This window comes from Shewanella sp. MF05960 (assembly GCF_050849305.1).
Classification (GTDB): Bacteria; Pseudomonadota; Gammaproteobacteria; order Enterobacterales; family Shewanellaceae; genus Shewanella.
In genome coordinates this window covers 1-115,343 of sequence record NZ_JBOZPS010000016.1, presented here as the reverse complement: position 1 = coordinate 115,343, position 115,343 = coordinate 1, and the positions used below count along the sequence as shown (strand labels likewise).

Annotated in this window: 102 protein-coding genes and 1 pseudogene; 50 read left to right on the top strand and 53 right to left on the bottom strand. The window is 43.1% G+C overall.

Annotated features, from left to right (window positions below; genetic code table 11):
* The first annotated feature begins 5 nt into the window (after positions 1–5).
* Positions 6–227 (top strand): DUF2061 domain-containing protein, encoded by a 222-nt coding sequence (locus tag ACROAE_RS15760; RefSeq protein WP_432403436.1) that lies wholly within the window; start codon positions 6–8, stop codon positions 225–227.
* Between the two features lie 45 nt (positions 228–272).
* Here ACROAE_RS15760 and ACROAE_RS15755 read toward each other — a convergent pair whose 3' ends face one another.
* Positions 273–2,237: a beta-galactosidase gene (locus tag ACROAE_RS15755; protein WP_432403434.1), complete on the bottom strand. Its 1,965-nt coding sequence runs from the start codon at positions 2,235–2,237 to the stop codon at positions 273–275.
* A 541-nt stretch (positions 2,238–2,778) separates the two neighbouring features.
* Here ACROAE_RS15755 and ACROAE_RS15750 point away from each other — a divergent pair.
* Entirely contained in the window at positions 2,779–4,914 is a 2,136-nt protein-coding gene (locus tag ACROAE_RS15750) for an alpha-galactosidase (protein ID WP_432403431.1), read from the top strand.
* A gap of 108 nt (positions 4,915–5,022) precedes the next feature.
* Here ACROAE_RS15750 and ACROAE_RS15745 read toward each other — a convergent pair whose 3' ends face one another.
* Positions 5,023–5,721: a FadR/GntR family transcriptional regulator gene (locus ACROAE_RS15745; protein ID WP_432403429.1), complete on the bottom strand. Its 699-nt coding sequence runs from the start codon at positions 5,719–5,721 to the stop codon at positions 5,023–5,025.
* Between the two features lie 192 nt (positions 5,722–5,913).
* Between ACROAE_RS15745 and ACROAE_RS15740 the strand changes: the two genes are divergently transcribed.
* From ACROAE_RS15740 to ACROAE_RS15730, 3 genes are read left to right on the top strand one after another with little or no spacing between them, the layout of a single operon-like run.
* Positions 5,914–6,681, top strand: coding sequence for an SDR family NAD(P)-dependent oxidoreductase (locus ACROAE_RS15740; protein WP_432403427.1), 768 nt, complete (start codon positions 5,914–5,916; stop codon positions 6,679–6,681).
* 1 nt (position 6,682) lies between these two features.
* Positions 6,683–7,645 (top strand): 2-dehydro-3-deoxygalactonokinase, encoded by a 963-nt coding sequence (locus ACROAE_RS15735; protein ID WP_432403425.1) that lies wholly within the window; start codon positions 6,683–6,685, stop codon positions 7,643–7,645.
* The gene (locus tag ACROAE_RS15730; RefSeq protein WP_432403423.1) at positions 7,638–8,555 is read left to right on the top strand and encodes an SMP-30/gluconolactonase/LRE family protein; all 918 of its coding nucleotides are present in this window, start codon (positions 7,638–7,640) and stop codon (positions 8,553–8,555) included. The genes ACROAE_RS15735 and ACROAE_RS15730 overlap by 8 nt, the downstream gene beginning before the upstream one ends.
* A 79-nt stretch (positions 8,556–8,634) precedes the next feature.
* On the opposite strand, the gene glpD is transcribed toward ACROAE_RS15730, so the two are convergent.
* Positions 8,635–10,158 carry a glycerol-3-phosphate dehydrogenase gene (gene glpD, locus ACROAE_RS15725; RefSeq protein ID WP_432403421.1) on the bottom strand — a complete coding sequence of 508 codons (1,524 nt, stop codon included), beginning with the start codon at positions 10,156–10,158 and terminating at the stop codon, positions 8,635–8,637.
* Between the two features lie 243 nt (positions 10,159–10,401).
* Between glpD and ACROAE_RS15720 the strand changes: the two genes are divergently transcribed.
* The 8 genes from ACROAE_RS15720 (at position 10,402) to ACROAE_RS15685 (ending at position 22,866) form a co-directional block, all read left to right on the top strand.
* A complete protein-coding gene (locus ACROAE_RS15720; RefSeq protein ID WP_432403419.1) occupies positions 10,402–11,451 on the top strand; it encodes a UDP-glucose--hexose-1-phosphate uridylyltransferase in 1,050 nt (349 codons plus the stop codon).
* Entirely contained in the window at positions 11,444–12,592 is a 1,149-nt protein-coding gene (galK, locus tag ACROAE_RS15715; RefSeq protein WP_432403417.1) for a galactokinase, read from the top strand. Before ACROAE_RS15720 ends, galK begins: the two co-directional genes overlap by 8 nt.
* Positions 12,593–12,702: 110 nt before the next feature.
* Positions 12,703–14,043: an alpha/beta hydrolase family protein gene (locus ACROAE_RS15710; RefSeq protein ID WP_432403415.1), complete on the top strand. Its 1,341-nt coding sequence runs from the start codon at positions 12,703–12,705 to the stop codon at positions 14,041–14,043.
* A gap of 371 nt (positions 14,044–14,414) precedes the next feature.
* A complete protein-coding gene (locus ACROAE_RS15705; protein WP_432403413.1) occupies positions 14,415–17,177 on the top strand; it encodes a TonB-dependent receptor in 2,763 nt (920 codons plus the stop codon).
* A gap of 118 nt (positions 17,178–17,295) precedes the next feature.
* Positions 17,296–18,825 carry a tryptophan halogenase family protein gene (locus tag ACROAE_RS15700; protein ID WP_432403411.1) on the top strand — a complete coding sequence of 510 codons (1,530 nt, stop codon included), beginning with the start codon at positions 17,296–17,298 and terminating at the stop codon, positions 18,823–18,825.
* 9 nt (positions 18,826–18,834) lie between these two features.
* On the top strand, positions 18,835–19,596 hold the full coding sequence (locus ACROAE_RS15695) for a SapC family protein (RefSeq protein WP_432403409.1): 762 nt from the start codon (positions 18,835–18,837) through the stop codon (positions 19,594–19,596).
* A gap of 34 nt (positions 19,597–19,630) precedes the next feature.
* Complete coding sequence (locus tag ACROAE_RS15690; protein WP_432403407.1) at positions 19,631–21,082, top strand: SLC5 family protein; 1,452 nt, start codon at positions 19,631–19,633, stop codon at positions 21,080–21,082.
* Positions 21,083–21,264: 182 nt separating this feature from the next.
* Complete coding sequence (locus tag ACROAE_RS15685) at positions 21,265–22,866, top strand: methyl-accepting chemotaxis protein (protein ID WP_432403405.1); 1,602 nt, start codon at positions 21,265–21,267, stop codon at positions 22,864–22,866.
* An 18-nt stretch (positions 22,867–22,884) separates the two neighbouring features.
* Here the strand turns inward: ACROAE_RS15685 and ACROAE_RS15680 are convergent, their stop codons facing one another.
* The 5 genes from ACROAE_RS15680 to ACROAE_RS15660 form a co-directional block, all read right to left on the bottom strand.
* Positions 22,885–23,643 carry a PepSY-associated TM helix domain-containing protein gene (locus tag ACROAE_RS15680; RefSeq protein WP_432403403.1) on the bottom strand — a complete coding sequence of 253 codons (759 nt, stop codon included), beginning with the start codon at positions 23,641–23,643 and terminating at the stop codon, positions 22,885–22,887.
* Positions 23,644–23,664: 21 nt separating this feature from the next.
* Positions 23,665–24,141, bottom strand: a complete 477-nt coding sequence (locus ACROAE_RS15675; protein ID WP_432403448.1) for an FMN-binding protein — start codon at positions 24,139–24,141, stop codon at positions 23,665–23,667.
* A gap of 166 nt (positions 24,142–24,307) precedes the next feature.
* Complete coding sequence (locus tag ACROAE_RS15670) at positions 24,308–25,483, bottom strand: porin (RefSeq protein WP_432403401.1); 1,176 nt, start codon at positions 25,481–25,483, stop codon at positions 24,308–24,310.
* A 308-nt stretch (positions 25,484–25,791) separates the two neighbouring features.
* Positions 25,792–26,838 (bottom strand): alcohol dehydrogenase family protein, encoded by a 1,047-nt coding sequence (locus tag ACROAE_RS15665; RefSeq protein WP_432403399.1) that lies wholly within the window; start codon positions 26,836–26,838, stop codon positions 25,792–25,794.
* Positions 26,838–27,356, bottom strand: a complete 519-nt coding sequence (locus tag ACROAE_RS15660) for a TetR/AcrR family transcriptional regulator (protein WP_432403397.1) — start codon at positions 27,354–27,356, stop codon at positions 26,838–26,840. The genes ACROAE_RS15665 and ACROAE_RS15660 overlap by 1 nt, the downstream gene beginning before the upstream one ends.
* Positions 27,357–27,673: 317 nt before the next feature.
* On the opposite strand from ACROAE_RS15660, the gene ACROAE_RS15655 reads away from it, so the two are divergent.
* Positions 27,674–28,867 (top strand): class I SAM-dependent rRNA methyltransferase, encoded by a 1,194-nt coding sequence (locus ACROAE_RS15655; RefSeq protein ID WP_432403395.1) that lies wholly within the window; start codon positions 27,674–27,676, stop codon positions 28,865–28,867.
* A gap of 145 nt (positions 28,868–29,012) precedes the next feature.
* Here the strand turns inward: ACROAE_RS15655 and ACROAE_RS15650 are convergent, their stop codons facing one another.
* From ACROAE_RS15650 to ACROAE_RS15550, 21 genes are all read right to left on the bottom strand, one after another.
* Positions 29,013–29,195, bottom strand: coding sequence for a hypothetical protein (locus ACROAE_RS15650; protein ID WP_432403393.1), 183 nt, complete (start codon positions 29,193–29,195; stop codon positions 29,013–29,015).
* Positions 29,196–29,390: 195 nt separating this feature from the next.
* Positions 29,391–30,452 (bottom strand): type I restriction endonuclease, encoded by a 1,062-nt coding sequence (locus tag ACROAE_RS15645; RefSeq protein WP_188958529.1) that lies wholly within the window; start codon positions 30,450–30,452, stop codon positions 29,391–29,393.
* Positions 30,453–30,594: 142 nt separating this feature from the next.
* The gene (gene glmS, locus ACROAE_RS15640) at positions 30,595–32,424 is read right to left on the bottom strand and encodes a glutamine--fructose-6-phosphate transaminase (isomerizing) (protein ID WP_432403391.1); all 1,830 of its coding nucleotides are present in this window, start codon (positions 32,422–32,424) and stop codon (positions 30,595–30,597) included.
* Between the two features lie 37 nt (positions 32,425–32,461).
* Positions 32,462–33,232, bottom strand: coding sequence for a DeoR/GlpR family DNA-binding transcription regulator (locus tag ACROAE_RS15635; protein ID WP_432403389.1), 771 nt, complete (start codon positions 33,230–33,232; stop codon positions 32,462–32,464).
* Between the two features lie 161 nt (positions 33,233–33,393).
* Positions 33,394–34,758, bottom strand: a complete 1,365-nt coding sequence (gene glmU, locus ACROAE_RS15630; protein WP_432403387.1) for a bifunctional UDP-N-acetylglucosamine diphosphorylase/glucosamine-1-phosphate N-acetyltransferase GlmU — start codon at positions 34,756–34,758, stop codon at positions 33,394–33,396.
* A gap of 154 nt (positions 34,759–34,912) precedes the next feature.
* Positions 34,913–35,341, bottom strand: coding sequence for a F0F1 ATP synthase subunit epsilon (locus tag ACROAE_RS15625; RefSeq protein ID WP_432403385.1), 429 nt, complete (start codon positions 35,339–35,341; stop codon positions 34,913–34,915).
* Between the two features lie 36 nt (positions 35,342–35,377).
* Positions 35,378–36,769: a F0F1 ATP synthase subunit beta gene (gene atpD, locus ACROAE_RS15620; RefSeq protein WP_160055766.1), complete on the bottom strand. Its 1,392-nt coding sequence runs from the start codon at positions 36,767–36,769 to the stop codon at positions 35,378–35,380.
* Between the two features lie 34 nt (positions 36,770–36,803).
* Entirely contained in the window at positions 36,804–37,664 is an 861-nt protein-coding gene (gene atpG, locus ACROAE_RS15615) for a F0F1 ATP synthase subunit gamma (protein ID WP_432403383.1), read from the bottom strand.
* 53 nt (positions 37,665–37,717) lie between these two features.
* Positions 37,718–39,259, bottom strand: coding sequence for a F0F1 ATP synthase subunit alpha (atpA, locus tag ACROAE_RS15610; protein WP_432403381.1), 1,542 nt, complete (start codon positions 39,257–39,259; stop codon positions 37,718–37,720).
* A gap of 14 nt (positions 39,260–39,273) precedes the next feature.
* Complete coding sequence (gene atpH, locus ACROAE_RS15605; RefSeq protein WP_432403379.1) at positions 39,274–39,807, bottom strand: F0F1 ATP synthase subunit delta; 534 nt, start codon at positions 39,805–39,807, stop codon at positions 39,274–39,276.
* Between the two features lie 16 nt (positions 39,808–39,823).
* Positions 39,824–40,294, bottom strand: a complete 471-nt coding sequence (gene atpF / locus ACROAE_RS15600; RefSeq protein ID WP_432403377.1) for a F0F1 ATP synthase subunit B — start codon at positions 40,292–40,294, stop codon at positions 39,824–39,826.
* A gap of 37 nt (positions 40,295–40,331) precedes the next feature.
* The gene (gene atpE, locus ACROAE_RS15595) at positions 40,332–40,583 is read right to left on the bottom strand and encodes a F0F1 ATP synthase subunit C (protein WP_011639455.1); all 252 of its coding nucleotides are present in this window, start codon (positions 40,581–40,583) and stop codon (positions 40,332–40,334) included.
* A gap of 65 nt (positions 40,584–40,648) precedes the next feature.
* Positions 40,649–41,443 carry a F0F1 ATP synthase subunit A gene (atpB, locus tag ACROAE_RS15590; RefSeq protein ID WP_432403375.1) on the bottom strand — a complete coding sequence of 265 codons (795 nt, stop codon included), beginning with the start codon at positions 41,441–41,443 and terminating at the stop codon, positions 40,649–40,651.
* A gap of 12 nt (positions 41,444–41,455) precedes the next feature.
* Positions 41,456–41,839 (bottom strand): ATP synthase subunit I, encoded by a 384-nt coding sequence (locus ACROAE_RS15585; protein WP_432403446.1) that lies wholly within the window; start codon positions 41,837–41,839, stop codon positions 41,456–41,458.
* 224 nt (positions 41,840–42,063) lie between these two features.
* Complete coding sequence (locus ACROAE_RS15580) at positions 42,064–42,948, bottom strand: ParB/RepB/Spo0J family partition protein (RefSeq protein ID WP_432385276.1); 885 nt, start codon at positions 42,946–42,948, stop codon at positions 42,064–42,066.
* A 9-nt stretch (positions 42,949–42,957) separates the two neighbouring features.
* The gene (locus tag ACROAE_RS15575; protein ID WP_432403373.1) at positions 42,958–43,746 is read right to left on the bottom strand and encodes a ParA family protein; all 789 of its coding nucleotides are present in this window, start codon (positions 43,744–43,746) and stop codon (positions 42,958–42,960) included.
* A 62-nt stretch (positions 43,747–43,808) separates the two neighbouring features.
* On the bottom strand, positions 43,809–44,429 hold the full coding sequence (gene rsmG, locus ACROAE_RS15570) for a 16S rRNA (guanine(527)-N(7))-methyltransferase RsmG (protein ID WP_432403371.1): 621 nt from the start codon (positions 44,427–44,429) through the stop codon (positions 43,809–43,811).
* Positions 44,430–44,540: 111 nt separating this feature from the next.
* Entirely contained in the window at positions 44,541–46,430 is a 1,890-nt protein-coding gene (mnmG, locus tag ACROAE_RS15565; protein ID WP_432403369.1) for a tRNA uridine-5-carboxymethylaminomethyl(34) synthesis enzyme MnmG, read from the bottom strand.
* 463 nt (positions 46,431–46,893) lie between these two features.
* The gene (gene mioC / locus ACROAE_RS15560) at positions 46,894–47,340 is read right to left on the bottom strand and encodes an FMN-binding protein MioC (protein WP_432403367.1); all 447 of its coding nucleotides are present in this window, start codon (positions 47,338–47,340) and stop codon (positions 46,894–46,896) included.
* 293 nt (positions 47,341–47,633) lie between these two features.
* A complete protein-coding gene (fghA, locus tag ACROAE_RS15555; protein ID WP_432403365.1) occupies positions 47,634–48,479 on the bottom strand; it encodes an S-formylglutathione hydrolase in 846 nt (281 codons plus the stop codon).
* A 73-nt stretch (positions 48,480–48,552) separates the two neighbouring features.
* A complete protein-coding gene (locus ACROAE_RS15550; RefSeq protein WP_432403363.1) occupies positions 48,553–49,683 on the bottom strand; it encodes an S-(hydroxymethyl)glutathione dehydrogenase/class III alcohol dehydrogenase in 1,131 nt (376 codons plus the stop codon).
* Between the two features lie 139 nt (positions 49,684–49,822).
* On the opposite strand from ACROAE_RS15550, the gene ACROAE_RS15545 reads away from it, so the two are divergent.
* On the top strand, positions 49,823–50,689 hold the full coding sequence (locus ACROAE_RS15545; protein WP_432403361.1) for a LysR substrate-binding domain-containing protein: 867 nt from the start codon (positions 49,823–49,825) through the stop codon (positions 50,687–50,689).
* Between the two features lie 21 nt (positions 50,690–50,710).
* Here the strand turns inward: ACROAE_RS15545 and ACROAE_RS15540 are convergent, their stop codons facing one another.
* Positions 50,711–51,328 (bottom strand): 3'-5' exonuclease, encoded by a 618-nt coding sequence (locus ACROAE_RS15540; protein WP_432403359.1) that lies wholly within the window; start codon positions 51,326–51,328, stop codon positions 50,711–50,713.
* 370 nt (positions 51,329–51,698) lie between these two features.
* Between ACROAE_RS15540 and ACROAE_RS15535 the strand changes: the two genes are divergently transcribed.
* The 11 genes and pseudogenes from ACROAE_RS15535 (at position 51,699) to ACROAE_RS15485 (ending at position 64,038) form a co-directional block, all read left to right on the top strand.
* Positions 51,699–52,541, top strand: coding sequence for a hypothetical protein (locus ACROAE_RS15535; protein WP_432403357.1), 843 nt, complete (start codon positions 51,699–51,701; stop codon positions 52,539–52,541).
* On the top strand, positions 52,538–52,969 hold the full coding sequence (locus tag ACROAE_RS15530; protein ID WP_011920339.1) for a hypothetical protein: 432 nt from the start codon (positions 52,538–52,540) through the stop codon (positions 52,967–52,969). Before ACROAE_RS15535 ends, ACROAE_RS15530 begins: the two co-directional genes overlap by 4 nt.
* A gap of 125 nt (positions 52,970–53,094) precedes the next feature.
* Positions 53,095–53,478, top strand: a complete 384-nt coding sequence (locus ACROAE_RS15525) for a hypothetical protein (protein WP_049766862.1) — start codon at positions 53,095–53,097, stop codon at positions 53,476–53,478.
* A gap of 132 nt (positions 53,479–53,610) precedes the next feature.
* On the top strand, positions 53,611–54,234 hold the full coding sequence (locus ACROAE_RS15520) for a recombinase family protein (RefSeq protein WP_432403355.1): 624 nt from the start codon (positions 53,611–53,613) through the stop codon (positions 54,232–54,234).
* 162 nt (positions 54,235–54,396) lie between these two features.
* Positions 54,397–54,909: a type II toxin-antitoxin system RelB/DinJ family antitoxin gene (locus tag ACROAE_RS15515; RefSeq protein WP_432403353.1), complete on the top strand. Its 513-nt coding sequence runs from the start codon at positions 54,397–54,399 to the stop codon at positions 54,907–54,909.
* 69 nt (positions 54,910–54,978) lie between these two features.
* Complete coding sequence (locus ACROAE_RS15510; RefSeq protein WP_432403351.1) at positions 54,979–56,958, top strand: type I restriction-modification system subunit M; 1,980 nt, start codon at positions 54,979–54,981, stop codon at positions 56,956–56,958.
* Positions 56,958–58,280, top strand: a complete 1,323-nt coding sequence (locus ACROAE_RS15505) for a restriction endonuclease subunit S (protein ID WP_432403349.1) — start codon at positions 56,958–56,960, stop codon at positions 58,278–58,280. Before ACROAE_RS15510 ends, ACROAE_RS15505 begins: the two co-directional genes overlap by 1 nt.
* Positions 58,280–61,525 (top strand): type I restriction endonuclease subunit R, encoded by a 3,246-nt coding sequence (locus tag ACROAE_RS15500; RefSeq protein ID WP_432403345.1) that lies wholly within the window; start codon positions 58,280–58,282, stop codon positions 61,523–61,525. Before ACROAE_RS15505 ends, ACROAE_RS15500 begins: the two co-directional genes overlap by 1 nt.
* A complete protein-coding gene (locus ACROAE_RS15495) occupies positions 61,518–62,531 on the top strand; it encodes a DNA-binding protein (RefSeq protein ID WP_432403342.1) in 1,014 nt (337 codons plus the stop codon). Before ACROAE_RS15500 ends, ACROAE_RS15495 begins: the two co-directional genes overlap by 8 nt.
* 1 nt (position 62,532) lies before the next feature.
* Positions 62,533–63,003, top strand: coding sequence for a type II toxin-antitoxin system death-on-curing family toxin (locus tag ACROAE_RS15490; RefSeq protein WP_432403340.1), 471 nt, complete (start codon positions 62,533–62,535; stop codon positions 63,001–63,003).
* Between the two features lie 10 nt (positions 63,004–63,013).
* Positions 63,014–64,038: pseudogene (locus tag ACROAE_RS15485) on the top strand (virulence RhuM family protein).
* A gap of 57 nt (positions 64,039–64,095) precedes the next feature.
* Here the strand turns inward: ACROAE_RS15485 and mobI are convergent.
* Positions 64,096–64,773 (bottom strand): conjugative transfer protein MobI(A/C), encoded by a 678-nt coding sequence (gene mobI, locus ACROAE_RS15480; RefSeq protein ID WP_432403338.1) that lies wholly within the window; start codon positions 64,771–64,773, stop codon positions 64,096–64,098.
* A 531-nt stretch (positions 64,774–65,304) separates the two neighbouring features.
* Here mobI and ACROAE_RS15475 point away from each other — a divergent pair.
* The 3 genes from ACROAE_RS15475 to ACROAE_RS15465 are packed head-to-tail and all read left to right on the top strand — an operon-like array spanning position 65,305 to position 67,601.
* Positions 65,305–65,505 (top strand): helix-turn-helix transcriptional regulator, encoded by a 201-nt coding sequence (locus tag ACROAE_RS15475; protein ID WP_000147416.1) that lies wholly within the window; start codon positions 65,305–65,307, stop codon positions 65,503–65,505.
* Between the two features lie 12 nt (positions 65,506–65,517).
* The gene (locus tag ACROAE_RS15470) at positions 65,518–67,197 is read left to right on the top strand and encodes a DUF927 domain-containing protein (RefSeq protein ID WP_432403335.1); all 1,680 of its coding nucleotides are present in this window, start codon (positions 65,518–65,520) and stop codon (positions 67,195–67,197) included.
* Positions 67,198–67,256: 59 nt separating this feature from the next.
* Positions 67,257–67,601: a helix-turn-helix transcriptional regulator gene (locus ACROAE_RS15465; protein ID WP_432403333.1), complete on the top strand. Its 345-nt coding sequence runs from the start codon at positions 67,257–67,259 to the stop codon at positions 67,599–67,601.
* Between the two features lie 406 nt (positions 67,602–68,007).
* On the opposite strand, the gene ACROAE_RS15460 is transcribed toward ACROAE_RS15465, so the two are convergent.
* The 6 genes from ACROAE_RS15460 to rpmH all read right to left on the bottom strand — a co-directional run bounded on the left by ACROAE_RS15460 (position 68,008) and on the right by rpmH (position 73,158).
* Positions 68,008–69,177 carry a site-specific integrase gene (locus tag ACROAE_RS15460; RefSeq protein WP_432403330.1) on the bottom strand — a complete coding sequence of 390 codons (1,170 nt, stop codon included), beginning with the start codon at positions 69,175–69,177 and terminating at the stop codon, positions 68,008–68,010.
* 163 nt (positions 69,178–69,340) lie between these two features.
* Complete coding sequence (gene mnmE / locus ACROAE_RS15455; protein ID WP_432403328.1) at positions 69,341–70,702, bottom strand: tRNA uridine-5-carboxymethylaminomethyl(34) synthesis GTPase MnmE; 1,362 nt, start codon at positions 70,700–70,702, stop codon at positions 69,341–69,343.
* Between the two features lie 96 nt (positions 70,703–70,798).
* Positions 70,799–72,427 carry a membrane protein insertase YidC gene (yidC, locus tag ACROAE_RS15450; protein ID WP_432403326.1) on the bottom strand — a complete coding sequence of 543 codons (1,629 nt, stop codon included), beginning with the start codon at positions 72,425–72,427 and terminating at the stop codon, positions 70,799–70,801.
* A gap of 3 nt (positions 72,428–72,430) precedes the next feature.
* The gene (yidD, locus tag ACROAE_RS15445) at positions 72,431–72,685 is read right to left on the bottom strand and encodes a membrane protein insertion efficiency factor YidD (protein WP_160055732.1); all 255 of its coding nucleotides are present in this window, start codon (positions 72,683–72,685) and stop codon (positions 72,431–72,433) included.
* The gene (gene rnpA, locus ACROAE_RS15440) at positions 72,652–73,008 is read right to left on the bottom strand and encodes a ribonuclease P protein component (RefSeq protein ID WP_160055730.1); all 357 of its coding nucleotides are present in this window, start codon (positions 73,006–73,008) and stop codon (positions 72,652–72,654) included. The genes yidD and rnpA overlap by 34 nt, the downstream gene beginning before the upstream one ends.
* Before the next feature lie 12 nt (positions 73,009–73,020).
* Complete coding sequence (rpmH, locus tag ACROAE_RS15435) at positions 73,021–73,158, bottom strand: 50S ribosomal protein L34 (RefSeq protein WP_006083827.1); 138 nt, start codon at positions 73,156–73,158, stop codon at positions 73,021–73,023.
* 445 nt (positions 73,159–73,603) lie between these two features.
* Here rpmH and dnaA point away from each other — a divergent pair, with 445 nt between their 5' ends.
* The 5 genes from dnaA to ACROAE_RS15410 all read left to right on the top strand — a co-directional run bounded on the left by dnaA (position 73,604) and on the right by ACROAE_RS15410 (position 80,887).
* Positions 73,604–74,989 (top strand): chromosomal replication initiator protein DnaA, encoded by a 1,386-nt coding sequence (gene dnaA / locus ACROAE_RS15430; RefSeq protein WP_432403323.1) that lies wholly within the window; start codon positions 73,604–73,606, stop codon positions 74,987–74,989.
* A gap of 18 nt (positions 74,990–75,007) precedes the next feature.
* Positions 75,008–76,108 (top strand): DNA polymerase III subunit beta, encoded by a 1,101-nt coding sequence (gene dnaN, locus ACROAE_RS15425; RefSeq protein ID WP_432403321.1) that lies wholly within the window; start codon positions 75,008–75,010, stop codon positions 76,106–76,108.
* 88 nt (positions 76,109–76,196) lie between these two features.
* On the top strand, positions 76,197–77,279 hold the full coding sequence (gene recF / locus ACROAE_RS15420) for a DNA replication/repair protein RecF (protein WP_432403319.1): 1,083 nt from the start codon (positions 76,197–76,199) through the stop codon (positions 77,277–77,279).
* A 15-nt stretch (positions 77,280–77,294) separates the two neighbouring features.
* Positions 77,295–79,712, top strand: a complete 2,418-nt coding sequence (gyrB, locus tag ACROAE_RS15415; protein WP_432403316.1) for a DNA topoisomerase (ATP-hydrolyzing) subunit B — start codon at positions 77,295–77,297, stop codon at positions 79,710–79,712.
* Between the two features lie 122 nt (positions 79,713–79,834).
* Positions 79,835–80,887 (top strand): HDOD domain-containing protein, encoded by a 1,053-nt coding sequence (locus tag ACROAE_RS15410; protein ID WP_432403314.1) that lies wholly within the window; start codon positions 79,835–79,837, stop codon positions 80,885–80,887.
* Between the two features lie 129 nt (positions 80,888–81,016).
* Here ACROAE_RS15410 and glyS read toward each other — a convergent pair whose 3' ends face one another.
* Positions 81,017–83,101 carry a glycine--tRNA ligase subunit beta gene (gene glyS, locus ACROAE_RS15405; RefSeq protein WP_432403312.1) on the bottom strand — a complete coding sequence of 695 codons (2,085 nt, stop codon included), beginning with the start codon at positions 83,099–83,101 and terminating at the stop codon, positions 81,017–81,019.
* A gap of 9 nt (positions 83,102–83,110) precedes the next feature.
* Entirely contained in the window at positions 83,111–84,016 is a 906-nt protein-coding gene (glyQ, locus tag ACROAE_RS15400) for a glycine--tRNA ligase subunit alpha (RefSeq protein WP_432403310.1), read from the bottom strand.
* A 112-nt stretch (positions 84,017–84,128) separates the two neighbouring features.
* On the opposite strand from glyQ, the gene ACROAE_RS15395 reads away from it, so the two are divergent.
* Positions 84,129–84,692, top strand: a complete 564-nt coding sequence (locus ACROAE_RS15395) for a DNA-3-methyladenine glycosylase I (RefSeq protein ID WP_432403308.1) — start codon at positions 84,129–84,131, stop codon at positions 84,690–84,692.
* A gap of 88 nt (positions 84,693–84,780) precedes the next feature.
* On the opposite strand, the gene ACROAE_RS15390 is transcribed toward ACROAE_RS15395, so the two are convergent.
* The 5 genes from ACROAE_RS15390 to fadB form a co-directional block, all read right to left on the bottom strand.
* Positions 84,781–87,966: an amidohydrolase family protein gene (locus ACROAE_RS15390; protein WP_432403306.1), complete on the bottom strand. Its 3,186-nt coding sequence runs from the start codon at positions 87,964–87,966 to the stop codon at positions 84,781–84,783.
* A gap of 277 nt (positions 87,967–88,243) precedes the next feature.
* Complete coding sequence (locus ACROAE_RS15385) at positions 88,244–88,687, bottom strand: MOSC domain-containing protein (RefSeq protein WP_432403304.1); 444 nt, start codon at positions 88,685–88,687, stop codon at positions 88,244–88,246.
* Positions 88,688–88,690: 3 nt separating this feature from the next.
* Positions 88,691–88,936 carry a sulfurtransferase TusA gene (gene tusA / locus ACROAE_RS15380; protein ID WP_432403302.1) on the bottom strand — a complete coding sequence of 82 codons (246 nt, stop codon included), beginning with the start codon at positions 88,934–88,936 and terminating at the stop codon, positions 88,691–88,693.
* A gap of 239 nt (positions 88,937–89,175) precedes the next feature.
* On the bottom strand, positions 89,176–90,339 hold the full coding sequence (gene fadA, locus ACROAE_RS15375) for an acetyl-CoA C-acyltransferase FadA (RefSeq protein ID WP_432403301.1): 1,164 nt from the start codon (positions 90,337–90,339) through the stop codon (positions 89,176–89,178).
* A gap of 22 nt (positions 90,340–90,361) precedes the next feature.
* Positions 90,362–92,512 (bottom strand): fatty acid oxidation complex subunit alpha FadB, encoded by a 2,151-nt coding sequence (gene fadB / locus ACROAE_RS15370; RefSeq protein WP_432403299.1) that lies wholly within the window; start codon positions 92,510–92,512, stop codon positions 90,362–90,364.
* Between the two features lie 234 nt (positions 92,513–92,746).
* Between fadB and pepQ the strand changes: the two genes are divergently transcribed.
* The 4 genes from pepQ to hemG (ACROAE_RS15350) all read left to right on the top strand — a co-directional run bounded on the left by pepQ (position 92,747) and on the right by hemG (ACROAE_RS15350) (position 96,737).
* Positions 92,747–94,066: a Xaa-Pro dipeptidase gene (gene pepQ, locus ACROAE_RS15365; protein ID WP_432403297.1), complete on the top strand. Its 1,320-nt coding sequence runs from the start codon at positions 92,747–92,749 to the stop codon at positions 94,064–94,066.
* The gene (locus ACROAE_RS15360; protein ID WP_432403295.1) at positions 94,059–94,673 is read left to right on the top strand and encodes a YigZ family protein; all 615 of its coding nucleotides are present in this window, start codon (positions 94,059–94,061) and stop codon (positions 94,671–94,673) included. The genes pepQ and ACROAE_RS15360 overlap by 8 nt, the downstream gene beginning before the upstream one ends.
* 73 nt (positions 94,674–94,746) lie before the next feature.
* The gene (locus ACROAE_RS15355; protein WP_432403293.1) at positions 94,747–96,204 is read left to right on the top strand and encodes a TrkH family potassium uptake protein; all 1,458 of its coding nucleotides are present in this window, start codon (positions 94,747–94,749) and stop codon (positions 96,202–96,204) included.
* Positions 96,204–96,737 (top strand): menaquinone-dependent protoporphyrinogen IX dehydrogenase, encoded by a 534-nt coding sequence (hemG, locus tag ACROAE_RS15350; protein WP_432403291.1) that lies wholly within the window; start codon positions 96,204–96,206, stop codon positions 96,735–96,737. Before ACROAE_RS15355 ends, hemG (ACROAE_RS15350) begins: the two co-directional genes overlap by 1 nt.
* Positions 96,738–96,755: 18 nt before the next feature.
* Here the strand turns inward: hemG (ACROAE_RS15350) and ACROAE_RS15345 are convergent, their stop codons facing one another.
* Complete coding sequence (locus tag ACROAE_RS15345; protein WP_432403289.1) at positions 96,756–97,061, bottom strand: ArsR/SmtB family transcription factor; 306 nt, start codon at positions 97,059–97,061, stop codon at positions 96,756–96,758.
* Between the two features lie 193 nt (positions 97,062–97,254).
* Here ACROAE_RS15345 and hemG (ACROAE_RS15340) point away from each other — a divergent pair, with 193 nt between their 5' ends.
* The gene (gene hemG / locus ACROAE_RS15340) at positions 97,255–97,806 is read left to right on the top strand and encodes a menaquinone-dependent protoporphyrinogen IX dehydrogenase (RefSeq protein WP_432403286.1); all 552 of its coding nucleotides are present in this window, start codon (positions 97,255–97,257) and stop codon (positions 97,804–97,806) included.
* Between the two features lie 3 nt (positions 97,807–97,809).
* Here the strand turns inward: hemG (ACROAE_RS15340) and ACROAE_RS15335 are convergent, their stop codons facing one another.
* The 5 genes from ACROAE_RS15335 to def are packed head-to-tail and all read right to left on the bottom strand — an operon-like array spanning position 97,810 to position 103,441.
* A complete protein-coding gene (locus ACROAE_RS15335) occupies positions 97,810–99,252 on the bottom strand; it encodes a TrkH family potassium uptake protein (RefSeq protein ID WP_432403284.1) in 1,443 nt (480 codons plus the stop codon).
* A gap of 6 nt (positions 99,253–99,258) precedes the next feature.
* Entirely contained in the window at positions 99,259–100,668 is a 1,410-nt protein-coding gene (gene trkA / locus ACROAE_RS15330; RefSeq protein ID WP_432403282.1) for a Trk system potassium transporter TrkA, read from the bottom strand.
* Positions 100,669–100,684: 16 nt separating this feature from the next.
* Complete coding sequence (gene rsmB, locus ACROAE_RS15325) at positions 100,685–101,968, bottom strand: 16S rRNA (cytosine(967)-C(5))-methyltransferase RsmB (protein ID WP_432403280.1); 1,284 nt, start codon at positions 101,966–101,968, stop codon at positions 100,685–100,687.
* Between the two features lies 1 nt (position 101,969).
* Positions 101,970–102,926 (bottom strand): methionyl-tRNA formyltransferase, encoded by a 957-nt coding sequence (gene fmt, locus ACROAE_RS15320; RefSeq protein ID WP_432403278.1) that lies wholly within the window; start codon positions 102,924–102,926, stop codon positions 101,970–101,972.
* 8 nt (positions 102,927–102,934) lie between these two features.
* A complete protein-coding gene (gene def / locus ACROAE_RS15315; RefSeq protein ID WP_432403276.1) occupies positions 102,935–103,441 on the bottom strand; it encodes a peptide deformylase in 507 nt (168 codons plus the stop codon).
* Positions 103,442–103,567: 126 nt separating this feature from the next.
* On the opposite strand from def, the gene ACROAE_RS15310 reads away from it, so the two are divergent.
* From ACROAE_RS15310 to hemF, 6 genes are all read left to right on the top strand, one after another.
* The gene (locus ACROAE_RS15310; RefSeq protein WP_432403274.1) at positions 103,568–104,674 is read left to right on the top strand and encodes a LysM peptidoglycan-binding domain-containing protein; all 1,107 of its coding nucleotides are present in this window, start codon (positions 103,568–103,570) and stop codon (positions 104,672–104,674) included.
* Between the two features lie 83 nt (positions 104,675–104,757).
* Complete coding sequence (dprA, locus tag ACROAE_RS15305; protein ID WP_432403272.1) at positions 104,758–105,774, top strand: DNA-processing protein DprA; 1,017 nt, start codon at positions 104,758–104,760, stop codon at positions 105,772–105,774.
* Positions 105,775–105,776: 2 nt separating this feature from the next.
* The gene (locus ACROAE_RS15300) at positions 105,777–106,250 is read left to right on the top strand and encodes a DUF494 family protein (RefSeq protein WP_432403269.1); all 474 of its coding nucleotides are present in this window, start codon (positions 105,777–105,779) and stop codon (positions 106,248–106,250) included.
* 59 nt (positions 106,251–106,309) lie between these two features.
* Positions 106,310–106,873 (top strand): topoisomerase DNA-binding C4 zinc finger domain-containing protein, encoded by a 564-nt coding sequence (locus ACROAE_RS15295; protein WP_432403267.1) that lies wholly within the window; start codon positions 106,310–106,312, stop codon positions 106,871–106,873.
* Between the two features lie 39 nt (positions 106,874–106,912).
* Positions 106,913–107,479 carry an L-threonylcarbamoyladenylate synthase gene (locus ACROAE_RS15290; protein ID WP_432403265.1) on the top strand — a complete coding sequence of 189 codons (567 nt, stop codon included), beginning with the start codon at positions 106,913–106,915 and terminating at the stop codon, positions 107,477–107,479.
* Between the two features lie 4 nt (positions 107,480–107,483).
* A complete protein-coding gene (gene hemF / locus ACROAE_RS15285; RefSeq protein WP_432403263.1) occupies positions 107,484–108,416 on the top strand; it encodes an oxygen-dependent coproporphyrinogen oxidase in 933 nt (310 codons plus the stop codon).
* Positions 108,417–108,457: 41 nt separating this feature from the next.
* Here the strand turns inward: hemF and ACROAE_RS15280 are convergent, their stop codons facing one another.
* Complete coding sequence (locus tag ACROAE_RS15280; protein ID WP_432403261.1) at positions 108,458–108,892, bottom strand: group II truncated hemoglobin; 435 nt, start codon at positions 108,890–108,892, stop codon at positions 108,458–108,460.
* Between the two features lie 170 nt (positions 108,893–109,062).
* On the opposite strand from ACROAE_RS15280, the gene ACROAE_RS15275 reads away from it, so the two are divergent.
* From ACROAE_RS15275 to ACROAE_RS15260, 4 genes are read left to right on the top strand one after another with little or no spacing between them, the layout of a single operon-like run.
* Positions 109,063–110,442, top strand: a complete 1,380-nt coding sequence (locus ACROAE_RS15275; RefSeq protein ID WP_432403259.1) for an amidohydrolase — start codon at positions 109,063–109,065, stop codon at positions 110,440–110,442.
* A gap of 14 nt (positions 110,443–110,456) precedes the next feature.
* Complete coding sequence (locus ACROAE_RS15270) at positions 110,457–111,713, top strand: amidohydrolase family protein (RefSeq protein WP_432403257.1); 1,257 nt, start codon at positions 110,457–110,459, stop codon at positions 111,711–111,713.
* 56 nt (positions 111,714–111,769) lie between these two features.
* Entirely contained in the window at positions 111,770–112,603 is an 834-nt protein-coding gene (gene aroE, locus ACROAE_RS15265; RefSeq protein ID WP_432403255.1) for a shikimate dehydrogenase, read from the top strand.
* Positions 112,603–112,860, top strand: coding sequence for a DUF1488 domain-containing protein (locus ACROAE_RS15260; protein WP_432403253.1), 258 nt, complete (start codon positions 112,603–112,605; stop codon positions 112,858–112,860). The genes aroE and ACROAE_RS15260 overlap by 1 nt, the downstream gene beginning before the upstream one ends.
* 38 nt (positions 112,861–112,898) lie before the next feature.
* On the opposite strand, the gene ACROAE_RS15255 is transcribed toward ACROAE_RS15260, so the two are convergent.
* Positions 112,899–114,119 carry a sensor domain-containing diguanylate cyclase gene (locus ACROAE_RS15255; RefSeq protein ID WP_432403247.1) on the bottom strand — a complete coding sequence of 407 codons (1,221 nt, stop codon included), beginning with the start codon at positions 114,117–114,119 and terminating at the stop codon, positions 112,899–112,901.
* A 282-nt stretch (positions 114,120–114,401) separates the two neighbouring features.
* Positions 114,402–114,947, bottom strand: coding sequence for a gamma carbonic anhydrase family protein (locus ACROAE_RS15250; RefSeq protein ID WP_432403245.1), 546 nt, complete (start codon positions 114,945–114,947; stop codon positions 114,402–114,404).
* Positions 114,948–115,343 lie beyond the last annotated feature (396 nt).

Sequence of the window (115,343 nt, the reverse complement as noted above, 5' to 3'; positions counted from 1 at the left end):
TCATCATGAAAAAAACAATCAGCTTTGCCATTTTACACTTCAGCGTTGCATTTACGATTACTTACTTATTAACAGGAAGTATTATTATTGGCGGTACGATAGCCCTACTTGAACCAGCGGTAAACACTGTGGTGTTTTATTTCCATGACAAAGTATGGAAGAACATTGAGTCCAAGCAAGCCAATGCGATAGAGATATCTACTGAGCAGGCTCAGCTTGCGAGCTAGTAACACCATGGCAGCTCGAATAACCATGATGTTACCAAAGTAAAACTATACGAGTTTAACGATTGCGACGTCATAAGCCGCAAGGTTTGCACTGCCTAGCACATATTGACCTTGTAACTCACTCGGTACGGTTTGTGAGTAGCCTGCATAGTTAAATAAATAAGCATAATTACCACGTTGCACAAGACGCATGTCTTTTGGTAGTGCAATGGTTACTAGCCCTAATTCAGCCGCCAACACAGTAAAATACTCGAGTAAAAACGCATCACATGTCAGTGTTGCCACATAACTGGTATTTTGATGACGCGCGACCGCTGGGTTACCGTCATGATAAGTCGCGACAACACTAACACCCTCAGCAAGCTCTAGCTCTTCACGCCAACACTGACTTTCAAATTTAGCCCCGTTAAAATGCAATACTTCACTGCAATCTGGACGAATGGTTTCGGTTGATAGCACTTTTACAGGCACTAATGCTTGCAACACGCCAGGCGCTAGCGTCGGTACTAATGACAACTCATCGGTTTTACTGCCTGAGCGCGGACCTATCACCAGGTGTACGTTAGCTTGCTGACATTTATCAACAAATGCTTGTGGCACGATGGGTAAACATGGTGCAACGACGAGAGCATACTGAGTTAAGTCGTGGTCTACAGATACAAAATCAACGGCTAACCCTAATTGGCGTAACGCTGAGTAATAAGCGAATTCAACCCGTTGATGATTATAACTGTCACCCTGGCGTTCAATTTCGGTCACCCACTGACTATTTGCGCCCGTTACTATCGCTACTTTAGCTTGTACAGGATCGCTAATGGTAAATTCAACTTTGGCCAATTCATCACGCATTTGTTCCACTTCTGACCAGGCTGCAGCTTTTGAATTGTCGTTACGCTTAATACCTGCATGCATCTGCTCTTGAGCAAAAGGCACTTGGCGCCAGCGGAAATAACATACGCAGTCTGCGCCATGAGCAAAGGCTTGCCACGACCATAGCCTGACCATGCCTTTTTCAGGGCGCGGATTATGGTGCGCCCAGTTTACTGGACCAGGTTGCTGCTCCATCACCCAAAAGTTTTTATTGCTGACGCCACGGCTTTGGTCAAACGAATAGCTTGAAAAGTCAGGGTGACCGGTACGCATATAAGGTTTAAATTGTTCCGCTGGCATATGCTTAAAGAACATGTCGGAACGGCCTAGCGGATAATTATCATAACTCACAAAATCAAGATTTTTGGCTAACGCAAAGTTATCTGCCTGCGTGTCTACCAGCGGAATAAAGTTGTGGGTGACAAAACGGTTAGGGGCATGGGCACGAATGATTTCAATCATCGCATCATGAAACTTAACCACTTGGTCAGAACTAAAACGACGATACGCCAATTGATGTGCAGGGTTGGTTTCGGTCACGGCTAAGATAGGTAATTCGATTTGCTCAAAGTCTTGGTATTCCATCGACCAAAACACATTACCCCATGCCGTGTTGAGCTTTTCAACATCATGCTGGTAATAGTCTTTACACCACTGTTGAAACGCTAACTTAGCGACTAACGAACCGCTATGTGTTGTGTCATGACACGCTATTTCATTGTCGGTTTGCCAACCACATACGCTTGGGTGCTTACCGTAACGCTCAGCAATCACCGTTGAAATACGCATGGCTTCACGGAAATAATTTTGGCTAGAAAAATCATAATGACGACGCGAACCAAAACCACGAGTGGTGCCGGTATTAATGTCGACAGGTAAAATATCTGGGTATTTATCGATTAACCATTTAGGAGGCGTTGCCGTTGGGGTGCACATGATCACCTGTAGCCCTTCATTGGCAAGCGTTTCAATCGCCCGGTCTAACCACTCAAACGAATATTCTCCGTCGCGTGCTTCAATTCTAGACCATGCAAACTCGCCAATTCGCACATACTGCAATCCGAGCTGACGCATTTCTTTCGCGTCTTGTTGCCACATAGATTCAGGCCAATGCTCTGGGTAATAGCAAACTCCTAACATGTTAATCTCCAATAAATTGTGCGTAAACCTCAGGTGAACACTAGGGCCTGCTGATCTTTGCTGGTTGAATGTTGTTCGAGTTAAAAACGTTTTAATCGAGACGAATGGATTGATGCCTAGTCATCTAAGCAAAATTCATTCAACAAAGAGTAAAACGTTTTTAGCCGAACCCTTCGGGCAGCGTTTGTTGGCCATTTTTACTGCGTTATCGACTTTTTATGTAGAATAACTACACATCGAAGTCTCTGCCGCGCAGTTGTAAATGTGAGTAATGGCCAACAATTCGCTGCAAAAACAACCTTGAAAGATCAACAGGCCCTAAAATCACAGTTATTTTGTTCTAATGTCATAGCCCGAACAATGGTTATTTGACGAAATTTTAATGACAGATAATATACTAACTTAGTATTTATATGATATATAGTATTTTAAATAACGGGTTCTTTGTTGCCGCGAATATCAGTGGCTCAATCCATGATTACGCTTTAATTATGTAGCACAGAACCGTTAAACGAGACTCTCAATCAAGGAATGTTTACTCATGTCGGATCACCCACAATTCGTTTTGCTAAATGGCCAGCACACCAGCTTGGTTGTTGATTGCAGCAATAAAACCCCAGCAATCTTATATTTTGGCAAAAAGCTATCGTCAAAAACCACCTACGACATGATGAAACAACTTAGCACAAGGCAAGAAGCTAAGTGTTCTGTTGTGGTTGAGGCACCGATTTCGTTGTCGCCTTTAATGGGTGAAGGCTTTACTGGCGCACCAGGCATTGAAGTGTTTGATAATAATATTGCTTGGTCTATTGGCGGCACACTAACCTCAGTTACTCAACCCTCTGCCAACGAAGCGATTTTTGAGTGTATCGACAGTTTGCGTAATCTCAGCGTAAAGCATCATTTAACTCTAGACCCCCACTCTGACGTACTCAGTGCCACCACCCAACTAACCAACTTAGGCAATGACTCTGTTAACGTGAACTGGTGTGCAGCGCCAACTATTCCGATGCCATTGCACATTGATCAAATTATGTCTTTTGAAGGCCGTTGGTCAAATGAGTTTCAACGGAAATCGTTCGACATGTTCTTAGGCAGCTTTGTGCGTGAAAACCGTAAAGGTAAAACATCGCACGACAACTTCCCTGGCATGGTAATGCACAACAAACTGACCCACGAACAAGGTGGTGAGTGTTATGGCTTCCACTTAGGTTGGAGCGGTAACCACAAAATGCGCGCAGAACTACTGGCTGAAGGTCGCAGTTATGCGCAATTAGGCGAGTTATTAATGCCAGGAGAACTCGCCCTAGCACCCAATGAGTCTTACACCAGCCCGACACTGTATACCGCCTACTCAAACCAGGGTTTTAGTGGGTTGTCGCATCATTTTCACCAGTTTGTACGACAATCATTAATCACCAACAAAGTGCGCCAAAAACCACGCCCAGTGCATTACAACACCTGGGAAGGGATTTATTTTGACCATGATGTCGCGGTTTTACAGTCACTCGCCACTCAAGCGGCAGACATTGGTGCAGAGCGCTTTGTACTTGATGACGGTTGGTTTAAAGGGCGTCGTGGTGACTTTGCAGGTTTAGGTGATTGGACTGTTGACCGTGAAATCTACCCAGACGGTTTGCAGCCATTAATTGATCATGTCAATAACGTCGGCATGGAGTTTGGTTTATGGTTTGAACCAGAAATGGTTAACCCAGACAGTGACTTGTATCGTAACCATCCAGAATGGGCACTGCAAACTGCAGGTAACGAGCAACTTAAATTTAGAAAACAGTTGGTGCTAGACATGACCAACCCAGCGGTAACAGATTATTTATTTAATGCGATTAACGACATTTTGGTTGAGTACCCGCAAATCGTCTACATAAAATGGGACATGAACCGCGACTTAAACCACGCGGGTAACCTAGCTGGCAAGCCTGCAGTACACCAACAAACACTGGCGGCTTATGCGTTAATAGAACGCTTGAAGCAAGCACATACTCATGTTGAAATTGAAAGCTGTTCGTCTGGTGGTGCGCGTGTTGATTACGGTGTTTTACGTTATACCGACCGTGTTTGGACGTCAGACTCAAACGACGCATTAGACCGACTTACCATTCAACGTGGTTGCTCATTCTTTTTCCCAGCAGAAGTGATGGGCGCTCACGTAGGTCCACGCGATTGTCATATTACAGGCCGCAATATTAGTATTGCCATGCGCGCCGCGGTGGCGTTCTTTGGTCACATGGGGATAGAAATGGACCCACGTGAATTAACCGATGACGAACGCCAGCAGTTACAACAGATTATTCAACTACACAAACAGCATCGTCAGTTGATCCACAGCGGCAAGCTAGTACGCTTAAATTCCGATGGCGACTCAATTAATTTTGGTATTGTTAACGATAACCAGTCACAAGGCTTATTTGCTTATAACAGCGTAAAAGAAACCCAACGTACGAATCCGCCTAAGTATCACTTTGCCGGATTAGATGCAGACAAAGATTACACTTTGTCATTAGTGTGGCCGGCTGGGTTCTCGTTCTATTCGCAATCAATATTAAGCGTAATAGAAAACCAAACCTTTAGCGGTGAAGCATTGATGACCTTTGGTATGCAATTGCCTATCACCTTCCCGCAGACTTCATTGATTTTTGAGTTAAACCAAGTCAAATAAAAGGTTTTACCCATTCAACTTATCCCCATAAGCAAAAGAGCATCTAGATTAGATGCTCTTTTTATTATAGACAGATGCTCTTTTTATTATCGGCTTATCAACTTACGATTATAACTTCGACTCAATCAACTCAAGCGCTTCTTCTAAAATCATCGACACCGCTGCACGTGTTTGTTGTGGATTGCGTGCTTTTATCGCTTCAAAAATCTCAGCGTGTTTTTGTACATCTGCGCCCGGTACACCTTTAATTTTATTGGTGTAGCGAATACTGACTCTAAGCGCAGTGCTGATAAACTCAGTCAACTGCACAAAAAACCGATTCCCACTGGCAATCAAAATACTGGTATGAAAAGCAATGTCGGCTTCTAACGGATCATCTAATCCTTGCTCTGCTTCTACCATGCGCTCTAGGGCTTTTTCGATTGAGGCTATTTGCTCGTCAGACGCATTCATGGCGGCAAGTGCCGCAGCTTGAGGCTCTAACGCAACACGTACTTGGGTAAATTCTTTTAATAACGCTAATGACGGCTTGCTGCTCAAAATCCACTTTAATACGTCGGTATCAAACATGTTCCAATGACTTTCTGGCAGCACTCGAATACCTTGCTTAGGCCGCGATGATATCAACCCTTTAGCAGACAACATCTTAACCGCTTCACGAGTAGAACTGCGGCTTACATTATATTCAATACATAAATCAGCTTCTGACGGCAAACCTTCACCAACAGGGTAAACCCCTTTAACAATGGCGATACCTAAATCATGGGTGAGTTGGTGGGTTAAATTTTGACGCGGTGAAGTGCTCATGCCTTTTACTGTCCAATACTTAGTACATAAATCTGTTATATCATATTTAAATGCAATAACGATATAACTTTGTTTTACTCGTTGTTAATGTTAAAAATAACTAAAAATAAATAGTATTTATCGGATTAAGTTGTTAATCCAAAGTACCGCTAGTTAACCATAATCAAAAATAATAGGTTTGGAGCGTTATCTGTGAGTCAGTCCACTCAGTACCAAGACTTAACAAACAAAGTCATCTTTATTACCGGCGGAGCCAGTGGTATTGGTGCGGCAATGGTTGAAGCCTTTGCCCGCCAACATGCCAAAGTCGCCTTTATCGATATAGACCAGCAAGCGGCTGATACCCTCAAGCAAAAACTGGCACAATATGACCTCACCTCTATTTGGTTTCGAGCCGTCGATGCCACCGATTCAGAGTCACTTCAATTAGCCATTAGGGACGTTGCTAAACACTTTGGTCGCTTTGATGTGTTAATTAATAATGTTGCCAATGACGCACGCCAAGATGTTGAAACGATTTCGGCACACGACTGGCACAAATGCATGCAAATCAACCTAGACCCAGCCTTTTTTGCCTCCCAAGCAGCGTACACCCAAATGAAACTCCAGCATTCGGGCAGCATTATTAACTTCAGCTCAATTACGGCATTATTAGGTTCACAACAAATGACCGGCTATGTGACGGCAAAAGCGGGCTTAATTGGGATGACACGCTCATTGTCTCGTGAATTTGGTGAGGCTGGGATCCGCGTCAATGCCATTTTACCGGGATGGGTGGCCACAGAAAAACAACTCGCGAGTTGGCTTACTGAGCAAGAAGAACAAAAATGGACCGATGCTATGGCATTAAAACGTCGTATCACCCCAGAGGACGTCGCTAAGTTAGCACTATTTTTAGCATCCGATAACAGTGAACTCATCACCGGACAGTGTATTAATATTGACGGTGGGAGAGCCTAGTTTGTTTACTGAACATCAACACTTTATTGCCGTGGATTGGGGAACAAGCCATTTACGCGCTTACCTGTGTTTGGCCGAAGCCAATAAACCGCTTACCGTACTTGAGCAAGGCAACAATGTCGGCGTAAAGAAAATCATTACCGATTTTCAAACAACGTTAATGGACAGTATCGCGCCTTGGGCAGCACACTTTGGTAAATTACCCATCTTGATGATAGGTCAAATAGGTTCCAGTATCGGCTGGAAAGAAACCCAATACCTAGCCTGTCCGATTTCGCCGACAGAAGTCATTAGCGCAGGCACCCGCTTTAATTGCCAGGGCCACCAAGTGACTATTTATCCAGGTTTGCGCTGTCAATTACACAACCATTTACATGATTCTATGCGCGGCGAAGAGTTCCATTTGCTTGGTTGGTTAGCCATGGCACCACAGCACTTACAAGGTCGACATTTAGTGTGCTTACCGGGTACTCATACTAAATGGGTATTAATTGAAGATGGTAAAGTGGTGTTATTTAAAACGGCACTAACGGGTGAGTTATATGACTTATTGTCTTCTAATAGTGTCCTTATTCAAGAAAGAGTCTCTGATTTAGAGTTTGATTTTGACGCCTTTATTCAAGGGGCAGACTTTAGCTTATCTTCTGCGACCGACAATTTTGCTCATGGATTATTCAGTGTCCGCAGCAAACAATTGTTTGAGGGATACACCACCAAACAAGCCCACGCGTATTTGTCTGGTTTGCTTATTGGTGGTGATGTGCGCGCCGCAAAATATGCCACCGAGTGGCAATTAACCCAATTAAGCTCGGTGGCCATTATTGGCCCAGCCCATCTTAACCAATGCTTTGCTAAGACACTTAATTTTTGCAATATCAACACTACATTATGGGATGTCACCGAAGCCACACTCGCGGGCTTCAATGTGGTGTACCAGCAAGCGATAAAAGCCAGTAATGATTAGTATTTCATCTTGTATTGGCGAGCTTATTCAGGTTATTCCCTCACAAAATCAATTGGGGGAAAATGCCTTATGGCACCCGCAGCATCGGGCAATTTATTGGATAGATATTATGGCGGGCGACATCCATAAATACACTATCGATGACCAAACTCACCAACAATATCATTTACCTTACCGTATCGGCAGTTTTGCATTTTTAGCAGACCAGGATGCACATCAAGTGATTGTGGCATTTGAGCAAGGTTTCGCGCTGTATCATCTTGAAACACACGCAATGACCTGGCTTAGCCAACCCGAAGTCACGCTGCTTGGTAATCGTTTTAATGATGGTCGCACCGATCGTTGCGGCCATTTTTGGGCTGGTACCATGGTTGAAACACGCCACACGCAAGAGCAGCAAGGTAGCCTTTATCGAGTTGATAGCCAAGGGCAACACCATAAAACCTTTAGCGATATAATGATATCGAACGGCTTATGTTGGAGCCCTGATGGCAGTATCATGTATCACGCTGACTCTGAGCGCCATTGTATTTATCAGTACAATTATTGCCAGCAAAGCCATGCATTAAGCCAAAAGCAACTCTTTGCCACAACAAAAAATCATGTATTCCCTGATGGTTCTACCGTGGATACCGACGGTTTTATGTGGAATGCGCAATGGGGCGATCACAGCGTAGTGCGCTATAACCCTGATGGTGAAATAGTTGAAAAACTGGTTGTTCCTGCGGTGCAGCCATCAAGTGTGGCAATAGGTGGGCCTAACTTAGATTGGCTGATTGTCACCACATCTCGTATCGAATTATCACCACAACAATTATTAGACTACCCGTTGTCTGGCAATGTGTTTATTTACCAATTAAATAATATCACAGGTATTGTCGACACCCCTTATGGCCTGCTAAAAGCCTAAACTAAAACGCCAATATCAACAGAGATATTGGCGCTTAATATGATTTAACTTAACCTTAGTTCAGGCTAATACGGCTTACCTAGCCCGCCTGTTGCGAAGTCTCAACCACGTTAGCCTGAGCTGCCTGCATATAGTTGCTCAGTTGCTGTTGTTGCTCTGCAGAAAAATGTAATCCGAGTTTCGTTCGACGCCACAGCACATCATGGCTAGTGCAAGCCCATTCGTTTGCCATCACATAATCAACTTCAGCTTGATAAAGCCCATAGCCAAAATCGATGCCTAATACTTCAGCCGAACTTGCATCGTTTAGAATATATTGGGTTCTCGAGCCGTATGTCCGTAATAAACGACCGAGGCTCTTAGGTGTTAGCCACTGATATTGCTGCTGATAAATACGGGTTAACTCGGCTAAATGACTAAAATCACCGCCGGGTAATACTTGCTGCGCAGTCCAAGCCTTGCCCATGTTAGGGTGAAACGGCTTAAGTCGATTCACTGCCGCTTCGGCTAGTTTACGATATGTGGTAATTTTACCGCCAAATACCGACAACAATGCCGCTTTGCCTTTAGGGGCATCAACAATAAAGGTGTAATCACGCGTAACAGATTGAGCCGATTCTGACTCATCATCCATCAAGGGCCTCACCCCAGAAAAGGTATGCACAATGTCTTGTTCACTGATCGTAGTTTTAAAATAATGATTAGTAATATTAACCAGATAATCAATTTCTTGCTGATCAATCTTCACATCTTTGGGATCACCAACAAAATCAACATCCGTGGTGCCAATCAATGAAAAATCATCTTCAAATGGGATCACAAACACAATTCGCTGATCTTCATTTTGTAAAATATAAGCGTGTGGTTGCTGGTGGATTTTAGGCACCACAATATGGCTACCTTTTACTAAACGAATTTTTTGCGGTGAAGGTTGCTTGATGACATGACTAAATAAGCTCGACACCCAAGGGCCTGAAGCATTAACCACGGTTTTAGCCAGTACGTCTCGTACCGATTGATCCGCTTGGTTTTGTAAGGTTAAACGCCATAGCTCATCTTGGCGCTCTGCATTAATACATCGCGTTTGGGTACAAATTTGCGCACCTAACTCTTTAGCCGCTAGCGCATTTAACACCACTAAACGAGAGTCATCTACCCAGGCATCTGAATATTCAAAACCTTGAACAAAGCTTGGTTTTAAAGGACTGTTAGCACTAAACGCAATTTTTCTTGAACCGCTTAACGTAGCGCGCGAGGCCAAATTATCATATAAAAATAATCCAAGGCGGATCATCCATGCTGGGCGTAAATGCGCTTGATGCGGGAGTCTGAACGTTAATGGGGTAATTAAATGCGGCGCTTTTTTCAATAGCACTTCTCGCTCAGCCAAGGCTTCTTTAACTAAGCGAAACTCATAATGTTCTAAATAACGTAATCCGCCATGAATTAACTTACTGCTATTAGACGAAGTCGCCGAGGCTAAATCGTTTTGTTCACAGAGCAATACACTCAGTCCACGCCCTACCGCATCGGCCGCTATTCCAACACCGTTAATGCCGCCGCCAATCACGACAACATCGACTATTTCTATATCGGCTTCCATTTACTTACCCATCCGCTAAAATAAATATGATAAATAATATATATTAGCCACATCATAGAGTGACTCAAGGCTCATTGACAAGCAGAATTAGAAAGATCTTGTCGAAATTGATTACATCTTGTTAAATAAAATACTTAATAGTAGTATTTATCATATAAATTGAATTTGTATAATTTATCGTCGCATGAATGTTGCCCGACAAAACGGTAAAGCAACAGCATCAACATAGATAAAAGGATTGCCATGAGCCAGTTTGAATTTACCCACAGACGAAAAAACCCGTTAACGGGTAATTGGGTGCTAGTGTCGCCGCACAGAAATAACCGCCCATGGTTAGGTGCGACTGAGAAAAATGCCCCTTCAAACCTACCTGAACACGATGAGACATGCCCATTGTGCCCAGGTAATCAACGCGCTAATGATGTCCATAATCCTCAATATGACAAAACATTTGTGTTCACCAATGACTTTGGTGCACTCACTCCACAGGTCGCGGAGCAAGCAGCACAACTTGAAACAAACACATTATTTGAAATAGAAGCTGCCACGGGCGAATGTCGGGTGATTTGTTTTTCACCTAAACACAATAAAACCCTACCCGAGCTGCCTGTTAATGAGATTAAAGACGTTGTCGACACCTGGAAGCAGCACTATATAGAATTGTCTGCTCAGTATGCTTGTGTGCATATTTTTGAAAATAAAGGCGCTGTAATGGGCTGCTCACAACCGCACCCACATGGACAGGTTTGGGCGCACAACCATTTATCGACAGAAATCCAATTAGAACAAGCCAGCCAACATCAATATCAACAAACACACGGCAGCAATTTACTCGCCGATTATGTTAAGCGTGAAATTGCCGATGGTGAACGCGTGGTATACCAAAATGACCACTGGCTAGTTGTTGTACCATTTTGGGCGGCATGGCCATTTGAAACCTTATTAGTGAGTAAAGATGACGTACGTCATTTTGGCCAATTAACTGAAGCGCAATCAACCGCTCTCGCTGACGCCATAAAAGTGCTCACTACTCGTTATGACAACGTGTTTAATTGTAGTTTCCCATACTCAATGGGTTGGCACTGTGCCCCAAGTGACTTAGACGATGATAGCCACTGGCGCATGCATGCACACTTTTATCCACCGTTATTGCGCTCTGCTACGGTAAAAAAACACATGGTCGGCTATGAGATGCTAGCCGAAAGCCAACGCGACTTAAGCCCTGAAACCGCTGCGAAAATATTAAAAAATGCCAGCGACGTACACTACACCGAAGGAAATCAACATGACTAACAACGCGCTGCAGGCATTGTTTACCCAGCAATATGGATCAGATGCGCAAGGTGTGGTCAGCGCACCGGGTCGTGTTAATTTGATTGGTGAATTTACCGATTACAACCAGGGGTATGTTTTACCTTGCGCCTTAACATTTCGCACTCAAGTGCTTTTTCGTTTACGCGACGACAATAACGTTAATGTTATCTCGACCATGTATCCTAATGAGCAAGAAGGCTTTGAGGTTAATCAAACGATTACTCAAGGTAGCTCGCAATGGGGTAACTACATTCGTGCAGTCGCTTTTGTGCTAAACCGGGCGGGCTACCAGCTCAAAGGGGTTGATTTACTGATTGAAAGCAACGTCCCTCAAGGCAGTGGTTTATCATCGTCTGCAGCCCTTGAAGTGGCGATTGCAGGTATGTTCAATCACGTCTGTGGTTTGAATCTTAGCGAAGAGCAAATTGCGTTATTTGGCCAAGAAGCCGAAAACGACTTTATGGATTGCCAATGCGGCATTATGGATCAGCTTATTTCAGCAAAAGGTCAACAAGACCAAGCCTTATTGATTGACTGCCAAAACCTACACACTCAAGCGGTAACCATTCCTACCGACTTATCGATTGTAATTGTTAATTCAAACTATCCACGTAAATTAGTCGACAGTGAATACAACCAACGCCGCATAGACTGTGAACAAGCCGCAAGCAAAATGGGCTTAACCACATTACGCGACGCTAATTTAACATTACTAGCACAAACAAAACCACAAATGAGCGCAGACGAATTTGCCCGCGCCCATCATGTTATTACTGAAAACGACCGCGTGATAGCTGCCACCAAAGCACTAGCCAACAACGACATTGAACAGCTGCGAATATTGATGACCGCATCGCACCAGTCACTCAAGCATGACTTTGAAGTGACCGTGCCAGCAACCGACGGTCTAGTGCAAATTTGCCAACAAGCTCTGGGCGATCGTGGTGCAGTTCGCATGACAGGAGGTGGTTTTGGCGGTGCGATTGTTTGTTTATGTCGTCATGAAGATGTGGCGGTCATTCAGCAAGCGGTTGAACAGCATTACTTTGCCCAGTTTAACCTGCAAGCCGACATCTATGTGTGTACCGCAGGCAACGGACTGACAGTACAGCCATTCTAAATCGACCATCATTAATCAAACAGTCATCTATGCGGGCATGAACTAGCGCCCGCTATGCATCAGCCTAATGATGCTTATGGACATGAATAACAGAAAAGGACAGCATTGATATGTTCAAAAAAACACTCATTTGTGCAGCACTTATATGCCTAGGTACGACCTCAGTAGTGACCGCAAAAACACTTAGCACTGACGTAAAACCTGCACCGCAACCAGAACAGCTTTACCCAACACTGTTGCCCAAAGAAGCTTTACCAGAATTAGCTCAAGTTGGCCAATATCCAGTTGGCGTAAAAACCGTTCAGCTGGTGAATAAACAGCAATATAACCCACGCAGCCAAACCCTTGAAGACCGTAAGCTAACCGTAGAAGTTTGGTACCCAACCAATAAAACTCCTACAACCACACCCAAAGCAGTTTACCGTGACGAAACGCGCTTAGGCTTACCCTTTGCATTACAAGGCAATGCCACTCGCGAAGCCGAAGTGGTTAACTTAACAGGCCAGCCATTCCCATTAGTGGTGTTATCGCACGGCTATACCGGTTATCGCACCATTATGTTTTATTTGGCAGAGCATTTAGCCTCACACGGTTATGTGGTGGCAGCACTTGATCATACCGACTCGACCAATGCCGACGTCGACATGGTTAATGCACCGTTTAGCGGTTTTTTTAGTACGCTACTGAATCGCTCTCGCGATCAGCAATTTACTCTTGATTATTTTACTAGCACAGACAATTTTGTTAGCAGCATAATCGACACTCAACGTGCTGGATTAATTGGTTATTCAATGGGCGGCTATGGTGCGGTAAATACCGTTGGCGGCTGTTACCAATTTAATCAACAAACCGCGGCCACGTTTACCGGCAGTAAAGATGTGAATGTGATTAATGGTGCGATTGCATTGCTCAATACCTGTGCTGGTGGTCAATCTGCACCAGCAAAAGTCGACCCTAAATGGAAAGCCATGATAGCCATGGCACCTTGGGGCGGTAACTATCAACTGTTTAATCCTGAGTCACTTGCCAAAATCACTACACCAACGTTATATGTTTCTGGCGATCTTGATGATATTTCAGGATACAAAGGCATCCAATCGCTATACCAACAAACTGGTGGCGACAGCACTTATATGCTTACCTATCACAACGCACGCCACAACATAGCACCTCATCCTGCACCACAAGTTGCTTACCAAAATGAAATAGACCTTGGCCATTACTTTGAGCCAGCATGGAGCAACACTCAACTCAACACCATCAATAAACACTTCGCATTAGCCATGATGGATTGTCATGTTAAAAATCAACAAGATAAATGTGCATTCTTACAACTCAATGGCCAATCAAACGAACAAGATGCCCAAGGCAACCCAACACCCGCATGGAAAGGATTTGCCCATCGCTACGCGACAGGCATGTCATGGGATATGAAAACGCCTAAGTCTTAGTCATTTTACGATTACCATTCTGAAAATAAACTGTCGATATTTGACAGTTTATTTTTAAGGAATCACCGTTCTGAATTAACAAGCCATCAACATATATTGAACTGAGCCACATTGAACTCGCTCAAAATAGAGCACCTCAAGCATTTGAAAGATAAGTAAAAATAACCAAATAAAATAAAGTGACCTGCAATACTGATGCAATTAACGCTCAACAATGAGTAAAAAAAGTCAAAAAATGCTAAGCGATCAGTATCACATTGTTAAGAAAAGGTTGATATTTAACCTCAATTACTATATTTATAAGATAAATAAGCTTTAATTAAAAAGTTAAGATTTATAAAAAAGCAATAACATCAACTGGGGGAAGAAAAATGTCTACAAAAGGAATCGCTACTTTTGGCAAGAGAACGACGTTAGCACTTGCTATTGCTGGGGCAATAGGCAGTGTTCACGGAGTAACAGCAGCAGAAGCTGACACTCAAGCCAATGAGCAAATTGAAGTCATTGCTGTAAAAGGGATCCGCAGCAGTTTAAAAAACTCTATGGCCGACAAGAAATCCGCATCAGTGGTTTCAGATGGTATTTCGGCAGAAGATCTGGGTAAATTTCCAGACTTAAACGTTGCTGAGTCATTACAACGTATTACAGGTGTCTCTATTGACCGTAGCGGCGGCGAAGGTCAAGCCGTTACCGTTCGTGGTTTTGGCCCACAATTTAACACGGTACTGGTTAACGGCCGCCAAATGGCAACCGACAGTGCGGGTCGTGAGTTTAACTTCGACATTTTAGCGGCTGAGCAAATTACCGGCGCCAACGTATACAAAACCACTAATGCTAGCATGCAAGAAGGCGGCATTGGCGGAACTATCGACCTAACAACTGCACGTCCATTTGATTACAGCGGCTTGCAAATTGTAGGGTCAGTAAAAGGCATGTACGAAAGCCTTTCAGAAGACGTATCGCCTGCGTTTTCAGGCTTAATCAGTAACACCTTTAATGACGAAACCATGGGTGTGTTATTGGCTGTAAGCCACCAAGAACGCAGTGTTCAAGTTAACCAAATCAATACAGCTGGCTGGCGCGGTGGTCAAACGATTTCTAACGCACGTGATGGCGTATTATTCACTAATGCCTATATCCCACGTAACTGGGACCAAATCGTTGATGAGCAAGACCGTACTCGTACCAACGCCAGTTTAGTTTTTCAATATGCACCCTCTGACGATGTCAGCATTACTTTAGACGGCTTTATCTCTAAGTTTGAAGTCGACTCACAAGTGACCGATTTAGCATCATGGTTTGAACCCGATCGTGTCGGCAGTGCCACGATTGACCCTTCTACTGGGACGCTATTAACCTTTAGCCAGGATGTTGGCTTACATCAAGGCAGTGGCGATCCAGCTACCGACTTTGTATCGCACACACGTAACTCTCGTGATGTCACTAATAGCGGTGTTGGCTTAAATGTTAAATGGGATGTCACTGAGCAGTTAGTCGCTAAATTTGACGTATCAAACTCAAATGCAGAAAACGATCGCGCTGGCCGTGACCGCTTTAACGTTGTGGGGATGACCAACAGCTATTCATTTGACGGTACTGGCGACGTGCCAACGGTATTACACGATGGATTTACAAATGGCAGCTTGCCAGATGCTAATCTAGCGAGTTTACATTACAACGAAAAAGGTAATCAATTCACTGATGAAGATGAAATCACTGAATTCAAAGCTGATTTTGAGTACACCCCCGATTCGTTAGTTTTCACTAAAGCTAAATTTGGTGTTTATCGTCAAGAACGTGAAAAGTCGAGCTATCAAATCTTTGGTAGTCAATGTCAGTTCTGTGGCTACGGCACCGAGGCTCCAATCGACGCGATTGACTTTAGGCCTTACACAGCCAATAACTATTTCTCTGGTTTAATCGACACTTTCTACACCTATGACGGTGATGCGATGGTGGATTACTTAGCTGCTGAAGGCTATCCCATTACGCCAACATTACAAAACAACCGTTATACCATTAATGAAGATGTCACCAGCCTATACATGAACTTCACGTTTATGTATGACGTTGGCGATATGCCATTAACCGTTGATTTTGGTGCGCGTTACTCAAACACAGATGTGGATGTGAGTGCAGTACAAAGTTATATTTCTGACGTAGTTCCTACCAGCGATGCAACCTTATTTACTAACGTGTATGGCCCAGCTAATGACATCACTCAAGGTACGTCTTACTCTAACTTATTACCAAGCTTAAACATTAAGTTAGATCTGCAAGATGATATGGTTTTACGCTTTGCAGTGTATGACTCATTAACTCGCCCAACCATGTCTCAGCTTTCTCCTGCGACAAACTTTAATGAGCCACGCCGTCAAAACTTAACCGCAAGTGGTGGTAACCCTGCACTAGAGCCGTTCCGTTCTGAAAACTGGGACGTGTCTTACGAGTGGTATTACGACGATGCAAGCTTATTTAGCTTTGCATTCTTCAGCAAAGAAGTTGACGATTTTATCGTGAGCTTAACTGGTGATGAAACGTACCAAATGACCGACCGTAGTGGTCCTGATTTCAACTGTAGCACCACTAACTCAGACCTATGTACTAGCGACGTTGTGGCAACCACAGAAGAGCTAAATGGTCAGTCTGAAGTGTATACAGTGACACGCCCACGCAATGGTGAATCAGCACGTATTACCGGTTACGAAATTGCGTTAACTCACGTATTCGACAACGGTTTTGGTGTAACAGCTAACGCGACCGTAGTAGATAGCAACGTTAAAGTGGATGCTAACTCTACCCAAAGCTTCGCACTTGAAGGTTTAGGTGACTCACAAAACTTAATCGTGTTCTACGAGCAAGATAACTGGCAAGCACGTGTTGCATTTAACAACCGTGAAGGCTTTTTACGTCAGCTAGATAACGGTTTTAACGGTGAGCCAATTAAAACTGAAACCTTCGGACAGTGGGATATTAGCGCGAGCTACGATATCAACGAAAATGTATCTGTTTTTGTTGAAGGCATTAACATCACTGAAGAAGAGCTAGTGCAAACAGGTCGTTTCGCCAACCAGGTTTACTCGGTTGAAGACAACGGTTCACGCTACGCAGTAGGGTTAAGAGGCAAGTTCTAAGTTATAAGCCTTAAAAAGACAGGTGCAAGCGCACCTGTCTTTTTGTTTATAACAAGACCGACAAACTTCACCTTGTGATAGTGTTTAAGCACTCAATTGCAAACAGGATGTTAACCCAATGGCAAAAGCAGTAAAAAAAATAATCATTGTGGGCGGCGGAACAGCGGGCTGGTTAACGGCAGCAATCATTGCATCGCATCATAAAAACCAAACAGGCCAGACACAGACAATAGACATAAGCTTAATCGAATCGTCAGATATTCCGACTGTGGGGGTAGGAGAAGGTACCTGGCCAACCATGAAAAATACCCTACAACAGATAGGGTTGAACGAAAGTGACGTTTTTAGAAAGTGTCATGCGACGTTTAAACAAGGCGGCAAATTTGTCAGCTGGGTGCATGGCAATGGCGACTTTTATTATCATCCTTTTACCGTACCATTGGGCTACGGCCGCCTCGATTTGGCGCCATATATTGATAATATTAAAGATTACGCCGAACAAACCAATTTTCAACATGCTATTTGCGAGTCAGGCCTTGCACCGCGCAGCATGGCAGAGGGTGACTATCAAGGCACATGCAACTATGCCTACCACCTCGACGCTGGCGCCTTTGCCGACATGCTCAAACAACACTGTAAAACCCATCTCAACGTTAATCACATTATTGGTACGGTCGACCATGCTAGCGTCGACAGCCAGGGCAATATCAGCAATGTAACACTTATCGATCAAGCTCCTATCGAAGGTGATTTATTTATCGACTGCACCGGGTTTGCATCGTTATTGCTCGGAAAAACCTTAAACGTTCCTTTTATTAAGCTCGACCATGTACTGTTTAATGACCGCGCAATCGCCATGCAAGTGCCTTACGACAATGCCGACAGTCCCATTGCGTCACACACTATCGCCACCGCACAAGATTCTGGTTGGATTTGGGATATCGGCTTAACGCACCGCCGCGGCGTAGGTCATGTTTACTCAAGCCGCTTTATGAGCGACGAACAAGCAGAAGCCAATTTACGTCGTTATATTGGTCCTAAAGCAGACGGATTACCCGTAAAGCATATTCGTTACCAAAGCGGCCACCGTGAACGTTTTTGGCAAAATAACTGTGTCGCTGTAGGTATGGCGGCAGGATTTGTAGAACCACTTGAAGCGACCGCCATTATGCTGATAGAAATATCAGCCCGCTACATTGCTGAGAATTTACCCGTTAACGACAACGTCATGGCATTAACGGCCAAGCGCTTTAATCAACAAATGGATTATCGCTGGGGTCGTATCGTCGACTTTTTAAAACTGCATTACATGTTAACCAAACGTCCAGAACCTTATTGGCAGGCGCACTGTAATCCAGACTCTATCCCGCAAAGCCTACAAGACGACCTGAGCATGTGGGCATTTAGAGGCCCCACCAGCAAAGACTTTAATGGTCCAAATGAACTATTCCCTGCGGCCAGTTATCAGTATGTTCTTTATGGTATGGAGTTTACGCCAGACTATTCGCAACACGCCCACTTGTACCAACAACACGCGCAAGCGTCGCAAATATTAAATCGCAATGTTCAGCTCACGCAGCAGATGCTCAATACTCTGCCGCCTCATCGTGACTTTATTGAACAATGGTTAACTCACTCTCAACAGTAGAATAATAATATGAAAACACTGACAGAATTAACCCCACAACAACATCAAGACTTACGCATAACAGACGACTGTGCCATTCAATTTGCCCAGCAGCAAAACATTATGAACCTGCGAGTCACCGAAGTGAGTCAAGCAGCGTGTTGTATGCCGATTTTTTATGTGCGTAATAGTCAAAACGGCCAATGGGTATTAACCGGCTTTACCAGTTTTGAGCAAGGGAGCAACTTGTTTATTGAACAAGGTCAATGGACGGCATTACACACGCCAGCAAACATGCAAACCTTTCCATTTTTCTTAATGAAGTCGCCAGAAAACCCACAGCAATACACCATTGGTGTTGATCAAACGCACTCCGCGTTTTCAACCACCAGCGGCAAGAGTATTTTTGAAGCCAACGGCAAAGCATCGCTGCATTTGTCCAGAGTTAAAACGTTACTTGAAGCCGATATCAAAAACGATATTCGCACCCAAGAATTTAACCAATACATCAGCCAACTTGGCTTATTACGTCCGATAAATATTTTAGTGCAACACCAAGATGGCAGCACACCCAGTTTATCTGGCTTGTACACCATCGACGAAGACAAACTGCAATCACTCGACAAAGATGCCTTATTTGAACTGCATCACAAGGGGTATTTGGCGCCGTTACAAGCCATGTTGATGTCGTTATTTCAGCTTAACAGCCTGATAAAACGCCACAATAAGGTTGCAACATTATCGCCAATTAAAAATATAAAACTAGAAGTTAGTAAAAAAACGGCAGCATAACAATACCCAACACACGATTGGGAAAGGAAAAACAATGTCTGAAAACATGATCCAATTATCGGTATTTGCCTTTGTCACGGCAATTATTGGTTTATTAACTTACATGAAATGTCGCGGTGCCAACCGCCAACAGAGCACACAAAACAAAGAATACTTCTTAGCTGGGGGAGGCCTAAGTTGGGTATTTGTTGCGGGCTCAATTACGTTAACCAATTTGAGTACCGATCAGCTTGTGGGGATGAACGGTAACCAAATGGCATTACTGGCTTGGTGGGAGTTTTCTGCGGTTATCGGGTTAATCATTTTAGCTAAATTGTTTTTGCCTGTTTATTATAAATACAACTGTACAACAACAACCGAACTGCTAGAAAAACGATATAACAATAAACATATACGTGCCGTTATTGGCGCTATTTTCTTTTTAGGTAACGCATTTATCTACATGCCTGCGGTGATTTATTCTGGGGCGCTGTTTATGCAAACCATGTTTAATGTCGACATTCCGTTAATGTATATTGCTGTTGCTTTTGCCACATTGGGTGCGGTTTATGCCTTCTTTGGTGGCTTACGTGCAGTTGCGGTATCAGACACTTATTCAGGCGTATTGCTTTTAGGTATGGCCATTTTTGTGGTGTTTTTAGCCTTAAATGCCATTAACTATGATTTCTCTGACATTCCAGCTGAACGGTTAACCTTTATTGGTGACAATGATTCACCCTTGCCTTGGCATACTCTGCTTACCGGTATGATCTTTATTCAAATGTTTTACTGGGGCACCAACCAAACGATCACCCAGCGTGCAATGGCGGCTCCCACCCTTAAAGAGGCACAAAAAGGGGTCTTTGCCGCTGCCGGTATTCGTATTTTAATTGTCCCTGCGATTGTGGTTATCCCAGGTATTGTGTCGTACAAATTGTATGGCGATATCGGCGATGCAGCCTACGGGCGCATTGTTGGCGACTTAATGCCGACATGGTTAACTGGTGTATTTGCTGCCGCTATGGCCGCTGCGGTTTTGTCGACCTACAACAGCTTGCTAAACTCAGCAACTGCGCTGTATGTATGTGATATTCATGAAGCCTATATTAAGAAAGACCCTAACGTTGTGCGCTTGAGTGGTTGGGTAACCTTGTTACTGAGTATCCTGACATTAACGCTGGTACCAATTTATCAACAAGCTGAAAGTATTATTAACTTACTACAACAGCTAAACGGTTTACTCAGCATGCCTATTTTATCGATATTCATTGTCGGCTTGGTATTCAAAAATATTGATGCTCGTGCAGGTATTGGCGCAGTTATCTTTGGCGTGTTGCTGTATGCCTCATTAACGTTTGAGTTTTCACCATTCTATTCAAGCTGGCACTACATTCATTTAATGCCAGTAACGTTAGCAGCTTGCGTATCTTTCGCATTGCTCGCTAACCGATTCGTGTTTGGTAAAAAAATCCAATTTGCCTCACGTGATGATATCGAAGTGGCTTAAACCTCGCAGATGTCATCAATAAAAATGAGCACCCATTGTGGTGCTCATTTTTTTAGCTTAAAGAAGTCATCAATCATGCCGATAAATGATATTAAGCCTTAATGAGCTAATATAATAAAACTGAACAAAAAGTGACGTTTATCCGGTCTTAATTTTTAGACAATAATACTAAGGTACTTACTATGCTTAATGCTTTTAACACTATCAAAGCGCGTATTCTATTAGGTTACGCTGCGACGGTGCTTATGACCTTAGTCGCCGCGGGATTACTCAGTAGCAGTAACCAAACGGTTAAACAAGAGGTTGCTGGGTTTGTAGATGGTACTTTACCCGCATTAAAAAGCATTACGAAAGTTCAAAGCCATGCCAAAGAGTTAGTATTAATCGGCTATTCGCTTTACGGAACCACAATAAGTGTCAGTGAGTTTAGTGAACAAAAAAACTTACTGACACAAAACCTAAATCAACAATACCAGCTGCTCAATTCCGTAACATCAGCACAACTCATGCCGCAAATTGACGCCCTTTATGCAGCGTTATCATCATTAGAAAACATCATGAGCAAGCAATCTGTTGATTGGGACACCGCGCGCGAACAACTGAGTAAACTCAATAATAGTGCCAACGACTTAAAAGACCGCCTTGATACACTTGCACAAGATATCTCTGGCCAAGCCAATCAAAATGCGATGAACATCCAAAAAGAATTGGGTAACAATACATTGCTGATATATGTGCTGGTGGGCCTTATGGTATTGGTGGCTGTAGGTGCATATTTAGCGGCGCAAAAACAAATTGCCAGTCCAATCCAACAGCTGTCAAACGACCTGACTCGTATTGCTCAAAACCGTAATCTAAAAGCTCAGCTCTCTGATGAATGCATTGTTGAAATCAGTAATGTGGCCACCAGCGTCAATGGATTAATCAAGGTATTCCGCTTAGGCATGAATGATGTACATGATGCTATCGCCAGTATCAGCCAAACAGTGGCACAGCTGAGTAACACCACCGGAAAGTCATCCGCTTCAGTTGATGAGCTGCAATACACTATTGTCAGTTTAGTGGATGTGATGTCGCAGCTTGAACAACAAATGGAACAGAGTGTTGAGCATTCACAAAGTGCTGCAGACTCGGCTCAACAAGGTGCACAAAGCATGGTTGAAGGGCAAAAAGAAGTGAAGCAAACGGCAGATAGCATTAGCGTACTCGCGCAAGATATTGAAACAACTGCGAGCATGTTACTGACACTACAAAACTCCGGCAAACAAGTGGCTACAGTGGTAAAAACCATTGCTGATATTGCCTCACAAACGAATTTATTATCATTGAATGCTGCCATTGAAGCCGCGAGAGCGGGCGAAACAGGCAGAGGGTTTGCAGTAGTGGCAGATGAAGTGCGCACCTTAGCGTTGCGCACACATAACTCAACGGTGGAAATCAATTCAATGCTGGCCAATATCGTCGAATCGATTCAATCTGCGGTTGACAACATGGCGTCAAATCAACAAAAAGCACAACAATCTGTATCATTAGCAAACCAATTAGTGTTAACTCTTGAACAAAGCCGCCAGCTCATTCTCTCTCTAGCTACGGTTAGCCAAGAATCAGCCATGCTAGCACAAGCATCCCAACAACAAGCACACACAGTTAAGCTTAAGGTGCAGGACTTCACACTGTTAGGGGAGTCGGTATCGACTGGAAATCAGCAAATTAGTGAAGCGGGTAATAAGTTAAGTAATTTAGCCGATAAGCTAACCAACACTGTCGATCAGTTTGAACGTTAAATCGTAGAATAAAATAGTTTATCTTGGCGGTTTTTGTTTTAACCAAATCCAAAAACCGCTCAACGACACCATCAATAACGCAAGGGCAAACAAGTCCCATAGCCATATCGTTAAATGGCCAAACAAGCGCCCACTGTGTAAATCAAGCATAACTCGTTGCCAGCTTAAGTTGGCGCTGCGGGCTCGATTAATAATGGTCTTGTCTATCTCATCTTTGGCACTGACCCAGTGACTAAACCCATTCGGTAACGACGCCAATTGCCAGTCAATAAGTTGCTCATCGGCTTGGTAAATACCATTAGCAGTATTAAGCCATACTCGATTATCAACAAGCGCTAACCCAAGCAAATCCGCAGGCAGCCCAGTGCTGTTACTTTGGGTTTCTTGTAACTGGCCTTGTTTATCAAATAAATATAACTGCTGCGCATCTATTGCTACGATCATATTACTGGCATACGTGGCACTTATTAGGGTATCAGCCGCCTCTAAGATCATCTGTTGATTTTGCCACAGCAAGTTGTCGGTAATGTATAAAGCAGAAGAAGTCTGGCCAAATTGAGCAACATGCTTAGGCGCAGCAATGCCGTAATAATCTAATAACCATGCTTGAGTCACACCGGTTTTATCTAAACCTAAGTCGTCACTGTGGTTAATGGCCACACCCGTTAAGGTTAACAGTAGAATAAACAACGCGCTCGCCAAGCCTAAGCGACGATGCCAAGGGCGAAGTACGCGTAAAAATTGAATTCGTAGACTGTTTCTAGAGGGTTTTGTCACGCTAACCTGCTTAAAAATGGCTTATTTATTGATATGGGCATCAAGCAACAATGCGATGCGCGAGAGTTTTGTCAATGCTCTCACCGACAAGGTAGCCCCAGTAATACCGTCAATGTGTTTGTCGAGCTGATGTTGCTCAGTTAATTTTGCCGCTTTAAATTGGTCGGTAAAAAAATCATGGCGTACTTCATCACCACGGCTTTCTCGGTACACCAATACTTTAGTTTGAGCAATTTGCTGATTTTTTACGTGAATACCCACCGTAATCGGCGACTCTTTCCCAATCTCATCCATAATCCACACGGTTTCATTATTATGTAACCAATAACGCACGCGCATTTTAGTAAATCGATGGGCTAAAATTGCCTCTACAGCTTGTTTTAAATCATCATCGAGCCATAACACTTTGGCATCACCGCTATTGCCGTTAAATGCCTGGCTTATAAATGCATCATTTGACTGGTATTGGGTGGCAGCCTGCGCGCTATGCGTTGGCATATACCCTACAAACAACAGTATAAAAAACACTAACACCGAACGAAACATTGGCACATACCATCCATAAGCAATCATAAAAAATACGGGTGCCGACAATATACACTGTTGGCACCCATTTTTATCGATAATCGGTTTTACCGAAAATAACGTTAAGACTTGTCAGTGCTTAGAACTGATAACCAACGCCTAGGTTAAAGCCGTCTGAATCAGCTGCACCGCTGATTTTTTCAAAGTCAGCTTTAAACACTACGTTTTCGTGTAACCAGTAGTTCACACCCACGTTAGTTTGCTTTTTCTTGGTGTCCGCGCTGTCACCGGCATTGTTGTCCCACTCGTTGTAACGAGCAAATACACCAAACTGGTCATTAATACGGTAAGCAGGCTCAATATAGAAACCATTTTGCTTATCACGACCTAACGCTTCAGCCTCTTGACCGTCGATGTCCCACTGAGCAAATAATGCTTTAACGGTAAAGTTTTCGATGCTGTAAATAGCATGTGCTGTTACTAAGGTTGCAGAGGCAGTATCAACACCCGCTTCACCTTGCGTTAAATCTGATTGATATTGTACTGTGGCAGCAAGCTCTAAACCTGGTACAGCAGTGTACTTAACACGGCCGGTATAGGCTAAATCTTCACCTTTGGCTTCAGATACTTTTTGACGACCATTACGGATCTTGTAACCCGAGCTTTGGTCTAAATACAAACCAGAAGTCACTGCTGTATCAAATGCTAAACCAGGAGCCGCTTTAACGTTAAGCGTTAAACCACCTTCCCACCACGTCGCTGGGATAATGTCTTTTTCTACCGGGTTACGTTCAACACCGTAAAACGTGTTCGGTTCATGAGTTTCGTTAATAATACCCACTGGCATTAAAAATAGACCCGCTTTACCGGTAAGCATTTCATTGAAGTCATGCTCGATATAAGCTTGCTCTAACTCCACTTCGCCTTTTTTACCGTCACCAGCGATGGAGTGCTCAACTTCTAGTTCAGAGAAAAAACGAGTTGAGCTGTTAAATTCATGGCCAACAAATAACACAAAACGGTGGAAATCGAATTCTTTTTTATCGTTACCCGTTTTGTTGTCAGTAATGTTGTTGTAATGCAATTCGCCATAACCACCAATGGTGGTTGCTGACTTGCTAGACGCTGTTGCTTCAACAACATCGGCAGTGGTTTCTACACGCTGTTCAGTTTGTTCTAGACGCTTCTCAAGATCTTTTAACACTTTTTGTTGCTGTTCAATGATTTGGCGTAATTCAGTTGTTTCGTCAGACGCAGTAGCATAGTGGCTAGCAAACAGGCTTAATAAAGTAGCCGCAATTAACGTTTTTTTCATTTGGTTATCCTGATGGGTCAAAGTGAACACTATAAACTTGTGTAAAGCTATGTAAATTTACGCGGATTATACATAACGCGCACACTAATGCAAACCATTATCATTAAGGTTATTAACCAGCTGAGCACTAGATCACAACACTTACCAAATAATTGCAACAAACCGGAATAGACGAATTAGTTGCAAAAAAACGGCTTACCCGTTGAAAGTAAGCCGTTTTTATATCTATTCTATCAGTGTAGTAAATCGAACGCCCTCACCTGTTATTTACCAATATGCCTTTTATGATGAGTATTTATTTTTGCCGTTCAGATTGTTAACACTAACTTGCCAACATACTGTTTTTGTAAAAAGACTTCTTGTGCAGCATTAATGTCTTGTAAGGGAAAAGTCTTCGCAATAATAGGGCTCACTTTGCCTTGTTCTATACAATTAACCAGATTTTGAAAGACTTGTGGCTCAAGTACAGTACAACCAAAAAAGCTTAAATCTTTTAAGTATAATGTTCTGATATCCAGCTCAACTAATGCACCACCAATTGCGCCAGATACAGCATAACGGCCACCCGGTTTTAACACCGACAAAAACTGCGGCCATTGTTCTCCGGCCACAAGATCAATCACCACATTAACGCTGTTATCACCTAAAACATCAACCAAATCTGCGTCTCTGGCAATAACCTGATCGACACCTAAATCGAGCAATTGCTGGTTTTTACTTGGGCTCGTTATCGCAATAACATAAGCGCCGCGAGCCTTAGCTAACTGCACAGCTGCCGAACCAACACCGCCAGAGGCACCTGAAATAAGCACACGATCGTTAGCGGTTACATTTGCTCGGGTTAACATGTTTTCTGCAGTTGAATAAGAGCAAGGAAATGAAGCGAGTTCTGCGTCGGTCAACTTGCTGTTAATAGCATAAGCATGCTTGGCATCAACAACAGTATATTCAGCAAACCCTCCGTCACATTCAGAACCAAAATACCAAGGCAAGTCCAGTGACATCCCTTTTACCTGTCTGATGCAAGGTTCAATTAGCACACGCTCACCAATGCGTTGTTGATTAACATTCTTGCCGACTGCAACAATCACACCGCAGACATCCGCTCCTTGAATACGTGGAAAGGTTAACGGATTACCAGACCAACTCGCATCAGCGCTATCGCCTTCGGCTTTGGAATACCACGCGATACGCGTATTAATGTCGGTATTATTCATCCCAGCTGCTAACACTTGGATCAAAACCTCATCTGCGTGGGGGGTTGGAACCGCAATATCGTCACGGTATTGCAGCATTTCAGGACCACCATGCCCGAGTAATTGCACGCCCTTCATAACACTTGGAATGGTATTCACTATGAGTTTATCTCCATAAGTTGTTTAACAGTTTGGTGAGCCGACACAATTGCCTCCTCCCCCAATAAAGGCCATGCACTAGAAATGCCTTCATGGAGTAAAAATAACTGCGTGGCTAAGTCGGCTCGCAGGCTTTGTTGAGCTAAAAACTGGCGAACATCTTGTTTATGTTGTTTAACGGCTAGGGTTATTTCAGCATTATCAGGAAAAGCCGCAATGGCGTTCATCGACATACACCCATGTGGCGCATATTGCTGCATCCACTGTTTGAGTTGGGCAAAAATATGATTAATAGCATCAATTCCAGCAGCCGGTGAGTCTTGTTGTAAAAAATCCAAATAACGTTGATGACGGTAAGCAAGCGCACCAATGATCATCGCCTCTTTCGACGGATAATGTTTATATAAGGTACGTAAACTCACCTCACTGGCTGTTTTTAATTGCGCCACACTGGGTTCAGCAAAGCCATACAGGCTAAATGCTTGTTCCAATCGAGCTGCAATTTGTTGCTTTAACATCTTCCCCTCTTGGTAGAGCGTTTATTCTACATACAGAGTAGAATACTCACTCTACCCTGTCAAGTGTCGATGCTTAAACACTCATTTAGTGCAGCCCTCTGTATGCTTAATAACCACACCACGATTTATAATTGCCGCTACAGCAAACAATTCCCTTCGTGGGGAGCTTATTTGTCAGGTTTTTAAACCCAAAACACGCTATGATCTGCACTCATCGCAATACGCTAATGTCATCAATATAAAATGCCTAATCACAATGGCAACGATGACTCGCATCGCGAAATTTTATTCACTTTTTATCGACATTAGGCAATACCATGGCTATCAGAATTAAACTTAAACCCGGCCGCGAACGTTCATTAGACCGTCGCCATCCTTGGGTGTTTTCCAACGGCATTCACAACGTCAATGGCGGCAAACCTCAAGCCGGAGACACGGTTGACGTAGTCGCACACGACGGCCGCTGGTTAGGTCGTGGCGCTTGGTCACCCGAGTCACAAATTCAAGTCAGGGTATGGACCTTCGATAAACAAGAAGAAATTGATAGCGACTTTTTTGCAAGACGCATTAAACGCGCACAAGCGGGACGTGATGATCTGATTCTTGAGCAAGGGCTTACGGGATACCGTTTAATTGCAGCCGAGTCAGACGGGTTACCCGGTATCACCATTGACCGTTACGCCAATGTGCTTGTATGCCAACTACTCAGTACCGGCGCTGAAAAATGGCGCGACACCATTGTTGAGCAACTAGTGCTGCAATATCCAGATTGCGCAGTGTATGAACGTTCGGATGTTGATTCTCGTAAAAAAGAAGGCTTAGCACCTGTAATGGGGTTACTGCACGGTGAATTGCCACCAATGCCAGTCATCATTGAAGAAAACGGCATTAAAATCGCAGTCGATGTGGTTAAAGGTCATAAGACCGGTTTTTATTTAGATCAACGTGACAACCGCGCTATGGCGGCTCGTTTCGTTAAAGGTAAATCTGTACTCAACTGTTTTTGCTACACAGGCACTTTTGGTTTGTACGCAGCTAAAGCGGGCGCGGCCAGTATTGAAAACGTCGATGTATCGGGTTTAGCACTGCAAACGGCGCGCGACAACATGGCAATTAATAACCTAAATGATGACCACGTTAACTACAACGAAGCTGATGTATTCAAGCTATTGCGCCAATACCGTGATGAAGGAAAAACCTTTGATGTCATCGTACTTGACCCGCCTAAGTTTGCTGATAATAAATCACAGTTAGATGGCGCATGTCGTGGTTATAAAGACATCAATATGATTGCCATGCAGTTAATGAACCCTGGTGGCATCTTGCTCACCTTCTCTTGTTCAGGCTTAATGCAGTCAGACTTATTCCAAAAAGTGGTGGCCGACGCGGCGTTAGATGCCAAGCGTGAAGTGCAGTTCATTGAACGCATGCACCAAGCAAGCGACCACCCTATTAGCAGCGCATTTCCAGAAGGTTATTACCTCAAAGGGCTTGTCGCTCGTGTTTGGTAATCGTTAAGTAGACCTAATCAAAAAGGGAACAGTATCTGTTCCCTTTTTTGTTTAATGTAACTCAAGCTACTTAACGACTGACTTTTAATGAGGCATAACACAGAACGAATAATTTTCGATAAAAGCTCACTAATACCTATCAACACTAATCAATAAATAACCATTTACCAGACACAATATTGATATAAACCCCAACAACAATAACCGCCAACATTGATGCAATAAAAGGGGCTGTACTCGCTACCATAAAAGCCATACCAAGCGCAGCACCGAAGCATAATGTCACAGCAGCCAGTTTTTCTCGCTCAAGATTATTTTTTAACTTCAAGTAATTCTTCATCTGCTGAGCCGATTTATTTGAGCAGGCTAATCAGCTTTAAATTTACAATAAACACTCACACAAGAAGCCACTTAATGGGTTAGTTAGATGCAAAAAAGCGACTACTCAATGAGTCAGTCGCTTGTTATCAAGCTTTAGCAGTTAAATACTCACCATTTTGTGGTGCTAAACTAAAAGAGTAAATTATTCATAGTATGTTGTTGTTTGTAATAATATCTCACTAAAATCAAAGATTTGATCTATAGTCTCTATCGGATGCCGAGTTTCATTTTTATCGACATCGAACAACCCAAGATATTTTTGTTTGGCATTAAAGTGCAAACGGCATAAAGGTTTGCGATTATTGTCATCTAATAACACACCAAAATAACTTTGGGTATCTCTTGCAATAATCCTAGTAGCATCAACCTTTTGCCTTAAAATAGCTTTAACAATATTAAAACCTTCAACTTCATCATTGGTAGTAATAATTTTAGGCTTATCATCATCTTGTGCATGTTGAACGTCTTCATCAACTTTAGACGTTTGTTCACCACCTATTGCTGATTTCAACCTGTCATTAATACTATCACTTAAAAATTGTCTTAAGGCTTTTTTAGTAATTTCAGTAAATTGCTGTTTAACTTTAGGTGTAAGTACGCCGTCATATGCTCTTGCAGCGAAAAATTTAATAAACTCTTCTTCTGGTTCTTTAAATTGCTCATTTAACAATTTTTTTATTTGATTTAAATATTTAAGTTCACCAGCCGCACTCACGATAGACTCAACATCAAATGAAGATTTAGTGAGTTTCTTAAGCTCTGGAACCAAATGCTCATCAATATTTAATAAATCTAAGGTTAAAAATGGTTTTTCATCCATCTTATTAGGGGCATCAAGATCGGTAAAAAATTGGTATTCTGTGCCGTTTGTTAAAATGGCCAAACGAGAGTTTGTAACCGAAAAATACCTAAAAAGTTGTCCTGCATGTTTAATGGATAGCTTTTCACCATATTTTTTGCATTCGATAAGAATTTGTACCTCGCCATCCTTAACTAATGCGTAGTCTACTTTCTCACCTTTTTTCGTGGCTATATCGGCAGTAAACTCAGGGATTACCTCGTTGGGATTAAAAACATCATAACCTAATACTGTATGTAAAAATGGCATGATCAACGCATTTTTAGTGGCTTCTTCAGTTTGCAAACTGGCTGCTATTTGAGGAATCCTTTTTGATAAAACATCTATTCGTTCAATAAAATCCATCTCATCGACCTCGTGTTAATGATTAATGTCACTCCAATTTCAAGTTAGCAGATAAAAACCAAATACCATAATAATTTTTTGAGCATTTTTCAGACAATAAAAAAGGCTTCCACAAGAAGCCTTTTTTAATTAAATCATAATCTTATTCAACAGTTACGCTTTTTGCGAGGTTACGAGGTTGGTCTACATCGGTACCTTTAATTAAGGCAACATGGTATGACAATAATTGCAGTGGAATGGTGTAAATCAGAGGTGCCATAAACTCATCACAATGTGGTACCTGGATGACTTTCATGGTGTCATCTGATTCAAACTCAGCATCGACATCGGCAAATACATACATTAACCCGCCACGAGCACGTACTTCTTCAACGTTAGATTTAAGCTTTTCGAGTAACTCATTGTTGGGTGCGACAACGATCACTGGCATATCGGCATCAATAAGCGCTAATGGGCCGTGCTTTAACTCACCTGATGCATAAGCTTCTGCGTGAATGTATGAAATTTCTTTAAGCTTTAGTGCGCCTTCCATTGCGATTGGATATTGATCACCACGGCCTAAGAATAGTGCATGTTGTTTGTCGGCAAAGTCTTCTGCTAATTCTGCAATGGCATCATTTAAGCCAAGCGCTTGTTCCACTTTAGCTGGCATTGATAACAAGCTTTGAGTAATAGCGGCTTCCATGTCGCTAGACATGCCATTATGACGACCTATAGCCGTAGTTAACATTAATAAGCCAGCAAGTTGTACGGTAAAGGCTTTAGTTGATGCGACACCAATTTCTACACCGGCTTTCATCATGTAAGCCATGTCAGATTCACGCACTAATGATGAACCAGCCGAGTTACAAATGGTTAAAGTGGCTTTATAGCCCATCTCTTTAGCAAGACGCATTGCCGCTAATGTGTCGGCAGTTTCACCAGACTGTGAAATAGTCACTAATAGACTATTTGGGAATAGGTGCGACTTGCGATAGCGAAACTCTGATGCAATTTCAACGTTACACGATACGCCAGCCCAATCTTCTAACCAATAACGCGCAGCCATACCCGCATGATAACTGGTACCACAGGCAATAATTTGTACGTGTTTAATGTCTTTTAATAATTCTGCGGCATTTTCACCAAAAGCAGAATCCAATACCTTACCACCAGCAATACGCCCCTCTAATGTATGGGCAATAGCAGTTGGCTGCTCATAAATCTCTTTGAGCATGTAGTGACGATATTCGCCTTTATCACCGGCATCATGGGTTACTTCTGACTCTTTCATTTCACGCTGAACGGCGTTGCCGTCAAGATCAAAAATGTTAACGTCACGACGGGTAATTTCCGCTACGTCACCTTCTTCTAAAAAGGCAAATGAACGGGTAACAGGTAGTAAAGCGAGTTGATCAGAGGCAACAAAGTTTTCGCCTAAACCATAACCAATCACTAACGGGCTACCACTACGAGCAACAACCATACGTTCGCTATCACGGCGGTCGATAACCACGGTACCGTAGGCACCTTCAAGTTGTTTAACTGTGGCTTGAACTGCAGCTAATAACGTACCAGCGATTTTAAGTTCGTGGTGCACAAGGTGACAAATGACTTCGGTGTCGGTGTCTGATGAAAACACATAACCTAAACCTTTAAGCATCTCGCGTAGTTTGTTGTGGTTTTCAATAATACCGTTGTGAACAACTGCAATATCGCCCTCAGATAAATGTGGGTGCGCATTACGTTCACTTGGTTCGCCATGTGTTGCCCAGCGAGTGTGAGCAATACCGGTTCCGCCAGCTAGTGGCGCGGCGTCTAACGCTGATGACAACTCTTGTACTTTGCCTAAACGACGGGTACGGCTTAATTCACCTTGATGAATAACAGCAACACCTGCTGAGTCATAACCACGGTATTCAAGGCGACGAAGGCCTTCTACTAAAATTTCTGCAACATCCCTTTGCGCAACAGCGCCTACGATTCCACACATGTTAGTTGTTTCCTTTACTGTTTAAATTTAATTTTGTTTACTGAGCATATGGCGCGAGTAAGACTCTAACGCCATGTGCTGAAATAATGTCTACTGCTTGTGGGCTAATGTTGTCGTCGGTGACTAATACATTGACCACATCCCACGGCAGTTCTAGGTTGGGGATCCGTCGACCAATTTTGGTCGACTCTAATAACACCACCACTTCACGTGACATTTCGGCCATCACTTTGCTTAAGCCGGTGAGTTCGTTAAATGTAGTCGTGCCACGATCCAGATCAATACCATCGGCACCGATAAATAGTTGATCGAAATTATATGAACGTAATACTTGCTCTGCCACTTGGCCCTGAAAAGACTCTGAATGTGGGTCCCAGGTGCCACCGGTCATCAATAATGTCGGCTCATTTTCAAGCTCATGAATCGCGTTTGCCAGTTGCAATGAATTCGTCATCACCACTAAACCACATTTATCATTAAGTTGTTGCACAATCCCTGACGTGGTGCTGCCACTGTCAATAATGATTCGGTTATGATCGCGAATAAGCTCAGCCGCTTTGGCGGCAATAGCTTGCTTATTTAACGATAACGTTTCATTGGCTATTTGCGTCATTTCCTGAGGTACCGATACCGCACCGCCATAGCGACGTAACAATAATCCGTGCGTTTCTAGCATGGCCAAATCTTTGCGGATCGTGACTTCTGAGGTAGCGAACAAACTGGCCAGCTCATCGACACTGACTTCACCTTGGTCGTTGACCAATTTAATGATCGAATGGCGACGTTGTTGAGTATTACGTTTGGTCATTTGATTAAAAATCTTTCATATAAGTTTCGAAGCGAAACATATTTTAGCAGTAAATGAAACTTTATCTAGATCTGAATCGTTAAAATTGAAATAAAAGTACAAAAAAACCTCTGTGGTAAGCAGAGGTTTTAGGGGTAAACGCCAGTATTGAGCTTGCAGTATTACTTCTTAATCTTCACAGGACGTTGCCAACCTGCAATATGGCGCTGCTTTACACGGGTGATAACTAATTCATCTTCAGCAACATCTTTAGTGATAGTAGAGCCGGCACCCAAGGTGGCGTTTTTGCCAATAGTCACTGGGGCAACTAATTGAGTGTCGCTTCCTACGAAGACGCCGTCTTCGATGGTGGTAATAAACTTATTAGCTCCATCGTAGTTACAGGTAATGGTACCAGCACCAATATTCACACCAGCACCAATAACAGCATCACCTATGTAACTCAAGTGACCTGCTTTCGAACCTTTACCTAGTACGCTCTTTTTAATTTCAACAAAGTTACCAATATGAGCATCTTCTTTAAGCTCCGCCCCTGGGCGTAAACGAGCAAAAGGTCCAGCACTGGCTGCTTGCCCAAGCTTTGCGCCTTCAACGATGGTATAAGGTTTAATTTCAGCGTTATCTGCAATGTCACAATTAATCAAAATGGCACCTGCGCCAATCGTGACGTTATTACCTAATACCACTTTACCTTGGAATATGACATTGATATCAATCATCACATCCATACCCACGGTAACATCACCACGAATATCGATACGTGCAGGGTCGCGTAAATTGGCACCTTCTAACATGAGTTTTTCAGCAGCGCGAGCTTGGTAAGCACGTTCTAACTGTGCTAATTGCACACGATTATTTGCGCCTTCAACTTCAATGGCTGACTGGGGTTGTGACGTGGTAATAGCGACACCATCAGCATGAGCCATGGCAATAATGTCTGTTAAATAATATTCGCCTTGAGCATTGTTGTTAGATAACCGATTCAACCACGCTTTTAATTGCTTGCCGGGTACCGCCATGATGCCGGTGTTAACTTCAGTAATTTTTAATTGGTCTGCATTGGCATCTTTTTGCTCAACGATACCAACAACCTTACCAAACTCTCTCACTATCCGGCCATAGCCTGTTGGATTAGTCAGATTTACAGTCAAAATAGCGAGGCCATTTTTCTCACGCGCGGCAAGCAAGCTTTCGAGTGTTGATTGTTGTATAAGCGGAACGTCACCATAAAGAATGAGTACGGTATCATCGTCGTTAATGTTTGGATTGGCTTGTGCTACCGCATGGCCAGTACCAAGCTGCTCGGCTTGCAATACCCAATTTAATGTTTGCTCACCTAATGCCGCTTGTAGCTTATCTGCACCATAGCCATACACTAATTGAATCGCTTGTGATCCTAATGAGTTAGCTGTGTCGATAACATGCTGAACCATACTTTTATGAGCAATTGGATGCAGAACTTTAGGCAAATCAGAGCGCATGCGAGTTCCTTTGCCTGCAGCTAAGATGACAACATTTAACGACATAATTAATCCCTTCAAACAACATAAATTCTAATTGGCGCTATTTTAGCTTAATCTCAATACAAATGGAAAAACTCACGATGTGGTATTTCAGTATCTAACGGCAATAAAAAAGGCGACTCATAATGAGTCGCCTTTTCAGCGTCAAATAATCAGATTATCTGGTGATATTTCGCTTGATGGTTTCAACTACTTTCAATTGAGCCAAAGACTTGGCTAATTCGATAGCAGCAGCTTCATAATTGAAGTCGGCGCCAGCATTAGCAATAGCTTGCTCTGCACGTTCCTTCGCTTGTAAAGCGGCTTTTTCATCAATATCATCGGCACGTAATGCTACATCAGCAAGTACTGAGATTGCAGTAGGTTGTACTTCCAGTAAACCACCTGAAAGGTACAACACTTCTTCACTACCATCTTGCTTGATAAAGCGCGCCATACCAGGCTTGATTGTTGTTAGTAGAGCAACGTGGTTAGGCATAATACCTAACTCACCTTCAGCGCCGTTCACTTCAAAAAAGCTCACTTCGCCGTGGTAGATGCTGTCTTCTGCACTAACAATATCAAGTTGGACTGTTTTGGCTGCCATCAAGTTCTCCTTAAAGAACTAAGCTTTACGGCCTAGTTATTTCTTTTTGTTCGCTTTTTCGATAGCTTCATCGATTGAGCCAACCATGTAGAACGCTTGCTCTGGAATGTGATCGAACTCACCTTCCAAAATACCCTTAAAGCCACGGATAGTGTCTTTTAGAGAAACGTACTTACCAGGAGAACCTGTAAACACTTCTGCTACGAAGAAAGGTTGAGATAAGAAACGCTCAATCTTACGTGCTCTGAATACCATGGTTTTGTCATCATCTGACAATTCATCCATACCCAAAATAGCAATAATGTCTTTCAGCTCTTTATAACGCTGTAATACAGTTTGTACACCGTTTGCAACATCATAATGCTCTTGGCCAACAACCTGTGGATCTAACTGACGTGAAGTCGAGTCCAACGGGTCAACGGCTGGGTAAATACCCAAAGAAGCAATTTGACGAGACAATACAACAGTCGCATCTAAGTGAGCGAAGGTTGTAGCGGGTGACGGATCGGTTAAATCGTCCGCTGGTACATATACAGCTTGAACAGAAGTAATCGAACCAGACTTAGTTGAAGTGATACGTTCTTGAAGAACACCCATCTCTTCAGCTAGTGTTGGCTGATAACCTACTGCTGACGGCATACGACCTAATAGTGCAGATACTTCAGTACCAGCAAGGGTGTAACGGTAAATGTTGTCCACGAACAACAATACGTCACGACCTTCGTCACGGAACTTTTCAGCGATACTCAGGCCCGATAACGCTACGCGTAAACGGTTTCCTGGAGGCTCGTTCATCTGACCATAAACCATGGCTACTTTGTCTAATACGCCTGAATCTTTCATTTCGTAGTAGAAGTCGTTACCCTCACGAGTACGCTCACCAACACCAGCGAAAACAGAAAGACCTGAGTGAGCTTTAGCGATGTTGTTAATCAGTTCCATCATGTTAACTGTTTTACCAACACCAGCACCACCGAACAGACCAACTTTACCACCTTTAGCGAAAGGACAAACAAGGTCGATAACCTTGATACCCGTCTCTAAAAGTTCAGTTGAGTTTGACTGTTCTTCGTATGAAGGAGCTGCACGGTGAATTTCATAACGCTCTTCTTCACCGATAGGACCCGCTTCATCAATTGGCTCACCTAGTACGTTCATAATACGGCCAAGGGTTGCAGCCCCTACCGGAACAGAAATTGGTGAACCTGAGTTTACTACCTCTAGACCACGACGCAGACCATCAGAAGAACCCATAGCGATGGTACGAACTACACCACCACCTAGCTGCTGCTGAACTTCCAGCACCAAACCATTGCAGGCGCCTTCGCCAGTGATCTTCAGAGCGTCATATACTCGAGGTACAGAATCTTGTGGAAACTCTACGTCCACAACCGCGCCAATTACTTGGACAACAGTACCTGTGCTCATGATTAATCCTCTAAACTTGATTTCGTTACCTAACCTAAACCGCTGCAGCGCCTGATACAATTTCCGACAGTTCTTGCGTAATCGCAGCCTGACGGGCCTTGTTATAGACGAGTTGCAAATCATCGATCATTTCACCAGCGTTATCTGTTGCCGCCTTCATTGCTACCATACGGGCAGCCTGTTCAGAGGCAATATTTTCAACAACGCCTTGATATACCTGAGACTCTATATAACGAGTTAATAATACATCCAAAATTTCTTTTGGATCTGGCTCGTAAATATAATCCCAAGGATAACTAGCTACTTCTTCATCTGATTTAGGTAAAGGTAGCAGCTGTTCGATCACAGGAGTCTGGGACATTGTATTAACAAATTTGTTAAACACAATATACAGACGATCCAGTTTACCTTCGTTGTAAGCTTTTAACATGACACGTACTGTGCCAATCAAATCAGCAAGTTTTGGCGCATCGCCTAAACCTGATGCATGGGCAGATATTTCACCACCAAAGCTTTTAAAAAACTGAACAGAACGGGCACCAATTGGGCAAAACTCAACATCTGCACCTTGTTCTTTCCATTTTTTAACGTCTGACACAACCTTTTTGAAAAGGTTGACGTTCAAACCACCACAAAGACCACGGTCGGTTGCTACTACTATGTAACCAACCCGCTTGGCATCTCTCACCTCTAAATAGGGGTGTTTATATTCGAGAGTACCTTGCGCTACGTGACCGATCACCTTACGCATATTTTCTGCATATGGACGGCTTGCTGCCATGCGTTCTTGCGCTTTACGCATTTTGCTGGCGGCTACCATTTCCATAGCGGAAGTGATCTTCTGAGTATTTTTAACACTCGCGATCTTGGTTTTAATCTCTTTAGCGCTGGCCATCTCTACTCTCCAATCTGGGACCTGAGGTGCCTAATGACACCCCGTGTTCATTATTACCAGGTTTGGGTTTCAATGAACTTGTCCATGCCTGCCTTTAACTCACCTTCGATATCAGCGTTATAATCGCCAGTAGCGTTGATGGTGTTCATTAGGTCAGCATGTTGACTGTTCATGTATGAAAGCAGAGCGGCTTCGAAGCGACCGACTTCATTTAAAGCAACACCTTTCAGGAAGCCTTTTTCAGCTGCGAAAATAGACACAGACTGAGCAGCAACACTCATAGGAGCATATTGTTTTTGCTTCATTAATTCGGTTACACGCTCACCATGCTCAAGCTGAGCACGAGTTGCATCATCTAAATCAGATGCAAACTGTGAGAACGCTGCAAGCTCTCGATACTGTGCTAGTGCAGTACGAATACCGCCAGACAGTTTCTTGATGATCTTAGTCTGCGCTGCACCACCAACACGAGAAACAGAAATACCTGGGTTAACTGCTGGACGTAAGCCCGAGTTAAACAAGTCAGTCTCAAGGAAGATCTGACCATCTGTAATAGAAATTACGTTGGTCGGTACGAACGCTGATACGTCACCAGCTTGGGTTTCAATAATAGGTAACGCGGTTAACGAACCGGTTTGGCCTGTTACTGCACCATTTGTGAACTTTTCTACATAGTTCACGTTTACACGTGAAGCACGCTCTAATAAACGCGAGTGTAGATAGAATACGTCACCTGGGTACGCTTCACGTCCTGGTGGACGCTTCAATAGCAATGAAATTTGACGGTAAGCAACTGCTTGCTTAGACAAATCATCATATACGATTAAAGAATCTTCACCGCGGTCACGGAAGTATTCACCCATAGAACAACCAGAATATGGTGCTAAGTATTGCAGAGCGGCAGCTTCAGAAGCTGATGCAACTACAACGATAGTGTTAGCTAGTGCGCCATGTTCTTCAAGTTTACGTACTACGTTAGCGATGGTAGAAGCTTTCTGACCAACAGCAACATAGACACACTTAATACCTGAATCTTTCTGGTTGATAATTGCATCGATAGCCATCGCTGTTTTACCAGTCTGACGGTCACCAATAATCAATTCACGTTGACCACGACCGATTGGGATCATGGCATCAACGGCTTTATAACCAGTTTGGATTGGTTGGTCTACTGACTTACGCTCAATAACACCTGGAGCAATCACTTCAACAGGAGAGAAACCGTCGTTGTCGACAGGTCCTTTACCATCAATAGGCTCACCAAGCGTGTTAAGAACACGGCCAAGTAGTCCACGACCAACAGGTACTTCAAGAATACGACCAGTTGTTCTTACTTTTGCGCCTTCTGCTAAATTAGCATAAGGGCCCATTACTACGGCACCGACAGAATCACGTTCTAAGTTCAACGCGATTGCAAAACGGCCACCAGGCAGTTCGATCATTTCACCTTGCATTACATCGGCTAGGCCGTTAATGCGAATGATTCCGTCGCTTACTGCAACAATAGTACCTTCGTTGCGAGCTTCACTAACGACGTTGAACTGCTCGATCCGCTGCTTAATCAGATCGCTGATTTCAGTGGAATTCAGTTGCATGCTTAAACTCCCAATTACGACTGCAGCTTGTCAGACAAACGCGATAACTTACCGCTTACCGAGCCATTAATGACTAGATCGCCTGATTTAATAATCACACCGCCAATGAGCGATGCGTCGATGCTGCAATTCAGCTTAACTTTGCGTGCGAGACGTTTCTCTAGAGAAACACTAATTTGCTGTTGTTGCTCAGAAGTCAACTCAAAAGCAGAAACCACATCGGCTTCAACTTCTTTCGCCCACTCATTACGGTATTCAGCAAAAAGTAGCGATACTGCTGACAGTATCCCTAAACGACCGTTTTCAGCCATTACCTTTATCAGGTTTTGACCTTGCTCATTGACTTGCTCACCGCATACGTTAATAAACAGTGTGGCAAGTTGTGTACTCGCAAGAGTACCATTAAGCAATGGCTTGATTGATTCGTTTTCACTCACCAATGAAGCGAAAGTTAACATTTCTGTCCAACTTTCTACTGCTTTATGCTCAACAGCAAAATCAAAAGCTGCCTTTGCGTAAGGGCGAGCGATGGTGCTTAATTCAGCCATAACTCAACTCCCTTAATCAAATTTCAGCAACTAGTTTATTAACTATGTCACTGTGGGCTTCTGCATCGATTACACGTTCAAGGATTTTCTCAGCACCAATAATGGCTAGAGAAGCAACTTGCTTACGCAAGTCATCTTTTACGCGATTACGTTCGTTTTCAATTTCTGCTTGACCCTGAGCGATAATTTTAGCGCGCTCAGTTTGTGCTTCAACTTTAGCTTCTTCAACGATTTGAGCTTTACGCTTGTTAGCTTGCTCAATAATTTCGTTGGCAGTTACTTTTGCTTCTTTAAGTTGCTCAGTAGCTTTAATTTGTGCTAACTCTAGATCTTTTGCTGCACGGCCGGCATCTGCCAGACCATCAGCAATTTTCTTCTGGCGTTCTTCGATGGCATTCATCAACGGAGGCCATACAAACTTCATGCAAAACCACACGAAGAGAATAAAGGCAACCGTCTGACCGAGTAAGGTAGCGTTGAAATTCACAACAGCCTCCTAGTTAGATTAAAGACAGAAGCGTTAGTTAAAGCATTGCACCCAATGGGTTAGTAAATAGCATAAATAGCGCAATACCTACACCAATCATAGTTACGGCATCTAAAAGACCCGCTACGATGAACATTTTAACTTGTAACATAGGCGCCATTTCTGGCTGACGAGCTGCACCTTCTAAAAACTTTCCACCTAAAAGGCCGAAACCGATAGCTGTTCCTAATGCACCCATACCAATAAGTAGAGCAACAGCAATAGCCGTCATTCCTAATACAGTTTCCATATCTATCTCCAATATTCTAAATCGTTGTTATTAATGATTTAGGTCAAAAAAATTTTCGGTTACCCTTAGTGATCTTCATGCGCCATGCTTAAATAAACAATGGTCAACATCATGAAAATAAATGCTTGTAAAGTAATAACTAAAATATGGAATATTAGCCAACCTAGTTGTAAACCTACACCTAGAGCAGATAACGCCACGTTAGAACCATACATCAATGCAATAAGGATAAATATCAACTCACCAGCATACAAGTTACCAAATAGTCGCAAAGCCAATGAAATCGGTTTCGCAATTAAGGTGACTGTTTCTAGTAATAAGTTGACGGGTATCATTGCCCAATGGTTAAAAGGCTGAAATGTTAGTTCTTTAACAAAACCTGAAACACCTTTGACTTTAATGCTGTAGTAAATAATCAGCACAAACACACCAAGAGCTAAGCTAAAGGTAATGTTAACGTCAGTAGTCGGAACTACTTTAAGGTATGGGATACCCATTAGACTTGCTGCATGAGGCAACCAATCAACAGGGACCATATCCATGAAATTCATCATGAAAATCCACACAAAAATAGTCAGAGCTAAAGGCGCAATAACAGGATTGCGGCCGTGAAAGGTTTCTTTTACGCTGCTATCAACAAACTCAACAATCATCTCGACAAAACATTGAAACTTGCCAGGAACGCCTGTTGTCGCTTTCTTGCCAACACTGTAAAACAGCCATAAGAACAACATCCCAAGCCCAACCGAAAAGAGCAACGAATCAATGTGCCATGTCCAAAACCCTTCACCAACGCTTAAATTGGTAAGGTGATGTTGGATATAGCCCTGCGGTGTTAACGCTTCACCAGTTGCAGCCATGATTCATCCCACTTAACTTTGCTTGAAATATAAAGGTGCTATCCAATGCACAACTAACGCTAACGAATAACAGGTAAAAAGCGGCATAAAACCGACTTTCATATTGATAAACGCCAACGAAAACAATGCAATGGTCAAGAGCATCTTTACCGCTTCCCCCCAGTAAAAGCTTTTAACCACTTTTGCTGCAGAGCTTGCCCCACTATGTGAGAAAGCTAGGGTTGCGAATACAAAATTAGGAAGTACAGCGATAGTCGCACCTGCTAACGCAGACTGACCATACTGTGCTCCCCACATTACGAAAAATAGTATTGAAATAATACCCGCGACAATCGCTTGTACCAGCACTAATTTATAGGCTGCTAACCTACCACGACGCGCTAAAACATTACCCAACTTCATATCTCCGCATTATGCTTTTCGCGGTCCTAATGTTAAATTTAATATATTAAACTAGCCTTAAGATACAAAAAGCCTGCAAAGTATACCTTTTCGCGCTTTGTTTGCAACTTTGATGATGGGAAAACAACGATTTAATGAGTGAATTAGCGCTAAATATATAAAAGTAAAAATTAGCGCTGTGTCACAAAATTACTACATGAAATGGTTTAGTCAGCTTTTTAACGGATTTTACTTAAAATACCGTCTAATTCAGCAAGATTCTGGTAGTTTATTACAATTTTCCCTTTGCCTTTAGTACCATGGTTAATGGCAACTTTGGCACCGAGCCTTTCAATTAACTCTTGTTCTAAACGGCTAACATCATGATCTTTAGCATGAGTTTCGGCGACTTTAGCCGGATTTAAGGCTTTATTAACTAATCGTTCAGTTTCTCGAACAGTCATTTCCTTTGATGCAACTAATCGAGCTAAATTAGTCTGTTCATCACCCTCAATGGCCAATAAAGCACGGGCATGGCCCATATCAATGTCACCGTATTCTAACAAACGTTTAACAGGCTCATTGAGACTGTTTAATCGCAATAAATTAGAGACACTAGCCCTAGATTTACCAACCGCATCAGCAACTTGTTGATGGGTTAATTCAAATTCTTCCAACAAACGCTGTAAAGCGATTGCTTCTTCCATCGCATTGAGATCTTCACGTTGAATATTCTCAATCAGCGCGATAGCAACCGCGGCTTCGTCGGCCACCTGTTTAACAATACACGGGACTTTATCGAGTTTTGCTAGTTGTGCAGCACGCCAACGGCGCTCACCTGCAATAATTTCATAATTACCATTTGCCACTTTACGTACAACAATAGGTTGAATAACCCCTTGTGAACGGATGGACTCCGCAAGCTCTTCTAATGCTTCTGGAGACATATCTTTACGCGGTTGGTATTTTCCTGTTTGAAGTTTATCCAGATCAAGGTGTATAAGTTCGCCCGCAGTCGTTAATGGCAAAGTCTCTTCTGGTTGTTCGCTCTTACGACTTGCAGCATTGCTGTGGCTTAATAAGGCATCCAAGCCTTTACCTAAACCGCGTTTTTTTAACGTCATTTTTATGTCCTACGCTTGTTTGGGTTGTGTTTGCTGCTCAGCACGACGAATAATTTCACCCGCAAGGGCTAAATAAGCTTTAGCTCCAGCACTCGATTTGTCGTAATACATTGCAGGCGCACCAAAACTAGGGGCTTCTGCTAGACGAATATTTCGAGGAATGACCGTTCGATAAACCTTATCACCAAAATGTTGCTTCAGTTGGTCTGATACATCATTTGATAGGCGATTACGAGGGTCATACATGGTGCGTAAAATGCCTTCTATGGTTAACGTCGGGTTCACCATAGCACCAAGCTTAGTAATGGTATCAATTAACGCAGTAAGCCCTTCTAATGCATAATATTCACATTGCATTGGTACAAGTACAGAATCAGCGGCTGACATGGCATTAACTGTTAACATATTTAATGACGGTGGGCAGTCGATAAAAATATAATCGTAATCGTCTCTAATTGGCGCTAATGCATTGCGTAAACGGATCTCGCGAGCATAAAACTCCATTAGCTTAATTTCTGCCGCAGTGACATCACCATTACCAGCGATCAAATCAAACTTACCTACGGTATTTTTGATCACGATGTCTGCAAAGGGTTTTTCTTCTACGAGGAGCTCATAGGCGGTATTGTCGACATTGTATTTATCAACGCCACTGCCCATAGTTGCATTGCCTTGAGGATCTAAATCGATCAACAACACTTTACGCTTTGTGGCGGCAAGTGATGCGGCTAAATTTACGCAAGTTGTTGTTTTTCCTACGCCACCTTTTTGGTTGGCTACGGCAATGATTTTACCCACAATGTCATCCTGTCTTTAAATTATTGATGTCCGGTTAGCTTAATTAGCGAAAGAAATGCACTTTATTGCTTAGCAATTTTTAATAAATGTCGCTGTTCATCTAACTTTGGTACATGCAATACAATGGTTTCGACCAGCGAAAAACCTGCTGGCATTTGCTGTAATTCTTGTTCGTTTAACTGACCTTTTAAGGCGTAGTAGATGCCTTTTTCAGTTGGTAAATGATGACACCAACTGAGCATATCTTGTATTGACGCGAATGCTCTGCTTAAAACACCATCAAATTTTTCATCAGGTTGATAAGCTTCAACCCGACTTTCTACTGAGGCTATATTATTAATTTTTAGTTCAAATTGAACCTGTTTCTGAAAACGGATCCGTTTACCTAAACTGTCCAATAATACAAATTGTTTGTCTGGGTTCATGATTGCTAACGGGATCCCAGGTAAACCAGGACCCGTGCCCACATCAATAAAACGCTGCCCTTCAAGATAAGGAGAAACAGTTAAACTGTCCATAATATGACGGATTAACATTTGCTCAGGATCGCGAACCGAGGTGAGGTTATAGGCTTTATTCCATTTAGCGAGCATTTCAACAAAACCGATTAATTGTTTTTGTTGTAATTCAGTGGCCGATATTTTCATTTCAGCTAAATAAGTTTGGAGTTGAGCAGATAACACAGAAAGCCTCGTAAAATGCATGAACAGACGGCGGTTATTATGAAGCCGTAAAAGCACTAAGGGAAGCCTTATGGCTTCCCTTGTGTTATTGAGTCGAAAAAATACCTGAATTTAAGCGCTTTTTCTCAATAAACCGCGTTTTTTCAAATGTACTAGCAAGATTGAGATCGCTGCCGGAGTAATACCCGATATGCGCGAGGCTTGTCCTACCGTTTCTGGTTTGTGATTATTGAGCTTTGCTATCACTTCATTTGAAAGGCCTGGCACTTCTTGGTAATCCAGATCCAGTGGCAATAATGAGCTTTCATGACGGATCGCTTTATCAATTTCATCTTGTTGACGCTGGATATAACCAGAATACTTCACTTGAATTTGCACTTGCTCAGCGGCTTGTGGATCTTCAAGACCTGGGCCAAAACCTTCTAATTGCATTAATTTACTGTAATCCATTTCAGGACGACGCAGTAAATCTTCAAAAGAGGCTTCGCGAGATATTGGTGTATTCAATTGTGGATTAAGCACATCCAGCAATGGAGAATTTGGGTGTACCCACTGTCCACGTAGACGTTGTAATTCAAGTTCGATCGCTTCTTTTTTCTTACTGAACATTTCCCAACGTTTATCATCCACTAAGCCAAGTTCACGGCCTTTTTCTGTTAAACGAAGATCAGCATTATCTTCACGAAGTAATAAGCGATATTCAGCACGACTGGTAAACATGCGGTACGGTTCTTTGGTACCTAATGTTGATAAATCGTCAACTAATACACCAAGATATGCTTCATCACGACGAGGACACCAAGTCTCTTTACCTTGTACTTGTAATGACGCATTCATACCCGCTAATAAACCTTGAGCACCCGCTTCTTCATAACCAGTAGTGCCGTTGATTTGGCCTGCAAAGAATAAACCGGCAATGGTTTTGGTTTCTAATGAGTTTTTAAGATCGCGCGGATCAAAATAATCGTACTCAATTGCGTAACCTGGACGAACAATTTCAGCATTTTCCATGCCTTTAATTGAACGAACTAAATTGAGCTGAACATCAAACGGTAAGCTGGTAGAAATACCATTCGGGTAAATTTCGTTGGTACTCAAGCCTTCTGGTTCGATAAAGATCTGATGTGATGATTTATCTGCAAAACGGTGGATCTTATCTTCAATCGATGGGCAGTAACGTGGACCAATACCTTCAATAACACCTGAATACATTGGACTTCGGTCTAAACCACCACGAATAATATCGTGAGTTTTTTCATTAGTGTGAGTAATAAAACAAGAAACCTGTTTTGGATGCTGACTCACATCGCCAATAAATGACATAACAGGCAATGGTGTATCACCTTTTTGTTCCGTCATTTGCGAAAAATCGATAGTGTTAGCATCAATACGTGGTGGTGTACCTGTTTTTAAACGGCCAACACGGATAGGTAATTCACGTAAACGATTTGCTAATGCAATTGCTGGCGGATCGCCTGCACGACCACCGCTGTAATTTTGTAAACCAATGTGGATCTTGCCACTTAAAAACGTGCCTGTCGTTAATACAACAGTTGGTGCTTCAAATGCTAATCCCATTTGTGTGACTACACCAACAACTTTATTATTTTCAACAACTAAGTCATTTACTGCTTGTTGGAAAATGCGTAAGTTAGGTTGGTTTTGTAAGATAGATTGGATTTTTTGACGATATAAAGCTCTATCTGCTTGTGCACGAGTTGCACGAACGGCAGGGCCTTTACTTGAATTTAATGTTCTAAATTGAATTCCGGCAAAATCTGTGGCTGTTGCCATTGCGCCGCCTAATGCATCGATCTCTTTAACCAAATGGCCTTTACCAATACCACCTATGGCTGGATTACAAGACATCTGACCTAATGTGTCGATGTTATGGGTTAACAATAATGTTTTTGATCCCATTCTTGCTGCTGCTAGTGCTGCCTCTGTACCGGCATGACCACCACCAACGACAATTACATCAAACCGTTCATGAAAATGCATTATGCGACCTTTGATTGCTAAGAAAGTTAAATTATATTTGAAACGTTATTCAATGAGGACATTTTAGCACTTGCTTGTCTGAACGTGAACGATCATTTTTCATAGATTGATCAAGATGGGTTTGCTTAATAGATCTTAAGATCTTTATATAGATCTTTTTATTATGTTTATTATTAGGATCGCCATTTTCTGTTAGTAACTTTTATTCTTTATTAAAATCAATAACTAACAGCTAACCGAACCTGTGATCTGATCGCGATCAAACTCAAGATAACATGGGGATAGATCGGGTAGTTATCCACAAGGGTGATCTTTAAGCGGATCGGAGTGTGAATAGTACAGAGTTATGATCGCTAAAAATAATAGCTTATCCACAAAGTTATCATTGAAAATAGTAATTTGTGGATAAGTAAGATCTAAATTGTGAGTTGATCTGAGTTTATACAATTAAAGATCGATTTTTTTACAGATTAATTTTAGATTGCCATTGTGTTAACCACGCTAGCGCAGGCTCTTCAGGCACAGGGTCTTGTTGAACATCAATTTGGATCTTATCCACAATAGGTTTAGATCCGCATTGCACAAGTAGATCAATTATTTTTTCAGGCCCTTGGCAGAAAGTGTCATAGCTTGAATCACCAATGGCACATAATGCATGCTGGATCGATGTAAGATCCGGCATATTGAGCATTAATTGCTTATAAAAAGGCACTATATTGTCGGGTAGATCGCCTGCACCATGGGTAGAACTGACAATGATCCATACTGAAAAGTCGCTTAATTGATCCCATTGTGGGTCAATTAACACCTCCGTTTGGTGGTTTAATTGGCCTAATTGCGCTGCCATTTCATCAGCGACATATTCTGCGCTGCCCAACGTTGTACCTACTAATAACGCTATTTTTGCCATTTTGACTCCGAATAATTGATAAATTTGGTCGTTTTAACGTCGGTTTTGTTCACTATGGAGTTATTTTACTCGCTCAATTAAGCTTGATGTTGGCTTATTTACACTTTTTAACGCGAAACTTAGTACAAAATAATCGTTCATATGATTGGCTTGATACTGTTATCAACATTTTTTAAGCTTATGAAGTAAAAAAACGAGCCATAAAGGCTCGTTTTGGGTGACTGGTTAGTTAGCATTAACAGAGTTAGACTAAGTTAAATTGCCGCTTAATCCTTGTTAAGCAATTGCTCACCTTAGCTAATCTGTAAATGTTTAGCATGGAAGCGCAGGTGATCTTCAATGAAGGTCGCGATAAAGTAGTAGCTATGGTCGTAACCAGGCTGCATGCGCAATTCAAGTGGGTAGCCTTTGTTTTTAGCGATATTGACGAGTGCTTGTGGCTTTAACTGCTCATCTAAAAAATTGTCATTACTGCCTTGGTCCACCAGCGCAGGCACAAATTGTTGGCTGTTTTGCATCAGCTCACAGCTATCATATTGTTGCCATTGTTGTTGGTCATCGCCCAAATAACCGCGAAACGCTTTAATTCCCCATGGGCAATCCATAGGATGACAAATCGGGCTAAATGCCGAGACGCTGTTAAATTGATTTGGATTTTTTAATGCAATAGTCAGGGCACCATGGCCGCCCATTGAATGCCCACTAATGCTACGTTGATTCGTCACGGGGAAATGCGCTTCAATTAATGCTGGCAGTTCAGATACCACGTAGTCGTACATTTTATAGTGCTGATCAAACGGTGGTTTGGTGGCATTGAGATAAAATCCGGCACCTAAACCAAAATCATAAGCACCATCTTTATCGTCGGCTACACCTTCGCCACGTGGGCTGGTATCTGGTGCGACAATAGCTATTCCAAGTTCTGCAGCAATACGTTGTGCGCCTGCTTTTTGCATAAAATTTTCGTCAGTGCAGGTGAGCCCTGACAACCAATACAATACTGGCACATTTTGCTGTTCGGCTTGTGGCGGTAAGTAAATAGCAAAACGCATTGTGCAATTGAGTGCTGCCGATTGATGACTGTATTGTTTATGCCAGCCACCAAATGCCTTGGTGCTGCTGATATTTTCAATGGTCATTATGTGTCCTTATTTGTCATCACGCAGTTAAGTCGTTTTATACTTAACTGCGTCTGTCATCATAAATGAAGCGTTACTTAGCAAAGTGGATAACACTGCGGATACTTTCGCCTTTGTGCATTAAATCAAATGCATCGTTAATCCCTTCAAGGCCCATTGTGTGGGTAATAAAGTGGTCTAACTTAAACTCGCCAGCTAAATACTGCTCAACAATACCGGGTAATTCGCTACGTCCTTTTACACCGCCAAATGCACTGCCACGCCATACACGGCCGGTCACTAATTGGAATGGACGCGTTGATATTTCTTGGCCTGCACCTGCTACACCAATAATAACTGACTCACCCCAGCCTTTATGACAACATTCTAATGCACTGCGCATCACGTTAACGTTACCAATACATTCAAATGAGAAATCAACGCCGCCATCGGTCATTTCAACAATCACGTCCTGAATTGGTTTATCAAAGTCTTTAGGGTTTATACAATCAGTTGCGCCGAGCTTTTTAGCTAATTCAAACTTAGATTCGTTTAAGTCGATACCAATAATACGACTTGCTCCCGCCATTGTTGCGCCAATAATGGCTGATAAACCAATGCCACCAAGACCAAAAATAGCCACTGTATCGCCTTTTTGAACTTTAGCTGTTTTCAATACAGCGCCCATACCGGTAGTGACACCACAACCGAGTAAACAGACTTCTTCTAATGGTGCATCTTTACTGACTTTAGCCAATGAAATTTCGGGTAATACTGTGTATTCAGAAAAGGTTGAGCAACCCATGTAGTGGAAAATAGGCTCGCCATCTTTAAAGAAGCGCGTTGTGCCGTCTGGCATTAAGCCTTTACCTTGTGTGGCACGTACTGCACTACATAGGTTAGTTTTTCCTGAAGTACAGAACTTACATACACCACATTCTGCGGTGTATAACGGAATAACATGGTCGCCCACTTTTACACTGGTGACACCTTCGCCAACCATATGAACAATCCCGCCACCTTCATGACCAAGAATTGCTGGGAATACGCCTTCAGGATCATCACCTGATAAGGTGAATGCATCGGTATGACAAACACCCGATGCCACGATACGTACCATGACTTCACCTGCTTTTGGGTACATAACATCGACTTCTTCAACCGATAACGGTTGACCTGGTCCCCAAGCAATTGCGGCTTTTGATTTAATAAATTGTGCAGACATAGATAGCTTCCTTAAACGTAAACACCATGAAATATGGATGATAAACATCACTACAGTGTAGTGTATTTATCCATTGTATTTGTTTATCATCAAATGATAATCAGCTAGTTTTGCAAATGACTTTTACGAGAATGTAATAATGATGCAGTGGGAAGGGATTTTTGAGTTTGTTGCAGTAGCAGAAACTGACAGTTTTACTGCCGCAGGTAAGCGTTTAAGTATTTCGACGGCGCAAGTGAGTCGTCAAGTGAGTCAACTTGAAAACCGCTTAAACACCAAACTGTTTTATCGCACCACGCGCAAGGTGTCGTTAACCGAAGAAGGCACGGTCTATTATCAGCATTGTCGTCAAGTGTTAGACAGTCTTGATGAGGCTGAAAGGGCTATTTCAAGTTTAAAAGATAAACCCCAAGGCTTAATAAGAATGACGGCACCGGTAACTTACGGCGAAAAGTTTGTTATGCCGATTGTTATCGATTTTATGCAGCAGTATCGTGATATTGAAGTGGTGTGCGAGTTAACCAATCGTCAGCTTGATTTAGTAGAAGGTGGTTTTGATTTAGCCATTAGGCTAGGGCGGTTAACTAACTCTTCAATGATGGCCAAGCGCTTAACTAATCGCAGCCAATATGTGTGCGCTGCGCCGAGCTATATTGCCCAATTTGGTACGCCTTATACCTTGTCGGAACTGAGCCAACATAATTGTTTAATTGGCAGCCAATCGCATTGGAACTTTATAGACCAAGGTAAATCTAAAGCCGTTAAGGTACATGGTTCGTTGAGTTGCAGCAGTGGATTAAGCTTATTATCTGCCGCAATAAGTGGTTTAGGTATTGTGCAATTACCTGGTTATTACGTGAATGATGCAATTGAATCTGGGCAACTGGTGGTGTTACTCGCGCCATATCAACAACCTAAAGAAGGCATTTGGGCTTTGTACCCACACAACCGCCATTTGTCACCTAAAGTACGATTGCTAGTGGATAAATTAGCCCAAGACTTGTAATAAACGCTGGGCTAGGGATTATCAGCGAGCCATTGTTTGGTAGTAGCGGTTTATTTGAGCTTTGGGCAGGCCAGATATTTTATTGATAATATCTAGGGTAATAAGGTGCTGCGGCAATTGCTGTTGCAGTACCTCAAGTTGATGCAACCAAAGGTGGCTGGTCATGGTGGCGTCAGCTAAGGCGCGGTGAAATACACCGTCGTTAGGTAATTGATGATAACTCACCAAGGTACCGAGTTGGTGATTAGGTGCATCTTGGCTTATCCGGCGCGATAATAATAATGAGCAGGCAAACTGGCCGTTATAGTGAAGTTTATTATGTTTGAATTCAGCATCTAAGAACTTTTTATCAAAGCTGGCGTTGTGCGCGACTAAATTGAATCCATCAATAAACTTGGCAAATAGTGCCATCACCTCTTTAGATGATGGCGCATGCTTGAGCATGTTATTGCTAATACCTGTGTACTGCTCAATAAAGCTGTTTACCCGTTTACCTGGGTTTATCAGCTCTTGAAAGGTATCCACTACTTGGCCATCAACCAGCTTTACCGCGCCAATTTCAATAGCTCTGTCACCATTGTCGGGTGATAAACCAGTGGTTTCAAAGTCGAGAACGACAACTTGATTAGCTAATGTCATGTGTTTATTCCTACAGAGCTATACACGATTTACCAATGCATTACTTACCAATACACTATTTACCAATACAGAAACTAAAAATTTAAAACTATTCAAATTGTTAGAAGAATATTGGCGCACATGTGGAGTGCAACTCATTTGTCGGGTTTTGTCATGGAAGTATCTATTCTAGGGGATTCTCAACATTTTTAAAGTGGGATATCTGGGAAAGTGGGATATCTGGGAAAGTGGGAAAAGAATATAAACTGCTATTGTTACCCATTTTGAAGTTTGTACTATCAGTACAAGCTATTGATTTTTAATAATTATTTATCAAAATAGCTTGCATTTTACTACCTCCATGCGAATCTTTATAAAGCAGGAGGTAATCATGAAAAAATACCCATCTTTATCATTAATCGCTTTATGTGTGTCCTTGTCTGGTTGCGTAACTGGACCCCGTCATTATGCTCAAGATGAATCTCGGGCTTTAAATCTAGCGCGAGCCGGGGGCATCTACGATTTGGATTTGAGAGATTCCCACGATGGTGTCCACTCTTATAGCAAGGGTATGTTGGTTCCATTGCTTGATCTCGCCAGGCTAACGACTTCATTTGATGATCCGCTTAGGCGTCTTTCTGGTACGCAGACGTTCGCGTTTAACGCTACCGATATAATGATGACACCAGACAATCCCTCGGCTAGACCAAGTCTAATGGGATGGATGCCCGCATCTGCTGCTACTTCAGAATCTCAGGCTTATGAGAAATACGTGCATCTTGTCGACCAGGCTATCCAGCATGTGGCCGATGATATGGCGTTGAATGTCACTAAACTGAGTAATGTAGAAACACCGGAAATTGATGGTCATCCCATGATTCTTTGGTCTGTTGAAAGCGCTGAGCATGGATGCGGTATTGGTCAATGTGTGGTTGCTTACAACATTACGACTCCTTATCTCTGGAAGAGCCCGCTCTATATTAAAGGTGGTGAGTCCGAAAGCTATAACATCGTCGCCAATCACTCGAAGAACTATTCTCGCTTTGTTTTCCGCCTGTCAGGCCAACAAGACTTTCCAGTTGATGAGTTTTATAGAGCCGTCAGTGCTGCATTGCCATCGTGGATGGTGATCTATTACCCACCTAACCTTGTGGTTCAGGACGGCCAATCTCTCCCATATCCAGTGCTGTATGAACAAGGAAAACAACTGTTGTTTAAGGAGCCTGCTTTATGAATAGTGAATATCAGGATCTAGACAATATTGTTCTGGCGATGGATGAACTCCAAACGGACCCCATAATTATTACCTACCTGATCAGTCATCTACTGACGAGAGATTCGGTGTTTCATCAACCTAGAGTGGGATGTGTCAAATGCAAGAGCACGGGAGAATTAGTCTATCCACATAGTTGGATTGAGCTTCCTGGCGGTTGGATTGTTGATCTCAGACTGAATCAGACTTTCAACACATTAGACAGCTATCCGCACGGTATTTTTGAGCCATCATCCTATCGTAACCTTCAGTATTTTGGCATGCCTCTTATAGTCCCTGAATTCGAATTATCTGAACTCGATGAAATGACTGATTCTATGTTTTCCAAGTTATTCAGTTTACAGGGAATGGATATTCGAGTGAGCGGAGGTCGTTATGACTGCATTTGACTGGGGAATGCTTGGGATATTCCTATTTTTTAGTTTGGTCACCTTCTGGTGTCTTTACAGCTATAGAGCCAATCAGAAATTGTCAGGCCAAGACAAACCTCAAACCGAAGAGTTGGAGGGGAAACATGAGTCAAAATCTCAAAAATGATTTAGTAAATATAGTGTTGCTTGGTGTTTTGCTGCTGGGATTGATGCTAGCTCAAGATTCTGGATGGGGATTCTTGCTCGCAGGTTTGCCATTGGTCATTTGGTGCTTTAAAGCTTTCGCATTTATCCAACGCAGATGGTGGTTAGCCGTTCCTTTTTGGTGTGCGCTCACTTATTTGTGTTGGCAAATGTCCTTGGCACTTTGGGCTGGCTATCTATTCGTTGCGTTTGTCAGAAATATGATGAAGTTAAATAAAACCTACCCAATACCAAGTCGTCATAAACGAATGAAACCAGATAGTTCCGTTTTTATGGATAGTTTTGATTACGACTATAGAAACCATATTGGGTTTGATGACTGATTTTGGCACTTAGCTGGTTCATTTTGAGTACACATCAACGGAACTAGCCATCAGACTGGCTTTACTACCAACAGAACCACCTAAACCAGACCAGAGATAAAGCACCACTTATAACAGACTGTGGAGATCAATATGTTCATTCGAGCTTACCTTCGCGCATCAACCAAAGAACAAAATGCTGAACGGGCGCGAGAATCCCTTATCCAGTTTGCTGCTCAGCATAGCCAGCGAATCGCCGCTTTTTATATTGAGAATGTTTCTGGTGCAACGTTGCACCGACCTGAGTTGATGCGTTTGATTGCCGAGTCAGGCGAGGGTGACATTGTGCTAGTTGAACAGATCGACCGCCTGGCGCGGCTCAAGCAAAGTGATTGGGATACGTTGAAACAAAAGCTGGCCAGCAAACGCCTAGCCATTGTTTCACCGGAACTTCCCACCAGTTGGCTGGCTTTGCAACAACATAGCGAAACTGACTTTACTGGTACGATTTTACAGGCGGTGAATGCCATGATGTTGGACATGCTCGCGGCCGTTGCCCGCAAAGATTATGATGACCGACGACGTCGTCAATCTCAGGGGATCGCCAAAGCTCAATTCGATGGGAAGTACAACGGGCGTCAGTCAGATCTCAAACGGCATCAGCACATAGCTAGCCTATTGAAGACTGGGCATAGCTATAGTGACATCCAAGATATGTTGGGTTGTTCGCGGCACCTAATTGCATCAATATCGAAGGTAATAAACTTCTCTCAGTAACACGTCATTCAATGAGGCATGACAAGTGTAATTGCTGTTTGGTTAGCCAGTTTTAAGCCTTTTTAGATCAATTATTTCTCATTTTTTTGACTTTATTGCTAGCCGTGAAAAAGCAAAGCCTATAGGATACAAAAATTACAATTTGTAGGTTTTGTTAGTCATATGAAATCAACCAAGATAGACCCTCAACTAATTGAAAAAGCTACGAGCATCTTTGCTGAGTTGGGCTTACCGATTGAGCATGCCATCAACGTATTCTTAGCAAAGTCTATTCAGGCCAAAGGCTTTCCGTTTTCTGTTGCCCTTGAAAATGAAGTAGAGGCACAGGAAGCCTCACACAGCTCAATACAACACCATATCAGCAACGCTGAGATCACCGAGGCTATCCATGACTTGGTTGAACACGCTTTGCCACTGAGTGAAATCGAAAACCTCACGCAACTGATCTATTGTCGTAACACCTTTGGATTGTCATTCCCTGTGCTCAAACTGGCTAAATCACCACGGCCAGAAGACATTCGCAGTGCAGCCAAAGATGCTAAAGAACGAAACCGCTACTCCACCACCAAAGTGGCCCAGCGAGACAAAAAAAACTACGTTATCTGCACCCAATGGACCGACAGACACCGCAAAGCTTTTTGTCGTTGGCAAGCCATTTTTAGCCGCGATATCTAGCTAACTCGCAAGATGAACATCAAACAATAAACCGATTTTTAACGATTAAACTTCATTTAGGCAGTATCAATGAACTTACAAGACAAAGAACAAAGCGCCAAACTCTCCAGTGCTATTTGGCGCATGGCAGATGACCTATGGGGTGATTTCAAACACACCGACTTTGCACGTATTATCCTGCCATTTTTGCTATTACGTCGTATTGAATGTGTGTTGGAACCAACCCGCATTGAGGTGCGCAAGTTTTATCTGGCCGAGAAAATATCCGGTATTGACCTTGGTTTGGTGTTGCCAGAAGTTTCAGGTTTCGCTTTTTATAACACTAGCGAATACAGCCTCGAATCCTTAGGCGCGTCAGACACCGGCGACAACCTAGAACACTACATCAGCCAGTTCAGCAAAAACGTACGTACCATCTTTGATGAGTTCAAATTTGGTCAAACCATAGAAGACTTGGAAAAAGCGAAGTTGCTCTACCGTGTGGTGAGCCATTTTGCCAACCTCGACCTGCATCCTAATTTGGTGTCAGACCGCGTTTTATCAGATGCCTATGAAGAGTTGATTCTGAAGTTCGCCAGCTCTGTCAATGAAAAGGCGGGAGAATTTATGACCCCGCGCGATGCCGTTCGCCTTGCCACCAAACTGGTGCTGGCAGCGGATGAAGATATTTTTAGTGAAAAGGGTGTGATCCGTACCATCTATGATCCAACTTGCGGTACGGGCGGCTTCCTTTCCGATGCCATTAGCCAAATTGAAGATATGGGTAGCAGCGCTAAAGTCGTGCCTTTTGGTCAAGAGCTCGACCCCGCCACTCACGCCATGGCGCTGACCAACATGATGATCCGCGGCTTTGATGCCAACAATATAAAGCAGGGCAACACCCTATCAGACGATCAGTTACGTGCCGACAAATTCCACTACGGCCTCGCCAACCCGCCATTTGGCATTAAGTGGGAAAAAGCCAAAAAAGAAGTTGAACGTGAGCACAAGCAGCTCAAATACGCAGGGCGTTTTGGCCCAGGCTTGCCAAGCATCTCTGATGGCTCCATGCTGTTTTTACTGCACTTGGTATCAAAAATGGAAACGCCTGAAAACGGTGGTGGCCGCGTGGGTATAGTGCTCTCGGGCTCGCCATTGTTTAACGGCGATGCAGGCTCAGGCCCATCAGAAATACGCCGTTGGCTGCTAGAAAAAGACTTGGTAGAAGCGATAGTTGCCCTGCCAACCGATATGTTCTTCAACACCGGCATTGGCACTTACATCTGGATTTTGTCTAACCATAAAGAGCCAAGACGCAAGAATCAGGTGCAACTGATTAACTTAGCGGATATCTGGACCCCCATGCGTAAATCGCAAGGCGATAAGCGCAAGTACCTGAGTGATGAACAGATTGACGATATTGTCCGTGCGTACGATCGCTTTGAATCCAGTGACAACTGTAAGATCTTCCAGACTACTGATTTTGCCTTCCGTAAAGTGACCATTCAGCGTCCACTGCGCGCTAAGCTAGATATCACAGCTGCGGGGATTAATGCATTTGCGCAGCAAGATACGTTTAAAAAGCTCAAACCAGAACAACAAGCGGCGTGGGTACATCACCTCACTGATAACCTTGGCCTACAGCCTTATGAGTGGGCGCGTTTGGCGGTTAAGAAGAATAACAATAAGAATGACTTTGGTAAGTGCTCAAAAGCACTGGCTACCGCCTTAACCGCGCACTTTGTAAAAGTGGATCTACAATTTGAGCCTGCACTGGATGAAAAAGGCCAAGTGATCGCCGACCCGCAACTCAAAGATGCCGAAAGTATTCCCTTTGACCGCGACGTTGAAGATTACTTTGCACAAGAGGTGCTGCCACATGTGCCAGATGCCTTTATTGATCACTCAGTGCGTGATGAAAAAGACTTTGAGGTGGGCATTGTCGGTTATGAAATCAACTTTAACCGCTATTTCTATCAGTATGTGCCGCCACGCGAGTTGGGTGTAATTGACGGTGAGCTAAAAGCATGTGAAGCGCGCATTCAGGCTCTTCTTAATGAGGTGGCGTAATGATCGCGCCTTATCCAAACTATGTTCCAAGCGATATTAAGTGGGTTGAGGCTTTGCCTGAGGATTGGAAATCAGTTCCTTTTTACACTGTTGCCTCTGAATCAAAACTGTCAAATAAGGGAATGATAGAAGATAACCTTTTGTCGTTGAGCTTTGGTCGTATTAAGCGAAAAAGTATTGATACACAAGGTGGGCTTCTACCAGCATCATTCGAGACTTATCAGATAGTTAATGAGAATGACATCATTTTTAGGCTGACGGATTTACAGAACGATAAGCGCAGTCTTCGCTCTGCCCAATGTACAGAACGAGGCATTATCACTTCAGCATACGTTGCCGTCACCCCAAGCGCGATTAGGCCAAGGTATCTTCACTATTTGATGCGAGCATATGATGAAACCAAGGTTTTTTATAATCTTGGGGCAGGCATGCGTCAATCTCTTAAATATGACGAATTAAAGCGCTTGCCTATTTTATTGCCACCTGGATTAACGCAACAAGCAATTGAAAAGTTCCTCGATCGCGAAACCCAGCGCATCGACAGTCTGCTCGAAGAAAAGCAGACCTTTATTAAGCTGCTCAAGGAAAAGCGCCAAGCGCTGATCAGCCATGTGGTCACTAAGGGGCTTGACCCCAATGTGGAGATGCAGGACTCTGGTATCGAGTGGATCGGGCAAGTGCCGAAGCATTGGGTGGTGAAAAAAATCAAATATGACGTACTCGGCATAGAACAAGGCTGGAGCCCTCAATGTGAAAGTACACCAGTACCGGACGATCACACTTGGGGAGTAGTTAAAGTTGGCTGTGTAAATCGTGGCATTTTTAATTCTGAACAGAACAAAAAACTGCCAGAAGAACTGGAACCAAGAAAAGAGTACGCTATCAAAAAAGGTGATTTACTCGTTTCAAGGGCAAATTCTAAAGAATGGGTAGGTAGCGCAGCTGTTCCTGACTGCGATTACGATAACCTGTTGCTATGCGACAAAATTTATCGAATCAAACTTGACCTAGAGAAAGCTGACCCAGAGTTTTTTGCATACTATCTAGCTTCTGACCAAGCACGAGAACAAATAGAAGTTGACGCTACTGGTACCAGTAGTTCTATGTTGAATATCGGACAAGGCACCATTTTAAACATGCCTATACCTGCACCAGAGCTTCCTGAACAACAATCTATAGTGCAAGGTTTAAAGAATAAAATCAGTCAAATCGATCGTTTGGTGCTTGAAGTTTTAGATTCAATAGACCTATTGAAAGAGCACCGCACATCGCTGATCAGCGCAGCAGTCACAGGGAAAATCGACGTCAGGGAGACGGTGTAATGGCAGCACATCATGAAGTGCATTTTGAGCAATATATTACCGAGCAATTGGTAAACAATGGCTGGAAAGAAGGCCATTCCAGCCATTATGACCAGCAACGCGCTATTTATCCGGAAGATGTCATGGATTGGGTAAAAGCTACCCAGTCTGATGCCTGGCACAAGCTGAATAAACTGCATGGTGCGAATGCCGAGCCGGTGTTGTTGGAGCGTTTGGAAAAAGCCCTCTCTTCGCATAAGGCGGGCAGTAAAACAGGTGGCACCATTAATGTGTTGCGTAAAGGCTTTGCCATTGCTGGCTGCGGCACCATTGCCATGGGCCAACGCAAACCTGAAGATGCGCGCAATGAAGAGCGTATTGCCCGTTATGAGCACAACATTTTGCGCGTGGTGCGCCAACTGAGATATTGCCCGACCCGCGAGTGGGAAATTGACTTAGTGTTCTTTATCAACGGTCTACCCGTTGCCACTGCTGAGCTGAAAACTGATTTCACCCAGTCGATAGAATCAGCTATTGCGCAGTACAAGCAAGACCGCTTGCCCGTTGACCCAAAAACCAAACGCAAAGAGCCGCTGTTAACCTTTAAACGCGGCGCCGTGGTGCACTTTGCTATGTCTGATACCGAAATTGCCATGGCGACCAAACTGGCGGGAGAAAACACCTATTTTCTGCCCTTTAACAAAGGCCATGACGGCTCTACCTCTGATTTGCCAGTGCATATCAACTTGCCGGGTGAGGATGGCGAATACCCGGTCAGCTATTTCTGGCAAGAGATCGGCCAAAAAGATAACTGGCTGCGTATCTTCTACAGCTTTGTGTATGTCGAAACCAAGGAGGTGGCGGACAGTAGCGGCAAAGTCCAGCGCAAGGAGACGCAGATTTTCCCTCGTTATCATCAGTTAGCCGCAGTCAACAAAATGATTAACGATGCGCGCGAGAACGGTGCTGGTATGCAGTATCTTTGCGAGCACAGCGCGGGCTCAGGCAAAACCTCTACCATTGCGTGGACAGCCCATGATTTGATTCGCTTGCGTAGCTCAGAGGGTAAAGCGATATTTAAGTCAGTGATCATTGTGACCGACCGCACCGTGCTTGATTCGCAGTTGCAAGATGCGGTGCAGCAGCTCGACCATCAATATGGGGTGATCAAGGCGATTGACCGCGAAAAGAGCAGCGAGTCGAAATCAAAGCAGCTTACTGAAGCGCTGTTAACTGGTACGCCGATCATTGTGGTGACGATTCAAACCTTCCCGTATGCGTTAGAAGCGATTCTGACCAATCAATCTTTGGGGCAAAGTAACTTTGCCGTGATCATTGATGAGGCGCACACCTCGCAAACTGGCTCTACCGCCAAAGGCTTACGTGCAGCGCTTACGCTAAACCTTAGCCCTCAAGAGTTAGAGCAAATGAGCATTGAGGATATCCTCACTAAGGTGCAAGAAGCGCGTGCTATGCCCAAGAACGTCTCGCATTTTGCCTTCACTGCCACACCGAAACACAGTACTAAGATGCTGTTTGGTCGCCCGAAAGACCAACGCCTGCCAGTGTCAGATGAGAACAAACCGGAATCGTTCCACCTCTACACTCAACGTCAAGCCATTGATGAGGGCTTCATTCTCGATGTGCTGGAAAATTACACTCACTACGATACGGCATACAAAATTGGCGAATATAACCTGAATGAGAAGCGTGTAGACAGCAAACAAGCCCGTCGCGCATTGGCACGCTGGATGTCACTGCACCCAACCACGGTCAGCCAAAAAGTCGAATTCATAATCAAACACTTTAGAGCCAATATTGCGCATCTGTTGGAGGGTGAAGCTAAGGCCATGGTGGTGACTTCAGGCCGACCACAGGCGGTGAAATACAAACTCGCTTTCGACAAATACATCAAAAAGCATGGTATCGAGGGTATTCAAGCCTTGGTCGCCTTCTCGGGCAAAGTACCGGGTAAAGATGTGGGTGATGAAGACAGCCAAGACCCGCTAGGGATTGATTTCGACAAAGAGTACACCGAGTACAACTTAAACCCAGATACGCACGGGGCCGAGCTGCGCCACGAGTTTGAGAAAACCGAATACCGCGTAATGTTAGTCGCCAATAAGTTCCAAACAGGCTTTAACCAACCGAAACTGGTTGCTATGTATGTGGATAAGAAAATCTCGGATGTAGAAGCGGTGCAAACCATGTCTCGCCTAAACCGCACTTACCCTGGTAAAGACACCACTTACGTGATTGATTTTGCCAATGATCCACAGACCATTCTCAACGCGTTTAAAAAGTACGACAAAGGCGCGCAGCTCAACGAAGTGCAAGATGTGAACGTCATATATGACATCAAAGATATTTTGGATGAACAGAATATCTACAACCACCAAGATTTAGAGTTATTTAAGCAAGCGCGTGGTAAGTCAATTCTCGGTCAATCACCGGACAAAAAGTCACACGCGCATAAGAAGCTACTTGCCGCTACGCAACGCCCTACCGATATATTTAACGTTAAGCTAAAAGAGCTGGTTGATGCAGCAAATCATTGGGATCAGCAATACAACAAAGCGCACTTAGCTGGTGATGAAAAAGCGGCTAACTATGCGGAATCGCAGCGCAGCGAGTTCACCAAGCTGCGCGAAGCACTGATGCGCTTTAAGTCGGATTTGGCTCGATTTGTGAAGTACTACAGCTACATGGCGCAGTTGATTGAGTTTGGTGATCCTGAACTGGAAAACTTTGCCGCGTTTGCACATTTGCTTTCACGTCGATTGAAAGGTGTGACACCAGAAAACATAGACCTAAGTGCACTGGTGTTAGAGAAGTTCAAAATCAACTACGACAAAGAACCGCTTCCAGAAGCTGTTAATCAAGTACTTGAACCTATCCGCCCCAACTACAACGACCCAACGGATCGCGAACAGGCATTTCTTGCCGATATCATTCGCCGTCTCAATGAACTGTTTGGGGATGTAGGTGACGAGCCTGGCCGTCGTAACTTTGCCAACGGCACCATTACGCGTGTCACCAAAAACCCAATTGTGGTTGAACAAGTAGAAAAGCACGACAAGTCGATAGCCCTCAAAGGTGACTTACCGCAATCAGTGAAGCAAGCTGTTGTGCAGGCTCTGCTAAAAGAAGGCGATATCGCTCGAACGCTACTCAAAGACCCACAGGTAATGGCAAGTTATGTTGAACTGATTTTTGACATGATGAAGCAAAGGGCAGCTGACTCACTGGAGAACCAACATGGCTAAAGATTTAACAGAGTCTTTGAACGACAGACAAAACATTCTTAATAACCGTTATGCCCTACAAAAAGCGGAGCAACACCTCTCATTAGGTGGTGTTCAGTTTAATGGTGAATCTGTATTTACCAAACAACAGGTTATAGAGCTGTTTGATATCAGTGATGCTACCGTAGAACGCTACTTGTCTTCACATGGGGATGAGTTAAAAGCGAATGGTTACGCGCTGTTAAGAGGTGATAAGTTAAGACAGTTCAAGGAGATAGCTACTGGTACCCTCATCAGTGAGGGTACCAAAACCAGTGTGTTAGGTATCTTCACTTTTCGTGCTATTTTGAACCTTGGCATGCTGCTTACTGACAGTGAGCGCGCCAAAGAACTGCGCTCTCGTGTACTCGATATTGTGATTGATGTACTCGCAGAACGCGCAGGTGGCCATACCAAGTTCATTAACCAGCGCGATCAAGATTACTTGATGGCGGCATTTCAAGAGGAAAACTACCGGAAACAGTTTACTGATGCTCTTGATAAATATGTTGATGGCAACAAGTGGAAGTATGGACGCTTTACTAACCTGATCTACCAAAGCATCTTTCATGAGAACGCAGCAGAGTATAAGAAAATATTAAAGCTGGCTGAAAAAGATAAGATCCGTGAAACCATGTACTCTGAAGTGCTCACGCTTATCGCTAGTTTTGAATCTGGTATTGCTCACGAGCTAGAACTCCGGAGTATCAGCCTAGGTCGTCCATTGACGCAAAAAGAAGCTGAGCTGCTGTTTGCCAGTTTTGAGCTGCATCCTCTCTTTAGGCCGCTTATAACTGATGCCAGAACAAAAATGGCCAGCCGAGATTTGTGCTTTAGGGACGCTTTACATGAAAAGCTGGAGGCTTACATTAAATCCGTACCAGAAGCAGACTTTGAACGCTTCCTTGGTGAGAAGAGCAAGTCTCTTGAAGAACAGCTCAGCGATCCTGAAACATTGGCCGTATTCAAACGTTTGAAGGACCGCTGATATGACCGACGATACTCAGCCACGATACTTTTATTTCGATGTGACGTACGCTGTGAATACTCACGATTGGATCATCGAAAATTCTGGCGGTTTAACGGGAACAAAGGATATCGGTCAACTTGAAAGCCCATTAGAGCATATTCAAAACGATTGGTATTACCCAGAAATAGAAGACAAGTTGACGCACTTAGTGTTTTCTATCAATAAAAACCATGCCTTCAATGATGGCAATAAGCGCTCATCACTGGCACTCGGGGCCTACTTTTTAGAGCTCAACGGATTTGACTACATTGTGCAGCATTTTGTTCGAGAAATGGAAAACATTGCTGTTTGGGTCGCCGATAACGTTATTGATAAAGCTCTACTGCACAAGATCATTAGCTCAATTCTCTATGATGATGAGTATTCCATCGCATTGAAACTGGAAATTTATGAGGTAGTTCAACGAGCCGAGGAAAACAAGCTGCAATAAGGTTAATTGAATGACAGATAACATCCCCCAAGCCCCTCAAGGAGAGTTTGTTCTTTTCACCAGTGCTGATGGTCAAACTCGTGTTGAGTGTCGCTTTGAATCAGGCAACTTGTGGCTTTCTCAGGCTGTAATGGCAGAGCTTTATGATAAAGATGTTCGCACAATTAACGAGCATCTAATCAATATCTACAACGAGGGTGAGCTTGTACAAAATGCAACCATCCGGAAATTCCGGATAGTTCGATTGGAAGGTACTCGGCAAGTCTCTCGCGAGATCGACCACTACAATCTCGATGCAATTCTGTCTGTTGGTTACAGGGTTCGTTCGCAACGAGGTACACAGTTCCGCCAATGGGTAACGCAAATTCTGAAAGAATACCTGTTCAAAGGCTTCGTCATGGACGACGAGCGCCTGAAAAATCCGCCCGTTGGCCATTCTGCTGTGCCAGATTACTTTGATGAAATGCTGGAACGATCCGCGCCAGTGAGCATCGCGTTTATCTGCGGGTGAAAGAAATCTTTACCATGGCTGCTGATTACGAGCCATCCAACCAAGAGACCAACCGCTTCTTCCAAATCATCCAGGACAAGCTGCATTATGCCTGTACTCATATGACCGCCGCTGAGCTTATTGCCAGCCGTGTGGATGCCAGTAAGCCGGATATGGGCTTAACCAGCTATAAAGGCGATGAAGTGCGCAAGACAGACGTTACTGTTGCCAAGAACTATTTGCGTGAAGACGAAATCAAAGATCTCAATCGTATCGTCAATATGTGGCTCGATTTTGCAGAAGACCAAGCGCTACGCCGCAAGCAGGTGTTCTTACAAGACTGGGCCGATAAGCTTGACCAGTTCTTGAGTTTTAATGATAGAGATGTATTAAACGGTGCAGGAAAAATCTCCAAGAAAGACGCTGATGACAAAGCGAAATTGGAGTTTGACCGCTTTGCCCAGCAGCGCCGCTGTTTAAAAGAAGCCGAAGGCGCGCGGGCCAATATTGCAGCACTCAAGGCCATAATCAAAAAAGATAAATAGCCGCTATCACACAGCCCTGATCTCTAATGAGTTAAGGGCTGTATTGTAAGATCATAACTATAAAGGATTATCCATCTTAAAATCGTCAATAGCACCCGCCATTTGGTAGAGATTTGTGTCATTCCAACGGCACAGTTGTCTAACCCGCATTAGATTTGAGTTGGCTCTGCGGATTATTGAGAAAGCATCTTCAACAGCAGTAATCACCGGTTTTTCCCAATCTTGTGCTCGGGTAAAGGTGCTTTGTGGATAGCGATAATTGCCTTCGCGGGGGAGGTAATGGCTGATCACCTGGAATCCTTCAGCATTCTTTTTAGGTTTAAACTGGTTATAAACCCAAAAAATTTCGAGTTTTTTGTTTCTTAGCCTAACACGACACCCAAAATGACCTGGGTAGCCTTCAGAGTTTTTACCTCTATGTGCAACGTTGTTCTGCCAGAACAAGTCTGCAATTTTTTGTGCTATGTAGAAGTAGCGGAGCTGTTCTATTTCGGTTGATTTATGGGTGTAGTGTAGATATTGCTCTGATATGGTTAAGGAAAAAAGCATGGCGTCGTCTTGATTAACATTTGCGCTATTGGCAATAAAGGTTTCCCAGATACTAATCTGTGTTTCTAGTGCTTTTAATGATTTTGAGAAGGCTTCTATGCACTCAGATTGTGGTTGATTTCCCCCATTTAATGCTGCACCAAATGCAACAATTTGTTGTTCTAAAAATGAATAATTTTTGGTCATGACATAATCCTTTGCGTTGTGAATACAGAGTCAGTCTATTGTCCTGTGACCTAGTTCATCGCCTGTCTTCGTGCCTTTTTTGGGCGCATAGGTCTTTTGTTGTTATGTCTTGGCCAAAAAGACCTAACCAATTCCTATCCAGATAATTATCTGATGGGGGACCTGGACTGGTTTATTCCATACAAGCGTTATCGCCAATAAAAGACCTGAGCTAAACGATTCCATTTTTAATGGGGGACATGACTTTAATAGTTGTAAATCGCAAGGTCTCTAAACTTTCACATGTGAAAGTTTTCTCTGGTTATTCACTGGCGCACAAATTGATACGGTAATGTAGGGCAACTCATTAGTGGCTAGGCTTTTTGCTCTTCAGTGGCTGTTTTTAATCTATATGTTGAATAAATGTCATTAAATATCAGCGTCTTGAAATTTATTATTGAAGTTCCCAAAAAGGGCAGTTCCAGCGGTCTGCTTAGTTTGTCTTTTTCGAGATGATTACTCCTGCAAGCTAGATAATAAACAGGAGCCATCATGACGGGTAATAACCAACCTAAGCAAGAAGAACGGTTACTAACTTATGCTGAAGTGTGTGACGTTTTGCAAACCTCGCAGGCGACACTTCGTCGTTACGTGCGAGATGGACGTTTTCCTCCTCCAATAAAACCCAATCCAAATGGTCGTACTGTTCGCTTTCGGTACAGCGACATCACTGCTTGGTTGAGTGATTTGTGATGGGGGTTAGTGATGCAATATAAGTTGCAGGATGATGGGCTCTATTGCTTGTCCTCTGATCGGTGGTTGCGAATAGGTGGTTGGATTCAGGTGTTGGCTCGCACTCGTTTAACTGACAAACGACATGGGCATGGAGCGCTGCTGGAATGGCAAAATTTTGATGGGGTTAGGTTACGTGAAGTTGTGTATGCCAGAGACCTGAATAGTGATAATGCACGTCAGATCAGGGATATGCTGGTCGATACTGGGTATCCCTTAACTCCTGACCAGTCAAGTTGGAGTAGGCTTCAACATTATCTAATAGAGCTGATGGCTCTTGCTGCTCCGGCAACTGTGGTGAATCGCACTGGCTGGCATGAGCCCATATTTGCCACAAGCAGTTGGACTGTGGGTTCTGCTGACGAACCCCATTATTTTGTGGGTCAGTTATCCAGTTCCACGCTGTTAGAGGAAGCAGGGAGTTTGAGCGACTGGCAAAACCATGTTGGGAAGCTATGTTGTGGGAATCCGCTAGCTATTTTCTGTGTAGGAACAGGGTTGGCTGCACCATTGCTAGCCCCCTCTGGTATGGAAAATGGAGCCTTTCATTTTGTTGGTGCTTCATCTGCCGGTAAAACAACTTTATTGCAGATTGCGGCAAGCTTATACGGCAGCGATAGCTATAAACGTAGCTGGATCTCGACAAGCAATGGATTAGCTGCTGTCTCGTCGGAGCATAACGACATGTTGCTGACGTTGGATGAGATAGGAATGGCTCGTCCAGAAGATGTTGATACCGCCATTTATCAGATCATGAATGGCTCAGGAAAACTGCGCGCTAACGTGTCAGGAGAGTTGGCCGCGACGTCACAATGGCGAACGCTGGTGCTCAGTAGCGGGGAAGTTTGGATTGCCGAATTACTTCAGCAGATAGGAAAGCCACTTAGGGCTGGTCAGCAGATACGACTGGTGGAGATCCCAATTTTTGGTATACATGGTGAATTCGATGAATTACATGGCCGTAAGAGTGCTCAACAATTCGTTGATGAGCTTAAAATGTCTTGTCAGTGCTTCCATGGCACAGTAATTCGAGAGTGGTTATTGCTACTTACAGGGCTGCATGATGAGCTTAGCCACTACCTCAGCTATGAAATAGGTCGTCTTAGCAACGCTTGGACAAGCGATTCAATGGCCTCTCAAGTACAGCGAGTCGTTAGACGATTTGCACTGATTGGTACTGCACTATGCCTCGCTAGTCGAAATTTCATCTTGCCGTGGTCTGAGGAAGAGTCACTCGATGCGGTACATAGAGTCCTTCGTGCGTGGCTCGCTAATCGTGGGCACTCTAAGAATTCCGAAGAGTTTAGGCTGCTTAGATCATTGGAAAAAGCGATGCGCAACTGGGAACGCAATATCGGTGAAATTGATCAGGATTCAGGCAAGGGAATAATGCCAGGTTACCGCCGTTTACTGGATGGATGTGAATTGTGGCTTATCAACAAAACTCATTTCCTGCAAAAACTTGAGCTTCCCACCCACTATATGCGAGAAGTGGAAATCTTGCTGCAACGCGGTTGCTTGGTAACGAACGAGCGCTCTAGGGGAACCTATAAGACGCGGATTAATGGTGAGTTTCAACGTTTTTTTGCGCTCAAACCTGACCAAGTTAGGCGCCACCTTGAAGATTTAGAGAGGGTTGAACATGACGACTAGCTCAGTGTTCCCACTTTCCCACATTTCCCTGTTCGATTTTGAGGTAAAGGAGTATCAACATGACTGAAAAAGAGATGCTTCAGCGCATGCTGATGGATATGTCATTGCTTCAAAAACTGATTACCGATCATATCAAAAATGAGCAACGTCCTGACACAACAAAGGAAATCCTCACCGTTGAGGAATGTGCTGAGCTGACAGGGTTAAAGAAAAGCACTTTGTACCGGCTGACCCACGAACGCAAGATCCCATTCTTTAAACCCAATGGCAATCGGGTGTTCTTCAGGCGAGCAGATATCTTGGCTTGGTTGCAGAGTAATCGTGTGGCGTCTTCTGATGAGATTGATAAAGCCGCTGCTGATCATCTAGTTGCTAACCGAAAATTTTATGGTCGGAGATATTGAGTAGCTATTTAAGCTGCTGGAAGTAAAAATTAATCATTAGATGCGTTATATGTCATGTTCTCTAACTGTGACATATAACTGTTGCTATTTAAATTGACAGATTAGGTTTTAATGACTAAGTCTTAATGTGCTTACGCGCTATCAAAAACACATCATTAACTATGGACGGTAAATATGTCTGTTAAACATACTCCAACAGGTGTCGTACACAGCGGTGCTAAAGGCGGCACTACTGGCTGCGGCACTGATACGAAGAAAAATGCAGATCACTGGGTTAATTCCCACGAGAAAATCACATGTGATAAGAACGGATGTAAAAACTAACGATCTTATGTGGTTGATGAAGGGCACTGTCGAGGTGCCCTTTTCTTTGTAAAGATTTAGTCGTTTGGTAGCAATAATGCTCTTAGTCTGATGACTCATCGAAGATATCAGGAAAGGTCCGCATGGCCTCTGTGCGGCGGGTTTCCAGAATATCTGCGTAAATTTCTGTTGTTCTGAGTTCGCTGTGGCCAAGTAATCTGGAAAGGGAATAGATGTCCAGGCCACGGGCAAGTTGGTTTACTGCAAAGGTGTGTCGTCCAGCATGAAAGGTCACGTGTTTGGTTATCCCGGCACGTATGGCCCACTGCACTAGCGCGACGTTGCTGTAGCTGTCGTAACGTAAACCCTTAAAAACCCGTTCAGTCGGTTTCCCCTTGTTCTCCAAGTTGAGTAGACGCACAGCAGAATCCGGTAAGTCGAGATATTGCAGGCCATTGCCCGAGTTTTTGAGCTTTTTCTGGGAAAAGATTATTCGGTAGTGGCCTTGAGCAAACAGTTCAATTTCACTCCATATCAGTTTATGAATGTCTGACCAGCGTAGACCCGTAGTGCAGGAGAACAGAAATGCTCTCCGTAGTACATCGTAACGGCATTCTGCCTTGGTAAGGGTCTTTACCTCGTCCAGAGTGAGATAGGTGCGCTGTGTCCTTTCTGCTTTGATGGATTTGACTTGTTCAACAGGGTTATCTCTGATTATTCGGTCTCGTTGCGCTTGGTTGAGTGCTGCACGGATTTTATTGAAGTAGCTACAGGCGGTATTTCTGGAGAGGCCGGTATCTGATTTTGTTATTGCCTCATGCTGTAGGTAATGGCGGAACCCTTCCAAAAAGTATTTATCTACCTGTTCAAAAGTGAGTTCTGCGTGGCGGTGATAACGGTGGAGATGGATGCCCGCAGAAACCCAAATTGAGTAGTTGGATTTGCTGCCGGATGCTTTACTCGCCGTAATTTGGTCGAAGTAGTCAAAGAAGCTGGCATTGAGTTTGGTGCGGTCATCTAAGCCGTGTTTGGCTGATTCCATTTCCAGTAGACGCTTGGCACGAATGGCCTCAGCTTTTTGCAATGTGGTTTTATTGTGCTCGCGTTCAACTGCGTTTTTTGGCTTGTTGTAGAGGAATAGATTCAGCGGTTCGTAAGAGCGCTTTTGAGCTCTTGAACCGTCTTCCGAGGTCTTTGAGCCGTAATAGTACACAAGCCTGATGGGGCGCAGGCCATTCTTATCTGGTTCTCTTTTTTGTATATTGATTTTCATAGGTTTTTCTCATCTTGTGCTCCGTATGTGCTCCAGAATTTATCTTCGGAGCACATACGGAGCAAGAATCGACAAACCCCTTCAAATTGCTTCCAACCCAATAAAACAAAATTATATTAAAATCATAATGTTGTTTTGATTTGGTTTGATGCGTTTTACTATTTCACTTCCCTATACAGAATGAACTAAATATTTTGCCGAGTAAGTCATCTGAAGTGAATTTACCGGTAATTTCAGATAGCGCCATTTGGCACATGCGTAACTCTTCTGCCAGTAACTCTCCGGCGAGATACACTTCAAGCTGTTCTTTACCCAGTTGTAGGTGGCTGGCGGCTAAATCTAAAGCTTCTAAATGACGACGGCGGGCAATAAAACCGCCTTCTAGATTACTTTGATAACCCATTAATGACTTAAGGTGTTGCTTTAACTCTTCAACTCCCAGGCCTGTTTTAGCTGAAATACGGTAAACATCGTATCCTTGCTCTTGCGACATTTCGAGTGTTTCACCGGTTAAATCGGCTTTGTTGCGCACCACCGTTACACCCAGTCTTGAAGGTAAACGATCAATAAAGTCGGGCCAGATATTATGTGGGTCAACGGCATCTGTCGTCGTACCATCAACCATAAACAAGACTCTATCGGCACTGGCAATTTCTGCCCAAGCACGTTCAATACCTATTTGTTCAACGGTATCTGTGGTTTCACGTAATCCAGCGGTGTCGATAATGTGTAATGGCATACCATCAAGGTGAATATGCTCACGTAATACATCACGGGTAGTGCCTGCTATTTCTGTGACAATGGCGGACTCTTTACCGGCTAGTGCATTAAGTAAACTTGATTTACCGGCATTAGGGCGCCCTGCTATGACCACTTTCATGCCTTCGCGAATAATTGAACCTTGCTTAGCACTGGCTTGAACGGTAGTGAGTTTGTCGATAATGCGATACAAGGCATTGGCAATTTTTCCGTCCGACAAAAAGTCGACTTCTTCATCTGGAAAATCAATTGCTGCTTCTACATATAAGCGTAGGTTAGTCACTTGTTCTACTAATTCATGAACTTCTTTAGAAAACTCACCTTGCAGTGATTGCAGTGCACTTTTTGCCGCTTGCTCACTGGTAGCATCAATTAAATCGGCAATCGCTTCTGCTTGAGTTAAGTCGAGTTTGTCATTCATAAAGGCTTGTTCACTAAACTCACCGGGTTTAGCAATACGAATACCGTCGATTTCCATGACACGCTTAATCAACATATCGAGTACGATTTGGCCGCCGTGACCTTGTAGCTCTAATACGTCTTCACCGGTAAATGAATTTGGGCCTTTAAAAAACAGCGCAATACCTTGGTCGATAACATGGCCGTCGCTAGAGTTAAAGTCACAATATTCAGCGTAACGGGTTTTAGGCACATGACCAATAATGGCTGTCGCCACATTAGTTGCTAAGTCGCCAGATACACGAATAATACCTACACCACCACGCCCTGGTGCTGTGGCTTGCGCTACAATAGTGTCTGTTGTCACGGGAAATACCTGCTAAATCATTAAAGGAAAAGGCGGCCTATTAAGCCGCCTTTTTATTCATTTAACTACTGAGTGAGTTAACTGTAGAGTTTAGGCTTATTTTAAGCCTTTTTTCTCTAAACCTGCATAAATAATCTTTTGCTGCGTAATTGCAACTAAGTTGCCCACTAACCAGTAAAGTACTAGGCCTGCTGGGAACCATAAGAAGAATACAGTAAAGATAACTGGCATCCATTGCATCATCTTAACTTGCATTGGGTCCATGGTCGGTGCCATTGGCTGCATTTTCTGCATCAAGAACATCGATACACCCATTAGCAATGGTAATACATAGTATGGATCTTGTACTGATAAGTCAGTAATCCATAGCATGAACGGCGCGTGGCGTAATTCATAGCTTTCAAGTAATACCCAGTACAATGCGATGAAGATTGGCATCTGTAGCAAAATAGGTAAGCAACCGCCCATTGGGTTTACTTTCTCTTTTTTGTACAGTTCCATCATGGCTTGACCCATCTTTTGACGGTCATCACCAAAGCGTTCTTTCATCTCAGCTAATTTTGGCTGTAGGTTACGCATTTTAGCCATTGAGCTGTATTGCGCTTTAGTCAATGGATATAACAAACCACGTACCGTTAGGGTGATTAAAATAATTGCCATACCCCAGTTACCCACAAATGATTGATAGAACATCAATAACCAGTGAATAGGTACTGCTAACCACCACAAGAAACCATAATCAACAACTAAGTTTAAGGTATCAGAGATAGCTGAAAGCGCTTTTTGGTTTTTAGGGCCAACATAAAATTGTGAGCTAATTTCTTGAGTTGCACCTGGAGCAATATCATATACCGCGCCACGGAAACCAATGTTAGCTAAACCGCCAGCACTCACACTTGAGAAAATAGTGTTTGAGTCTGTTGCCGGTGGGATCCAAGCTGATACAAAGTAGTGTTGTAACATTGCCGCCCAGCCACCTAGTGTTACTTTACCTAGGTTTTTGTCTGCCATGTCTTCAAAGTCATACTTTTCGTAGCGAGTATCTTGAGTTGAGAATGCACCACCACGATAAGTAGGCATCATCATGCTGCCTTCAGATTCTTTGATACTCTGTTTTATTTGACCGTACATTTGTACTTGTAATGCAGTATCTGAAGTGTTGCTAATGCTGTAATCAACGCCAACATCATATTGACCACGGGTAAACGTAAAGGTTTTTACGTAAGTGACACCGTTGTCTGCAGTAAAGGTTAAAGGCACAGATAATGTGTCTTGACCGTCTGCTAATGTGTAAGAGGTATTTTGTGCGGCAAATGCGGCACGACCTTTAGCACTGCTATCAATGCCGTCGCGACCGATTAAGCCACTTTGTGCAATATAAGTGTGATCATTGGTTTGCTCAAGAATGACAAAAGGGTCATCTTTATCAATTTCAACTTTATGTGCAACTAACGCGGCATAAACGATGTCACCACCAACTGGGCTGATTTTAATATCAAGCTGGTCAGTGTTAACGGTAATTAAGTTTTTAGTCGCAGGTAAATCAACTGGCATACCAGTCGAGTCTGCTTCAGGAACGTCTGCGCCATTAATTGTCGAGGCGTTTGTTTGGGTAACAGTTTGTTGTGCTACCGGTTGTGGTGCTTTATCTGTTTGCCATTGTGTCCACATTAGATAGCTGACAAACAGCAGACCGATTAGCAATATATTGCGTTGAGATTCCATAGCCTATTTATTACACCTGTCATTTTTAGGGGGGACGGGATCACTACCGCCGGGATGTAAAGGGTGACATTTTAATATGCGTTTGATTGCAAACCAACTACCTTTCACTGTTCCGTGTGTTTTTATTGCTTCAATCGCATAATAAGAACAAGTTGGATTAAACCGACACTTCGGTCCCAGTAAAGGGCTTATAAAAAGTTGATAACCACGGATAACCGTGGTTGCTAGCCATTGTAACGGCGACTGAGTTTTCGCCATAGCTTTTCTATCAATTTGTGTAGTTCTGCATTTTCCATTTCCATCACGCCATTTCTGACTAATACCACGATATCTATGTTGGGGATGTCGTGTTGATGTAAACGAAAACTATCTCTTATCACGCGTTTAATACGATTACGTTGGTTAGCACGTTTAACAAAACGTTTGGCCACAGTTAATCCTAAACGAGGATGTTGCTCTGAATTTGGAATTGCGAGCAGAGTTATTTCAGCAGAGGATGCTTTGATTGGATTGGAGAATACAGATTTAAATTGCGCGGGAGTTAACAAACGTAACTCCCGCGTAAAGGTATAGCTAGTCACCTAGTTATCTACTTACGCAGATAAACGAGCGCGACCCTTCGCACGACGACGTGCAAGCACCTTACGGCCGCCTACAGTGGCCATACGAGCGCGGAAGCCGTGAGAACGCTTGCGCTTCAGGTTGCTAGGTTGAAAAGTACGTTTACTCATGATGGCAATCCGTCTTTGTTAGTGAATTTACCTTAGCTCCAAAATTAGAGGTAAGGGCAAAAAAGAGGCCGAATTGTAATCACTTTAATTACTATCGTCAATAACGAAAGTGGTTATATGATGAATTTCTGCCAATCTTTCTTTGAAGCTGAAAGTAAAAAAGCACCAGAAGATGTGGATAAGTCTGTGTACAGACACTATATCTTGTGGATCTTTACTCGTTTCAGTAGATCAAAGTTAGCGTATTATAGATCAATGTGGATCGGTTAATAAAGCTGGATTTGCATGATATTTGCAATTAATGGATCGATTTTGATCTTTGATGATCCCAGATATCCACACCGAATGATCCCGCTGGGGATAAATCTGTTTTTAAGGATAGCGATCATTGTGATCTCACTATAGAATACACCTCCTTTGACTAAAGATATTTGGGGATAAATAAGTGGCGGTTTCACTTTGGCAACAATGTATCGGCAGACTGCAAGACGAGTTATCAGCGCAGCAGTTCAGTATGTGGATCCGTCCGTTACAAGCTGAAATGGATGGTGATACTCTGGTTTTGTATGCGCCAAATCGTTTCGTACTGGATTGGGTACGCGATAAATACATTAATATCATTAATCAATTCTTCACCGAGCAAATGGGCAGTGATGCACCTAAGTTGCGTTTTGATATTGGTAGCCGTCCGTCTGCACGTCCTGTTGTCCGCGCTCCAGTAGCCGCTAAGCCTGTTAGCAGCCAAACCAGAGCTCAAGTTGGCACTACGTCATTTAATACCCAAGCAGAACCCATTATTAATGCCAACCACCGCAGTAATATTAACCCTACTTATCAGTTTGATAACTTCGTTGAAGGTAAATCAAACCAATTAGGCAAAGCGGCCGCATTACAAGTATCTGAAAACCCAGGTGGTGCGTATAACCCATTATTTTTATATGGCGGCACCGGTTTAGGTAAAACACATTTATTACACGCAGTCGGTAACGGGATCATTAAAAATAATCCTAATGCTAAAGTGGTGTACATGCATTCTGAGCGTTTTGTACAGGACATGGTTAAAGCCTTACAAAATAACGCCATCGAAGAATTTAAACGTTATTACCGCAGTGTCGATGCCCTGTTTATTGACGATATTCAATTCTTTGCTAACAAAGATCGTTCTCAAGAAGAGTTTTTCCATACCTTCAACGCATTATTAGAAGGTAACCACCAAATTATTTTAACGTCTGACCGTTATCCAAAAGAGATCGACGGGGTAGAAGATCGCTTAAAGTCTCGCTTTGGTTGGGGGTTAACGGTTGCCATCGAGCCACCTGAATTAGAAACCCGCGTAGCGATTTTAATGCGTAAAGCACAAGAGAGCGGTATTAACCTGCCTGATGAAGTGGCCTTCTTTATTGCTAAGCGTTTACGTTCAAACGTACGCGAGCTTGAAGGTGCGTTAAACCGCGTTATTGCTAACGCCAACTTCACCGGTCGTCCAATCACCATTGATTTTGTACGTGAAGCGTTACGCGATCTCTTGGCACTGCAAGAAAAATTAGTCACTATAGACAATATTCAGAAGACAGTTGCTGAATACTACAAAATTAAAATGGCAGATATGCTGTCTAAACGTCGTTCACGCAGTGTGGCAAGACCACGACAAGTGGCGATGGCGCTATCTAAAGAACTCACTAACCAAAGTTTGCCAGAAATTGGCGATGCATTTGGTGGTCGTGACCATACGACGGTATTGCATGCTTGTCGTAAAATTGCGCAACTGCGCGAAGAGAGTCATGACATTAAAGAAGATTACGCTAACTTGATTAGAACTCTGTCTTCTTAATTCAGGGAATGTAGAACGATGAAATTTTCAATTGATAGGGACGCCCTATTAAAGCCGCTGCAACTAGTGTGTGGCGCGGTAGAACGCAGACATAACCTGCCTATTTTAGCTAATTTATTAGTTGAAGTTAGTGAAGACTCACTTAAGCTAACTGGTACGGATTTAGAGGTTGAATTGGTAGGCCAGGCTGCCATCCATGGTGATATTAGTATTGGCCGAACCACTGTGCCAGCTAAAAAGTTACTCGACATTGTTAAGTCATTACCAGAACAAAGCGAATTAAAAGTAGAGCAACAAGATAACAAATGGTTGTTGCGCTCAGGTCGTAGCCGTTTTTCATTGGCAACACTTCCAGCTGAAGATTATCCTAACGTTGAAGCTTTCCAAGCGGATATTGAATTTAGCTTAAAGCAGGGCGTGTTAAAGTCGATTATTGACTCTACCCAGTTTTCAATGGCTAACCAAGATGTGCGTTATTACCTCAACGGTTTATTGTTTGAAACCGAAGGCAATGTATTGCGCGCTATTGCTACCGACGGCCACCGTTTAGCACTAAGTCATCGAACCTTAGAGACCACCTTACCTGAAAAACAAGTGATTGTGCCGCGTAAAGGTGTGGTTGAAATGGCGCGCTTACTTGATAGCGACGACCAAGATATTACTATTGCGATAGGTGATAATGCGATTCGTGCAATTACTCATTCAGCAGTATTCACCAGTAAATTGGTCGATGGTCGTTTTCCTGATTATCGCCGTGTGCTGCCTAAAGGTGGCAACAAAATCGTTATTGCGAGTCGAAATCAGCTAAAACAAGCATTAACCCGCGCTTCTATTTTATCTAACGAGAAGTTTCGTGGTGTGCGTATTCAGCTTGAGCCCGGTTTATTAAAGATAACAGCGAATAATCCAGAGCAAGAAGAAGCCGAAGAAATCATTGATGTCGATTATGATTCTGACAAACTAGAAATAGGCTTCAATGTCAGTTATTTGCTTGATGTGCTCAATAACTTAGCCAGTGATGATGTGCGTATAACACTCATTGACGGAAATTCGAGTGCATTAATTGAGAACCACAAAGAAGAAGATTCTATGTACGTGGTGATGCCAATGCGTCTGTAATACGTTATTGTTTACTGACGATATGAAAGGTGCTGCAAAGCACCTTCTTTGTCTCTACTGTTTTATTGGGTTATCACAATAGGTGTTCATGAGTTTATCGCGCATTACCATTGGCTCGTTTCGTAATATTACTGCAGCAACGCTTAACCCAAGCGATGGGTTAAACTTGATTTACGGTCAAAACGGCAGCGGTAAAACCAGTATTTTAGAGGCGATATACTTTTTAGGCATGGGACGCTCGTTCCGCAGCCATCTATCACAGCGGGTTATTAATAATGATGACGATAAATTAACCCTGTTCGCCAATTTAGTACAAGACGACAACGACTGTAAAATAGGGCTTAGGCGTCACCGTAGTGGTGATATTGAAGTTAAAATTAACGGCGAAAAAGTCAAACGCTTATCGACATTAGCTGAAACCCTGCCAATTCAAGTTATCACTCCCGAAAGTTTTTCTTTATTGTTTGAAGGGCCAAAAGCTCGCAGGCAATTTATTGATTGGGGAGCCTTTCATTCTGACCCGCATTTTTACCAAGCCTGGGTGAATGTTCGTAAGGTATTAAAGCAGCGCAATCAGTTGCTTAGAAATCAAGCGCCCTATAGCCAAATACAATTTTGGGATAAGGAGCTGGTGCGGTATGCTGAACAAGTTACCGACATACGAAATCGATATGTAGACTCGTTAAATGAGCTACTAAAGGGTATAATAAGAGGGTTTTTACCTCAGGTTGATATTAAGGTTTCTTTTACCCGAGGATGGGACAGTAAAACGGATTTTGCGCAATTACTTGAAAACCAATATTCGCGAGATGTAGCGGCAGGTAACACGGGTAGCGGCCCTCATAAAGCAGACTTACGTTTGCGTGTGGGAAACTTACCAGTGCAGGATGCGCTATCCCGTGGACAATTAAAATTATTAGTCTGTGCACTGCGTATTGCACAGGGAAAGTTGCTCAAACAACAACTAGATAAAAACAGTATTTATTTAGTCGACGATTTACCGTCAGAGTTGGATGCACAGCATAGGCAGCTATTGCTACAGCAGTTAACCGAAACCGGTGCGCAAATTTTTGTCACCGCAATTGATCCGCTAGCAATAGTCGATTCGTTATCTAGCCCTCCCAACAGGATGTTTCATGTGGAGCATGGGCAAGTAACGGTTATTGAATAACAACGAGAGAGAAATATGTCAGAGAATAGTTACGATTCTTCGAGTATCAAGGTATTAAAAGGCCTTGATGCAGTCCGTAAGAGACCTGGTATGTACATTGGTGATACTGATGACGGCACAGGTCTTCATCACATGGTATTCGAAGTGGTCGATAACTCTATCGATGAAGCTTTAGCCGGCCATTGTAGCGATATCACCATTACTATTCACTCAGACGGTTCTGTCTCTGTAAAAGATGACGGTCGTGGTATTCCTGTTTCTATCCATGAGGAAGAGGGAGTATCTGCAGCTGAAGTTATCATGACGGTATTACATGCCGGCGGTAAGTTTGATGATAACTCTTACAAAGTGTCTGGTGGTCTTCACGGTGTGGGGGTGTCAGTTGTTAACGCATTATCGCAAAAATTACAGTTAACTATTCGTCGTGCCGGTAAAGTCTATGAGCAGTTTTATACTCATGGTGTGCCAGATGCGCCGATTAAAGAAATTGGTGATGCAGTTAAAACCGGTACGGAACTTCGTTTCTGGCCAAGTAGTGACACATTTACCGATGTTGAATTCCATTTCGAAATTTTAGCAAAACGTGTTCGTGAATTATCTTTCTTAAACTCAGGTGTGGGTATCCGCCTAGTTGATGAACGTGATAACAAAGATGAATTCTTTAAATATGAGGGTGGTATTAGTGCCTTTGTAAATTATTTAAACCGCAATAAAACACCTATTAACAAAGACGTATTCCACTTTTCACAAGAGCGTGAAGATGGCATTACTGTCGAAGTTGCTATGCAGTGGAACGACGGTTACCAAGAAAGCATTTTCTGTTTTACTAACAACATCCCACAGCGCGATGGTGGTACTCACTTAGCTGGCTTCCGTGGTGCGTTAACACGTAACTTAAATAACTACATGGAACGTGAAGGGTTTAACAAAAAAGGTAAAACCAGTGCTACCGGTGATGATGCTCGTGAAGGCTTAACCGCGGTTATCTCTGTTAAAGTGCCAGATCCTAAGTTTAGTTCGCAAACTAAAGATAAACTGGTTTCGAGCGAAGTAAAAAGTGCTGTAGAACAAACAATGGGTGAGCAGTTAAATGACTACCTATTAGAAAACCCAGCAGATGCTAAGCTGATTGTAGGCAAAATTGTTGATGCTGCCCGTGCTCGTGAAGCTGCACGTAAAGCGCGTGAAATGACCCGTCGTAAAGGCGCATTAGATTTAGGTGGTTTGCCAGGTAAGCTAGCCGATTGCCAAGAGAAAGACCCTGGTCTTTCTGAAATATACATAGTGGAAGGTGACTCTGCTGGCGGATCAGCCAAGCAGGGGCGTAACCGTAAAAACCAAGCGATTCTTCCGCTTAAAGGTAAAATCTTAAACGTAGAAAAAGCACGTTTTGACAAGATGTTATCTTCACAAGAAGTGGCAACGCTAATTACTGCATTAGGTTGTGGTATTGGCCGTGACGAATACAACCCAGATAAAACCCGTTATCACAACATTGTTATCATGACCGATGCTGACGTCGACGGCTCGCACATTCGAACATTGCTGTTGACCTTCTTCTTCCGTCAAATGCCTGAGCTTATTGAGCGTGGTTATGTGTATATCGCACAGCCACCACTGTATAAGGTTAAAAAGGGCAAACAAGAACAATATTTAAAAGATGAGTTAGCGTTAACGGAATATTTAACTACACAAGCGTTAGACGGAACTCACGTTTACCCAAGCCAAGGTGCATTGGGCATGAGTGGTGAACCGTTAGAGCGTTTGGTTAGCCAGTATCGTGAAGTTGAGAAAATCATTAAGCGTTTAGAAAAACGTTTCCCGATGAACCTAACCGATCGCATGTTGTATCATCCAGAAGTCACGTTAGAGATGCTCAGTGACGAAGCGAAAATGACAACCTGGTGCAAAACCTTTATCGATGATTTAGTTGAGCGCGAAAGCAGTGGTATTATTTTCTCTGCTAATGTCATCCTTGATCCTGAACGGAAAGTCTACATTCCAAGTGTGACAATCCGTAAGCATGGTATCGATACCAATTTCTTATTTGGTTACGACTTCTTTACCTCTACAGATTATCAGCGTATTGCCAAGCTTGGCGCTGCACTAGACGGTATGATTGAAGAAGGTGGTTATGTACAACGTGGTGAACGTGTCAAAGAAGTTGAAAGCTTCCTAGATGCGTTAGATTGGACCATGAGCGAAGCAAAACGTGGGTTATATATTCAACGTTATAAAGGATTGGGTGAAATGAACCCTGAGCAGTTGTGGGAAACTACAATGGATCCTGAGTCTCGTCGTATGTTACGCGTTACCATTGATGATGCTGTTGCGGCTGACCAGTTATTTACGTGTTTAATGGGCGACCAAGTTGAGCCTCGTCGTGAGTTTATTGAAACTAACGCATTAAACGTGGCTAACTTAGACGTGTAGCACGTCTTATTAAAATAAATGGGTGCCTTATGGCGCCCATTTTTGTTTTTATTGCTATGATTAACTAAATCAACTGTGGTAAATATAATCATCATCAACTCATTTTTATAAGGCTCTTTATTGTGGTAACAAGTTTTTTTAAGAAGCTGTTTAATATCCGTGACCGCAATGAACAAGTAAAATTTACTGGCCGCACAGAGGTCGAGAAACGCCAGCAATCTCCAAAGCCAGACGTAAAGCCGACTATTGAAGTGAGCCCTAAACTCGCGGTTGAGTCGCAATTAGATTTATCAGCCTTGTTTTACAGCTTTTTGTTTGCCAGTGCCCAAACGAGCACAACGGGTATCGCTAATAATTTAGAACGCAATGTGATGCAAAAAATTGAGCAGGCATTAAGTTCACCACAAGCCATTGCAGATAATGTGTTGAAGCTACCGAGTAAAATACTCGAATTAGACAGAAAACTGGCCGATGATAATATTGATATCCAAGAGTTAATTCAGTTAATTGAGCAAGACCCACTGTTGTGTATTGAAGTGCTTAAACTGTGTAATTCACCAGTGTTTAAACGGGCTGAACATGACGTCACCAGTATTCAACAAGCGCTAGTTCAAGTGGGCAGACAACAACTGAGACAGTTTATTACCAGTTGTTTAGCGCGTGAAATGATTGATATTAAGCCAATATATTTCAGACGTTTTGGTGCGGAAATTTGGCGCCATTCAATGCAGGTGGCATTTTTAGCCAGTGAATTAGCTACCCCTGAACAACGCGAACGCGCCTTTTTAGTTGCGTTACTCCATGATGTGGGAAAAATTGCGATTTTTAAAATGTTGGTCGATGCATTTTACCAGGCTGAACCCGGTGAACAGCCTAGTTCAATGCTGTTTAAACAGGTGATGACTAGCAAATCGTTAACACTCAGTGCATTGTTAGCGCGTTATTGGCAGTTACCACAACACTTTGAAGCACCGTTAACGTTGTTGGCGAATACCAATATTAAACCCGATGATGAAATGACGTTACTCATCTGGAAAGCAAATATCATTAGTGAGTGTTCTATGCTGCAGCAAGTCGATAAATTACCGCAATCAGCATTGGCAGTATTATTAGCGCAAGTGGAAATGAGCGAACAAGAATTTGCGGCGCTACATCAAAAACTGATTGAGTTTTAAATCTGATTTTAAATTTGTGTTTTGAGCATTGAAAGTTATCAATGTGGTGAGGGTTACGTTTTACTCTTAATATTAAAAATGAATAAAAAAAAGCGCCTTTCGGCGCTTTTTTATTGCTGCAATATCACATTATTGTAAAAGTGAAATATCCGCTACATGTAAGAACTGCTCACGAAGATTGGTTAACAACGCTAAACGGTTATTTTTTAATGCTTCATCGTCAGCCATAACCATCACATCTTCAAAGAACTGATCCACGCTTTCACGTAAATCGGCTAGTAATGTTAATGCTTGCTGGTAATCAGCATTGGCAAACAGTGGTGCTAACTGCGGTTGTAACTGCGCGAGTTTATCGGCTAATGCTTTTTCAGCTGTTTCTGCTAATAGCGCTTGGTTGATGTTTGCAGGCAGTTCACCTTCAACTTTGGCCAAGATATTAGAAACACGCTTATTGGCAGCAGCAAGCGCTGTTGAGGCCTCTAAACCACGGAAGTGGGATACGGCTTTAACGCGACTGTCAAAATCAGCTGGACGCGTAGGGCGACGAGCTAATACTGCTAAAATCACATCAACTTGAATGCCTTTATCTTGGTACCAACTACGGAAGCGTGCCATTAAAAATTCAAGTACGTCTTCAGCTGTATTGGCATTGCTAACGTTATCAGCATGTAACGCTTGGGCTTTAGCAATTAGGTCTACTAAGTCTAGCGGCAAATTGTTTTCAACAATAATGCGTAAAATACCGATAGCAGCACGGCGAAGTGCAAATGGATCTGCAGCCCCTTTAGGTGCTTGGCCAATGCCAAAAATACCCACTAAGGTGTCTAGCTTTTCAGCTAATGCAACAGCACAAGACACGCTTGCTGTTGGTACCGTATCACCTGAGAATTTAGGTTTGTATTGTTCTTCAAGTGCAATAGCAACCGCTTCGGTTTCACCATCAAGGCGAGCATAATGCATCCCCATGGTGCCTTGGGTGTCAGTAAACTCCATCACCATGTTGGTCATTAAGTCTGTTTTAGACAATAGACCGGCACGGCTGGCATCAGCACTGTTTGTGCTAACACCTTGGGCATCAAGCTTGGTAGCAATAAACCCAGCTAGTGTTGAAATTCGCTCAACACGTGCTTTAAGAGTACCAAGCTGTTTTTGAAACACCACGGTTTCAAGGCTGGCTAAACGTGACTCTAGCGTGTGCTTTTTATCAGTGTTAAAGAAGAATTCAGCATCGGCTAGGCGAGGGCGAACCACTTTCTCATTACCTGAAATAATTTGTTGTGGATCTTTAGATTCGATATTGGTAACGAAAATAAAGTTAGGTAATAAGTTGCCGGTTTTATCAAATACTGGGAAGTATTTCTGATCGCCTTTCATTGTATATACAAGGGCTTCAGACGGCACCGCTAAAAACTTTTCTTCAAAACTAGCCGTTAACACTATTGGCCATTCAACCAATGATGCTACTTCTTCAAGTAAGTCTTCTTGTATATCGGCTACACCACCAATTTTGGCCGCTGCTGCTTCAGAGTCTGCTTTGATTAAGGTTTTACGTAGCTGATAATCAGCCAGCACTTTACCTTGCTCTTTTAGCGCAGTTAAATAGTTGTCTGCATGGTCTAGCTCAAATGTTGCTTTACCCATAAAACGGTGGCCGCGAATAACTCGGTCTGATTTAATACCCAATAATTCACCTGCGATTAATTCGCTACCCAATAATATGGTCACAGTGTGAACAGGGCGAATAAATTGTGTTTTATTGCTGCCCCAACGCATTGGTTTTGGGATTGGCAATTTATCAAGCGCACGTTGCGCCATGTCAGCAATCAGACTTTTGGTTTCAACACCCACCACTTTAGCTTGATGAACTAACCATTCGCCTTTGTCGGTGACTAAACGCTCAGCTTGATCAACAGTAATACCGTTGCCACGCGCCCAGCCTTGTGCTGCCTTGGTTGGGTTGCCATCAGCATCAAATGCTGAGCTGACTGCTGGGCCACGTTTTTCAACGACTTTATCTGCTTGAGCAAGGGCAAGGCCTACAACGTTGATGGCCAAACGACGAGGCGCTGCATACCAAAGCGCAGAGTCAAAGGGGATATCTGCTTTGGTGAGTTCATCGGTAAAGTTCGCTAAAAAAGATTCTGCTAGAGTGCGTAATGACTTTGGCGGTAACTCTTCTGTTCCCACTTCAATAAGTAAGTTTTCAAATTTCATTGGTGACCTCTACTTACACATTGGGAAGCCAAGCGCTTCGCGTGCTTGATAATAAGATTCTGCAACACCTTTAGCCATGGTGCGAACGCGTAAGATGTAACGCTGGCGTTCAGTAACTGAAATGGCATGGCGAGCATCAAGTAAGTTAAAAGCGTGAGAGGCTTTCATTACTTGCTCGTAAGCAGGCAGTGGTAGAGGTTTTTCTAGCGATAATAAGTGCAGGCACATTTTTTCGCATTGATCGAATAGGGTAAACATAAAGTCGACATCGGCATGTTCGAAGTTATATGTTGATTGTTCAACTTCGTTTTGATGAAAAATGTCTCCGTAGGTTACACGACCACGTGGTCCGTCGGTCCAAACAAGATCGTACACACTGTCGACTTCTTGAATGTACATGGCTAAACGCTCAAGGCCATAAGTGATCTCACCCGTTACAGGGCTACATTCAATACCGCCCACTTGCTGGAAATACGTAAACTGAGTCACTTCCATGCCGTTAAGCCACACTTCCCAGCCTAAACCCCAAGCGCCCAGTGTTGGTGATTCCCAGTTGTCTTCAACAAAACGAATATCATGCACTTGAGTATCAATACCCAGGGCTTCTAGTGAGCCGAGGTAAAGCTCTTGAATATTGTCTGGTGATGGCTTTAATACCACTTGAAATTGGTAATAATGTTGCAAGCGGTTTGGGTTTTCACCATAGCGTCCATCAGTAGGACGGCGAGACGGTTGCACATATGCGCTACTCATTGGCTCTGGGCCTAATGAGCGTAAGAACGTCTGCGGGTGGAAAGTACCAGCACCAACTTCCATATCGAGTGGTTGGACAATTGCGCAACCTTGCTGCGCCCAATATTCCTGCAGGGTTAGGATGAACCCTTGAAATGTCTTTACGTCGTGTTTCGTCGTCATGTCTACTACTGTCAGGCTATTAATAGAAAATGTTAATGATTATACCTTGTAGAGCAAGGCAGATGTAGGTTATTTTTTAACGTATTCATAAATACATTAATGGAACCATACCATGCAAGTTAACCGATGTGGCTGGGTAAGTGAAGACCCTTTATATCAACATTATCACGATACGGTTTGGGGCCGACCTGAATATGATGCGAAACACCTTTTTGAAAAACTTTGTTTAGATGGTCAGCAAGCTGGTTTGTCTTGGATTACTATTTTAAAAAAGCAACAAAACTACCAGCAACTCTTTGCTGGTTTTGAGCCAAGACTGATTGTTGAGTTTGACCAAGAAAAAGTTGAGGCACTAATGCTAGAGCCCGGTATTGTGCGTAATCGATTAAAAATAAATTCGATCATTAAAAACGCCAAAGCGTATATGGCCTTTGTAGAGCAGGGTAATGATTTTTCATCTTTTTTATGGAGCTTTGTTGGTGGTGTACCTAGGGTTAACCAGTTTGAGTCATTAAGCCAAGTTCCAGCCCAAACCGCAGAATCTGAAGCGATGTCTAAAGCACTTAAAAAACTTGGCTTTAACTTTGTTGGTCCGACTATTTGTTATGCTTTTATGCAGGCCGTTGGAATGGTGAACGACCATACGACAGATTGTCATTGTTACGGTCAGTTTTAAATATTTTCGATACTGATTCCGATAATAAAAAAGGGTGTTCCACGTGGAACACCCTTTTTACTTGATTCACTTTATTAGAGTGAGATAGTTAGATTTTTTCAAAGAAAAACGCTTTACGCTTTTGCTTATCACCATTTAATTCATTCATTGTTTCTGAGTTGAACAACTTACCGTTTACCATGGTGTAGGTAACTTTATCTGTGCTACGGATATCCGTTAATGGGTCGCCATCAATTACAATGAGGTCGGCTAATTTACCTGGCTTAATTGATCCTAACTGATGATCCATGCCAAAGGTAGTTGCAGGGTTAATCGTCGCCGTTTTGAGTACATCCATATTACTCATGCCGCCTTGTGCGAACATCCACATTTCCCAATGAGCCGCTAAACCTTCGCGCTGACCATGGGCGCCAATATTAACTTTAACACCTAAATCATTCAGTTCATTGGCCACTCTGGCAACATTGAAGTGGTTATAGTGCTCGTCTGGCGCGGTGGTTCTGCGCATCGAGCGAGCGTCTAAAATTTCATGCGGGACATACATACTTAAGCGTGGGTGAGCCCAGACATCCGTTTTGTCGTACCAGTAATGTTCACCTGATATGCCACCATATGAAACGACAAGTGTTGGTGTGTAGTTAACTTTTGTTTGGCTCCAGAACTGTTTAATGTCACTGTAAATAGAGGCCACAGGTAATGAGTGTTCTAAAGTTGTGTGTCCGTCAGCGGCCATTGATAAGTTATGTTGTAATAAACTGCCGCCCTCCGGAACCACCATCATTTCAAGTTCACGCGCCGCGGCAATAATTTGCTGACGCTGATCTCGACGAGGTTGGTTATAGCTTTTGACACTGAACGCACCCACTTTTTTAAGACGCTCCAGGTGAAACTTTGCATCATCTAATGAATCTACGTGGGAGGTGTAACCTGGTAGGTTTGCGCCGTATAAAATGGTACCCGTAGAAAATATACGTGGGCCAACAATTTTACCGGCTTTTTGTTGCTCAGATGCAGCAAAAATTTCGGTGGTATCATTTGATGGGTCGTGAATAGAGGTAACCCCAAGTGACAAGCCTGAATATAATGCCCAGTTTTGCTGCGGAATAATTTCATCATCAGCTTGTCCACCATGCGCATGGGCATCAAATAACCCCGGCATAATAGTTTTACCGCTGATGTCGATAACTTGTGCGCCCTCTGGGATCGTTAATGTCGCATCACCAACCTGGCTAATTTTATTGTCTTTTACAATGACAACACCATTATCGATGACTTGATCATTTTCCATGGTAATCACTTTGCCACCGAAAAATACAACTGTTCCACGTGGAACATCTGCTTTATCTTTAAAGCCAATGGCAGTGACTTTCGGTTCTACTTTTTTGTCTGATTTAGTGTATTGAGTGTCGACATCGGCTTGATAAAGCTCTGGGCCCAATGTCCAATACAGTTGGTTATTTTTACCATTCCAGCTAATACTTTCACCTGCACGGGCACTTAGTTGGCTAACCGGTAAGTTAGTGGCTTTGGGTCCGATGGCAATGGTTTCACCGTGTTTAGCGAACGGGGTAACATATACTCTAAAGCGCTCTGCAAAGGCTAAGTGTTCACCATCTGGCGATAAGCGAAACTCTGTTGCGTGGTCGCTGGTGTAATGGGTACGCTTTTCAAAGCCATTCATACCGATTGAAGCAAACTCTGGAGTTTTACCAAAATCCATAAAATACACTCTGTCCGAGTCTGCACCAAATTGTGGTTGATGACCGCTCGCTGTCAGCTTGGTATTTTGTTTACCTTTGATATCCACTTTATATAAACCGGGTTCTTGCGACCAGGTGCGTGGTGTCATATAACCGCCACGAGCTTTACGATAAACAATATAGTCGCCGTTTGGTGAGAAGGTCGGCTCAACGTATTTACCCGGTTCACTGGTTAATACTTTTGATTTGCCGCCACGTGCACTCACCACACTCACCGTGCCTTGTTGTTGATCATTCCAGGTAGTAAATACAACATCTTTGCCGTCGCGCGACCACTGTGGAAATAGCTCGTTAATATCATTGTCTAAACGAGTAAGGCGTTGATGTTTACCGCCATTAATATCGCGTATCCAAATCTTACCTAATGCTTCAAATACGACTTTTTCGCCGTTAGGTGATACTTGTGCCATACGTAGCATTTTGACATCAAATTCATCTTGATCTAAGTTTTGCGTGAAACGAACCGCCGGCTGGATGTCACGTTGATCTTTAATGCTAAATGGAATGTCACTGACCTTTTTACTGTCTACGTCGAGTTTATTAATTTTGCCTTGGGCCCAAAATACTATGTGCTTGTTGTCTTTGGTCCATGACATTGTTGGGTAAACACCATGAATAGCCCAGGTTTCTTGCATATCGCGGTCAAGCTTGTCGTACAGTTTAGTTTCTTCACCTGACTTTAAATCAAGTGAGTAAAGCGTTGATTGGAATCCATCGCGTTTAATATACGCTAATGTTTTGCCATCTGGGCTTGGAGTTGGGCGGATTGCGCCACCGGTACCTTCAATCAATACTTCGATATCGCCAGTTTGAGTGTCATAACGCTTAATTTTATAAATGCCTTTTACTGAGTCTTTAGAGTAGTGAAAGGTTTTTCCTGGCGTGGCGTCCTGGCTAAAATAAATATAGCGACCATCTGGTGAGTAGGCTGGTTCACCTAAATCTTTTTGCTCGTTTGGGCGTTCGGTTAATTTAACGCCTTCACCGCCAGCAACGTGGTACATCCATACTTCACCCGCGCCTAAACTGCGAGTACCAGTATAATGTTTACGAGCTACAAGGTATTGTGAGTCAGGGCTCCATGCTGGGCTGTTGAGTAATCGAAACGTTTCTTTGGTGACAGGATGTGGATTTGCGCCGTCTGCATCCATAATCCAGATATTATCTCCGCCATCTTCATCAGTGGTAAAGGCAATGTGTTTGCCATCTGGACTGTAAACAGGTTGCATTTGCCAAGCAATACCTTGAGCAAGAGGCTTAGCTTCACCACCCGAAATTGGCATTTGATAAATATCACCTAATAGGTCAAACACGATGTTTTTACCGTCTGGTGACACATTGACGTTCATCCATGTCCCTTCGGTGACATTGATGTCAATTTTTTCTAGTGGGGCATTTTCGGGTGCGTTCACTTGCCATTTAGTTGTGTCATCTTCATTGGCAAAGCTTGCTGTGCTCATGCCAAGCGAGAGAGCAATAGCGGTATAAAGTGGTGTTAGTTTATGAGTAAACATAGAGTCGATTATCCGTTTCATTTTTATTTTCGTGGAGTTAATCAAGCTAAGTATCCTAGTCAATGAGCATTGTTGCGATGCTCTTTAGGGTAAGCTTTACTGAGTTTGTAGTGTGAATGATACCTTTATCGCATAAATTCTTGATAAGGTGTACAACAAATCTGTTTCAATTAATGACAAGCGTTAACATGCATACCTGTGAGTCATTTACAGGTATGAAATGAATGAAGTGTAATTTGGAAGGCTTAAATGAAAATGAGTTAAGGCTTTTAGTGGTTTAAGCAACAGTGACTAGGTCATCGGGTTGTATTAATCCCGCTTGAATGACTCGGCAAGTTACACCGCCACGCCAATCAGGTCTTAATGCCTGTTCTAAACCTGGGTGAGCGATTTCCATTTTTTTACACGGGTCAGTTTCACCGGTGATGAGTAATTTAAGATCGAGGCCAATCGAAATCACTTTACCGACATCAGCCATACTAAACTGATAGCCACTGATTAATAAGTTAGCTCTGCGAGTGAGCCAATCAAGATCTGCATCAATTTGTTGGCAGGCTATTTGCCATTGTTGTTTGGACATAACGGTAACTTGGCGTTTTCCTGGGCGGCCAAAAATATCATTTTCAACACCACGTTCTAAAGTCACATTGGCACAAAAGGCGGGTTTCATTATGCCGCGCTTTGCAGTTTTATATGCGATGGCTTCCAATGTGATGGTCATGTATTACAGTCCTTTTTTGAGTAGATACTGATAGGGTGTTTTACTGGTGTCACTGGCGAGTAACGTGTGGTCCATAAATTCACAAAAACTTGGAATATCTCTTGTCGTTGCTGGGTCATCAGCGATGATAAGTAAAGTCTCACCGTCAGTCATTTTACGAACTGTTTTGCGGATCATCATTACCGGTTCTGGGCAACGAAGGCCAAGGGCATCGAGTTGATGTTGTGCTTGAGCATATATATCAGTCATTAAATAAAATCTATTTTTACCAGTCTAGTTATCAGCAATTTTACTCTTGTCAGTAATGCTTGCCAAGTTTGAGTTTAGCTCACCTATCCCGAATTTTCGTTTTTTCCTTTATTTTTTAATTTTCATAGAATATGTTTCACGTGGAACATTAGCCAAAGCAGAAAAATTTGAAAATAAAAAAAACGAGCCAAATAGGCTCGTTTTCAGACAGATAAATATAACGACAGATTATTTAAACGTTATACGCGTTCAAATACTGTTGCGATACCTTGTCCTAAACCGATACACATAGTGGCAAGGCCAAGCGTTGCATCTTTTTCTTCCATTAAGTTTATCAATGTCGTTGAGATACGCGCGCCAGAACAACCTAATGGATGGCCTAATGCAATTGCGCCACCGTTAAGGTTAATCTTTTCATCGACAACATCTTGTAAGCCAAGATCTTTAACACAAGGTAAAGACTGTGCCGCAAACGCTTCGTTTAGTTCGATAAGATCTAAATCAGCAACAGACAATCCAGCACGGGCTAATGCTTTTTTGGTTGCTGGTACTGGACCATAGCCCATAATTGCAGCATCACAACCGGCAACAGCCATTGAACGAATACGTGCTCGGATAGTTAAGCCTAAAGCACGTGCTTTAGATTCTTCCATCACTAACATTGCAGAGGCACCGTCAGATAATGCAGATGATGTACCTGCAGTCACCGTGCCGTTAACTGGGTCGAATGCTGGGCGTAAACCCGCAAGTGACTCTAGTGTCGTTTCTGGACGAATGACTTCGTCGGTCATCACTTTAATTAGTGCGCCGTTGGCATCGTGGCCTTCAATGCCCCAAATTTCTTTAGCAAAGCGACCTTCGATAGTTGCAGCATGGGCACGTTGGTGAGAACGTACAGCAAACGCATCTTGTTGCTCACGAGTGATACCGTGCATTTTACCTAACATTTCAGCGGTTAAGCCCATCATGCCAGATGCTTTTGCTACGCGGTTGGCAAGGCCTGGGTGAAAATCAACACCGTGGTTCATTGGTACATGACCCATGTGCTCAACACCACCAATAATAAAGGTGTCGCCTTGGCCAGTCATAATGGCGCGAGCCGCTTGATGAAGGGCGTCCATTGACGAACCACATAAACGGTTTACCGTTACAGCGCCAGCCGTTTTAGGAATACCCGCTAACAATGATGCATTACGGGCAATGTTAAAACCTTGCTCTAATGTTTGCTGCACACAACCCCAAATGACATCTTCGATGTCGTTAGGATCTAATTGTGGATTACGCACCATTAGTGCTTTCATTAATTCTGCAGAAAGAGTTTCTGCACGTACATGTCTAAATACCCCAGCCTTAGAGCGGCCCATTGGGGTACGAATGCAGTCTACGATAACAGCTTGTTTCATGATTTAATTCCTTTCCCACTGATTAGGCTTGGTAGTAACTACCGTTGTTGGCTGCAAGTTCACGCATTGCATCGGTGACTTGATATAAGCCGCCAAGGTGTGCGTATTTATCTGCTAGGGCAACAAAGTTTGCTACGCCCATTGTGTCTAAATAACGGAATACACCGCCACGGAATGGAGGGAAACCAATGCCGTAAACTAGACCCATATCGCCTTCAGCAGGTGATGCAATAATACCTTCTTCTAAACAACGAACCGTTTCAATGATCATTGGGATCATACAGCGCGCGATGATGTCATCAGACTCAAATGCTTTTAAAGCACCAAACTCAGCACTTAATAATTCGTAGCTTGTTTGATCAATGTCTTTTTTCGGTTTACCGCGACGGTCAACTGAGTAAGCATAGAAACCTTTGGTATTCTTTTGACCAAGACGTTTGTTTTCAAACATAATGTCGATAGCATCTTTGCCATTTTTACCCATACGATCTGGGAAGCCTTCTGCCATAACCGCTTGTGCGTGGTGACCTGTATCTAGACCGACTACGTCAAGTAGGTAAGCAGGACCCATTGGCCAACCAAACTGTTTTTCCATGACTTTATCGACAGCAGCAAAGTCTGCACCTTCAGCAAGTAAACCGCTGAAGCCGGCAAAGTATGGGAACAATACGCGGTTAACGAAGAAGCCTGGACAATCATTGACTACGATTGGTGTTTTACCCATTTTGCTTGCATAGGCTACAACGGTGGCAATGGTTTCTTCAGAGCTGTGCTCACCACGGATAATTTCAACTAACGGCATTTTGTGCACTGGATTAAAGAAGTGCATACCGCAGAAACGTTCAGGTTTCTTAAGGCTTTTTGCCAACAAGTTGATTGAGATTGTTGAAGTGTTAGATGCAATAATCGCATCTTCAGAAACATAACCTTCAACTTCCGCCAATACTGTCGCTTTCACTTTTGGATGTTCAACTACCGCTTCTACAACGATATCGCTATTTTTTATAGCGGCATAATCTAGTGAAGGCGTGATGTTGTTTAATACTTTAGCCATTTTCTCAGGTGTAGAGCGACCACGAGCAACTTGAGTTGTGAGGATTTTAGCCGCTTCGTTCAAGCCTAGCTCTAATGCTGGCTGAGCGATGTCTTTCATGACAATCGGTGTGCCTTTGCTGGCGCTTTGGTAAGCAATACCGCCACCCATAATGCCAGCACCCAATACAGCTGCTTGGTTAACATCTTTAGCCAGTTTGCTGGCTTTCTTAGCTTTGCCTTTAACGAATTGGTCATTTAAGAAAATACCAATCAGTGCTTGAGCTACGTCTGTTTTAGCTAGCTTGATAAACGCTTGTGCTTCTACTTTTAATGCGCCATCACGGTCTAAACCTGCTGCTTGTTCAACAACATTCACAGCGGCCATCGGCGCTGGATAATGCTTGCCTGCAACAGAGAACACCATTCCTTTTGCCGTAGCAAAAGACATCATCGCTTCAAGTTTAGGAAGTATAAGTGGAGACTGTTTTTGAGTACGACGAGCTTGCCAATCAAGGCTACCATTTAAGGCATCGTGCAACATTTGTAGCGCTGCCGCTTCTAAATGTTCTGGCGCGACAACGGCGTCAATTGCGCCGACTTTTAATGCGTCTTCTGGGCGTTGATCTTTCGCGGTGGTAATCCACTCAAGGGCATTATCGGCACCGATAACACGAGGTAAACGCACTGTGCCGCCAAAACCAGGAATAAGGCCTAATTTGGTTTCTGGTAAACCGATGCGAGCATTGGTATCTGCAACGCGTAAGTCAGTTGCTAAAATAGTTTCGCAACCACCGCCTAATGCAAAACCGTTAACCGCAGACACGGTTGGAAACGGCAAGTCTTCTAACTTGTTAAATACTGCGTTGGCTTGTTCAACCCACGCAAGTAACGTTGCATCATCTTGCTGAAACAACGTTAAAAATTCGGTAATGTCAGCGCCAACAATGAAAGTGCTTTTTGCTGATGTCAGCAGTAGCGCTTTAATGTTGGTATTTTGTTTGATGCTGTCTAGTGCGGCATCAAGAGAGGCTAGAGTTTCTCTGTCGAACTTGTTTACCGAACCTTGTGCGTTAAAACAAAGTTTGGCAATATTATCTTCAAGTAACTCAACCTGAATGGTAGGGCTTTGGTAGATCATTGCTTGCTTCCTTATTGCTTAAAAGCGACTTCCACATCTTATTTACTGTGCAGTTATCAAGCTTGAATCACAGCAGTTTCGGCCATCTATTGACCAGCTAATTCTCAGTGTGCGACTAAATGAGAAAAATTACAACACCCAATTTAAACGGCCGTTTAATTTTTTATCATCTAGCGAGGAGTTTTTTTGTTTGTGATAGACTTATTGAGTTAAAACTTATGAAAGGGATAGTCAATGGAACAGTTAGCTCATCTATATCATGCACACATTGCTGAACTCAATCGTCGTGTTGCTGATATTTGCCAGCGTGAAAACATCTCCGGCCTAGTGATTCATTCAGGGCAACCGCATCGACAGTTTTTAGATGACTTAAATTATCCCTTCAAAGTTAATCCGCAATTTAAAGCTTGGCTACCTATTTTAGATACTCCTAATTGCTGGGTTATCGCTAACGGCCAAGATAAGCCTACTTTAGTGTTTTATCGCCCGGTCGATTTTTGGCATAAGGTTAATGACGTGCCGCAAGTGTTTTGGACTGAACACTTTGATATTCAATTATTAACCAAGCCTGATCGTATTGCAGATTACTTGCCAAAAAATATCGCTTCATGGGCTTATATTGGTGAGCATTTAGATGTTGCTGATGTACTTGGTTTTACGGCTCGTAACCCAGATGCAGTGATGAATTACTTACATTATCATCGAGCAGATAAAACTCAATATGAACTTGAATGTATGCGACAAGCTAATAAAATTGCCGTAAAAGGCCATTTAGCGGCTAAAAATGCATTTTATAATGGTGCAAGCGAGTTCGAAATTCAGCAGCGTTATTTACTGGAAATAGGCCAGGGGGAAAATGATGTTCCTTATGGCAATATTGTGGCTTTAAATCAAAATGCGGCGATTTTGCATTATACAGCGTTAGAGCATACTAAACCTGCGCAACGATTATCATTTTTGATTGATGCGGGCGCTAATTTTCATGGATACGCGGCTGATATTACCCGTACTTATTCATTTGAGAAAAATCGTTTTTATGAGCTCATCGTCGCACTTGATAAAATCCAGCTCGCTATTATTGAGCAAATGAAGCCTGGGGTTAAATATGTCGATCTTCATATTGCAACCCATGAGCATATTGCCCAATTGCTTATCGACTTTGGCTTGGCAAATGGCTCGGTTGAGCAATTAGTGTCTCAGGGTATTACCAGTGCGTTTTTCCCTCATGGGTTAGGGCATATGCTAGGGTTACAAGTACATGATATGGGCGGTTATGCTCATGATGAGCGTGGTACTCACATCGCTGCGCCAGAGGCTCATCCATTTTTACGTTGTACGCGAGTATTAGCGGCTAATCAGGTGCTGACCATCGAACCTGGGCTGTATATTATTGATACTCTTCTTGAGCAATTATCGCCTGAGGCGAAACAAGCAATTAACTGGCAAACCGTTGATGTATTTCGTCCTTTTGGTGGGATCCGGATTGAAGATAACGTGATTGTGCATCATAACCGAGTTGAAAACATGACCAGAGAGTTCGGTTTAGTTGATTGAGTCATACTTAATACCACAAGCTAACGTACTGATAGAAGAAGAGATAAAGCATAGTCGCTTTATCTCTTTGTTATTTCATTGCCCCAATCAACAGCAAATGAAGTTAGCGCTTACTGACATCAAGGGGCAGTATCCTGGTGCGAGTCATTATTGCTACGCATTTGTGGCTGGCAGCCCTGAGAACACGATTGATATGGGCGCTAGTGATGATGGTGAGCCGTCGGGTAGTGCTGGCAAACCGATGTTAGCGTGTTTACAGGGCGCGAATATTGGCGAGCTTGGTGCGATTGTTGTGCGCTATTTTGGGGGAACTAAACTCGGTGTGGGTGGCTTAGTGCGCGCTTATACATCGGGTATTAAGCAAGGATTAACGCAAATACAAACTCAGGTAAAGCACATTAGATACCCTGCAAGTTTAGTGTGTCATTATGCGCAACTCACCGATATTGAATATTTAGTTGCTCAGCATGATGGTGTCGTTATCGATAAAGTGTTTACCGATAAGGTTGAAATACAGTTTGAATTAGCAAAATCATACCATCAGGCTTTCAATCAAGCCTTAGCTACCCAGACTCAGGGCCAGCTGCAAGTAAAGTTTACAGTTTGAGCTATGACGAACTTATGCCAAACTGTCACTCAATTGTTAAATTCGACGCAGCACAACTTAAACAGAATCCTTAATGCAATATAAAACAATTATTAGAATCACCGGTTTGCTGATGGGATTATTTTCAATCACCATGCTGCCGTCAGCATTAGTGGCTATCTTGTATAAAGATGGTGGTGGTACTGCGTTTATTCAGGCCTTTTTTGTCAGTATCTTTTTAGGTTTTTTATTGTGGTATCCCAATCGCCATCAAAAAGGCGATTTACGAACTCGAGAAGGCTTCCTCATTGTTGTGCTGTTCTGGACCGTACTGGGCTCTATAGGAGCATTACCGTTTATTTTTGCCAATGAGCCCGATCTCAGTTGGACAGACAGTTTCTTTGAATCATTTTCCGCACTAACCACTACAGGGGCAACCGTGATTGTTGGCCTCGATGATTTACCAAAATCCATTTTGTTTTATCGACATCTGCTTCAGTGGATGGGCGGTATGGGTATCATTGTACTGGCAGTGGCTATTTTACCACTGTTAGGCATTGGTGGTATGCAGCTGTATAAAGCAGAAGTCCCCGGACCGGTAAAAGATACCAAAGTCACACCGCGAATCGCCGAAACCGCCAAAGCATTGTGGTATATCTATTTTATGTTAACCACAGCGTGTGCGTTAGCGTTTTACTTTGCAGGAATGGATGCCTTTGATGCTATATGCCATTCATTTTCCACCATTGCTATCGGTGGTTTTTCTACCCACGATGCCAGTTTAGGGTATTTTGATAGCCCATTAATTAACGTGATTTGTGCAGTTTTCTTATTGATTGCCGCGGTTAATTTTAGTCTGCATTTTGCTGCATTTAGTTGGCGTGGCATTAACTTTAAAATTTATTTTAAAGATGCAGAATTTAAAGTGCTTATAGCAGTGCAGCTAGTGTTAACTGCCATTTGTTTTATTACCTTATATCAGTCGGGTATTTATGATTCGGCAGAACAAACCCTCGATTATGCCTTTTTCCAGGTGGTGTCTATTTCGACAACGGCGGGTTTTGGTACTGAAAGTTTCCATTCTTGGCCATTGTTTTTGCCAATACTATTGATATTTTCTAGCTTTATAGGCGGTTGTGCAGGCTCAACCGGTGGCGGTATGAAGGTGATCAGGCTGATTTTATTGGTACTGCAAGGATCTCGTGAGCTGAAACGTTTAGTTCATCCTAAAGCAATGTATTCCATTCGAATTGGCTCTAAGGTATTACCTGACAGAGTTATTGATGCGGTGTGGGGGTTCTTTTCTGCTTATGCGCTGGTGTTTGTGGTGTGCATGATAATTTTAATGGCAATGGACATGGATGCCATTACGGCATTTAGTGCTACTGCAGCGAGCATAAATAACTTAGGCCCAGGCTTAGGTGATGTCGCATCGAGCTATGCCAATGTGTCTGATGGCGCGAAATGGGTATTGGTTGTTGCTATGCTGTTTGGCCGTTTAGAAGTATTTACTTTATTGGTGTTGTTTACACCTACATTTTGGAAAAACTAATGTTAAAAACCGTCATTTTATATTCAACTGTAGATGGACAAACTCGCGCTATTTGTCAGCGTATTGAGCAAATATTATCAGCCAATGGTGAGCAAGTGAGTGTAATTAATCTTGCTGATGCCGACGCAGATCAACTCGCCGCTGTTGATAAAGTGGTTATTGGCGCCAGTATTCGTTACGGTAAACATCGACCAGAATTATTTAAGTTTGCAGAGCAACATCAAGCCTTACTGAACAGTAAATTAAACAGCTTTTTTACTGTTAACGTTGTGGCGAGAAAGCCGCTTAAAAATAGTCCTGAAACTAATCCTTATATGCAGAAGTTTTTAACACTGTCGGCTTGGACACCCAATATGCTAGGTGTATTTGCGGGCAAGATTGATTATCCTCGCTACCGCTTTTTTGACAAGGTTATGATTCGTTTCATTATGTGGATGACCAAAGGGCCGACTGATACTAGCGGCACTTTTGAATTTACCGATTGGGATAAAGTTGACGATTATGCCAAACAAATCGCGGCACAAAAGCGTTAACAAAACGCCTAAGGGAGATTAGGCGCAATAACGGCGGTGAAGAATGGATATCACTTCGGTTACTTGCTCATCTTTAAGGGTGTAATACACCACTTGTGATCTTTTACGCGTATTGACTAAATCTTGTGTGCGAAGCACCGCTAAATGTTGTGACAATGCAGACTGACTTAACGGAACGGTCTCGTTTAGCTCTGTCACACTGTGTTCTTTCTCCAGCAATAAACACAAAATCATCAGTCGATAAGGGTTAGCAATCGCCTTGAGCCATTGCGCGGCTGTCTCTGCATTGTTAAGCATGGTTGCGACATCGATATCTTGCTGCATGTGTGTTCCTATCTGGTGAACGTGAGTCAGTTTAATCATAACTGCCTATCTAACGTCATCATACTTCCGCGCAATACAGATCTCAATTTTAACTATTAAATATATGAGCTATTTCTAATTTGTGATCATTGCAGAGGTTTAAAAAGGCCTTTTTTGCCAAACTGAGGCAAATAAAGCAGTAATGAGACATAACATGGCGCATATATTAGTACTTTACTATTCTCGTGGAGGGCACACGGCTCAAATTAGTCGTGCAATTGCTGAGCAAATTATCGCTAATGGTGATCAATGTGATGTGATGAGCATTCATGACACTAAACAACAACCAATCGATTGGTCTAAATACCAGGCTGTTGCATTAGGCGCCTGTGTTTTGTATGGCTCATACCATAAATCGGTGTTTGAGTTTGTCAGCCAACACCAGCAGGCATTGTCGAACATGCCAAATAGCTTTTTTTGTGTCAATGTGGTGGCACGCAATCCAGAAAAACGCATTCCAGAAAACAATAAATACTTACAGAAGTTTTTAACGTTATCGGCCTGGAAACCTCAAGATGTTAAGATCATTGCCGGTAAGGTGGATTATCCATCCTGGCCTTGGTACGACAGCTTAATGATTAGATTGATAATGAAAATGACCGATGGGCCAACGGATCCTACTGCCATTATTGATTATACCGATTGGCAAGATGTAAAAGCTTATGGCAATCATATTGCTAAGCTGGCTCAAGTTGAGTTTAGCTAGGGCCTAGAAGCGCCAAAACTTCGGGTGGAATAATACCGCCACGGTGAGAATTTCCAAGCGCCCTAAAAGCATGCCCACAGCTAGTGCCCATTTAGCAATATCAGGCAGGGGGGCAAAGTTACCCGCAGGGCCGATTATTGGCCCTAACCCTGGCCCCACATTAGTTACCGCGGTGATTGCGCCGGTAAAGCTGGTCATTGGGTCTAAGCCGGTTGACACTAAAATAATCGATAAGCCTAAAATCACCACAAACATCAGCATAAAAAAAGCCATAATTGAGCGAACAATATCATCATTTATTCGATGGCCATTGTACTTTTCTTTAAACACGCCATTAGGATGAAATTGTTGTTTTATTTGCTGGCGCATAATTGAAAAAGCGATTTGGAAACGAAAGATTTTTATCCCACCAGACGTTGAACCAGAACAGCTTCCGATAAACATTAAGAACAAAAACACCACGCTCGCGACCGCACCCCAAGCTTGATAATCCGTTAACCCGTAGCCTGTTGTTGTGATAACGGATATAACGTTAAAGCTTGATAACCTTAGGGCATCAATAAAATCCATATGCTGATGTCGCCACAACCAAAATGCTAATGAACAAGACACCAATAACACAAACAGTAAAAAGCCTTTTACTTGTTGGTCATTCCATAAGCGTACACTACGCTGTTGGATTGATTGCACAAACATGATTAATGGCAATCCTCCCGCTAGCATAAACACGATACCCACCCAATGAGCTTCATGCGAAAATGCCGCCATGGAGCTGTCTGACGTTGAGTAGCCACCTGTTGATAGTGTTGTCATTGCGTGGTTAATGGCTTCAAACCAGTGCATACCTGCAAGGTGATAGGCTAGGGCGCATAACAGCGTAAGCACGAAATAGACCTGAAATAAATGCTTGGCCATATGCTGGGTACGCGGCATAGTTTTGTCGCTCCAGTCAGATGATTCTGTTCTAAATAGCCGCATACCACCGACATTGAGAAACGGCAATATCGCTACCGCCATCACAATAAAGCCAATGCCGCCCAGCCATTGCAACAGAGATCGCCATATTAAAATGCTGTGGTCCATGGCGTCTAAGCCGCTGAGCACGGTAGAACCTGTGGTAGTGATACCTGACATGGTTTCAAAAAATGCATCGGTATAGTTGATGCCGTGATATAAGGTGAAAGGCAATGCTGCAAAAAGACTGACGACAAACCACGTCACACTGGTGAGCATGAACATGTCTCGAATATTGAGGTTAAATTGGCGATTACGACCATTTTGCAGACAAAGAATGGCGATAAAACCGGTAAATAAGCCCGATATCATAAAGTCGCCAATGGTCTCTTCGCCATAAAATAGCGCGAATGCCATTGGCACCAACATAAACCCTGTGAGTATTGAGAGAAAAATACCCAGAATAAAGATAAGTTGTTTTATGTTAAACATAAAAACCTAAAAGAAAAATGCACTCGGTTGGAACAGCTTTTCTACATCACCAATAAACTTTTTATTCACTAAGAATAAAATCACATGGTCGCCTTGTTCGATTACGGTTTTATCATGGCCCATCAATACTTCGTCGTTACGAACTATCGCGCCAATAGTGGTCCCTGGCGGGAGTTTTATCTCACCAATTTGCTTGCCTACCACTTTTGAAGTGCTCGAATCACCATGAGCAATAGCTTCAATGGCTTCTGCTGCGCCTCGGCGTAATGAATAAACGTTACAAATATCGCCTTGGCGAATGTGAGTCAGTAGCGCTGAAATTGTGGCTTGTTGTGGTGAAATGGCAATGTCGATATTAGCTTCCTGTACGATATCAACATAGGCTTCACGCTGAATAAGCACCATGACTTTTTTAGCGCCCATACGTTTTGCCAGTAATGCCGACATGATATTGGCTTCGTCATCGTTAGTGACGGCAATAAACACATCGGTTTGGTCAATGTGCTCTTCAAGGAGTAATTCTTGATCAGATGCATCACCACAAAACACCGTAGTTTTATCGAGTTTCTCAGACAGCTGTTCTGCACGCTCTTGGCGATGTTCAATTAACTTCACTGAGTGAGTGCGTTGCAGTTTTTGCGCGAGGCCAAAACCGATATTACCACCACCCGCAATCATGATATTGCGGTATGAATTATCCAGTTTCTGCATTTCACTCATTACCGCACGAATATGACGACTGTCAGCAACGAAAAACACTTCGTCGTCGGCTTCAATAATGGTGGTGCCACGCGGCATAATGGGTCTGCCTTGCCTAAAAATGGCAGCGACTCGGGTATCAATATTCGGCATGTGTTCACGCAATGTGGCGAGAGCATTACCAACTAACGGGCCGCCATAGTAAGCTTTTACAGCGACCAAACTTAATTTACCCTTGGCGAATTCAAGCACTTGGAGTGCACCAGGGTATTCAACTAATCTTTGTATGTAAGTGGTTACTAACTGTTCTGGCGCAATGAGCTCATCGATAATAAAGCCTCCGCGAGGTTTGGCGTCACCGGACTTTATTTCACTACTAATAAACAGTTTATCTTGTAAGTCGAGGTAGGCTTCAGAGCGAATGCGGGCAATTTTGGTTGGTGTGCCAAATAAGGTATAGGCAATTTGGCAGGCAGACATATTACACTCATCGCTGTTTGTTACAGCAATGAGCATGTCGGCATCTTCTGCACCGGCTTCTTTTAAAACACTTGGATGTGCGCCATGACCCACTACCACTCGTAAGTCGAACTTATCTTGCAGAATTCTTAATCGCGCACGGTCGCTGTCGACTAAGGTGATGTCATTATTCTCGCCGACCAAGTTTTCAGCAAGTGTGCCACCAACTTGTCCCGCCCCTAAAATAATAATTTTCATGGCTTTGGGTACATCCTTAAATTGCTTTAACTAGGCGCGCGTAATAAAAGCCATCCATATTGTCTTGGCCTGGCAATATTTGCCAGCCAATGTCATTGGGGTTTGTTTGCTGTGCTATTGGCACTAATTTGGCGTCTGGCGTGCGCGCTAAAAACTGTTCTACTTGCTGGCTATTTTCTTGCGGCAAAATAGAGCAGGTTGCATACAAAAATGTGCCGCCCGGTTTTAGCCATTGCCAACAATGATCAAAAATTTGTCGCTGCAACGTGGCTAACTCTTCAATATCATTATTTTTACGAAGCCATTTTATATCTGGGTGACGACGAATAACACCCGTTGCAGAGCATGGCGCATCCAATAAAATACGGTCAAATTGTTGCCCTTGCCACCATGAATCTATGTTGGCGGCGTCGCCGTGAATAACTTGCGCTTTTAAATGCAACCTGTCCAGATTTTGTTGTACTCGAGCGAGGCGTTTTTCATCAAAATCTACCGCGACAAGGTTAATGCTTGGTGCGAGTTCAATTAAATGACAACTTTTACCCCCCGGTGCTGCGCAAGCATCTAAAACCAGATCATTACCCGCAGGCGCTAGGAGTGTTGCTGCCCATTGAGCTGCGCCATCCTGCACCGATGCCGCGCCTTGCATAAAGTCTGGCAAGTTGGCGACATCTTTAGGGCTTTCAAGTAAAATTGAATTTGGGCTAGGGCCTGCTTGGGCACTAATTTCTTGTGCTGCTAATGCACTTAAATACTCTTCACGCGATTGCGATATACGATTGTTACGTAGCCACATGGGGGGACGCTGATGGCTTTGCTCAATAATGGATTGCCAGTTGTCTGGGTACGCTTGTTGTAAGCGTTTAATAAACCAGGCTGGGGTATTAAAACGTAGCGTATCTGAGTCGGTATTTAAGGTGGCATCTTGGCGTTGAATATTACGTAATACCCCGTTAACGACTTTGACTAAGCCATCAAAACGCAGTTGCCGACAGGCTTCTGCGGTTTCAGAAATGGCGGCATGAGCAGGGATTCGAGTGAAGTAAAGTTGATAACAACCCACAATCAATAACTGATGCAAAATGCGTTGTTTGCCTTTAAATGGTTTAGCTAAACAGTCACTGACGCATTTATCTAGTTGCGGTAATTGACGCATAACCCCATAGCAGAGTTCTGCTAACAAGGCTTTGTCTTTACCGTTTTCTAGGTGTTGCTGTTGTTCTGGAAGGGCGACCGACAGTGACATGCCCTTTTCAAGTACTTCATAAATCGCTTTAGCTGCAAGTGCACGCACATTCATGCTAGTTAGCCTCTTGGTTTAAACACACACCAGCAGTAAACCAATCACCACGAGCATTAAGAATATCTGCCACATCAAGTGGTTTTTTGTTGGGTAATTGCATGGTTTCAATGATTAATGAACCATCAGCAGTAGCTATTTCAACGCCTTGCTTAGTGGCGGCAATAACCGTGCCTGGGGCTTGCGAGCATGCTTGAGCATTGTAGGTTGCCTGCCAGACTTTAATCACGCTTTGTTGGTGTTCAAAGTAACTGACTGGCCAAGGGTTAAAGGCTCTAATTTCTTGCCATAGTTGTTTGGCACTTTTATGCCAATCAAGGCGAGCTTCTTCCTTAGACAGTTTTTCTGCATAGTTTGCTAGGCTTTCATCTTGCTTTTCAGTTTGAAGGCTACCTTCACTTAACCCAGTTAGTGCTTCAACTAAGGCGGTTGGCCCTTGTTCTGCTAGTTTTTCATAAAGACTTGCGGAGGTGTCGGTTGCTTCTATTGGTAAGTGCGTTTTTAGCAGCATGTCACCCGTGTCTAAGCCGACATCCATTTGCATAATGGTGACGCCGGTTTCATTGTCGCCAGCCCATAATGCGCGCTGAATAGGCGCAGCTCCACGCCAGCGCGGTAATATTGACCCGTGTACATTGATGCAACCTAACTTTGGTGTATCAAGCACTATCTTTGGTAAAATTAATCCGTATGCCACCACGACCATGATGTCGGCTTGCAAGCTGGCTAATTCTTGTTGCGCCGCTTCGTTACGTAATGATGCCGGTTGAAATACGGCGATATTATGCTCTTGAGCCAACACTTTAACGGGGCTTGCAGTGAGTTTTTTCCCGCGGCCAGCCGGTCGGTCTGGTTGGGAGTAAACGGCAATCACTTCATGTTGTGAATCAATCAGCGCCTGTAAATGTCTGGCGGCAAAATCCGGAGTACCGGCAAAGATAATTTTTAACGGTTTCAAATCGTTTCCTATTTAGTTGCTAAACGGGCTTCTTTCTCAAGCTTAGTTTTAATGCGCTGACGTTTAAGTGGTGACAAGTAGTCAACAAATAACTTACCTTTGAGGTGGTCCATTTCGTGTTGAATACAAATTGAAAACAGCTCGTCGGCTTCAACGGTAAATTCTTTGCCGTGACGGTCGAAGGCTTTTAGGGTTACAAACTCAGCACGATCCACTTTGGCATAAATACCAGGAACGGATAAACAACCTTCTTCATTAGCAAAGTCACCACTAATTTTCGTAATTTGTGGATTGATGAAAATAGTTGGGCGCTCAACATCATCTTGTAAGTCCATGACGATGAGTTGTTTATGGAAATCGACTTGTGTAGCCGCAAGGCCAATGCCTTTTTCTTCGTACATTGTTTCTAACATGTTATCGATTTGGGTTTGTAGTTCTGGCCCAAAATCTGTCACTGGCTCTGCAATGGTGCGTAAACGCTCATCTGGAAATCGTAAAACATTTAATATTGGCATATATAAACTCTTAACAAGTCTGTCAAATTTCAGCCAGTTAGCTATACTGGCTGTTGCGATAAGGGTAATTTTAATCCTTACCGCCTATCAATAACAGTAAAAAGCTCTAATAAAGAGCTAAACAACATGGACCGCACCATGAAACGCTTACTTTTACTTGCTTTTTTATCTTTAAATATTTTTGGAGTGAGTGCTGATGCATTAACTTTGAAGGCTGGGCATCCTGACACGTATGTCGTTAAAAAAGGCGATACGCTGTGGGATATCTCTGGATACTTTTTAAATGATCCATGGCGTTGGCCTAAATTGTGGGGCGTGAACCCACAAATTGCTAATCCACATCTAATATATCCTGGCGATAGACTGACATTGGTTTTTATTGATGGTCAACCGCGATTAGTGGTGAAACAGCACATTAAAAAAAGCCCCGAAGGCCGAATAGCATCAAAAGATGGCCCTATTCCTGCGGTCGATTTAGCGCTTATACAACCTTATTTAGTCCAAAATCGCGTGGTTGATCCTGCTTTTTTTGCCAGTTTACCTATGGTAATGAGCGGTGAGAGCCCATCTATTCACCATGTGGTGAGTGATATTATTTATGTTAATGCACAGCTTGAACTTGGGCTCAAAGTGGCAATGTACGAAAAAGGCCAAGAGTTTTTCTCGCTAGAGCGTGATGCATTATTAGGCCAAGAGATGATTTTAGCCTCAAGTGGCCGAGTGATTGAGTCTGGACCAATATCAAAAGTAGAGTTATTAAGTAGCTTACGTGAAACTAAAGGCGGCTTTAAAGTTGTGCCAGTAGAAGATGAAGCATTAATGTCAGCTTACTTTGTGCCTAAAGCCGCTGACCTTGCTGTACCCGCTGCTATTATTGCCATTAATGGCAAAATACGTGAGGCTGGTAAGTTAGATGTGGTTTACCTTGACCGTGGTAGTGAAGACGGTGTCGAAACCGGGCATGTATTTTCTATGTACCGCGACGGTGAAGATATTACGATTAATAACGATGGCTTACCTGTTCGTACTCTAGACCGCTCGTCTTACGACAAAGTGCTCGCACACTTCTCTGAAGACACGATTCATAAAATGCCCGATATCTTTCATGGTAATTTACTGGTCTTTAAAGTGTTCGATAAAACCAGTTTAGGCCTAATCATGTTTAATGAACGACCTGCTCGTGTTGGTGATAAGTTAGTTAAGCCTGAGCCGTTAACCTTAAAAGGTGAATAATTTCAGATAAACTGGTCGACTGGCTCGTTGTTTGTGCAGTATCCGGGTTAGGACCCGCCCGGATTCAACAATTACTCACTCAGATGGACGTTGAAGAACTTCGTCAACGTCTTGAGTTTGAACCTCAAGGATTGCCGCTATCGGCAAACCTGCTGGCCAAGTGCCATATCGACGTTGATAAAGTTGAACAAGCGTTAGCATGGCAGCAATCGCAGCCAAATCATTATATTTTAACTCCCTCAGATCCACTCTATCCACCATTACTACAACAAATTTCTGATGCACCATTAGTGCTATTTATTAAAGGAAACGTTGAATCTTTAGTCATGCCAAGTATTGCCATTGTGGGCAGTCGTAATGCTTCTCGTGGTGGGTTAGACATTGCCGCTGAGCTAGCTTATAACCTTGCGAGTCAAGGCTTTGTCATTACCAGTGGCATGGCTACAGGTATCGATGGTGCGGCTCACAAAGCCACTTTGGCGGCGAATGGTTCAACGATGGCGGTATTAGGTACTGGTGTTGAACGCGTTTACCCTCAACGACATCAACAGTTGTATCGCGACATTATTCATTCTGGTTGTGTGATGAGCGAGTATTGGCCGCATATTGGACCCTATGCGGGTAACTTTCCTAAACGTAATCGTATTGTGAGTGGCTTAAGTTTAGGGACTGTTGTCGTCGAAGCTAGCCGTAAAAGTGGCTCGTTAATTAGTGCTCGGTTAGCAATGGAGCAAAATCGTGAAGTGTTTGCTGTGCCAGGTTCAGTATTAGGCGGTTACAGCCAAGGCTGTCACGATTTAATCAAAAATGGTGCAAAACTTGTTGAGTCTGCTGCCGATATAATAGAAGAGTTAGGGAGTTTATCGGATTATCACCTTGAACAATTGCATCAACGGCACCATATACGGGATAATGACATTTGTGATTTGCCATTTCCTTCGCTGTTAGCTAGTGTAGGTTATGAAACGACAGCAATTGATGCTGTGGTTGAGGATAGTGGGAAGCCAATAGATCTGGTGTTAATACAAATGCTTGAACTTGAGTTACAAGGGTGGGTTGCAGCAGTGCCCGGTGGTTACGTCAGACTAAAGAGGAGTTAGCCATGTTTGATATCCTCATGTATTTATTTGAAAATTATGTTCATAGTGAAATTGAGCTATTAGTTGATGAAGATGAACTCACGAAAGAGTTAACCCGAGCGGGTTTTCATCAAGTGGATATTATAAAAGCCCTTTCTTGGCTAGAGCAGTTAGCTGATCTGCAAGAAAGCGATAAACCATACTTGTGCAATCATGCGCAACATTCATTCCGTATTTACACCAAAGCGGAAATGGCTAAGTTAGATGTAGAGAGCCGTGGCTTTTTACTGTTTTTAGAGCAGATTCAAGTGCTCAGTGTTGAAACTCGTGAGATGGTCATTGACCGTGTAATGGAATTAGACGAACCAACATTGGTGTTAGAAGATCTTAAGTGGGTGGTATTAATGGTACTATTCAACGTACCAGGAAATGAGTCTGCCTACGAGCAAATGGAAGATTTAATCTTCGAGCAGCCAGAAGGGCGCTTACACTCATAACAGAAAGGAGGCTTAGCCTCCTTTTTTAGATCTATAGAATATTATTCATTGAGAGCACCATGTCGAAAATTGATCAACAGCTGTTTACTGTCCACGAGCATGCACTGGAAAAAGAGTTTGAGCTTTGTCCTGTTTGTGGTTCTGAGCTGTCGGTTAAACACAGTAAGCATGGCAGTTTTGTCGGTTGTAATAATTACCCAACCTGCGACTACACGCGGCCGTTAGTTCAACACGAGTCGATAGAAACACAAGTGATTAGTGGTTCACAATGTCCAAAATGTGGCCATGAGTTAGCAGTGAAGTCTGGTCGTTTTGGTATTTTTATTGGTTGTACACACTATCCAGAATGCACCCACATTGAAAAACATGATCACAGCAATGAAGCTGAACAAATCGCATGCCCTCAATGCAATAAAGGTCATTTAGAATCTCGGACCAGCCGCTATGGAAAGACTTTTTTTGCTTGCAGTGCCTACCCTAAATGCAAGTTTATCGTAAACTATCCTCCTTATAATGAGTCTTGCCCAGATTGTGGCTTTGGTATTTTAGTGGAACGCAAAGGCGCTGCTGGCAGCCGTCTTGAATGTCCGCAGAAATCCTGCAAATATAAGCGAGCGCTTTAATTCGTTATCACCACCATTAAATTGATGAAAGGAAATCCAATGTTGCAATTGCAGCCATCGGCTGTCGCCACCACCATACAACAAGGTGGCGTAATAGCTTACCCAACAGAAGCTGTGTTTGGTTTAGGGTGTGATCCTGATAATGATGCCGCCATCGAAAAATTACTGGCAGTAAAACAACGACCTTGGCAAAAAGGCCTTATTTTAGTGGCAAGCTCATTTGAGCAGCTATTGCCTTACATTGATATTACTCAGCTCACCGAGTCGCAGTTGCAGTTTGCGCAATCAAAATGGCCAGGGCCATTCACATTTGTGATGCCAATCAAGGCACATGTATCAACGTTATTATGTGGTGAGTTTGATTCAATCGCAGTGCGAGTATCTGCTCACCCGGTTGTGCGTGAGCTTTGCGACACACTTAATAAACCATTAGTATCGACCAGCGCCAATTTAGCGGGAGAGTCTCCTGTGGTCGATGCACAACACATCCTCACTGATTTTAGCGATAAAATTGAGGCATTAATTGTAGGTCAGCTTGGCGAGCAACGTCAGCCATCGACCATTATTGATGCCCGCAGTGGTCAAATTCTTCGAAGTGGAAGTTAATAACATGCCCAATACCCAACATCAGGTGCCGGATGCACAACAAGTTAAATCGTTTCTGTTGGCACTTCAGCAAAATATTTGTCAGCGTTTAGAACTGCTCGACGGTAAAGCAACGTTTAAAGCCGACTCGTGGGAGCGTGAAGAAGGTGGCGGTGGTACTAGCCGTGTCATGACACAAGGGCAGGTATTTGAACAGGCAGGAGTTAACTTTTCACATGTGATGGGTGCTGCGATGCCTGCATCCGCAACTGCACATCGTCCAGAATTAGCTGGCCGTAGTTTTGAGGCTATGGGAGTGTCATTAGTTATCCACCCTAATAACCCGTTTATTCCAACTACTCATGCCAACGTGCGTTTTTTTATTGCCCGTAAAGAAGGCGCTGACCCCGTTTGGTGGTTTGGTGGTGGATTTGACTTAACACCTTACTATCCGTTTAAAGAAGATGTGGTGAGCTGGCATCAAACGGCGAAAGATATTTGTGACCCATTTGGTGAAGATGTTTATCCCAAGTACAAAAAGTGGTGTGATGAATACTTCTTTTTACCGCACCGTAATGAAACCCGTGGTGTTGGTGGCTTATTTTTTGATGATTTAAATCAACCTGGTTTTGAGCGAAGCTTTGAGTTTATGCAAGCGGTCGGTAATGGTTTTATTGAAGCTTATGCACCAATAGTTGAACGCAACAAAGCATTAGAGTATGGCGATGATGAACGTCAGTTCCAGCTATACCGTCGTGGCCGTTATGTCGAATTTAACCTAGTGTATGATCGCGGCACGTTGTTTGGCTTACAAACCGGTGGTCGCACCGAATCAATACTGATGTCGATGCCGCCATTAGTTCGCTGGGAATATGCATTTACCCCTGAAAAAGGGACTGCAGAAGCAGATCTGTACGACGTTTACTTAAAGCCACAAGACTGGTTAACTCAAGCTTAACTATGAGTTAGTAACATGAGTTAGCGATATAGCATTAGTCATTATCGGTTTCGCATATTGTCAGCTAAGGTCGAAATAGCCTGAATAATCACTTGTTGATGTTCAGGCTTTTTTATTGAATTGTGAATTGCTGCACGCATACATATTAACCATTGATCTCGCATTGACTCATCAATCGCAAAAGGCATATGCCTTGCTCGGAGTGCAGGGTGACCATGTTTCTGTTGATACAGTTGCGGTCCGCCAAGCCAACCACTTAAAAATTCATATAATTTTTGCTCTGAGTCAGCAATAGGCGAGCGATGTATGGCGAGTAAGCTTTGAGTTTCAGGCCGAGTTTGCATTTGCTGATAAAAGTCATGCGCTATCGCACGGATCACTTTATCGCCACCAATAATATCGTAGGCGTTAGATTGCATAGCATCTCTATCATCGCTTGCTTGCGGCTTAGTGAATAATTTACGTAACCAGTTCATATTGTCTGTGTTGAGGAGTGTCGGTCTATTATATCGAAAATCATATCGAAATCATTGCTATTGCAGGAACATATAGTTGTTAACGTTTTGATACCAATTATTTAACGATTACGCTGTATTTCAACAGGTAACTTGGTTAAATTGGTCGCAAAATAAGAAAGGAGACCCCAATGGCCAAACTCACGCCTTCTTTGGTTGCTGTGGCGTTATCTACCGCAATAGCCGGTTGTAGCCCAGCAGAACAACAAGACCCGCAAGTGACCATCAACGCAAATCCATACCCAAGCACTTACCATGCGTTACCGAACTCAACCACGTTACTTAAAAATGCCACAGTATTAACCGGTACCGGTGAACGTATTGATGACGCTGACGTACTGATTAAAGAGGGTAAAATCAGTGCAGTAGGGCAGCAGTTAGTTGCAGAAGGTGCAGTAGTTGTCGACGCTAAAGGCAAATGGATTACTCCAGGTATTATCGATGTGCACTCGCATTTAGGAGTGTACCCAAGCCCCAATGCCGAATCTCATAATGATGGCAATGAAATGACTAACCCTGTGACAGCCGAAGTTTGGGCTGAACACAGCGTATGGCCACAAGATCCAGGTTTTAATCGCGCTCGAGAAGGCGGTATTACCACACTGCAAATTTTACCTGGTTCAGCCAACTTGATTGGTGGACGCGGGGTGACACTCAAAAATGTTCCAGCTACGACAATGCAAGCGATGAAGTTTCCTGCCGCGCCGTATGGATTAAAAATGGCCTGTGGTGAAAATCCTAAAAATCTTTACGGTAGTCGTAATGAATTACCGATGACTCGTATGGGTAATATGGCGGGCTACCGCACAGCATTTATTCAAGCAACTGAATATAAACGAGCATGGGACAAGTACGATGCTGATTACGCCGCAGGTAAAAATCCTGTTGCCCCTGAGCGTGATTTAATGAAAGACACCCTTAAAGGTGTGCTGGAAGGTGAGATTTTAATTCATAACCATTGTTACAAAGCTGAAGAAATGGCGATGATGATCGACCTAGGGAAAGAGTTCGGTTATCACGCTGGCACATTCCATCATGCTGTTGAAGCATACAAAATTGCCGATTTATTGGCTGAAAATGGTAATTGCGCCGCGATGTGGCCAGATTGGTGGGGCTTTAAATTAGAAGCTTATGACATGGTGCTTGAAAATGTTGCCATAGTCGATGCGGTTAAAAACGCTTGTGCTGTCGTGCATTCAGACTCTGGCGTAACCATTCAGCGTCTTAATCAAGAAACGGCAAAAATCATGAATAACGCGAATGCTAACGGCTTTGACTTAAAGGCTGAGCATGTCATTGGCTGGATTACTGCTAATGCGGCAAAATCATTGGGTATTAGCGATAAGACCGGTTCACTCGAAAAGGGTAAAAATGCAGATGTGGTGGTATGGAATACCAATCCGTTTAGCGTATACGCCCAAGCTGATCAGGTGTTTATTGATGGTGCAAAAGTGTATGACCGCCAAGACCCAGCCTATCAGGCACAAAGTGACTTTATGTTAGGTCAGTAATAAGGAGCAAGACAATGACACTATTTAAAAAATCTGCACTTGCTTTAAGTTTATCGGCCTGCCTAACATTGAGTTGTGCTGTTCAAGCTGAAAGCGTAGCGATTATCCATGCCACAGTGCATACCGCCACAGAACAAGGCGTACTAACAGATGCAACCGTTGTGATTGAAGATGGCACTATTGTAGCCATTAATCCGGCGTCGCTGACTGCCGATACCGTCATAGATGCTAAAGGGGCAATATTAACGCCAGGCTTTATTGCGAGTATGAATGATTTGGGGCTGGTCGAAATTGGTGCTGTAGCATCGTCACTTGATGCATATGAAAAAGAAGCCGATGTTGTTTTTGACCCTAGTTTAGCTTACAACCCCAAAGCATCCACGGTGCCATTTGCTCGCAAAGGCGGGATAACCCGTAATGTCGTGTCATCTGGCGGTGGCGAAGGCATTTTTGCAGGACAAACATTTAGCGTAGATTTAAGTGGTGATTGGGACAGTATTCTGGCCGCAAACACCGGATTAGTTGTTGCATTAGGTGCGACAGAAGAAGGCTCGCGTGCAGCAGGAATGCAGCAATTAATCCATAAACTTGAGGATGCTAAAAAAGCGCAGTCTCAAAAGAGTAAAGCGAAAAAAATCGCTGACGATGATAGTGAAGAGCCTGGTCGTGAAGATGATATTATTAACGCGGTACTCGCAGGTGAAAAGCCATTAATTGTCGACGTTGACCGTGCCAGTGATATTTTGCATTTGATTAAGCTTAAGCAAAACCTAGGTCTTGACCTTATTTTAATAAATGCTGCAGATGCCGTCCTTGTGGCAGATCAGTTAGCGCAAGCAAATATCCCTGTGGTTATTGACAGCATGCGTAATTTACCGGAAAGTTTTGATTCGCTACATAATTCGCTTAATAATGCAGGTAAGCTTGCTAAAGCAGGCGTAAGGGTGGCCATCGCTTTGCCTGGCGACAGCCACAGTATTTATGCATTACGTTATAGTGCGGGTAATGCGGTTGCCAATGGTATGGATTACAATGATGCTATGGCTGCTGTAACGTCAAATGTTGCTGATATTTTTCATTTAGATTCTGGCCGAATTGCCGTTGGCAAGCCTGCTGATATTGTTTTATGGAGCGGCGACCCTTTCGAATTCAGTAGTAAAGTACAAAAAATGTGGATAGCAGGTGAGGAGCAAAGCACTGACAGTCGTCAAGACAAGCTTCGTGATCGCTACTTACAGAAAACGGAAATGCCTGAAGCATATAGCCGATAACCTCTCACTGTATATGTGGGACGTTGTCCTAAATAGTTAATGAAGAGACAAAGCGAATGACAGATAAGTATGCCGTATTTGGTAACCCAATAGCACAAAGTAAGTCACCATTTATACATACTGAGTTTGCCAAGCAAACTCAGCAAGATTTAAGCTATAACGCTATTCTTGCACCTATTGATCAATTTGACGCTTCATTAACGGCTTTTTTTGCTGATGGTGGCAAAGGTGCTAATGTCACCGCGCCATTTAAAGAACAAGCATTTGCCATGTGCGACGAACTCAGTGAAATGGCAAAGCTAGCAGGTGCTGTTAATACCCTATTTAACCTGCCTAATGGTAAAATTGGTGGTGACAATACCGATGGGGTTGGTCTGGTTAATGATCTTGAAATGCTATTTGGGTCATTAAAAGGTAAGCGTGTATTGCTGGTGGGCGCTGGTGGCGCAGCCAGGGGCTGTATTTTACCTATCTTGCAGCATAATGTGTCGCAGTTGGTTATTTGCAATCGCACTCACGAGAAAGCCGAACAACTACAAAAATTATTCAATGAGTACGGTAACTTCTTCGCTCAACCGATTGAAGAATTAACTTCGCCATTTGATTTAGTCATTAACTCAACATCAGCCGGCTTATCTGGGCAGCTTATTTCATTACCCGATACTATCGTTGATGACACTACCGACTGTTACGACATGACGTACAGCCAACAAACGACAGTGTTTAACCAATGGGCTCAGGATCAGCATGCGCGCAAAACCGCAGATGGTTTAGGCATGTTAGTCGGGCAAGCTGCGGCGAGTTTTAACTTATGGCGAGGTATTAACCCAGATAAAGGTCCCGTAATGCGTAAGCTTCGCGAATTATTAGCACAAAAGGTCGTCGATTAATGAATCAAAGTGTCATTTTTAGTGATCAATTATTTATCGAGGCTGATAAGGTGAGATTTGTCGCCCAGCAACAAGGGGTGAATATTAATTGTTATGCAAGTTTTAGCTCGATAAGCATGCTGTGTGAACAACAAGAGGTGAATCCATCTAATGTTGCTAACCTGTTTGAACTGTGCCGTTTCGACATAGAAGATAAAGCGGAAGCATTGATAGAGCAAGAAGCGTTTAACGACAACGGTGACATTGAAATTCAATAGAGAGTTAAACGCTTGCTCATTTGCCCAGTAGAAAGTGCTTAATCAATTGAGGTTTGTTTTTTTAAACGCTTTTGTTGGTACATGTTGCTATCAGCTTGCTTAAATGCCATTTGCCAGTCTTGTTGATATTGTGCTATGCCATAACTAAAATGGATGGATGGCGTAAGAAGAGCTAAATCTTGTTGTAATTGATTTATCTGTGCCTCTAAAGTCTCTATAGGACCTCTGCATAGCGCAACAAATTCATCTCCACCATATCGCGCAACTAAAAAGTTTGGGTGCCACATCGACTTTAGTGACTGGGCAAAGGCTAGTAATGCATCATCACCAGCTTGATGGCCATGTAAATCATTCAATGGTTTTAAATTATCCATATCTAAAATGACAATATAGCTCGCTAAGGCTGCATCGTGTTTCCATTGTAAAATAGCAGCATCGAATTTTTTGCGGTTATACAAATTCGTTAACCCGTCGAAGTTGGCCATGATTTCGATTTTTTTCGATTTTTGATACAAGGAAATGGCATTCGCAGCCTCTGAGGTAAGAATATTAACGAGATTAATATCATATTCACCAAACGCCTCCATTTTGCTACTGTCTAGGTTCATCATTCCATACAGTTCACCCTCAATTCTGATCGGGCTCGACAAAGTAGAGCAAATTTGCTTTGACGACGCATTGAGTAAAACAAATTGATCATCTTCTGTCAGGGTGCTTTTGGCATTAATGTTTTGCATATTATTAATGACAACAGCTTTATCGAAACGGCCTTTCGTTAATCGATATAAAAAGGTTTCTTCAAGGGTAAAGTTAATATTACGCAGAGTGTCAATATTCAAACCCACAACAGACTCAAACTGTAAGCGGTTAGCGACATAATCCACTAATATAATGCTACCCATTTCAGCATCGTCAATCGCATTTACTGCTTTTTGCAGTAAAGCATCTAAAAAGGCTTTTTCAGAATCGTACTGATTAGATAAATTAACTAACTCATACGTTGTATCATTAATCCGTACCACCTGATCTAAGTGTTGCCAAAGGCGCAACATGTTCTGCTTATGTACATAGTAGGTCATCGCATAACTTGTCACATAGCCAGCGCAAATCAACAATAAGTATAAATAGGCTTTATCAGCATCAATGAACACAAAAGTCAAAATGCTAATAAGTAGCAATGGAATAACCAGCAGTAATAAATGCTGCGTAATATCATTGTGCGATTTGCGTAAATTTTGCTGTCGATTTTTTGGGTACACCTAATCATCCTTGTTCAAAAATCTTCAGTACGGGATTTAAAACACCTAAACCGTATTCTGCTTTAGTAAGCTCACTTAAATATAGACGAAATGAGAGTAATTAACTTTATATAAGTAAACCCTGAAAGAAGATAAGTATTCAATCCTAGGCTAACTATCATATAAAGCAATTGAGTTTAATCAAGCACAATAGTCATAACTGTCAACTAGTAAACTATTTTTACAAGGTAAATGTGAAATGGGCACAGAAGAAATAGCCCATTTCGATGAACAAAACTAACTCTATTGCTGTAAGTCCACTAGATACTCATTTTTCAGCCGTACATAATTATCAGCAGACTGAGGTAAGAAAGCACGTTCTGCCTCTGTTAAAGGTCTCGCTTGCTTGCAGGGACTGCCTACATATAAGAAGCCGCTCTGTAATACCTTATTGGGCGGCACTAATGACCCCGCACCCACAATGACATCATCTTCTACTATTGCACCATCAAGTAATATAGCGCCCATTCCAATTAAAACCCGATGACCAATCTTACAGCCATGCAGCATTGCCTTATGGCCAATCGTTACATCGTCACCAATAATCAATGGATGACCTTCAGGGTTAGCAGCAGATTTTCGAGTAACATGTAATATGCTGCCATCTTGAACATTGCTACGTTTACCAATACGGATCTTATTCACGTCTCCACGAGCGGCAACAAGTGGCCAAACACTCGCGTCATGATCTAATTTTATATCACCCACAAGCACAGCCGACTCATCAACATAGACACTATCAGCTAAATCAGGGTGTATTCCTTGGTAAGTTCTTACGTTCGTAGACATAACAATCCTTATATATTCATGGTTTTTGACAGTATAATGCTTAAAAACTAGCTGGTCAGGCTAAATTATCCGCAAACAAGTCAAAAAAGATAAATAACCTAAAAAAAGGGGTTGCACTAAATCTCATGGTGCCTATAATGCGCATCCACTGACACGGCAGACAGCGAAAGCGGTCACCGGGTTAGGTTGAATGAAGTGGTTATTAACACTGAGTTCAAGGCGAAAAGAAAGTTTGAAAAAACACTTGACGCCAACACGGGAAAGCGTAGAATACGCAGCCCAAGCCAACGACCTAGCGTCAACGGCCACTAAGCGAAAGATTGATTCTTTTGGTATTAGTACGCTCTTTAACAATCTAAACAAGAAATCTGTGTGGACATTCACAGGTATTGAGTT

Bases quoted from the DNA above. Each gene is read 5' to 3' on its own strand.
- ACROAE_RS15760 (WP_432403436.1), top strand. From the start codon at position 6: ATGAAAAAAACAATCAGCTTTGCCATTTTACACTTCAGCGTTGCATTT.
- ACROAE_RS15755 (WP_432403434.1), bottom strand. From the start codon at position 2,237: ATGTTAGGAGTTTGCTATTACCCAGAGCATTGGCCTGAATCTATGTGG.
- ACROAE_RS15750 (WP_432403431.1), top strand. From the start codon at position 2,779: ATGTCGGATCACCCACAATTCGTTTTGCTAAATGGCCAGCACACCAGC.
- ACROAE_RS15745 (WP_432403429.1), bottom strand. From the start codon at position 5,721: ATGAGCACTTCACCGCGTCAAAATTTAACCCACCAACTCACCCATGAT.
- ACROAE_RS15730 (WP_432403423.1), top strand. From the start codon at position 7,638: ATGATTAGTATTTCATCTTGTATTGGCGAGCTTATTCAGGTTATTCCC.
- glpD (WP_432403421.1), bottom strand. From the start codon at position 10,158: ATGGAAGCCGATATAGAAATAGTCGATGTTGTCGTGATTGGCGGCGGC.
- ACROAE_RS15720 (WP_432403419.1), top strand. From the start codon at position 10,402: ATGAGCCAGTTTGAATTTACCCACAGACGAAAAAACCCGTTAACGGGT.
- galK (WP_432403417.1), top strand. From the start codon at position 11,444: ATGACTAACAACGCGCTGCAGGCATTGTTTACCCAGCAATATGGATCA.
- ACROAE_RS15710 (WP_432403415.1), top strand. From the start codon at position 12,703: ATGTTCAAAAAAACACTCATTTGTGCAGCACTTATATGCCTAGGTACG.
- ACROAE_RS15705 (WP_432403413.1), top strand. From the start codon at position 14,415: ATGTCTACAAAAGGAATCGCTACTTTTGGCAAGAGAACGACGTTAGCA.
- ACROAE_RS15700 (WP_432403411.1), top strand. From the start codon at position 17,296: ATGGCAAAAGCAGTAAAAAAAATAATCATTGTGGGCGGCGGAACAGCG.
- ACROAE_RS15695 (WP_432403409.1), top strand. From the start codon at position 18,835: ATGAAAACACTGACAGAATTAACCCCACAACAACATCAAGACTTACGC.
- ACROAE_RS15690 (WP_432403407.1), top strand. From the start codon at position 19,631: ATGTCTGAAAACATGATCCAATTATCGGTATTTGCCTTTGTCACGGCA.
- ACROAE_RS15685 (WP_432403405.1), top strand. From the start codon at position 21,265: ATGCTTAATGCTTTTAACACTATCAAAGCGCGTATTCTATTAGGTTAC.
- ACROAE_RS15675 (WP_432403448.1), bottom strand. From the start codon at position 24,141: ATGCCAACGCATAGCGCGCAGGCTGCCACCCAATACCAGTCAAATGAT.
- ACROAE_RS15670 (WP_432403401.1), bottom strand. From the start codon at position 25,483: ATGAAAAAAACGTTAATTGCGGCTACTTTATTAAGCCTGTTTGCTAGC.
- ACROAE_RS15660 (WP_432403397.1), bottom strand. From the start codon at position 27,356: ATGTTAAAGCAACAAATTGCAGCTCGATTGGAACAAGCATTTAGCCTG.
- ACROAE_RS15655 (WP_432403395.1), top strand. From the start codon at position 27,674: ATGGCTATCAGAATTAAACTTAAACCCGGCCGCGAACGTTCATTAGAC.
- ACROAE_RS15645 (WP_188958529.1), bottom strand. From the start codon at position 30,452: ATGGATTTTATTGAACGAATAGATGTTTTATCAAAAAGGATTCCTCAA.
- glmS (WP_432403391.1), bottom strand. From the start codon at position 32,424: ATGTGTGGAATCGTAGGCGCTGTTGCGCAAAGGGATGTTGCAGAAATT.
- ACROAE_RS15635 (WP_432403389.1), bottom strand. From the start codon at position 33,232: ATGACCAAACGTAATACTCAACAACGTCGCCATTCGATCATTAAATTG.
- glmU (WP_432403387.1), bottom strand. From the start codon at position 34,758: ATGTCGTTAAATGTTGTCATCTTAGCTGCAGGCAAAGGAACTCGCATG.
- ACROAE_RS15625 (WP_432403385.1), bottom strand. From the start codon at position 35,341: ATGGCAGCCAAAACAGTCCAACTTGATATTGTTAGTGCAGAAGACAGC.
- atpD (WP_160055766.1), bottom strand. From the start codon at position 36,769: ATGAGCACAGGTACTGTTGTCCAAGTAATTGGCGCGGTTGTGGACGTA.
- atpG (WP_432403383.1), bottom strand. From the start codon at position 37,664: ATGGCCAGCGCTAAAGAGATTAAAACCAAGATCGCGAGTGTTAAAAAT.
- atpA (WP_432403381.1), bottom strand. From the start codon at position 39,259: ATGCAACTGAATTCCACTGAAATCAGCGATCTGATTAAGCAGCGGATC.
- atpH (WP_432403379.1), bottom strand. From the start codon at position 39,807: ATGGCTGAATTAAGCACCATCGCTCGCCCTTACGCAAAGGCAGCTTTT.
- atpE (WP_011639455.1), bottom strand. From the start codon at position 40,583: ATGGAAACTGTATTAGGAATGACGGCTATTGCTGTTGCTCTACTTATT.
- atpB (WP_432403375.1), bottom strand. From the start codon at position 41,443: ATGGCTGCAACTGGTGAAGCGTTAACACCGCAGGGCTATATCCAACAT.
- ACROAE_RS15580 (WP_432385276.1), bottom strand. From the start codon at position 42,948: ATGACGTTAAAAAAACGCGGTTTAGGTAAAGGCTTGGATGCCTTATTA.
- mnmG (WP_432403369.1), bottom strand. From the start codon at position 46,430: ATGCATTTTCATGAACGGTTTGATGTAATTGTCGTTGGTGGTGGTCAT.
- mioC (WP_432403367.1), bottom strand. From the start codon at position 47,340: ATGGCAAAAATAGCGTTATTAGTAGGTACAACGTTGGGCAGCGCAGAA.
- fghA (WP_432403365.1), bottom strand. From the start codon at position 48,479: ATGACCATTGAAAATATCAGCAGCACCAAGGCATTTGGTGGCTGGCAT.
- ACROAE_RS15550 (WP_432403363.1), bottom strand. From the start codon at position 49,683: ATGTCTGCACAATTTATTAAATCAAAAGCCGCAATTGCTTGGGGACCA.
- ACROAE_RS15545 (WP_432403361.1), top strand. From the start codon at position 49,823: ATGATGCAGTGGGAAGGGATTTTTGAGTTTGTTGCAGTAGCAGAAACT.
- ACROAE_RS15540 (WP_432403359.1), bottom strand. From the start codon at position 51,328: ATGACATTAGCTAATCAAGTTGTCGTTCTCGACTTTGAAACCACTGGT.
- ACROAE_RS15535 (WP_432403357.1), top strand. From the start codon at position 51,699: ATGAAAAAATACCCATCTTTATCATTAATCGCTTTATGTGTGTCCTTG.
- ACROAE_RS15530 (WP_011920339.1), top strand. From the start codon at position 52,538: ATGAATAGTGAATATCAGGATCTAGACAATATTGTTCTGGCGATGGAT.
- ACROAE_RS15525 (WP_049766862.1), top strand. From the start codon at position 53,095: ATGAGTCAAAATCTCAAAAATGATTTAGTAAATATAGTGTTGCTTGGT.
- ACROAE_RS15520 (WP_432403355.1), top strand. From the start codon at position 53,611: ATGTTCATTCGAGCTTACCTTCGCGCATCAACCAAAGAACAAAATGCT.
- ACROAE_RS15515 (WP_432403353.1), top strand. From the start codon at position 54,397: ATGAAATCAACCAAGATAGACCCTCAACTAATTGAAAAAGCTACGAGC.
- ACROAE_RS15510 (WP_432403351.1), top strand. From the start codon at position 54,979: ATGAACTTACAAGACAAAGAACAAAGCGCCAAACTCTCCAGTGCTATT.
- ACROAE_RS15505 (WP_432403349.1), top strand. From the start codon at position 56,958: ATGATCGCGCCTTATCCAAACTATGTTCCAAGCGATATTAAGTGGGTT.
- ACROAE_RS15500 (WP_432403345.1), top strand. From the start codon at position 58,280: ATGGCAGCACATCATGAAGTGCATTTTGAGCAATATATTACCGAGCAA.
- ACROAE_RS15495 (WP_432403342.1), top strand. From the start codon at position 61,518: ATGGCTAAAGATTTAACAGAGTCTTTGAACGACAGACAAAACATTCTT.
- ACROAE_RS15490 (WP_432403340.1), top strand. From the start codon at position 62,533: ATGACCGACGATACTCAGCCACGATACTTTTATTTCGATGTGACGTAC.
- mobI (WP_432403338.1), bottom strand. From the start codon at position 64,773: ATGACCAAAAATTATTCATTTTTAGAACAACAAATTGTTGCATTTGGT.
- ACROAE_RS15475 (WP_000147416.1), top strand. From the start codon at position 65,305: ATGACGGGTAATAACCAACCTAAGCAAGAAGAACGGTTACTAACTTAT.
- ACROAE_RS15470 (WP_432403335.1), top strand. From the start codon at position 65,518: ATGCAATATAAGTTGCAGGATGATGGGCTCTATTGCTTGTCCTCTGAT.
- ACROAE_RS15465 (WP_432403333.1), top strand. From the start codon at position 67,257: ATGACTGAAAAAGAGATGCTTCAGCGCATGCTGATGGATATGTCATTG.
- ACROAE_RS15460 (WP_432403330.1), bottom strand. From the start codon at position 69,177: ATGAAAATCAATATACAAAAAAGAGAACCAGATAAGAATGGCCTGCGC.
- yidC (WP_432403326.1), bottom strand. From the start codon at position 72,427: ATGGAATCTCAACGCAATATATTGCTAATCGGTCTGCTGTTTGTCAGC.
- yidD (WP_160055732.1), bottom strand. From the start codon at position 72,685: ATGGCGAAAACTCAGTCGCCGTTACAATGGCTAGCAACCACGGTTATC.
- rpmH (WP_006083827.1), bottom strand. From the start codon at position 73,158: ATGAGTAAACGTACTTTTCAACCTAGCAACCTGAAGCGCAAGCGTTCT.
- dnaN (WP_432403321.1), top strand. From the start codon at position 75,008: ATGAAATTTTCAATTGATAGGGACGCCCTATTAAAGCCGCTGCAACTA.
- recF (WP_432403319.1), top strand. From the start codon at position 76,197: ATGAGTTTATCGCGCATTACCATTGGCTCGTTTCGTAATATTACTGCA.
- gyrB (WP_432403316.1), top strand. From the start codon at position 77,295: ATGTCAGAGAATAGTTACGATTCTTCGAGTATCAAGGTATTAAAAGGC.
- glyS (WP_432403312.1), bottom strand. From the start codon at position 83,101: ATGAAATTTGAAAACTTACTTATTGAAGTGGGAACAGAAGAGTTACCG.
- glyQ (WP_432403310.1), bottom strand. From the start codon at position 84,016: ATGACGACGAAACACGACGTAAAGACATTTCAAGGGTTCATCCTAACC.
- ACROAE_RS15395 (WP_432403308.1), top strand. From the start codon at position 84,129: ATGCAAGTTAACCGATGTGGCTGGGTAAGTGAAGACCCTTTATATCAA.
- ACROAE_RS15390 (WP_432403306.1), bottom strand. From the start codon at position 87,966: ATGTTTACTCATAAACTAACACCACTTTATACCGCTATTGCTCTCTCG.
- ACROAE_RS15385 (WP_432403304.1), bottom strand. From the start codon at position 88,687: ATGACCATCACATTGGAAGCCATCGCATATAAAACTGCAAAGCGCGGC.
- tusA (WP_432403302.1), bottom strand. From the start codon at position 88,936: ATGACTGATATATATGCTCAAGCACAACATCAACTCGATGCCCTTGGC.
- fadA (WP_432403301.1), bottom strand. From the start codon at position 90,339: ATGAAACAAGCTGTTATCGTAGACTGCATTCGTACCCCAATGGGCCGC.
- fadB (WP_432403299.1), bottom strand. From the start codon at position 92,512: ATGATCTACCAAAGCCCTACCATTCAGGTTGAGTTACTTGAAGATAAT.
- pepQ (WP_432403297.1), top strand. From the start codon at position 92,747: ATGGAACAGTTAGCTCATCTATATCATGCACACATTGCTGAACTCAAT.
- ACROAE_RS15355 (WP_432403293.1), top strand. From the start codon at position 94,747: ATGCAATATAAAACAATTATTAGAATCACCGGTTTGCTGATGGGATTA.
- hemG (WP_432403291.1), top strand. From the start codon at position 96,204: ATGTTAAAAACCGTCATTTTATATTCAACTGTAGATGGACAAACTCGC.
- ACROAE_RS15345 (WP_432403289.1), bottom strand. From the start codon at position 97,061: ATGCAGCAAGATATCGATGTCGCAACCATGCTTAACAATGCAGAGACA.
- hemG (WP_432403286.1), top strand. From the start codon at position 97,255: ATGGCGCATATATTAGTACTTTACTATTCTCGTGGAGGGCACACGGCT.
- ACROAE_RS15335 (WP_432403284.1), bottom strand. From the start codon at position 99,252: ATGTTTAACATAAAACAACTTATCTTTATTCTGGGTATTTTTCTCTCA.
- trkA (WP_432403282.1), bottom strand. From the start codon at position 100,668: ATGAAAATTATTATTTTAGGGGCGGGACAAGTTGGTGGCACACTTGCT.
- rsmB (WP_432403280.1), bottom strand. From the start codon at position 101,968: ATGAATGTGCGTGCACTTGCAGCTAAAGCGATTTATGAAGTACTTGAA.
- def (WP_432403276.1), bottom strand. From the start codon at position 103,441: ATGCCAATATTAAATGTTTTACGATTTCCAGATGAGCGTTTACGCACC.
- ACROAE_RS15310 (WP_432403274.1), top strand. From the start codon at position 103,568: ATGGACCGCACCATGAAACGCTTACTTTTACTTGCTTTTTTATCTTTA.
- dprA (WP_432403272.1), top strand. From the start codon at position 104,758: ATGGACGTTGAAGAACTTCGTCAACGTCTTGAGTTTGAACCTCAAGGA.
- ACROAE_RS15300 (WP_432403269.1), top strand. From the start codon at position 105,777: ATGTTTGATATCCTCATGTATTTATTTGAAAATTATGTTCATAGTGAA.
- ACROAE_RS15295 (WP_432403267.1), top strand. From the start codon at position 106,310: ATGTCGAAAATTGATCAACAGCTGTTTACTGTCCACGAGCATGCACTG.
- ACROAE_RS15290 (WP_432403265.1), top strand. From the start codon at position 106,913: ATGTTGCAATTGCAGCCATCGGCTGTCGCCACCACCATACAACAAGGT.
- hemF (WP_432403263.1), top strand. From the start codon at position 107,484: ATGCCCAATACCCAACATCAGGTGCCGGATGCACAACAAGTTAAATCG.
- ACROAE_RS15280 (WP_432403261.1), bottom strand. From the start codon at position 108,892: ATGAACTGGTTACGTAAATTATTCACTAAGCCGCAAGCAAGCGATGAT.
- ACROAE_RS15275 (WP_432403259.1), top strand. From the start codon at position 109,063: ATGGCCAAACTCACGCCTTCTTTGGTTGCTGTGGCGTTATCTACCGCA.
- ACROAE_RS15270 (WP_432403257.1), top strand. From the start codon at position 110,457: ATGACACTATTTAAAAAATCTGCACTTGCTTTAAGTTTATCGGCCTGC.
- aroE (WP_432403255.1), top strand. From the start codon at position 111,770: ATGACAGATAAGTATGCCGTATTTGGTAACCCAATAGCACAAAGTAAG.
- ACROAE_RS15260 (WP_432403253.1), top strand. From the start codon at position 112,603: ATGAATCAAAGTGTCATTTTTAGTGATCAATTATTTATCGAGGCTGAT.
- ACROAE_RS15250 (WP_432403245.1), bottom strand. From the start codon at position 114,947: ATGTCTACGAACGTAAGAACTTACCAAGGAATACACCCTGATTTAGCT.